The 113,973-nt window shown below is 71.1% G+C and carries 105 protein-coding genes and 1 tRNA gene (1 of these 106 running past the window's edge); 77 read left to right on the top strand and 29 right to left on the bottom strand.

Translation table 11 applies throughout. The features are described 5' to 3' along the window. Window positions 1-801 carry the 5' portion of a polyprenyl synthetase family protein gene (locus ABD205_RS10885; protein WP_344044836.1) on the bottom strand. Its footprint begins 279 nt before the window's first position, so the window shows 801 of its 1,080 coding nt (coding positions 1-801); its start codon is at window positions 799-801; its stop codon lies off the left edge, out of view. Between the two features lie 65 nt (window positions 802-866). Between ABD205_RS10885 and metF the strand changes: the two genes are divergently transcribed. Continuing rightward, window positions 867-1,757, top strand: a complete 891-nt coding sequence (metF, locus tag ABD205_RS10880; protein WP_344044835.1) for a methylenetetrahydrofolate reductase [NAD(P)H] — start codon at window positions 867-869, stop codon at window positions 1,755-1,757. On the opposite strand, the gene ABD205_RS10875 is transcribed toward metF, so the two are convergent. Genes ABD205_RS10875 through ABD205_RS10865 form a run of 3 tightly spaced genes read right to left on the bottom strand, consistent with a single transcriptional unit; the run spans window position 1,747 to window position 4,164 of the window. Further along, window positions 1,747-3,057: a phytoene desaturase family protein gene (locus tag ABD205_RS10875; RefSeq protein ID WP_344044834.1), complete on the bottom strand. Its 1,311-nt coding sequence runs from the start codon at window positions 3,055-3,057 to the stop codon at window positions 1,747-1,749. The two genes, metF and ABD205_RS10875, sit on opposite strands and share 11 nt — an antisense overlap. Window positions 3,058-3,075: 18 nt before the next feature. After that, entirely contained in the window at window positions 3,076-3,666 is a 591-nt protein-coding gene (locus ABD205_RS10870) for a DUF4126 domain-containing protein (protein ID WP_344044833.1), read from the bottom strand. 15 nt (window positions 3,667-3,681) lie between these two features. Further along, window positions 3,682-4,164 carry a YbaK/EbsC family protein gene (locus ABD205_RS10865; protein WP_344044832.1) on the bottom strand — a complete coding sequence of 161 codons (483 nt, stop codon included), beginning with the start codon at window positions 4,162-4,164 and terminating at the stop codon, window positions 3,682-3,684. Between the two features lie 56 nt (window positions 4,165-4,220). Here ABD205_RS10865 and ABD205_RS10860 point away from each other — a divergent pair, with 56 nt between their 5' ends. From ABD205_RS10860 to ABD205_RS10845, 4 genes are all read left to right on the top strand, one after another. Beyond that, window positions 4,221-4,718: a hypothetical protein gene (locus ABD205_RS10860; RefSeq protein WP_344044831.1), complete on the top strand. Its 498-nt coding sequence runs from the start codon at window positions 4,221-4,223 to the stop codon at window positions 4,716-4,718. A 191-nt stretch (window positions 4,719-4,909) separates the two neighbouring features. Next, window positions 4,910-5,362, top strand: coding sequence for an SAV_6107 family HEPN domain-containing protein (locus tag ABD205_RS10855; protein WP_344044830.1), 453 nt, complete (start codon window positions 4,910-4,912; stop codon window positions 5,360-5,362). Between the two features lie 54 nt (window positions 5,363-5,416). After that, window positions 5,417-6,124, top strand: coding sequence for a class I SAM-dependent methyltransferase (locus ABD205_RS10850; RefSeq protein ID WP_344044829.1), 708 nt, complete (start codon window positions 5,417-5,419; stop codon window positions 6,122-6,124). A 123-nt stretch (window positions 6,125-6,247) separates the two neighbouring features. Then, on the top strand, window positions 6,248-6,667 hold the full coding sequence (locus ABD205_RS10845) for a DUF3040 domain-containing protein (RefSeq protein WP_344044828.1): 420 nt from the start codon (window positions 6,248-6,250) through the stop codon (window positions 6,665-6,667). A 132-nt stretch (window positions 6,668-6,799) separates the two neighbouring features. Here the strand turns inward: ABD205_RS10845 and ABD205_RS10840 are convergent, their stop codons facing one another. From ABD205_RS10840 to ABD205_RS10830, 3 genes are read right to left on the bottom strand one after another with little or no spacing between them, the layout of a single operon-like run. Then, window positions 6,800-9,082, bottom strand: coding sequence for a transglutaminase TgpA family protein (locus tag ABD205_RS10840; protein WP_344044827.1), 2,283 nt, complete (start codon window positions 9,080-9,082; stop codon window positions 6,800-6,802). After that, entirely contained in the window at window positions 9,069-10,328 is a 1,260-nt protein-coding gene (locus ABD205_RS10835; RefSeq protein ID WP_344044826.1) for a DUF58 domain-containing protein, read from the bottom strand. The genes ABD205_RS10840 and ABD205_RS10835 overlap by 14 nt, the downstream gene beginning before the upstream one ends. 13 nt (window positions 10,329-10,341) lie before the next feature. Beyond that, window positions 10,342-11,346 carry an AAA family ATPase gene (locus ABD205_RS10830; protein WP_425572829.1) on the bottom strand — a complete coding sequence of 335 codons (1,005 nt, stop codon included), beginning with the start codon at window positions 11,344-11,346 and terminating at the stop codon, window positions 10,342-10,344. Window positions 11,347-11,660: 314 nt separating this feature from the next. Between ABD205_RS10830 and mraZ the strand changes: the two genes are divergently transcribed. The 22 genes from mraZ (at window position 11,661) to ABD205_RS10720 (ending at window position 32,638) form a co-directional block, all read left to right on the top strand. Next, window positions 11,661-12,092, top strand: coding sequence for a division/cell wall cluster transcriptional repressor MraZ (mraZ, locus tag ABD205_RS10825; RefSeq protein ID WP_344044825.1), 432 nt, complete (start codon window positions 11,661-11,663; stop codon window positions 12,090-12,092). A gap of 214 nt (window positions 12,093-12,306) precedes the next feature. Then, a complete protein-coding gene (gene rsmH / locus ABD205_RS10820) occupies window positions 12,307-13,293 on the top strand; it encodes a 16S rRNA (cytosine(1402)-N(4))-methyltransferase RsmH (RefSeq protein WP_344044824.1) in 987 nt (328 codons plus the stop codon). Further along, window positions 13,290-13,745 (top strand): cell division protein FtsL, encoded by a 456-nt coding sequence (gene ftsL, locus ABD205_RS10815; protein WP_344044823.1) that lies wholly within the window; start codon window positions 13,290-13,292, stop codon window positions 13,743-13,745. The genes rsmH and ftsL overlap by 4 nt, the downstream gene beginning before the upstream one ends. 128 nt (window positions 13,746-13,873) lie before the next feature. Further along, window positions 13,874-15,649, top strand: coding sequence for a peptidoglycan D,D-transpeptidase FtsI family protein (locus ABD205_RS10810; RefSeq protein WP_344044822.1), 1,776 nt, complete (start codon window positions 13,874-13,876; stop codon window positions 15,647-15,649). A 25-nt stretch (window positions 15,650-15,674) separates the two neighbouring features. Next, the gene (locus tag ABD205_RS10805) at window positions 15,675-17,249 is read left to right on the top strand and encodes a UDP-N-acetylmuramoyl-L-alanyl-D-glutamate--2,6-diaminopimelate ligase (protein WP_344044821.1); all 1,575 of its coding nucleotides are present in this window, start codon (window positions 15,675-15,677) and stop codon (window positions 17,247-17,249) included. Window positions 17,250-17,354: 105 nt separating this feature from the next. Continuing rightward, window positions 17,355-18,422 carry a phospho-N-acetylmuramoyl-pentapeptide-transferase gene (gene mraY, locus ABD205_RS10800; protein ID WP_344044820.1) on the top strand — a complete coding sequence of 356 codons (1,068 nt, stop codon included), beginning with the start codon at window positions 17,355-17,357 and terminating at the stop codon, window positions 18,420-18,422. Then, entirely contained in the window at window positions 18,422-19,879 is a 1,458-nt protein-coding gene (gene murD, locus ABD205_RS10795) for a UDP-N-acetylmuramoyl-L-alanine--D-glutamate ligase (protein ID WP_344044819.1), read from the top strand. The genes mraY and murD overlap by 1 nt, the downstream gene beginning before the upstream one ends. Window positions 19,880-19,907: 28 nt before the next feature. Next, window positions 19,908-21,161: a putative lipid II flippase FtsW gene (gene ftsW, locus ABD205_RS10790; RefSeq protein WP_344044818.1), complete on the top strand. Its 1,254-nt coding sequence runs from the start codon at window positions 19,908-19,910 to the stop codon at window positions 21,159-21,161. Window positions 21,162-21,173: 12 nt separating this feature from the next. Continuing rightward, window positions 21,174-22,238 carry an undecaprenyldiphospho-muramoylpentapeptide beta-N-acetylglucosaminyltransferase gene (gene murG / locus ABD205_RS10785; protein WP_344044816.1) on the top strand — a complete coding sequence of 355 codons (1,065 nt, stop codon included), beginning with the start codon at window positions 21,174-21,176 and terminating at the stop codon, window positions 22,236-22,238. Then, on the top strand, window positions 22,235-23,644 hold the full coding sequence (gene murC, locus ABD205_RS10780) for a UDP-N-acetylmuramate--L-alanine ligase (RefSeq protein WP_344044815.1): 1,410 nt from the start codon (window positions 22,235-22,237) through the stop codon (window positions 23,642-23,644). The genes murG and murC overlap by 4 nt, the downstream gene beginning before the upstream one ends. A gap of 16 nt (window positions 23,645-23,660) precedes the next feature. After that, on the top strand, window positions 23,661-24,422 hold the full coding sequence (locus tag ABD205_RS10775; RefSeq protein ID WP_344044814.1) for a cell division protein FtsQ/DivIB: 762 nt from the start codon (window positions 23,661-23,663) through the stop codon (window positions 24,420-24,422). A 281-nt stretch (window positions 24,423-24,703) separates the two neighbouring features. Next, entirely contained in the window at window positions 24,704-25,885 is a 1,182-nt protein-coding gene (ftsZ, locus tag ABD205_RS10770) for a cell division protein FtsZ (protein ID WP_344044813.1), read from the top strand. A gap of 13 nt (window positions 25,886-25,898) precedes the next feature. Further along, window positions 25,899-26,633: a peptidoglycan editing factor PgeF gene (gene pgeF, locus ABD205_RS10765; RefSeq protein WP_344044812.1), complete on the top strand. Its 735-nt coding sequence runs from the start codon at window positions 25,899-25,901 to the stop codon at window positions 26,631-26,633. Continuing rightward, the gene (locus ABD205_RS10760; RefSeq protein ID WP_344044811.1) at window positions 26,630-27,328 is read left to right on the top strand and encodes a YggS family pyridoxal phosphate-dependent enzyme; all 699 of its coding nucleotides are present in this window, start codon (window positions 26,630-26,632) and stop codon (window positions 27,326-27,328) included. The genes pgeF and ABD205_RS10760 overlap by 4 nt, the downstream gene beginning before the upstream one ends. Window positions 27,329-27,386: 58 nt before the next feature. Beyond that, entirely contained in the window at window positions 27,387-27,908 is a 522-nt protein-coding gene (locus ABD205_RS10755) for a cell division protein SepF (protein ID WP_344044810.1), read from the top strand. Between the two features lie 24 nt (window positions 27,909-27,932). Then, window positions 27,933-28,223, top strand: a complete 291-nt coding sequence (locus ABD205_RS10750; RefSeq protein WP_344044809.1) for a YggT family protein — start codon at window positions 27,933-27,935, stop codon at window positions 28,221-28,223. Window positions 28,224-28,347: 124 nt separating this feature from the next. Further along, on the top strand, window positions 28,348-29,100 hold the full coding sequence (locus ABD205_RS10745) for a DivIVA domain-containing protein (protein ID WP_344044808.1): 753 nt from the start codon (window positions 28,348-28,350) through the stop codon (window positions 29,098-29,100). A gap of 231 nt (window positions 29,101-29,331) precedes the next feature. Then, the gene (locus tag ABD205_RS10740) at window positions 29,332-29,964 is read left to right on the top strand and encodes a TraR/DksA family transcriptional regulator (protein WP_344044807.1); all 633 of its coding nucleotides are present in this window, start codon (window positions 29,332-29,334) and stop codon (window positions 29,962-29,964) included. Then, window positions 29,937-30,494 (top strand): signal peptidase II, encoded by a 558-nt coding sequence (lspA, locus tag ABD205_RS10735; protein WP_344044806.1) that lies wholly within the window; start codon window positions 29,937-29,939, stop codon window positions 30,492-30,494. Before ABD205_RS10740 ends, lspA begins: the two co-directional genes overlap by 28 nt. Beyond that, a complete protein-coding gene (locus tag ABD205_RS10730) occupies window positions 30,491-31,423 on the top strand; it encodes an RluA family pseudouridine synthase (protein WP_344044805.1) in 933 nt (310 codons plus the stop codon). The genes lspA and ABD205_RS10730 overlap by 4 nt, the downstream gene beginning before the upstream one ends. Beyond that, window positions 31,401-31,907: a GNAT family N-acetyltransferase gene (locus tag ABD205_RS10725; protein WP_344044804.1), complete on the top strand. Its 507-nt coding sequence runs from the start codon at window positions 31,401-31,403 to the stop codon at window positions 31,905-31,907. The genes ABD205_RS10730 and ABD205_RS10725 overlap by 23 nt, the downstream gene beginning before the upstream one ends. A 56-nt stretch (window positions 31,908-31,963) precedes the next feature. Further along, a complete protein-coding gene (locus ABD205_RS10720) occupies window positions 31,964-32,638 on the top strand; it encodes an 8-oxoguanine DNA glycosylase OGG fold protein (protein ID WP_344044803.1) in 675 nt (224 codons plus the stop codon). On the opposite strand, the gene mmuM is transcribed toward ABD205_RS10720, so the two are convergent. Then, entirely contained in the window at window positions 32,635-33,546 is a 912-nt protein-coding gene (gene mmuM, locus ABD205_RS10715; protein ID WP_344044802.1) for a homocysteine S-methyltransferase, read from the bottom strand. The two genes, ABD205_RS10720 and mmuM, sit on opposite strands and share 4 nt — an antisense overlap. Window positions 33,547-33,700: 154 nt before the next feature. On the opposite strand from mmuM, the gene dnaE reads away from it, so the two are divergent. Genes dnaE through ABD205_RS10700 form a run of 3 tightly spaced genes read left to right on the top strand, consistent with a single transcriptional unit; the run spans window position 33,701 to window position 39,489 of the window. After that, a complete protein-coding gene (gene dnaE, locus ABD205_RS10710; RefSeq protein WP_344044801.1) occupies window positions 33,701-37,270 on the top strand; it encodes a DNA polymerase III subunit alpha in 3,570 nt (1,189 codons plus the stop codon). Further along, window positions 37,255-37,794 (top strand): hypothetical protein, encoded by a 540-nt coding sequence (locus tag ABD205_RS10705; RefSeq protein WP_344044800.1) that lies wholly within the window; start codon window positions 37,255-37,257, stop codon window positions 37,792-37,794. Before dnaE ends, ABD205_RS10705 begins: the two co-directional genes overlap by 16 nt. A gap of 57 nt (window positions 37,795-37,851) precedes the next feature. Continuing rightward, window positions 37,852-39,489, top strand: a complete 1,638-nt coding sequence (locus ABD205_RS10700) for a DUF3352 domain-containing protein (protein ID WP_344044799.1) — start codon at window positions 37,852-37,854, stop codon at window positions 39,487-39,489. On the opposite strand, the gene ybaK is transcribed toward ABD205_RS10700, so the two are convergent. From ybaK to ABD205_RS10685, 3 genes are all read right to left on the bottom strand, one after another. Further along, the gene (gene ybaK, locus ABD205_RS10695) at window positions 39,486-39,977 is read right to left on the bottom strand and encodes a Cys-tRNA(Pro) deacylase (RefSeq protein WP_344044798.1); all 492 of its coding nucleotides are present in this window, start codon (window positions 39,975-39,977) and stop codon (window positions 39,486-39,488) included. The genes ABD205_RS10700 and ybaK overlap by 4 nt on opposite strands. Window positions 39,978-39,987: 10 nt before the next feature. Continuing rightward, window positions 39,988-40,665 carry an LON peptidase substrate-binding domain-containing protein gene (locus ABD205_RS10690; protein WP_344044796.1) on the bottom strand — a complete coding sequence of 226 codons (678 nt, stop codon included), beginning with the start codon at window positions 40,663-40,665 and terminating at the stop codon, window positions 39,988-39,990. Between the two features lie 94 nt (window positions 40,666-40,759). Next, complete coding sequence (locus ABD205_RS10685) at window positions 40,760-41,464, bottom strand: hypothetical protein (protein ID WP_344044794.1); 705 nt, start codon at window positions 41,462-41,464, stop codon at window positions 40,760-40,762. A gap of 124 nt (window positions 41,465-41,588) precedes the next feature. On the opposite strand from ABD205_RS10685, the gene hisD reads away from it, so the two are divergent. From hisD to ABD205_RS10645, 8 genes are all read left to right on the top strand, one after another. Further along, on the top strand, window positions 41,589-42,899 hold the full coding sequence (hisD, locus tag ABD205_RS10680; RefSeq protein ID WP_344044793.1) for a histidinol dehydrogenase: 1,311 nt from the start codon (window positions 41,589-41,591) through the stop codon (window positions 42,897-42,899). Then, window positions 42,896-44,023, top strand: a complete 1,128-nt coding sequence (locus ABD205_RS10675; RefSeq protein WP_344044791.1) for a histidinol-phosphate transaminase — start codon at window positions 42,896-42,898, stop codon at window positions 44,021-44,023. Before hisD ends, ABD205_RS10675 begins: the two co-directional genes overlap by 4 nt. Continuing rightward, window positions 44,020-44,622, top strand: coding sequence for an imidazoleglycerol-phosphate dehydratase HisB (hisB, locus tag ABD205_RS10670; RefSeq protein WP_344044789.1), 603 nt, complete (start codon window positions 44,020-44,022; stop codon window positions 44,620-44,622). Before ABD205_RS10675 ends, hisB begins: the two co-directional genes overlap by 4 nt. A gap of 22 nt (window positions 44,623-44,644) precedes the next feature. Continuing rightward, window positions 44,645-45,304 (top strand): imidazole glycerol phosphate synthase subunit HisH, encoded by a 660-nt coding sequence (gene hisH, locus ABD205_RS10665; RefSeq protein ID WP_344044788.1) that lies wholly within the window; start codon window positions 44,645-44,647, stop codon window positions 45,302-45,304. After that, the gene (locus ABD205_RS10660; RefSeq protein ID WP_344044787.1) at window positions 45,304-45,633 is read left to right on the top strand and encodes a hypothetical protein; all 330 of its coding nucleotides are present in this window, start codon (window positions 45,304-45,306) and stop codon (window positions 45,631-45,633) included. The genes hisH and ABD205_RS10660 overlap by 1 nt, the downstream gene beginning before the upstream one ends. Window positions 45,634-45,640: 7 nt before the next feature. Next, the gene (priA, locus tag ABD205_RS10655) at window positions 45,641-46,378 is read left to right on the top strand and encodes a bifunctional 1-(5-phosphoribosyl)-5-((5-phosphoribosylamino)methylideneamino)imidazole-4-carboxamide isomerase/phosphoribosylanthranilate isomerase PriA (protein ID WP_344044786.1); all 738 of its coding nucleotides are present in this window, start codon (window positions 45,641-45,643) and stop codon (window positions 46,376-46,378) included. Beyond that, a complete protein-coding gene (gene hisF / locus ABD205_RS10650; RefSeq protein WP_344044785.1) occupies window positions 46,375-47,136 on the top strand; it encodes an imidazole glycerol phosphate synthase subunit HisF in 762 nt (253 codons plus the stop codon). Before priA ends, hisF begins: the two co-directional genes overlap by 4 nt. 94 nt (window positions 47,137-47,230) lie before the next feature. Beyond that, window positions 47,231-47,794, top strand: a complete 564-nt coding sequence (locus tag ABD205_RS10645; RefSeq protein ID WP_344044784.1) for a dihydrofolate reductase family protein — start codon at window positions 47,231-47,233, stop codon at window positions 47,792-47,794. 2 nt (window positions 47,795-47,796) lie between these two features. On the opposite strand, the gene ABD205_RS10640 is transcribed toward ABD205_RS10645, so the two are convergent. Both ABD205_RS10640 and ABD205_RS10635 read right to left on the bottom strand, forming a co-directional pair. After that, window positions 47,797-48,078: a helix-turn-helix domain-containing protein gene (locus ABD205_RS10640; protein ID WP_344044783.1), complete on the bottom strand. Its 282-nt coding sequence runs from the start codon at window positions 48,076-48,078 to the stop codon at window positions 47,797-47,799. A gap of 139 nt (window positions 48,079-48,217) precedes the next feature. Next, entirely contained in the window at window positions 48,218-48,862 is a 645-nt protein-coding gene (locus ABD205_RS10635; RefSeq protein ID WP_344044782.1) for a TIGR03085 family metal-binding protein, read from the bottom strand. A 77-nt stretch (window positions 48,863-48,939) separates the two neighbouring features. Here ABD205_RS10635 and ABD205_RS10630 point away from each other — a divergent pair, with 77 nt between their 5' ends. Genes ABD205_RS10630 through ABD205_RS10605 form a run of 6 tightly spaced genes read left to right on the top strand, consistent with a single transcriptional unit; the run spans window position 48,940 to window position 54,106 of the window. Beyond that, entirely contained in the window at window positions 48,940-50,748 is a 1,809-nt protein-coding gene (locus ABD205_RS10630) for an ABC transporter ATP-binding protein (protein WP_344044781.1), read from the top strand. Between the two features lie 2 nt (window positions 50,749-50,750). Continuing rightward, window positions 50,751-52,538, top strand: coding sequence for an ABC transporter ATP-binding protein (locus ABD205_RS10625; RefSeq protein WP_344044780.1), 1,788 nt, complete (start codon window positions 50,751-50,753; stop codon window positions 52,536-52,538). After that, window positions 52,535-52,888, top strand: coding sequence for a phosphoribosyl-AMP cyclohydrolase (gene hisI, locus ABD205_RS10620; protein ID WP_344044779.1), 354 nt, complete (start codon window positions 52,535-52,537; stop codon window positions 52,886-52,888). The genes ABD205_RS10625 and hisI overlap by 4 nt, the downstream gene beginning before the upstream one ends. Beyond that, on the top strand, window positions 52,885-53,427 hold the full coding sequence (locus tag ABD205_RS10615; RefSeq protein ID WP_344044778.1) for a Trp biosynthesis-associated membrane protein: 543 nt from the start codon (window positions 52,885-52,887) through the stop codon (window positions 53,425-53,427). The genes hisI and ABD205_RS10615 overlap by 4 nt, the downstream gene beginning before the upstream one ends. 42 nt (window positions 53,428-53,469) lie before the next feature. Beyond that, a complete protein-coding gene (locus ABD205_RS10610) occupies window positions 53,470-53,667 on the top strand; it encodes an HGxxPAAW family protein (protein WP_344044777.1) in 198 nt (65 codons plus the stop codon). Between the two features lie 4 nt (window positions 53,668-53,671). Next, window positions 53,672-54,106 carry a DUF2752 domain-containing protein gene (locus ABD205_RS10605; RefSeq protein ID WP_344044776.1) on the top strand — a complete coding sequence of 145 codons (435 nt, stop codon included), beginning with the start codon at window positions 53,672-53,674 and terminating at the stop codon, window positions 54,104-54,106. A gap of 12 nt (window positions 54,107-54,118) precedes the next feature. On the opposite strand, the gene ABD205_RS10600 is transcribed toward ABD205_RS10605, so the two are convergent. Together ABD205_RS10600 and ABD205_RS10595 are read right to left on the bottom strand one after the other, a co-directional pair. Then, a complete protein-coding gene (locus ABD205_RS10600; RefSeq protein ID WP_344044775.1) occupies window positions 54,119-54,466 on the bottom strand; it encodes a DUF4190 domain-containing protein in 348 nt (115 codons plus the stop codon). 3 nt (window positions 54,467-54,469) lie between these two features. Further along, window positions 54,470-54,781 carry a DUF4190 domain-containing protein gene (locus tag ABD205_RS10595; protein WP_344044774.1) on the bottom strand — a complete coding sequence of 104 codons (312 nt, stop codon included), beginning with the start codon at window positions 54,779-54,781 and terminating at the stop codon, window positions 54,470-54,472. 140 nt (window positions 54,782-54,921) lie between these two features. Here ABD205_RS10595 and trpC point away from each other — a divergent pair, with 140 nt between their 5' ends. The 8 genes from trpC (at window position 54,922) to pyk (ending at window position 67,042) form a co-directional block, all read left to right on the top strand. Beyond that, window positions 54,922-55,716 carry an indole-3-glycerol phosphate synthase TrpC gene (gene trpC / locus ABD205_RS10590; RefSeq protein ID WP_344044773.1) on the top strand — a complete coding sequence of 265 codons (795 nt, stop codon included), beginning with the start codon at window positions 54,922-54,924 and terminating at the stop codon, window positions 55,714-55,716. Continuing rightward, window positions 55,713-56,966: a tryptophan synthase subunit beta gene (gene trpB, locus ABD205_RS10585; protein WP_344044772.1), complete on the top strand. Its 1,254-nt coding sequence runs from the start codon at window positions 55,713-55,715 to the stop codon at window positions 56,964-56,966. The genes trpC and trpB overlap by 4 nt, the downstream gene beginning before the upstream one ends. Then, window positions 56,966-57,763 (top strand): tryptophan synthase subunit alpha, encoded by a 798-nt coding sequence (trpA, locus tag ABD205_RS10580; RefSeq protein WP_344044771.1) that lies wholly within the window; start codon window positions 56,966-56,968, stop codon window positions 57,761-57,763. Before trpB ends, trpA begins: the two co-directional genes overlap by 1 nt. Then, window positions 57,756-58,367, top strand: a complete 612-nt coding sequence (locus tag ABD205_RS10575) for an SCO family protein (protein ID WP_344044770.1) — start codon at window positions 57,756-57,758, stop codon at window positions 58,365-58,367. The genes trpA and ABD205_RS10575 overlap by 8 nt, the downstream gene beginning before the upstream one ends. Next, window positions 58,364-59,248: a prolipoprotein diacylglyceryl transferase gene (gene lgt, locus ABD205_RS10570; protein ID WP_344044769.1), complete on the top strand. Its 885-nt coding sequence runs from the start codon at window positions 58,364-58,366 to the stop codon at window positions 59,246-59,248. Before ABD205_RS10575 ends, lgt begins: the two co-directional genes overlap by 4 nt. A 169-nt stretch (window positions 59,249-59,417) precedes the next feature. Continuing rightward, window positions 59,418-63,986 carry a glutamate synthase large subunit gene (gene gltB / locus ABD205_RS10565; protein WP_344044768.1) on the top strand — a complete coding sequence of 1,523 codons (4,569 nt, stop codon included), beginning with the start codon at window positions 59,418-59,420 and terminating at the stop codon, window positions 63,984-63,986. Beyond that, window positions 63,979-65,445: a glutamate synthase subunit beta gene (locus ABD205_RS10560; protein WP_344044767.1), complete on the top strand. Its 1,467-nt coding sequence runs from the start codon at window positions 63,979-63,981 to the stop codon at window positions 65,443-65,445. Before gltB ends, ABD205_RS10560 begins: the two co-directional genes overlap by 8 nt. Before the next feature lie 130 nt (window positions 65,446-65,575). Then, window positions 65,576-67,042 carry a pyruvate kinase gene (pyk, locus tag ABD205_RS10555; RefSeq protein ID WP_344044766.1) on the top strand — a complete coding sequence of 489 codons (1,467 nt, stop codon included), beginning with the start codon at window positions 65,576-65,578 and terminating at the stop codon, window positions 67,040-67,042. Window positions 67,043-67,256: 214 nt separating this feature from the next. On the opposite strand, the gene ABD205_RS10550 is transcribed toward pyk, so the two are convergent. Continuing rightward, window positions 67,257-67,332, bottom strand: a tRNA-Leu gene (locus ABD205_RS10550). Window positions 67,333-67,403: 71 nt separating this feature from the next. Here ABD205_RS10550 and ABD205_RS10545 point away from each other — a divergent pair. From ABD205_RS10545 to ABD205_RS10515, 7 genes are all read left to right on the top strand, one after another. Then, the gene (locus tag ABD205_RS10545) at window positions 67,404-68,006 is read left to right on the top strand and encodes an ANTAR domain-containing response regulator (protein ID WP_425572813.1); all 603 of its coding nucleotides are present in this window, start codon (window positions 67,404-67,406) and stop codon (window positions 68,004-68,006) included. Between the two features lie 273 nt (window positions 68,007-68,279). Further along, window positions 68,280-69,437: a branched-chain amino acid ABC transporter substrate-binding protein gene (locus tag ABD205_RS10540; protein ID WP_344044764.1), complete on the top strand. Its 1,158-nt coding sequence runs from the start codon at window positions 68,280-68,282 to the stop codon at window positions 69,435-69,437. Between the two features lie 118 nt (window positions 69,438-69,555). Further along, complete coding sequence (locus ABD205_RS10535) at window positions 69,556-70,521, top strand: branched-chain amino acid ABC transporter permease (protein ID WP_344044763.1); 966 nt, start codon at window positions 69,556-69,558, stop codon at window positions 70,519-70,521. Window positions 70,522-70,529: 8 nt separating this feature from the next. Next, window positions 70,530-71,663, top strand: a complete 1,134-nt coding sequence (locus ABD205_RS10530; RefSeq protein WP_344044762.1) for a branched-chain amino acid ABC transporter permease — start codon at window positions 70,530-70,532, stop codon at window positions 71,661-71,663. Continuing rightward, entirely contained in the window at window positions 71,656-72,540 is an 885-nt protein-coding gene (locus ABD205_RS10525; protein ID WP_344044761.1) for an ABC transporter ATP-binding protein, read from the top strand. Before ABD205_RS10530 ends, ABD205_RS10525 begins: the two co-directional genes overlap by 8 nt. Beyond that, window positions 72,521-73,234, top strand: coding sequence for an ABC transporter ATP-binding protein (locus ABD205_RS10520; RefSeq protein WP_344044760.1), 714 nt, complete (start codon window positions 72,521-72,523; stop codon window positions 73,232-73,234). Before ABD205_RS10525 ends, ABD205_RS10520 begins: the two co-directional genes overlap by 20 nt. 111 nt (window positions 73,235-73,345) lie before the next feature. After that, window positions 73,346-73,915 carry a GNAT family N-acetyltransferase gene (locus tag ABD205_RS10515; RefSeq protein WP_344044759.1) on the top strand — a complete coding sequence of 190 codons (570 nt, stop codon included), beginning with the start codon at window positions 73,346-73,348 and terminating at the stop codon, window positions 73,913-73,915. Window positions 73,916-73,922: 7 nt separating this feature from the next. Here ABD205_RS10515 and ABD205_RS10510 read toward each other — a convergent pair whose 3' ends face one another. Further along, window positions 73,923-74,366 carry a hotdog fold thioesterase gene (locus tag ABD205_RS10510; protein WP_344044758.1) on the bottom strand — a complete coding sequence of 148 codons (444 nt, stop codon included), beginning with the start codon at window positions 74,364-74,366 and terminating at the stop codon, window positions 73,923-73,925. 42 nt (window positions 74,367-74,408) lie between these two features. On the opposite strand from ABD205_RS10510, the gene polA reads away from it, so the two are divergent. Continuing rightward, entirely contained in the window at window positions 74,409-77,087 is a 2,679-nt protein-coding gene (gene polA / locus ABD205_RS10505; RefSeq protein WP_344044757.1) for a DNA polymerase I, read from the top strand. Here polA and ABD205_RS10500 read toward each other — a convergent pair. Together ABD205_RS10500 and ABD205_RS10495 are read right to left on the bottom strand one after the other, a co-directional pair. Beyond that, window positions 77,081-78,316 carry a lipopolysaccharide biosynthesis protein gene (locus ABD205_RS10500; RefSeq protein WP_344044756.1) on the bottom strand — a complete coding sequence of 412 codons (1,236 nt, stop codon included), beginning with the start codon at window positions 78,314-78,316 and terminating at the stop codon, window positions 77,081-77,083. The two genes, polA and ABD205_RS10500, sit on opposite strands and share 7 nt — an antisense overlap. 86 nt (window positions 78,317-78,402) lie before the next feature. Further along, a complete protein-coding gene (locus ABD205_RS10495) occupies window positions 78,403-79,566 on the bottom strand; it encodes a glycosyltransferase family 4 protein (protein WP_344044755.1) in 1,164 nt (387 codons plus the stop codon). A gap of 175 nt (window positions 79,567-79,741) precedes the next feature. Between ABD205_RS10495 and ABD205_RS10490 the strand changes: the two genes are divergently transcribed. Further along, window positions 79,742-80,503 (top strand): class I SAM-dependent methyltransferase, encoded by a 762-nt coding sequence (locus ABD205_RS10490; protein ID WP_344044754.1) that lies wholly within the window; start codon window positions 79,742-79,744, stop codon window positions 80,501-80,503. On the opposite strand, the gene ABD205_RS10485 is transcribed toward ABD205_RS10490, so the two are convergent. Then, entirely contained in the window at window positions 80,497-81,216 is a 720-nt protein-coding gene (locus ABD205_RS10485; RefSeq protein WP_344044753.1) for a class I SAM-dependent methyltransferase, read from the bottom strand. The genes ABD205_RS10490 and ABD205_RS10485 overlap by 7 nt on opposite strands. An 88-nt stretch (window positions 81,217-81,304) precedes the next feature. Between ABD205_RS10485 and ABD205_RS10480 the strand changes: the two genes are divergently transcribed. The 3 genes from ABD205_RS10480 (at window position 81,305) to ABD205_RS10470 (ending at window position 90,697) form a co-directional block, all read left to right on the top strand. After that, on the top strand, window positions 81,305-85,438 hold the full coding sequence (locus ABD205_RS10480) for an alpha-(1->3)-arabinofuranosyltransferase domain-containing protein (protein ID WP_344044752.1): 4,134 nt from the start codon (window positions 81,305-81,307) through the stop codon (window positions 85,436-85,438). A gap of 361 nt (window positions 85,439-85,799) precedes the next feature. Then, window positions 85,800-86,552 carry a class I SAM-dependent methyltransferase gene (locus ABD205_RS10475; RefSeq protein WP_344044751.1) on the top strand — a complete coding sequence of 251 codons (753 nt, stop codon included), beginning with the start codon at window positions 85,800-85,802 and terminating at the stop codon, window positions 86,550-86,552. Continuing rightward, window positions 86,549-90,697, top strand: coding sequence for an alpha-(1->3)-arabinofuranosyltransferase domain-containing protein (locus ABD205_RS10470; RefSeq protein ID WP_344044750.1), 4,149 nt, complete (start codon window positions 86,549-86,551; stop codon window positions 90,695-90,697). The genes ABD205_RS10475 and ABD205_RS10470 overlap by 4 nt, the downstream gene beginning before the upstream one ends. On the opposite strand, the gene ABD205_RS10465 is transcribed toward ABD205_RS10470, so the two are convergent. Continuing rightward, window positions 90,589-91,845 (bottom strand): acyltransferase family protein, encoded by a 1,257-nt coding sequence (locus ABD205_RS10465; RefSeq protein ID WP_344044749.1) that lies wholly within the window; start codon window positions 91,843-91,845, stop codon window positions 90,589-90,591. The genes ABD205_RS10470 and ABD205_RS10465 overlap by 109 nt on opposite strands. A gap of 96 nt (window positions 91,846-91,941) precedes the next feature. Between ABD205_RS10465 and ABD205_RS10460 the strand changes: the two genes are divergently transcribed. From ABD205_RS10460 to pgfA, 4 genes are all read left to right on the top strand, one after another. After that, complete coding sequence (locus ABD205_RS10460) at window positions 91,942-92,685, top strand: methyltransferase domain-containing protein (protein WP_344044748.1); 744 nt, start codon at window positions 91,942-91,944, stop codon at window positions 92,683-92,685. Window positions 92,686-92,698: 13 nt separating this feature from the next. Then, on the top strand, window positions 92,699-94,405 hold the full coding sequence (locus ABD205_RS10455; protein WP_344044747.1) for an MmpA family trehalose lipid delivery protein: 1,707 nt from the start codon (window positions 92,699-92,701) through the stop codon (window positions 94,403-94,405). Window positions 94,406-94,408: 3 nt separating this feature from the next. Further along, a complete protein-coding gene (locus ABD205_RS10450; RefSeq protein ID WP_344044746.1) occupies window positions 94,409-94,570 on the top strand; it encodes a hypothetical protein in 162 nt (53 codons plus the stop codon). 184 nt (window positions 94,571-94,754) lie between these two features. Then, window positions 94,755-95,690 carry a cell envelope lipid trafficking protein PgfA gene (gene pgfA, locus ABD205_RS10445; RefSeq protein WP_344044745.1) on the top strand — a complete coding sequence of 312 codons (936 nt, stop codon included), beginning with the start codon at window positions 94,755-94,757 and terminating at the stop codon, window positions 95,688-95,690. Window positions 95,691-95,699: 9 nt separating this feature from the next. On the opposite strand, the gene ABD205_RS10440 is transcribed toward pgfA, so the two are convergent. Then, window positions 95,700-96,527, bottom strand: coding sequence for a class I SAM-dependent methyltransferase (locus ABD205_RS10440; protein ID WP_344044744.1), 828 nt, complete (start codon window positions 96,525-96,527; stop codon window positions 95,700-95,702). Between the two features lie 10 nt (window positions 96,528-96,537). Further along, window positions 96,538-97,509, bottom strand: a complete 972-nt coding sequence (locus ABD205_RS10435) for a GGDEF domain-containing protein (protein ID WP_344044743.1) — start codon at window positions 97,507-97,509, stop codon at window positions 96,538-96,540. Window positions 97,510-97,684: 175 nt separating this feature from the next. On the opposite strand from ABD205_RS10435, the gene rpsA reads away from it, so the two are divergent. Next, window positions 97,685-99,148 carry a 30S ribosomal protein S1 gene (gene rpsA, locus ABD205_RS10430; protein ID WP_344044742.1) on the top strand — a complete coding sequence of 488 codons (1,464 nt, stop codon included), beginning with the start codon at window positions 97,685-97,687 and terminating at the stop codon, window positions 99,146-99,148. Window positions 99,149-99,224: 76 nt separating this feature from the next. Here the strand turns inward: rpsA and ABD205_RS10425 are convergent, their stop codons facing one another. Next, window positions 99,225-99,944, bottom strand: a complete 720-nt coding sequence (locus ABD205_RS10425) for a class I SAM-dependent methyltransferase (protein WP_344044741.1) — start codon at window positions 99,942-99,944, stop codon at window positions 99,225-99,227. Window positions 99,945-100,129: 185 nt separating this feature from the next. On the opposite strand from ABD205_RS10425, the gene ABD205_RS10420 reads away from it, so the two are divergent. Next, a complete protein-coding gene (locus tag ABD205_RS10420; RefSeq protein WP_344044740.1) occupies window positions 100,130-101,416 on the top strand; it encodes an HNH endonuclease signature motif containing protein in 1,287 nt (428 codons plus the stop codon). 104 nt (window positions 101,417-101,520) lie between these two features. Here ABD205_RS10420 and ABD205_RS10415 read toward each other — a convergent pair whose 3' ends face one another. Next, entirely contained in the window at window positions 101,521-101,673 is a 153-nt protein-coding gene (locus tag ABD205_RS10415; protein WP_344044739.1) for a hypothetical protein, read from the bottom strand. Window positions 101,674-101,766: 93 nt separating this feature from the next. Here ABD205_RS10415 and ABD205_RS10410 point away from each other — a divergent pair, with 93 nt between their 5' ends. Both ABD205_RS10410 and ABD205_RS10405 read left to right on the top strand, forming a co-directional pair. Continuing rightward, window positions 101,767-102,714: a helix-turn-helix domain-containing protein gene (locus tag ABD205_RS10410; RefSeq protein ID WP_344044738.1), complete on the top strand. Its 948-nt coding sequence runs from the start codon at window positions 101,767-101,769 to the stop codon at window positions 102,712-102,714. Between the two features lie 82 nt (window positions 102,715-102,796). Beyond that, the gene (locus tag ABD205_RS10405) at window positions 102,797-104,866 is read left to right on the top strand and encodes an aryl-sulfate sulfotransferase (protein ID WP_344044737.1); all 2,070 of its coding nucleotides are present in this window, start codon (window positions 102,797-102,799) and stop codon (window positions 104,864-104,866) included. 11 nt (window positions 104,867-104,877) lie between these two features. Here the strand turns inward: ABD205_RS10405 and ABD205_RS10400 are convergent, their stop codons facing one another. Further along, window positions 104,878-106,749, bottom strand: a complete 1,872-nt coding sequence (locus ABD205_RS10400) for an ABC transporter ATP-binding protein (protein ID WP_344044736.1) — start codon at window positions 106,747-106,749, stop codon at window positions 104,878-104,880. 91 nt (window positions 106,750-106,840) lie between these two features. Between ABD205_RS10400 and ABD205_RS10395 the strand changes: the two genes are divergently transcribed. Both ABD205_RS10395 and coaE read left to right on the top strand, forming a co-directional pair. Next, on the top strand, window positions 106,841-107,272 hold the full coding sequence (locus ABD205_RS10395; RefSeq protein ID WP_344044735.1) for a MarR family winged helix-turn-helix transcriptional regulator: 432 nt from the start codon (window positions 106,841-106,843) through the stop codon (window positions 107,270-107,272). Window positions 107,273-107,283: 11 nt separating this feature from the next. Further along, window positions 107,284-107,874 (top strand): dephospho-CoA kinase, encoded by a 591-nt coding sequence (coaE, locus tag ABD205_RS10390; RefSeq protein WP_344044734.1) that lies wholly within the window; start codon window positions 107,284-107,286, stop codon window positions 107,872-107,874. 4 nt (window positions 107,875-107,878) lie between these two features. On the opposite strand, the gene ABD205_RS10385 is transcribed toward coaE, so the two are convergent. Together ABD205_RS10385 and ABD205_RS10380 are read right to left on the bottom strand one after the other, a co-directional pair. Continuing rightward, entirely contained in the window at window positions 107,879-108,817 is a 939-nt protein-coding gene (locus tag ABD205_RS10385) for a sigma-70 family RNA polymerase sigma factor (RefSeq protein ID WP_344044732.1), read from the bottom strand. A 166-nt stretch (window positions 108,818-108,983) separates the two neighbouring features. After that, the gene (locus tag ABD205_RS10380; protein WP_344044731.1) at window positions 108,984-111,143 is read right to left on the bottom strand and encodes a S9 family peptidase; all 2,160 of its coding nucleotides are present in this window, start codon (window positions 111,141-111,143) and stop codon (window positions 108,984-108,986) included. A gap of 23 nt (window positions 111,144-111,166) precedes the next feature. Between ABD205_RS10380 and ABD205_RS10375 the strand changes: the two genes are divergently transcribed. Genes ABD205_RS10375 through ABD205_RS10365 form a run of 3 tightly spaced genes read left to right on the top strand, consistent with a single transcriptional unit; the run spans window position 111,167 to window position 113,242 of the window. After that, window positions 111,167-111,850 carry a 5-oxoprolinase subunit PxpA gene (locus ABD205_RS10375; RefSeq protein WP_344044729.1) on the top strand — a complete coding sequence of 228 codons (684 nt, stop codon included), beginning with the start codon at window positions 111,167-111,169 and terminating at the stop codon, window positions 111,848-111,850. After that, the gene (locus tag ABD205_RS10370) at window positions 111,847-112,437 is read left to right on the top strand and encodes a 5-oxoprolinase subunit B family protein (RefSeq protein ID WP_344044727.1); all 591 of its coding nucleotides are present in this window, start codon (window positions 111,847-111,849) and stop codon (window positions 112,435-112,437) included. Before ABD205_RS10375 ends, ABD205_RS10370 begins: the two co-directional genes overlap by 4 nt. Then, complete coding sequence (locus ABD205_RS10365) at window positions 112,424-113,242, top strand: 5-oxoprolinase subunit C family protein (RefSeq protein WP_344044726.1); 819 nt, start codon at window positions 112,424-112,426, stop codon at window positions 113,240-113,242. The genes ABD205_RS10370 and ABD205_RS10365 overlap by 14 nt, the downstream gene beginning before the upstream one ends. Here the strand turns inward: ABD205_RS10365 and ABD205_RS10360 are convergent. Then, window positions 113,214-113,973: DinB/UmuC family translesion DNA polymerase (locus ABD205_RS10360; RefSeq protein WP_425572805.1), on the bottom strand; the 760-nt coding region annotated here is incomplete at its 5' end. The two genes, ABD205_RS10365 and ABD205_RS10360, sit on opposite strands and share 29 nt — an antisense overlap.

Below are 113,973 nucleotides of genomic sequence, written 5' to 3'. Positions count from 1 at the left end.
CACGAGGTCGTCGCCGGCCGGCTTGCCGGTCTCGGCGGGGTCGCCGAACACGCCCAGCAGGTCGTCACGCAGCTGGAAGGCCTCACCCAGCGGCAGGCCGAAGGCGGTCAGTGTCGCGAGGTCGTCGGCGGAGGCGCCGGCCAGCGCGGCGCCGATGTGGAGCGGCCGCTCGATGGAGTACTTCGCGGACTTGTAGCGCAGCACTGTCATCGCGGTGTCGACGTCGGCGCGGCCGCGCGCCTGCACGGAGACGTCGAGGAACTGGCCGGCGATCACCTCGGTCCGGCACAGGTCGAACACCTCGAGCGCCGGCGCGACCCGCTCCACCGGGAAGCCGGAGCGACGCAGCAGCTCGTCGGCCCAGGCCAGGAGCAGGTCGCCGAGGAGGATGGCCGCGGCAGCGCCGTACTGCTCGGGGTCGCCGCGCCAGTCCGCGCCGCGGTGCTCGGCCTCGAGCGCCCGGTGGGTCGCCGGCCGGCCCCGCCTCGTGTCGGAGGCGTCCATGAAGTCGTCGTGCACGAGCGCCGAGGCGTGCAGCAGCTCGAGGGCGGCGCAGGCGCGGACGAGGACGTCCTCGTCGACGTCGCCCGGTGCGAACGCGCGGTGGCCCCAGTAGCAGAACGCCGCCCGGAACCGCTTCCCGCCGCTGACCGTGACGCGCGCCTGCTCGAGCAGCCTGGCGGCGTCGGAGCCGAGCGGCACCAGGACGGCTGCCTGACGGTCGAGGAACGCGTCCAGCGCCGCCTGCACGCGTGCGCGGAAGCCGTCCGCGTCCCAGGACGTCACGGGGGTGTGGCTCACGGAGGTCGAGACTAAAGGGTGGACGATGCGAGGTTCGGGCGGCCCCGTTCTTTAGGATGACGGGCATGACCGAGAGCGACGCGCAGCACATCGGCCGCCTGATCAGCGAGGGCGGCCGGTCGTTCTCGTTCGAGTTCTTCCCGCCCAAGGACGAGGCCGGGGAGCAGCAGCTCTGGTCGGCGATCGCGGCGTTGGAGCCCTACGCGCCCACCTTCGTCTCGGTGACGTACGGCGCCGGCGGCTCGACCCGGGACAAGACCGTCAAGATCACCGAGCGGATCGCGCGCGAGACGTCGATGGTCCCGATGGCGCACCTGACCTGCGTGGGCCACACGGTCGCCGAGATCGAGGCGATCCTCGACGACTACGCCGCGGCGGGCGTGCGCAACGTGATGGCGCTGCGAGGCGACCCGAGTGAGGGCCCGCGCGCGCCGTGGACCTCGACGCCCGGCGGCTTCACCTACGCCACGGAGCTCGTCGAGCTCGTCCGCGCGCGCGGCGGTTTCGACATCGGCGTCGCCGCCTTCCCCGAGGGCCACCCGTCGGCTGCCTCGCTCGACGCCGACGCCGACGTGCTCGTCGCGAAGGCCCAGGCGGGTGCCGCGTTCGCGGTCACGCAGATGTTCTTCCGCGCGGAGGACTACTTCGACCTGGTCGAGCGGGTGCGCGCCCGGGGTGTCGACATGCCGATCCTGCCGGGCATCATGCCGATCCTGAACCTCGCCGCGATCCGCCGTCAGGGCGAGCTGATCGGCACCTCGGTGCCCGACGAGATCGTGGCCCGGATCGAGGCCAGGGCGAGCGACCCGGCGGCCGTCCGCGCCGAGGGCATCGCCCTGGCCGCAGAGCTGTGTGAGGACCTCCTCGAGGGCGGCGCGCCCGGGCTGCACTTCTACACGCTCAACCGCTCCAAGGCGACGCTCGAGGTCTTCGCGAAGCTCAACGTCACCGTGTGACCGACGGGCCGAGTGACTGCGCGACGAGCGCCGCGGAGAGCCCGACGAAGGGCAGCCCGTCGCCGGCGACGGCGTGGGCTCCCGCGGCGTAGACGCCCGGGACCGGGGTCGTCGGGCCGAGCCGTGCGGTCGACCGGCCGCGCCAGGCCACGCCGAGCGGTGAGCCGCGCCAGCGCTCCACGAGGTCCCGGGGCGACAGGTCGAGCCGGGTGGCGACCTGCTGGCGTACGTCGACCCGGTGCCGGGCCAGCGCGAGCAGCACGTCCTCCTGGAGGCGGCCGCGGACGAGGACCGTCCAGGCGTGCCCGCCGTCGGGCGCCGTGCCGCCGGGCCTGACCACCAGGGTGGGGTCGCCGTGCAGCACCAGCTCGCCCGGCAGGGCGGGGACGTCACCGTTCAGGCCCAGGTGGACGATGGCCGGCGGGATCGCGGGTGTCGTCCGGGCGGCGTACGGCGCCAGGGTCGCGAGGCGGCGCGGGTCGATCGCCACGACGACGGCGTCGGCGTCGATCTCGCCCGCCCGGGTGCGTACGGCGACCGCCCGGCCACTCCGGACGACGAGGTCGTCCACGACGGTCGACGTGTGCACCTCCACCCGCCGCGTCGTCATCCGGTCAGCCAGCACTCCGGCCAGCGCCGCCATGCCGCCGGCCGGGCGCCATGCCCCGAAGCGCTGCTCCAGGTACGCCGTCAGGCCGGCCCATGCCGGCACGTCGTGCAGGGCATGACCCGCCGCCTCGAAGGGATGGCCTGCGACGAGCCGCAGGCGTCGGTCGGCGAAGTCCGCGCGGAGACGACGGTGGAGCATCTCGCGGCTGCGCAGGAGTGCGGTCACCTCGGCCGGTGGGCTCGATGTGCGCGCCTCGAAGACGTGACGACGCAGGAGCTCCCACACCTCTCCGTAGGAGGCGACGTGGTCGACCCACGCCTGGCCCTGCGGCCGACCGCGCCTGTCCGTCAGCCCGTCGAACGCGGCGAGCTGGGCCGCGCGCGAGCCGCCAGGCAGCCGCAGCGACGTCCTGTCCGCGAAGCGGTGCTCCCGGATCACCTCGACGTGCTCGAGGTCCAGCTCGCGCTCGAGCGGCCGACCCGACTTGCGGAAGAGGTCGCGCACGACGGCCGGGAGGAGCGTCGTCGTGGCCGAGGCGTCCCACACGAACCCGTCCTGCTCGACCGGGCGCAGGGCCCCGCCGAGCGCGGGTGCGGCCTCCAGCAGGGTCACGGCGTGGCCGAGCTTGGCGAGCCGGGCCGCGGCGGCGAGCCCGCCGAATCCGCCGCCGACCACCACCACCCGTGTCACGGGCCGAAACCCTAGCCGTCAGGCCGTCGCCCGCCGCGGGCCCTTGCCCTTCCACCGGCGCCAGCCGCGCCGGATCACCCGGGCCAGGAGGTAGAGCATGCCCAGCCCGGCGATCAAGAGCACGGCCGCGATCGCCGCGGCGGCGTGCGGGTGATGGATGGCGAAGCCGACCACCGCGAGCACCGCGGCGTCCTCGGTGAGGCTGGCGGCGATGTTGCTGAACGGCTCCGGGGAGGTGTTGATGGCCAGTCGGCTGCCGGCCTTCACGGAGTGCGACAGCAGCGCCGTGCCACCGCCGACGACGGCGCTGACAGCCTGGTCGAGCGAGCCGGCGTCCCCGGCCATCAGGACGCCGATGACGGCGGCTACCGTCGGGCGGATCGCCGTCGAGATCGCGTCCCACGTCGAGTCGATGTAGGGGATCTTGTCCGCGACGAACTCCATCGCATACATCACCGCGGCCGCCAGGAGCACCGGCCAGGTGCCGAGCGCGTCGGGGATGTCGGCGAACCCGCCGATGCGGTCCGCGATGCCCAGCACGAGCACGACCAGATAGGCGTTGAGCCCGCTGCCCCAGCCGCTCGTGAAGGTCAGCGCGAGGGTGTCCATGTCCGGGGCGCCCCGTCAGTCCACGTCGATCGCCGTGGCGCCGGTCAGGGCCAGCAGCTCGTCGTACGTCGTCGAGAAGACGGTGGCCGGGTGGCCGGCCGCCGCCCAGAGCACCGGGTGGCGCTGGAGCCAGGTGTCGACGTACGTCGGGATCGGCGCCGGGTGGCCGATGGGGGAGACCCCGCCGATGACCTGGCCCGTGTGCTCCCGCACGAAGTCGGGCTGCGCACGCTTGAGCCGCTCGACGCCGATGCGCTCGGCCGTCGCGGCGGTGTCGACCCGGTGAGCGCCCGAGGTGAGCACCAGCACCGGCGTGCCGCCTGCGTCGAAGACCAGGCTGTTGGCGATCGCGCCGACCTCGCAACCGAGTGCGGCGGCGGCCAGTGCGGCGGTGTGCACCGAGTCGGGCAGAATGACGATGTCACCCGTGCCGCCCCGCTCCGCGTGTTCCTCGCGGAAGCGGACGACGGACGGGTGCTCGGTGAGGTCGGACGTCATGCGCCCGACCCTAGCGATTCCTGGCGGACGAGCGGACGACTGAACGGAGTGCACGAGTGGACGAGCGGCCCGCGTCGCTGACCCTGGCCCTGAGGCTGCTGGCCGCGTTGGTGGTGCTCGGCGCCGTGGCGGTGGTGCTGATCGTCACGCGGCAGGACGACCTGATCCGCTCCTGGGCCGAGGGCAACCCGGCGGTGCGGGAGGTCCTGAACACCCGCGGCCTGGAGGCGGTCAAGGAGGGGTCGGTGCAGCCGCCACGGTTCGTCCCCGTCGCGATCACCCTGTACGTCGTCCTCGCCGGGCTGACCGCGGTGCTGGGCGTGTTCCTCAACAACGGCTACGAATGGGCGCGGCTCGGCATCACCGTCCTGCTGTTCTTCTCCGCCGTCGCGGGGATCGCCGGGCTGCGGGTCGGGCAGCCGGTGGTGTTCGACGTCTGCACCGTCGTCGGCCTCGCACTCTTCGCCGCGATGATGGTGCCGCTCTGGCACCCCGACACGACGGCCTACATCCACGCCGATCCCGAGGCCGAGCCGCTGCGACCGACAGCCTGACTCCGGCCCTGGCTCCTCGCGCCTCCAGGACTGTCGGCGGTCGCTGCTTGACTCCTCTCGACGCCCGATGTGGCCCTTGACCGGGCGGCAGAGCGGCGTTACCGTCTGAATATCGAACACATGTTCGACACTGGTCCGGCGGAGGCGACCTCGACCCCCGCCTCCGCCGGGCCACGGAGAGGAGCACCGCGATGACCCAGGTGACGACCGAGGCCGTGCCGGCCTTCCTGCCCGCCACGACGCACGCCTACCTGCTGCGGTCGGCGTCGTCCCTGGCCGAGGCGATCGAGGCCGACGACGTCGCCACCCGCTATGCATGCGCCCACGTTGCGGCGCTGCAGGCCGCGGCGGCACTGCTGGGCGCCCGCTCCGTCCCGTCCCTCAGTGGTCGCCGTCGACCGCAGCGCAACGCATGGGTCCTGCTCAGCGAGGTGGCTCCAGAGCTCGGGGAGTGGGCGGCGTACTTCTCGGCGGGCGCGGCGAAGCGGGCCGCCGCAGAAGCCGGGTCAACCCGCGCCGTGAGTGCGGTCGAGGCGGACCAGCTGGTCCGCGACGCGGACCGGTTCCTCGCCGTCGTCGAGCAGTCGCTCGGTCTGGTGCCGCATCCCGCCGTCGCCGCGGGGGCTGACCGGCGCGTGGGCTGACCGGCGCGTGGCTGATGCCGCGGACGGGTGCATGCGGGCCACTAGGGTGGTGACATGACCGTCAGCGAACGCCGGGGGAGCGCCCGCACGGCCGTCGTGTGGGACACGCTCCAGCCGATCCTCGACGCCCCGCCGCTCGACGTCCTCGACATCGGTGGCGGCACGGGCGGCTTCGCCGTCCGGGTCGCCGAGCTGGGCCACCGGGTCACAGTCGTCGACCCGAGTCCTGACGCCCTGGCATCCCTTGCGCGCCGTGCGCGCGAGATCGGCGTCGAGGTCGAGGGACGCCAGGGTGACCTGGCGGCGCTCGGAGTGCCTGATTCGGGTGCCGACCTCGTGCTCTGCCACGGGGTGCTCGAGGTGGTCGAGGATCCGGCCGCTGCACTGGCGACGCTGGCCCGGGTGCTCCGCCCCGGCGGACGGCTGAGCCTTCTCGTCGCCCAGCGCAACGCGTCCGTCGTCGCGCGGGCCATGGCGGGCCACTTCGCGCAGGCGCTCGCCATGCTCGACGACACCGGGCCGTCCGGACGCGCGGGGCGGCGCTTCACCTCGGCGGAGGCCGTCGACCTGCTCGCAGGAGCAGGGTTCGCCGTCGACTCGGTGCACGGCGTCCGCGTTTTCGCGGATCTGGTCCCGGGCTCGCTGCTCGATCTCGAGCCCGGTGCACCTGCGGCTCTGGCCGAGCTGGAGCACGCGGTCTCACAGCGTTCAGACTTCCTGCCGCTCGCCGCGCAGCTGCACCTGGTCGCCACGCATCCGTAGACCCCACATTTCGGGGGATGCCATTTTTCCCCACCTGGGTACCGTGGCGACAACCTGCTGCCTAGACTGGTAGTAGACGAATCAACGCGGCGGCACTGCCGCCTCGGACCAGCGGGAGGACCGGTGCCACTCTCGGAAGAGGAGCTGCGGCTGCTTGAGCAGATGGAACGCGCCCTCCTCCAGGAGGACCCGAAGTTCGCGTCGACCCTGCGCGGCACCTCGTTCCGCCGAGCCGCGCGTCGCCGCGCCGTCGTGGCGGGTGTCGTCTTCGTCATCGGCGTCGCTCTGCTGATGACCGGCGTGATCACCCAGCTCCCCGTCGTCGGGATCGTCGGATTCGTCATCATGCTCGGCTCCGCGACGGTCGGCCTTGCGGCACTGCGCTCGAAGCCTGTCGCGCACACCTCGCCCAGTCACCCCAGCCACGGCTTCACCGTCTTCGAAGGCGGGCGTCGCGGTCGAAACCGGCGCACGCACGCTTCGTTCATGGATCGCATGGAGCAGCGCTGGCAGCGTCGTCGGGACGGCAACGCCGGCTGGTGACCCCACCGCCGGCTGGTCACCCCACGCCGAGACGTCAATCCCCACGGTCCGAGACGTCAATCCCCACGGTCCGAGACGTCATTCCGCGCTGACCGATTGACGTCTCGCGCCGTGGGGATTGACGTCTCGGACCTATCGGATTGACGTCTCGGCAGAGACCTCGTCGACGACCTCCGACGTTCCTGGCTCGACCGGCGTGCGCTGCAGCACGGACCGGGGCCACCAGTCAGCCCGGCGTACGGCCCGCTCGGGCACGGCGTCGCGCAGCGCCGCGAGCACGGCGAGGACGTCTGCCGGGTCGACGACGACTGGCGGTCGGAGTGAGTAGCGCGACACCTCGACGGCCTCCACGATCCGCCACAGCGCTGCCCGGTCGTCGCCGAGGACGTAACGCTCCAGCATGTGCCCGACCGCTCGCGGAGAGAGCCCCGGCGGCCACAGCAGTCCGAGGTCGACGAGAGTGTCGCGGATCTCCGCCCACGCGGCCTCGGCGTTGGCGGCGCCCAACCGTGTCGTACGGCGCCGGCGCCGGACCCGCGACGGGACGAGCGCCAGACCGCCGGAGACGAGGGCCACGACGAGCACGCCGACCGTCCACCACAGCACCACGTGCGACGTGGCGTTGCCCGACCCCGTCGCCGACGAGTTCTCCTGCTGCGGCCGCTGGGCGTTGGACGCCTGGGCGTTCGGCTGCGCGGAGCTCGTCGCGAGGCTCGGGCCGTTGTTCGGGTGCGCGGTGTCGAGGTTGCGCGTGTAGCTCGGCACGTTCGGCACGTGGGCCGCCGGAGTGGGCTCGAAGCGCACCCAGCCGGCGCCGCTGAAGAACAGCTCCGGCCATGCGTGCATGTCGTGGGTGCTGTACTCCCAGCGCCCCGATCCGACCTTGTCCGGAGCGAGGAAGCCGACGGCGACGCGCGCCGGGATGTCGAGCGCGCGGGCCATCGCGGCCATCGCGGCCGCGAACTGCTGGCAGTATCCGCGACGCCCACCGCCCGCGGTGGACAGGAAGCTCTCGAGGTCACCCGGGCTGCTGCCGATCGGCACGGTGTCGTCGTAGACGAAGCCCCCGTCCTGGCGGAACCAGTCCTGCAGCGCGACCGCCTTCGCGAAGTCGCCGACGGCGGAGGCCGTCACGTTCTTGGCGAGCGTCCGCGCGCTGGCAGGGAAGTCGGCCGGCAGGTCGAGATAGGACGAGCCCACCGTGCCCGGCGAGGCCTGTGCGTTGATGAGGTCGGCAGTGGAGAGGTCGAGGTCGACGGACGTCATCCGGTAGTTCATGCCGGCCGCGGACCCCTGGTGCGGCCCGGCGAGGAAGTCCATCGTCCGAGTGTCGAAGCGCCAGTCGCCGGCAGCGTGGATCTCGGAGATCGGCGCCTGCGTCGGCAGCCAGCGCGAGTCGAACCGCTGACCGACCTCGACGCGATAGTCGTACGTCGTGCGCTTCACCCACGTGGCCACACCGAGCAGGCCGGGCATCGGACCCTCGGCGTCGTTGTTGGCGGGCACGGTCCGGTTGCCGGCGGTCCACTCGTTCTCGCCGAAGCGGTTCAGCACGGCGATGCGCAGGTACGACGGGTTCGGGTCGTCCGTCGTCACCTGGATGACGGGGATGTCCGGGCCGCGGACGAGATCGCGCCGCAGGTCGACGAGGGGGTTGGTCACGGTGATCCGGCCGCCGTTGCCGCTGCCCGGACCGAGCCCGAACAGGTGCAGGTCGAGCGTCGGCACCAGGCTCGGCAGGATCAGTGCGAGGACCGTCGCGACGCTGCCGACGTAGACCGCGGCCGCGCTCTCCTGGGGGCCCGAGGCACGGGTCGAGTCCAGCCGGCGACCCCACCTGCCGACGATCTCGCTCTGGCTCAGCACGAGCATGGACAGGAAGCCGGCCGCGCTCAGGGCGAAGCCCCACCACGGCAGGCCACCCTCGACGACGGAGAAGGGGACGGCATAGATCGCCAGGAGCGGCAGGCCCGCGAGCGCTGCTCGACGGAACGTGCAGGCCAGCAGGTCCACGATCACGAAGCAGAGCAGGCCACCCCCGACCAGGAGCGGTGCGATGCCGCCGGCGACGGTGACGGGTGGGCGCTGGGTGCGAACGACCTCACGGGCCTGGGAGAGCTCGGCGCGCAGCTCGTCCCACGCGCCGCCGATCGGCACGAGCGAGCCGGTGATGTACAGGCTGACGACGGCGCCGCCGACGACGAGCTGAGCGAGGACGATCAGCCCCCACGGGAGCCGGGCCCAGCGCGCGAGCGAACCGGTCAGGGCCACGACGAGGCCGACGAGCAGCAGGGGGCGGAGGTAGGACGGGGCGTCCTGGGAGAACGCGCTCCAGGACAGCGTCGTCGCCCACACCGTCGCCGCGGCGACGATCGCCTGGAGGAGCGGTGCGTACGCCGTGTCACGAATGCGCACGAGTCACCCCCCGCACACCTCGTACGGCGCCCAGCTCCTGCCAGGCCCGGTCGATGCGGTCGTCAGGAGTCAGCGCGACCGCGCGCCAGCCCTGTTGCAGCAGCCAGCCTGTGGCACCGCCGGTCGGCAGCTTCGTCGCACCCCACGCGTCGACGTCGAGCGCGATCGCGAGTGACGTCCCGGCGTGGTGCTGCACCCGCCGCATCACGGCGAGGTCGGGGCCGCTCAGGCCGCCCAGGACCGCCACGGTGAGTGCACCGGACCCCTGGTCGCGCAGCCAGCCGGTGTCGAGCGTGGTGTTCGGCAGCGGCTCGATCATGGCGAGCGCCTCGAGCAGCCGCCCGGCGGTCACCTCGGTGTCGTCGCGCTGCCAGGAGGTCGCCGGGTCCTCGCCGCCGGCGGTGACGAGCCGGACGGTGTAGCCCCTCCCCGCCAGGTGCATCGCGACCGATGCCGCGACCGAGACAGCGGTCTCGAGGGAGGAGGCCAGGCCCTCGCCACGGTGTGCGCCGATCCTGTTGTCCAGGAAGACCGTCGCGCGGGTCTGCCAGGGCTGCTCCTCGCGGCGCACCATGAGCTCGCCGATCCTGGCGGAGCTGCGCCAGTGCACGCGGCGCAGGTCGTCGCCGCGCCGGTACTCGCGCACGGTCACGTCCTCGGCGCTGCCGCCGGCGAACGCGCGCGGCCGCTGGTCGCCGGAGCCGGTGAGCGACCCGGTCAGCGGGATCGGCGCGAGCGCCACGGTGCGGGGGGTGACCACGAGGGGAGTGGTCGTCCTGAACGCGCGGGCGAGCTCGACGAGGCCGAACGGATCGCCGACCCGGACCGTCATCGGGCCGAGCTCGTAGCGGCCGCGCGTCTCGGCGCGGACCGGGTACTCGACGCTGCCGCGCCATCCGTGCTCGATGCCCTCGACGACGAAGCGCGGCCGGCCGCCGAGGGCGTAGGGCACGTGCTCCTCGATGCGCAGCGCGCCGGTGGGCATCCGGCCGTCGTTGCGCAGGGTCAGCCGGACTCGAGCGGGCTGGCCGGCGGGGACCACCTGCGGGCTGACGCTGCGGACCAGCGAGAGCTTGTAGCGCGCCCGGCCGACGGCGTACGCGGTGACGAGGGGGAGGGCGACGAGCAGCACGCCGACCCGGACCAGGGTGGACTGCCCGAGCAGCACCGCACATACGACGGCACTCGTGCCCGCGGCGAGGAACGCCCGCCCGCGGAGCGTCAGGCCGGAGAGCGCCTCACGCACGGTGCACCTCGCGTCACCCTCCGCTGCCGGCCGGGACCGGCACGGAGGCGAGGATCCCGTCCAGCACGGATGCGGGGGAGCGGCCGGTCATGGTCGCCTCGACGGTCGGCAGCAGCCGGTGGGCGAGCACGGGGGCCGCGAGCGACGAGACGTCGTCGGGCAGCACGTAGTCGCGCCCGTGCAGGGCTGCGCTGGCCTTCGCGGCCCGGACCAGGTGGAGCGTCGCACGCGGCGAGGCGCCGAGGCTGAGCTCGTCGTGCGAGCGCGTCGCCGAGGTGAGACCCACGGCGTACCGCTGCACGGCGTCGGACACGTGCACCTGGCCGACGATCCCGATGAGCTTGCGGATCTCGCTGGCGTCGGTGACGGGCTCGAGGTCGTCGAGCGGGTTCATCTGCGTGTGGGTCGCGAGCATGGCGATCTCGGCGGCCGGCACGGGGTAGCCCACCGAGACACGGGCCATGAAGCGGTCCCGCTGCGCCTCCGGCAGGGCGTAGGTGCCCTCCATCTCGATGGGGTTCTGGGTCGCGATGACCATGAACGGCGCCTCGAGCTGGTACGTCGTGTTGTCGACCGTGACCTGACGCTCCTCCATGCACTCCAGCAGTGCGGACTGCGTCTTCGGCGAGGCCCGGTTGATCTCGTCGCCGACCACGATGTTGGCGAAGACGCCGCCGGGCCGGAACTCGAACTCGCGGGTGTTCTGGTTGAACACCGAGACGCCGGTGACGTCGGAGGGCAGCAGGTCGGGCGTGAACTGGATGCGCCGGACCGTGCAGTCGATCGAGCGGGCGAGCGCCTTGGACAGCTGCGTCTTGCCGACGCCCGGCACGTCCTCGATCAGGAGATGGCCCTCGGCGAGCAGCACGACGATCGTCGAGAACACCACGTCGGGCTTGCCCTCGATGACGCGCTCGATGTTGCCCCGGATCCGCCCGGCGACCCGGGACAGGGTCTCCAGGTCGGCGCCGGGCACCGAGGGACGGGTGGCTGAACTGTCAGCGGTCGGCGTACTCACGTGTGTCCTTCCGGCGCAGGCCGTCCGCATCTTCGCGGGGCATTGACCTAACCGTACGGCGAACGGCAAGCATCGCGCTCCACCTTCCTCCACCTCGTTTCTCCACATCTGCTCCACGGAGCGGCGTCCCGCTCGGTTCAGCGCGCCCGCAAGACGGCCCTCCACCGGCCATCGGGCGCCGTTGGGGGAGGAAACGGGGCGCAGACACGCGCCCGGTGGTTGACGGTGGAGGAAAGTGGGGTACGGTGGTGCAAAGTGGAGGACGAGGCCATGAACGTGGAGTGGCCTGGTCGGACCGAGGGGGGGGTGCCCGGATGTTCTTCATGGGCACTTTCACTCCGAAGCTCGACGAGAAGGGCCGTCTCTTCCTCCCCGCGAAGTTCAGGGATCGGCTGTCGGAGGGGGTCGTCGTGACGCAGGGTCAGGAGAACTGCCTGGTCGTGTGGCCCGAGGACGTCTTCATGACCGAGGCCCAGCGGGCACAGCAGACGCCGATGACCTCGCGGGGAGCACGTGACTACGCCCGCGTCCTCTTCGGTGGTGCCGAGCCGGGCGTCCCGGACAAGCAGGGGCGGATCAGCATCTCCCCGCTCCTGCGCGCCTACGCCGGCCTCACCAAGGACGTCGTCGTCATCGGCGTGATGGACCGGATCGAGATCTGGGACCCGGAGCGCTGGCGCGACTACTCGGCCGAGGCGCAGGCGAAGTTCGCCGAGCTCGACGAGGACCCGGCAGCGCAGAGCTGACGCACCGGACACAACTGAACAGCGGCTCCGCAGGACGAGGTCTCAGTCCCGCTCGCGGTCATCTGGGGCACCTTCCCCGGTTCCAGACGACCTCCCGCCCCTGGGGCACTTCCCCGGTTCCAGAAGGCGCGCCACTCAAGCGAGCGGGCATGAGACCTGGTCCTACGGAGCCGCACCACATTTCCAGGGACGGAAGAACACCAGTGGGGTCGAGATGAGCAGCAGCGAAGGGACAGGCGCACCGCGCCACGTTCCGGTCCTGCTCGACCGCATCGTGGAGCTCTTGGCACCGGCCCTCACCCGCGAGGGCGCCGTCGTCGTCGACGCCACGCTCGGTCTCGGCGGCCACAGCGAGGCCATCCTCGAGCGCATCCCGACCTGTCGGCTGGTCGGCATCGACCGGGACCTGCACGCACTGTCGATGGCAGGGCAGCGGCTCGCGCCGTACGGCGACCGCTTCACCGGCGTGCACGCCGTGTACGACGAGCTGCCCGACGTGATGGCCGACCTCGGTCTGGCCACCGTCGACGCCGTGCTCTTCGACCTCGGCGTCTCGTCGATGCAGCTCGACGTCCGCGAGCGTGGCTTCGCCTACGCCGAGGACGCGCCGCTCGACATGCGGATGGACGACTCGACGGGCCGGACCGCGGCCGACGTCCTCAACACCTACTCCGCCGCCGACCTCGCCCGCGTGCTGCGCGTGTACGGCGAGGAGAAGTTCGCCTCCAAGATCGCCGCCGCGATCGTCCGCCGGCGCGAGACGACGCCGTGGACGACGAGCGGGCCCCTGGTCGAGCTGCTCTACGAGGTGATCCCGGCGCCGGCGCGCCGCACCGGGGGCCACCCTGCCAAGCGCACGTTCCAGGCGCTGCGGATGGAGGTCAACGACGAGCTGGCCGTGCTGCGCCGTGCGATCCCGGCGGCCGTGGACGCGATCGGCGTCGGTGGCCGCGTGGTCGTCGAGGCGTACCACTCCCTCGAGGACCGGCTGGTCAAGCAGGCGTTCACCGCCGTCACGAAGCTCGACGTCCCGCCCGACCTGCCGTTCGTGCCCGAGGGGATGGAGCCGACGCACCGGCTCGTCACCCGCGGAGCGGAGCAGGCCGACGCCGCCGAGATCGCCCAGAACCCTCGCGCGGCCTCGGTCCGCCTGCGCGCCGTCGAACGAGTCCGCCCAGCACCACCCCGGGGAGCATCATGAGCAACGCCGCCGCATCGAAGATCGTCTCCCGCCGACTGGCCTGGCTCGAGCCGAGCGCCCTGCAGCGCGCACGGCTGAGCGTCGTTCCGCGCCGACGGGTGCAGGCATCGCGCTTCCCGTTCGTCACGCTGGTGAGCCTGATGCTGCTCGGTGGCGTCGTCGGGCTGCTCTGCTTCAACACCTCGATGCAGCAGGCGGCCTTCACGGAGTCCCGGCTCGAGAACCAGGCGACCACGCTCGCCGCGCAGCAGGAGTCGCTCGAGATGGACCTCGAGAAGCTGCGGGATCCTCAGCATGTGGCCGAAGCTGCCGAGAAGCAGGGCATGGTCATCCCGGGCAACGTCGCCATGCTCCAGCTCGGCACCGGGAAGGTCAGCGGTGAGCCGGCCCCCGCCAACGGCGACGTCACGCCTCCGTTGTGGGTGCCCGTCCGCAAGCCCAGCTTCCGGTGAGCCGCCGTCCGGACGGCGACACGCGGCGTCGGTGACCGTCCGATCCGCGTGAGAGCGGCGAGACTGCAACCGACGAATCACATCAGTCACACCAGTAACAAGCGTTGAGGACAGGCGAGGGGGAGCGGGTGGCCACGAAGCGCGACGTAGGGCGCGGCTCACCGCACTTCCGCCTCCGGGTGGGCTTCGTGCTCATCGCGATGGTGCTCTCGCTCTTCGGGGCGCGCCTCGTGCAGCTGCAGGGCTTCGACCCGTACTCCTACGCGGCCGCGGCCCGCAAGGCGAACATGGTGCAGGTCGTCCTGCCCGCCAACCGCGGCGACATCCTCGACCGCAACGGCGAGCCGCTCGCCGACTCCGTCGACGGTCTGATGGTGGTCGCCGACCCGCTGCTGACCTCCAAGCGCGCCCCCCAGCTGGCGAAGTTCCTCGCGAACAAGCTCGACATCGACTACTTCGCCGCGCTCAAGCGGCTGCGCGGCAGCGGCGGCAGCCGCTTCGAGTACGTCGCCCGTCGGATCCCTGCGACCGTCGCCACCGAAGCGGTCAAGGAGGCCGAGGCGCTCGGCTACACGGGGCTGACCACGCGTCGCGACCCGGTGCGCGACTACCCGGGTGGCGACCTGGCCGCCAACCTGGTCGGCTTCGTCGGGACCGACGAGTCGCTCGGCGGCCTGGAGCGCACGTTCGACAAGCAGCTGGCCGGCACGGACGGCACGGCGACGTACGAGGTGGCCAGTGGAAGCCGTATCCCGCTCGGCCAGAGCACCACGGTGGCGCCGGTCAACGGGCACGACCTGAAGACGACGATCGACCGCGACGCGCAGTGGTACACCGACAAGGTCCTCGCCGACGCCGTGACCACGTCGGGCTCGGAGTCCGGTGTGGCGATCGCGATGGACACCCGCACCGGCGAGGTGCTCGCGCTCTCCGACTACCCGACGTTCGACGCGAACAACCCTGCCCAGTCCCCGAAGGCCGATCGCGGCAGCCGCGCGCTGTCCGACGTCTACGAACCGGGCTCGGTGGAGAAGGTGCTGACCCTGTCGGCGCTGATCGACGCCGGCAAGGTCACCAACCGCACCCGGCTCACCGTCCCTAACTCGCTGGCCCGGCAGGACCGCGTCATCCACGACTGGTTCGACCACCCGACCAAGCACTGGACGCTGGCCGGCGTCGTCGCGCAGTCGTCCAACATCGGCACGGTCCTGGCCGCCGACAAGTTCGACGACGGTCAGCTGCGCGACTACCTGGTGAAGTTCGGACTCGGGCAGCGCACCGGCGTCGGGCTCTCCGGCGAGTCGCCCGGGATCCTGCCGAGCGTGTCCCAGTGGAACCACCAGATCCAGGACCGCGTCGACTTCGGTCAGTCGGTCTCGGTCAACGCGCTGCAGATGGCCACCGCTGTGAACACCGTCGCCAACGGCGGGGTCCGGGTCTCGCCGAGCCTCATCGAGGGCGCGGCGACCAATGACGCGGGTCAGACCGTCGGGACCGACCGCACCACGACCGAGCGGGTCGTCAGCGCGGAGGCCGCCCGGCAGATGATGCAGATGATGGAGCGCGTGCCCGACCCGGCGACCGGCACCGCGCCCGGCGCTCAGGTGCCCGGCTACCGCGTGGCGGGCAAGACCGGCACCGCGCAGCGGGCCAACCCGGCCTGCAAGTGCTACGACGGGTCGCTCACCGTGTCCTTCGCGGGCTTCGCGCCCGCCGACAACCCGCGATTCACCGTCTACGTCGCGATCCAGAACCCCAAGACCAACAAGGGCGGCGGCTCCCTCGCCGGTCCGGTCTTCTCCAAGGTCATGAGCTTCCTGCTGCGCCGCTACGGCGTGCCGCCGACCGGCACCAAGCCCTCGCACCTGCCGGTGGAGTGGGGCCCGGGCCGGCTCAAGTACTGACCGCCCGGCCTGGGATGATCGTCCGATGCCCCACGAGACCGATCGCGCCGGCGAGCGGATGACCGTCGCCGCGACGCGTCCGCAGCGGCCTCCTCGCACGACGCTGCGCGAGCTGCAGGACGTGCTGCCCGACGAGACGACCGTCCTGGGCGACGACGCCACCGTCGTCACCGGCGTCTCGCTGAGCACCCAGCGCATCCTCCCCGGGGACCTGTACGCCGCCCTGCCGGGGTCGCGGGTGCACGGCATCGACTTCGTCGGCGACGCCCTCGAGTCCGGCGCGGTCGCCGTCCTCACCGACGTGGTCGGCGCCAGCCTGGTCCGGCCGGGATCGCCGCTGCTGGCCGGCGTACCCGTGGTCGTGACCGAGGACCCCCGCAAGGCGCTCGGCCGCGTGGCCGCTCGCGTGTACGGCGACCCGGCGGCCGCCCTGCGGATGATCGGCGTCACCGGCACCCAGGGCAAGACCACCACGACCCGGCTGCTCGAGGGCGGCCTCCAGCGGGCGGGCGTGACGGCCGGCGTCATCGGCACCGTCGGCACCCGGATCGCGGGCAAGGACGTGAAGACCTCCCTGACCACACCGGAGGCCCCGGACCTCCACGCCCTGTTCGCGCGCATGCGCGAGCAGAAGGTCACGGCGTGCGCCATGGAGGTCTCCAGCCACGCGCTGGTGCTGGGTCGGGTGGACGGAGTCGTCTTCGACGTCGCGGTCTTCCTCAACCTGGGGCGCGACCACCTCGACTTCCATCGCGACGTCGCCGACTACTACGCCGCGAAGGCGTCGCTCTTCACCCCCGAGCGCGCCCGGCGTGGGCTGGTCAACATCGACGACGAGCACGGCCGTCGGCTCGCCGCAGAGGCGCCGATCCCGGTCAGGACCTTCTCGACCAACTCCGACGCCGACTGGCGTGCCGTCGACGTGGAGCTCGGCCCGCAGGGGTCGACCTTCACCGTGGTCGGCCCCGACGTGCGGCTCGAGGCACGCTGCCCGCTGCCCGGGGACTTCAACGTCACCAACACGCTCGCTGCGATCGCAGCGGCGGCCGAGGCAGGGCTGGATGCGACCCGGGTCGCCAACGGGATCGGGCAGTCGAGCGGCGTCCCTGGCCGGCTGGAGCGGGTCGAGGCCGGCCAGGACTTCACCCTCGTCGTCGACTACGCGCACAAGCCGGACGCGGTCGAGGCCGCGATCAGGACCCTGCGACCCCTGACCGACGGGCGGGTCATCGTCGTCCTCGGCGCCGGCGGCGATCGCGACGCCGGCAAGCGGCCGCTGATGGGGGAGCTGGCGGGGCGGCTGGCCGACGTCGTCGTGGTCACCGACGACAACCCGCGCGACGAGGACCCTGCCGCGATCCGCGCGGCGGTCCTCGCCGGTGCTCGCAGGGGCAGCGCCGAGGTGGTCGAGATCGGGGACCGGCGCGCCGCCGTCGCGGAGGCGGTCGCGCGCGCCGCGACGGGGGACATCGTCCTGGTCGCAGGCAAGGGTCACGAGACCGGTCAGGAGGTCGCGGGAGTCGTGCATCCCTTCGACGACCGACAGGTTGCCCGAGAGGTGTTGATCACACGCCTGCGGGGAACCACCGGCATGGCGTGAGATGCCCGGGAGGGGCGTACGGCAGGATGGTCCGGGCCCAGCGCGTGGACCGGGAGGGTCCGCACACGAACAGCGAGGGAGCACCGAGCCAGTGGTGATGGAGTCATGAGAGCGATCCTGTTGGGTGGAGGTCTCGCCCTGCTCGTCTCGCTGCTCGGCACCCGGATCGCGATCCGGCAGTTCACCCGCCTGGGCTACGGGCAGGAGATCCGCGAGGACGGCCCGACCACGCACCACGTCAAGCGGGGGACGCCCACGATGGGCGGCGTCGCGATCCTCGTGGCCGCGGTGGTCGGCTACTTCGGAGCCAAGCTGGCGACCGGCGTCCAGCCGTCGTACTCGGCCCTGCTCCTGCTCTTCCTCTTCGTCGGCACGGGCCTCGTCGGCTTCCTCGACGACTTCATCAAGATCTACAAGCAGCGCAACCTCGGGCTGCGCAGCAAGGCGAAGATGATCGGGCAAACGGTCATCGCCGTCATCTTCGGCGTCCTCGCGCTCTGGGACAGGCTGGACGACGAGGCCGGCCGTGACCCAGCGTCGAACCACATCTCCTTCCTGCGCGACTGGGGCTGGACGTTGCCGACGGTCGTGGTGCTGCTGCTCATCTGGTTCTTCGTCACCGGCTTCAGCAACGCGGTCAACCTCACCGACGGTCTCGACGGCCTGGCCACCGGCGCGAGCGCGCTGGTCTTCTCGGCGTACGTCGTCGTCGGCATCTGGCAGGCCAACCAGACGTGCGGCGTCACGCTCAACAGCAAGTGCTACGACGTGCGCGACCCGCTCGACCTGGCCGTGGTGGCCGCGTCGATCGCAGGCGCCTGCATCGGCTTCTTGTGGTGGAACGCCTCGCCGGCGCAGATCTTCATGGGCGACACCGGCTCGCTCGCGCTGGGCGCCGCGCTGGCCGGCCTGGCGATCCTGTCGCGCACCGAGCTCCTGCTCGTCGTGCTCGGCGGCCTCTTCGTGGTCGAGACCCTCTCCGTGATGCTGCAGGTCGGCTTCTTCAAGGTCAGCCGGGGCCGGCGGATCTTCAAGATGGCGCCGATCCACCACCACTTCGAGATGCTCGGCTGGGAGCAGGTGACGGTCGTGATCCGTTTCTGGGTCATCACCGGACTCTGCGTGGCCGCCGGCGTCGGGATCTTCTACGCCGAGTGGGTGACGGGGAACTGATGGATCCCCGCACCCTCGGCAGGCACGACTCGTGGGCGGGCGTGCGCGCGGTCGTCGCCGGATTCGGCGTCTCCGGGTTCGCCGCCGCGGACAACCTGCTCCACCTCGGCGCGGCAGTGACAGCGCTGGACGAGCGAGCGGCCGACGGCGAACGCGCCGAGAAGGCCGAGCTCCTCGAGGTGCTCGGCGCGACGCTCCGGCTCGGCGAAGGCGCGACGCAGACGCTGCCCGACGACGTGGACCTCGTGGTGACCAGCCCCGGATGGCGGCCGTCGGCGAGCCTGCTCGCGCAGGCGCGCGACCGCGGGATCCCCGTGTGGGGGGAGGTCGAGCTCGCCTGGCGGCTCCGTGACCCGGACAGCCCGGCCCCCTGGCTGGCGGTGACGGGCACCAACGGCAAGACGACCACCACCGAGATGCTCGACACCATCCTGCGGACGGCCGGCCTGCGCAGCGCCGCCGTCGGGAACGTGGGTCTCCCGATCGTCGAGGCGGTGATGGACCCGACGCCGTACGACGTCTTCGCGGTCGAGCTCTCCAGCTTCCAGCTGCACTACACCGAGTCGATGGCAGCGGAGTCGTCCGCCGTGCTCAACGTCGCGGAGGACCACCTCGACTGGTACGACGATCTCGGCGGGATGGCCGGGTACGCCGCCGACAAGGGCCGGATCTACGAGCGGGTGTCGCGGGCCTGCGTCTACAACGTCGCCGACGAGACCACCCGACGGCTGGTCGAGGAGGCCGACGTCGTCGAGGGTGCCCGTGCCATCGGCTTCACCCTCGGCATGCCGGGGGTCGGGATGCTCGGCGTGGTCGAGGACATCCTCGTCGACCGCGCGTTCATCGAGGAGCGCGCGACGAGCGCCGCGGAGCTCTGCCAGATCGGCGACCTCGCCAGCCCTGCGCCGCACTTCGTCGCCAACGCCCTCGCGGCCGCGGCCCTGGCGCGTGCGCACGGCGTCAGCCAGGCGGCCGTCCGCGACGGCCTGCGCGCGTTCCGGCCCGGCGGTCACCGGATCACCGTCGTCGGGGAGAAGGGCGGCGTGACCTGGGTCGACGACTCCAAGGCCACGAACCCCCACGCGGCCCAGTCCAGCCTGCAGGCCTACGACCCGGTCGTCTGGGTCGCGGGCGGCCTCGCGAAGGGCGCGACGTTCGACGACCTCGTCCGGACCGTCAAGAGCCGGCTGCGCGCCGTGGTCCTCACCGGACGCGACCGGGACGTGATCGCTCATGCTCTGGCGCGACACGCGCCCGATGTGCCCGTCGTGACCGCGGGGACCAGTGAGACTGGTCCGGACGTCATGCGACAGGTCGTGGCGGCCGCCGCCGGCCTCGCCCAGCCCGGAGACACCGTGCTGCTGGCCCCCGGTTGTGCCTCCATGGACCAGTTCCGTGACTACGCCGCCCGCGGTGACGCGTTCGCCGCGGCGGTGCAGGAGCTGATGGGACGCTAGGACACCGACAGGCAGGGGGACCCAGGGGATGACGACGGCCAACCCCGAGGACACCGCCACAGCGTCGGCTGTCGGCCGCATCCGCGGCGCACTGCAGCGGACGCCCTGGCTCAGGGCGGTGCGCGAGGCGCTCGACCGGCCGCTCACGTCGTACTACCTGCTCCTCGGCGCCTCCGCGCTGCTGCTCACGATCGGCCTGATCATGGTGCTGAGCGCGTCGAGCGTCTACTCGCTCAAGGTCTACGGCGACTCCTACGCGGTCGTGAAGAAGCAGGTCATGTGGGTCGTCATCGGCCTCCCGTTCGCCTGGGTCGCGACGTGGATGTCGACGCGCTGGATCCGCCGGTTCACCTGGGCTGCGTACCTCGTCTCGCTCGGGCTCCTGCTCCTCGTCGCGTTCATGGGCGTCTCCGTGGCCGGCAACCAGAACTGGCTCGCGTTCGGCCCGCTGCGCATCCAGCCCTCCGAGATCGCCAAGCTCTCGCTGATCCTGTGGGCGGCCAACGTCTACGCCAACAAGGAGCGCCGCCTCGGCAGCCTGCACGAGCTGCTCGTGCCCGTGGTGCCCGGCATGCTGCTCGCGACCGGGCTCGTCATCCTCGGCCGCGACCTCGGCACCGCGCTGGTCTTCTTCGCGATCATGCTCGGCCTGCTCTGGGTCGCCGGCGCGCCCGCGAAGCTGTTCGGCCTCGCCTTCACCGTCGTGACGGTGGCGGCCTTCGGCCTGGCCAGCATCGACAAGGAGCGCGTGTCGCGGCTGACCAGCTTCTTCGACCCGTTCAAGGACTTCCAGGGGGCCGGGTGGCAGGCCGGCCACGGCCTCTACGCCCTCTCCAGCGGGGGCTTCTTCGGCGAGGGCATCGGTGCCTCGACCGAGAAGTGGGGCAACCTGCCCGAGGCGCACACCGACTTCATCTTCGCCGTGCTCGGCGAGGAGCTCGGCCTGGTCGGGACGCTGCTGGTGATCGGCCTCTTCCTGACCATCGCGTACGCCGCGCTGCGCGTCGCCCGCAAGACGACCGACCCGTTCGTCCGCTACGTGACCTTCGGCATCGTGGTCTGGCTGATCGGCCAGATGATCATCAACGTCGGCATGGTGCTCGCGCTGCTCCCCGTCATCGGCATCCCGCTCCCCGTCGTCTCGTACGGCGGCTCGGCGCTGCTTCCGACGCTGGCGGCGCTCGGCCTCGTGATCGGCTTCGCCCGTCGCGAGCCCGAGGCGGCCCGCGCACTGGCGGCCCGCCGCAAGGCGCGGTCCGCCGGGCTCTCAGCGACTCGATAGGCTCTCTGCGCCATGCGTGTTCTCCTCGCCGGCGGCGGTACAGCCGGCCACACCTCGCCCCTGCTCGCCACCGCCGATGCGCTTCGTCGGCTCGATCCGAACGTCGAGGTCACCTGCCTCGGCACGCCGCGCGGCCTGGAGGTCCGGGTCGTGCCCGAGGCCGGCTACCCGCTCGAGCTGATCCCGCCGGTGCCGTTGCCCCGCACGCTCAACCCCGACCTGTTCCGCGTCCCGGCGCGGCTGCGGGCGGCGGTCAAGGCGACCAATGCGGTGCTCGACAAGGTCCGGCCGGATGTCGTCGTGGGCTACGGCGGCTACGTCTCGGTGCCTGCCTACCTCGCGGCCCGCCGACGCAGGATCCCCGTGGTCGTCCACGAGCAGAACGCGGTGCCGGGATACGGCAACAAGGTCGGCGCCCGCGTCGCCCGTCGCGTCGCGGTGAGCTTCCCCGACACCCCGCTCCGGCACGCCGAGTACGTCGGCCTCCCGATCCGCCGGATGATCTCGACCCTGGACCGCTCGGCCGTCCGCGACGAGGCCCGGGCGTTCTTCGGCCTCGACGACCGCCCGACCCTCGTGGTGACCGGCGGGTCCCAGGGCGCGCGCCGCCTCAACGAGGCCGTCACGGCCGCCGCCCCCGCACTCGTCGCGGCGGGAGTGCAGGTGCTCCACGTCGTCGGTCCGAAGAACGACCTGCCCGTGGCCGTCCCCGGCTACGTGCCGCTCGGGTACGTCGACCGCATGGACTACGCGCTGGCGGCGGCCGACCTGATGGTCTGCCGGGCCGGCGCATCGTCGGTCGTCGAGGCGGCCGCGGTGGGTGTGCCGGCGGTCTTCGTGCCGCTGCCGCACGGCAACGGGGAGCAGGAGCGCAACGCGCGGCCGGTCGTCGACGCCGGGGGAGCCCTGCTCGTCTCCGACGCAGCGTTCACCGAGCAATGGCTCACCTCCACCGTCCCGGAGCTGGTCCACGACGGCGCTCGACTGGCCGAGATGGGTGCCAAGGCCTCGGCCCTCGTCCCGCGTGACGCCGACGAGCTGCTCGCCCGCATCGTCCTCGAGGTGGCGGCGCCGTGAGAGTCCCCGTCCCCGAGGCGATCCTGCCGGCGGACCGGCTCGGCCGGGTCCACTTCGTCGGGATCGGCGGCGCGGGCCTCTCGGCGATCGCCCGGATCATGCTGGCGCGCGGCCTCACCGTCTCCGGCAGCGACGGCGTCGCGTCGGCGACGCTCGACAGGCTCCGCGAGCTGGGTGCGACGGTCCACGTCGGGCACGCCGCCGAGCACGTCCAGGACGCCGACACCGTCGTCGTGTCCACCGCCGTGCGGGAGGACAACCCGGAGGTCGTGGAGGCGCAGCGGCGAGGTCTGCGGCTGCTGCCCCGGTCGGCGGGACTCGCCTCGCTGATGGTCGGGCGCAAGGTCCTGGCTGTCGCCGGCACGCACGGCAAGACCACGACGACCTCCCTGCTGACCGTCGCGCTGCGCGAGGCGGGCGCGGAGCCGACGTACGCGATCGGCGGGGACCTGGCGCAGTCGGGCACCAACGCGGAGCTCGGCGCCAGCGACCTGTTCGTGGCAGAGGCGGACGAGAGCGACGGCGCCTTCCTCGTGTACCGGCCATTCGCGGCCATCGTCACCAACGTCGAGGCCGACCACCTCGACTCGTGGGGGAGTGAGGCGGCCTACCGCGAGGCGTTCAACGAGTTCGTCGAGCGCATCGACCCCGCGGGCCTCCTCGTGGCCTGTGTCGACGACCCGGGGGCAGCTGCGCTGCGCGCGGTCGCCGCCAGCCTGCGGCGCACGTTCGTCGGGGTCGGCACGACCGACCTGGCCGACGTACGCGCCGTCGACGTCCTCCTCGAGGGGACGACGTCGTCCTTCACCGTCGTCGACCGGGGCCGCGAGCTCGGCCGCGTGACGCTGCTGATCCCCGGGCGCCACTACGTGCTCGACGCCCTGGCCGCGATCACGCTCGGCCTGCGGCTCGGCCACGACTTCGAGGCGCTCAAGCGCGGTGTCGAGGGCTTCGGCGGCACCCGCCGTCGGATGGAGCGCAAGGGCGAGGCCGGCGGGGTCGAGGTCTACGACTCCTACGCCCACCATCCGGCCGAGATCGCGGGCGATCTCGAGGCCGCCCGTGCGGTCGCGGGGGACCGGCGGGTCGTGGTCGCGTTCCAGCCGCACCTCGTGTCCCGCACCCGGATCTTCGGCCCGGACATGGGCCGCGCCCTCGGCGCGGCCGACGAGGTGGTCGTGCTCGACGTCTACCTCGCGCGCGAGGACCCCGATCCCGAGGTCACCTCTGCCCTCGTCGCCGAGCACGTGCCGCTGCCGCCCGAGCGAGTGACCACCGTCGAGGGCCTCGACGAGGCGGCCGCCGAGCTCGTCCGCCGTGCGCGGCCGGGCGACCTGGTGGTCACCCTCGGCGCGGGCAGCATCACCGAGGTCGGGCCCAAGGTGCTGGAGCTGCTCCGTGCCTAGGCGATCCGCCGAGACCGTGAGCACGGCCGACAGCCTCCCCGCGGTGGCGGCCGACGACCGGGCCGCCCGACGTACCCGTCGCCGCTTCGCGCGCCGTCAGTGGCGTCGCCGCTGGCTCGCCTGGCGGCGCGTCCTGGCCGCGCTCGTCGTGGTGGCCCTCGTGGGCGGCGTCGTGTGGGCGGTCTGGTTCTCCACGTTGCTGTCGGTGCGGTCGGTCGAGGTCGACGGCACGTCGACGCTCCGGCCCGCCCAGGTGCGCCGCGCCGCCGGCGTCGAGCTCGGCAAGCCGCTCGTCTCCGTCGACCTGCGATCGGTCCGTGCCCGGATCGCGGCGCTCGCACCGGTCGAGCGGGTGGAGGTGTCGCGCAAGTGGCCCGACCAGGTGCTCATCGACATCACCGAGCGCACCCCGATCGCCGTCATCGACTTCGGCGGCCGTCTGCGCGGGCTCGACAAGGACGGTGTCGTGTTCCTCGACTACAGGTCGGCGCCGGCCGGCCTGCCGAAGGTCACCACGCCGCTCGGGACCAGTGCTGAAGCGCTGCGCGAGGCCGCGAAGGTCGTGGCGGCCCTGCCGCTCGACCTCACCAAGATCATCGACCACGTCGAGGTCCGGACGGTCGACCAGATCACCCTCGCCCTCAGCGACGGCCGCACCGTCGTGTGGGGGAGTGCGACCGAGTCGGCGCAGAAGGCCGAGGTGCTCCAGGCCCTGCTCCAGCACGACGCGAAGACGTACGACGTCTCCGTCCCCGGTCAGCCCACGACCGCCGGCTGAGGAGAGCGGGGCGGAGTCCCCGGTTAACCGGGGACTCCGGAACTCCCGGGCCTTCATGACACCCCGGAAGTTCCGCACTTCCCTCGGTGCCGTGACGGATGTGACGGACGATGCGGCGTCCATTCGAGGAGTCGTCCGCGTGTCGCCACCGATCCGGGCACCTCGCTGCCTACTGTCTTCATCACGACGAGGTTGACATAACTATAACCCTCAGCCTGAGGGTCAGGGTTGACCGGCACGGACAGACCACATCAGCGGAAGACACACGAGGGGCGAGCACCGTGGGAGCTGCACAGAACTACCTGGCGATCATCAAGGTCGTCGGAATCGGCGGAGGCGGTGTCAACGCCATCAACCGGATGATCGAGGTCGGCCTCAAGGGGGTCGAGTTCATCGCCATCAACACCGACGCGCAGGCGCTGCTCATGAGCGACGCCGACGTGAAGCTCGACATCGGGCGTGAGCTCACCCGGGGCCTCGGCGCCGGCGCGAACCCGGATGTCGGCAAGCAGGCCGCCGAGGACCACGCGGAGGAGATCGAGGAGGTCCTCAAGGGGGCCGACATGGTCTTCGTCACCGCGGGGGAGGGCGGCGGCACCGGCACCGGTGGCGCGCCGGTCGTCGCGAAGATGGCCCGCAGCCTCGGCGCCCTGACCATCGGCGTCGTGACCCGGCCCTTCGCGTTCGAGGGCAAGCGTCGCGCCAAGTCGGCCGAGGACGGCATCGCCGCCCTGCGCGAGGAGGTCGACACCCTCATCGTCATCCCGAACGACCGGCTGCTCTCCATCTCCGACCGCAGCGTGAGCGTCATGGACGCCTTCCGCCAGGCCGACCAGGTGCTGCTGCAGGGTGTTGCGGGCATCACCGACCTGATCACCACCCCGGGGCTGATCAACCTCGACTTCGCCGACGTCAAGTCGGTGATGTCCAACGCCGGCTCCGCGATCATGGGCATCGGCTCGGCCCGGGGCGACGACCGCACCGTGCAGGCCGCGCAGACTGCCGTGTCGAGCCCGCTGCTCGAGGCGAGCATCGACGGCGCACACGGTGTGCTGCTCTCCATCGCCGGCGGTTCCGACCTCGGCCTCTTCGAGATCAACGAGGCGGCCGCGCTGGTCGCTGAGGCGGTCCACCCCGAGGCCAACATCATCTTCGGCGCCACCATCGACGACGCGCTCGGTGACGAGGTCCGCGTGACCGTCATCGCGGCGGGCTTCGACGGCGGTGCGCCGAAGCGGCGTGACGAGAGCAACCTCATGCGACGTACGCCGCAGCAGCAGACGCCGCAGTCGCAGGAGGAGACCCGGTCCGCGGTGGCCGCGGCCGTCGGCTCGCGCCAGGACGCGGTCGTCTTCAACCCGTCGAGCGGCCCGACCGCGCCGCCGCCCGCCCCGCGGCCGGCCGCTCCCGAGCCCGTGTCGTTCGCCGACGACGAGCTCGACGTCCCCGACTTCCTGAAGTAAGCAACGCGCCTCGGTGTACCACTTCCGCAGCACCCTCGACCCCGTCGACCTGGCCTTCACGGACCGGTTCGGCGGGGTCAGTGCCGCGCCCTTCGACGAGCTCAACCTGTCCGTCGCCGGCGACGACGACGAACGCGCCAAGGCGGAGAACCACCGCCTGCTGCTGACCGACTTCGCGCCCGGCGCCCGGCTCGCCGACCTCTATCAGGTGCACGGCCGCGACGTCGTCGTCGCGGAGCCGGGCGACGTCGATGCATGGGGCCGTCCGCACGCGGACGGCATCGTGACCACGTCGTACGACGTCGTGCTGATGGTCCGCGCGGCGGACTGCGTCCCCGTCCTGCTCGCGGACGTGGAGGCCGGCGTGATCGGCGCGGCCCACGCAGGGCGGCAGGGGATGGCGCTGGGCGTCGTCCCGGCGACCGTCGACCGGATGCGGGACCTCGGCGCTGAGCACTTGACCGCCTGGATCGGGCCGTCGATCTGTGGGCGCTGCTACGAGGTGCCCGCGGCGCTGCGCGACGAGGTGTCCTCGGTCGAGCCTGCCAGTGCGGCCACCACCAGCTGGGGCACCCCCGCACTCGACGTCGCGGCGGGTGTGCGCGCGCAGCTCGAGCGTGCCGGTGTCCGCGTGGAGGTCGTCGGCGGATGCACCCGGGAGCACCACGACCTCTACTCCTACCGGCGCGACGGCTCCGGCGCTGGCCGCCAGGCCGGCCTCATCCGGCTGCGGAGGTCCGCGGCATGACGCGCGCCGAGGAGCTGTCCGACAACCTGGCCCGCGTCCGCGCGCGGATCGCCTCGGCGGCGACCGCCGCCGGTCGTGGCGACGCCGAGGTCGGCCTGGTCGTCGTCACCAAGTTCTTCCCCGCCTCCGACGTGCGGCTGCTGGCCGACCTCGGGGTCGCCGACGTCGGCGAGAACCGTCACCAGGAGGCCGAGGCCAAAGCCGCCGAGTGCGCCGACCTGCGGTTGCGGTGGCACTTCATCGGCGGCCTGCAGAGCAACAAGGCGGCCGCCGTGGCGGCGTACGCCGACGTCGTCGAGTCCGTCGACCGGCCCAAGCTCCTCGCCCCGCTGTCCCGCGGCGCCCATGAGCGTGGCCGCACCGTCGACGTGCTGCTCCAGGTCAGCCTGGACCCCCCGGAGCACGGCGCCCGTGCGGGCGTGGCCCCCGACGACCTGGCCTCGCTGGCGGCGGCGACGGTGCAGACCGAGGGCCTGGCCCTGCGCGGCCTGATGGCCGTGGCGCCGCTCGGTGAGGACCCCGCAGCGGCGTTCGACAGGCTGGCGCGCATCCGCGCCGGCTTCCTCACAGACCACCCCGACGCGACGGTGTTGTCGGCGGGGATGAGCGGCGACCTCGAGCAGGCCGTCGCCGCCGGCGCGACACACGTGCGTGTCGGCTCCGCGGTCCTCGGTTCGAGGCCCGCGGTCCCTTAATGTTCGAGACGGATCCCGACGACGGCGACGGCCGGAGTCCGAAAGAGAGGCAAGTGCCATGAGCGGCGCGATGCGCAGGATCGGTGAGTACCTCGGCCTGCTCGAGGACACCGGTCGATACGACGACTACACCGGCGAGTACGGGGCCTACGACGAGGCCGACTACACCCGGGAGTCGCCGGCCGTGAACACCCGGGCTCCCCGGACCCGCGAGGCCAAGTCGGCGGCCCCCGCGAAGGTCGCGGATCTCTCCGAGCGACGTCGGCCACAGGTCGTGCCCGACGCGCCCGACGTGGCAGAGCTGTCGCGCATCGTCACGGTCCAGCCGACGACGTACAACGACGCGCGGGCCGTGGGCGAGCACTACCGCGACGGCACGCCCGTGATCATGAACCTGTCCGAGATGGAGGACGCCGACGCCAAGCGCCTCGTCGACTTCGCCGCCGGGCTGATCTTCGCGACCCACGGCGACATCGAGCGTGTCACCGCCAAGGTGTTCCTGCTCTCGCCGCACAACGTCTCGGTCGCCGCCGAGGCCAAGGCCCGGATCGCCCAGGGTGGGTTCTTCAACCAGTCCTAGGTCGGTTCTCTAGAGTTCTCCACCATGCAGATCTTCTGGCAGGTCGTCTACATCCTGCTCTGGGTGTTCTGGGCCCTGCTGTGGGTGCGCTTCGTCGTCGACTGGGTGCAGGTCTTCGCCCGGTCGTGGCAGCCGAGGGGCGTCCTCCTGGTCGTGCTGGAGGTCGTCTACAGCGTGACCGACCCGCCGATCAAGGCGGTGCGACGCGTGATCCCCCCGCTCCGGCTCGGTTCGATCGCGCTCGACCTCGGCTTCATCGTCGTCTTCTTCGCGACCTGGCTCCTGCTCAGGGTCGCGGGGTCGCTGGCCGCCTAGGGCGGCAACGTGAGAGCGCCCGGCGCGGCCCCGTGGGGGAGGCGCTAGAGTTCCACAGAGCACCACGGCTGCAACATGCAACACACTGACTTCCGAACAACCGAGCAACGATAAGGGTGAGGTCATGCCGCTGACTCCGGAGGACGTGAGCAACAAGCGATTCACTCCCGTCCGGCTCCGCGAGGGGTACGACATGGGCGAGGTGGATCAGTTCCTCGACGAGGTGGAGGCGGAGCTTGCTCGCCTCACCAAGGAGAACGACGACCTCCGGGCGAAGCTGTCCACGGCGCAGGGTGCGGGGCAGTCCTACACGCCTCCCGCGCCCGAGCCGGTCAAGGAGCGCGTCCCGGAGCCCGAGCCCGAGCCGGCTCCCGCCCCGGCGCCTGTTGTCGCGGCTGCCGCTGCCACCGGCGTGCAGACGATCCGCGTCGAGACGGTGCCGGAGGCGTCCAACGCCGCCGCCCGCCTGCTGGAGATCGCCACGCGCAACGCCGACGAGCTCGTCGACGGCGCGAAGAACGAGGCCGACAAGATCATCGGCGAGGCTCGCACGAAGGCCGAGCGCCTCGAGGGCGAGGCGAAGGCGAAGTCCGACCGGATGGAGTCGGACGCCCGCACCCGCGCGCAGATGCTCGACTCCGAGACCGCTGAGCGGCGCCAGCAGCTCTTCGGCGACCTGGAGCGCGAGAAGGACAAGCTCACCGCCGAGGTGGAGAAGCTGCACTCCTTCGAGCGTGAGTACCGGTCGCGCCTGAAGAACTACTTCACCCAGCAGCTCGAGTCGCTGAACTCGATGGGCGGCGAGGGCGGTGGCGCCGAGGAGACGCCGGCCGCTCCGAAGCGACTCCGTTCCATCCTGGGCGAGGAAGAGGGCTGAGCCCTCCTCCCTGCACCGTGAGCGGGCGCAGCCGCCCCCACCGACACCGGCACCATCAGCAGGCCCCGCGGACTCCGCGGGGCCTGCTGTGCTGTCGAGGTCAGCTTCCGTCGCCTTGTTGGGCGTGGTTGGTTGAGTGGTCCCCGGCCAGCGGCTACTCTCCCCGCACGCTGTGGTGCGGATCGCCATCGGGGCCCGTCCGCCTCACCACCGCGAAGGAGGCACGTCACGATGGTTGGTTCGACCGCCAAGAAGGCGCCGCCCATCCCGACGGCCCTGAAGGCACCGGCAGTGACGGCTGTCTCGAAGACGGCCCCCGCGTCGTCGACCCCGGGCGGGACCGGGCAGACTGCTCCCGCGAACAACACGGCAACGCAGCCGGCGACCAGCATCACCGCCCAGGAGGGGACCAGCGTGGCGACGAAGAAGGCAGCAGCAGCGGCGGCAGCGACGGCCACGAAGGCGACCGCCTCGGCGCTCGCCGTACGGGAGGGCGAGGAGGCCTGGACCCAGGCCGAGCTCGACGAGGTGCTCGACGAGCTCCGCGAGCAGCGGGTGCACTCGCTGCAGATCCTCGCGGTGCAGGAGGCGGAGCTCTCCGGGCTGATGAAGGACCCGGGTGACGGCGCCGGGCAGGACCAGGCCGACATGGGCGCCACGAGCTTCGAGCGCGACCACGAGCTCACCGTCCTCAACTCCGAGCGCGACAAGCTCGCCCAGATCGAGCGGGCGCTGATCGCCATCAGCGAGGGCACGTACGGCATCTGCGAGTCGTGCGGTCAGCCGATCGGCAAGATGAGGCTGATGGCGTTCCCGCGTGCCACACTGTGCGTGACATGCAAGCAGCGCGAGGAGCGTCGCTGAGCGACGTATCAGACCCCCAGCCCGCCCAGACCCGTCCCCGCCCGACGCGCTACCGCGCGCTCGTAGCGCTGGCCTGGCTGGTGGGCCTCGGCGTCGACCAGGTGACCAAGGTGCTCGCGGCCGACAGGCTGAGCGACAGGTCGGACGTCCCGGTCGTCGGCACGCTGCTGCAGCTGCACCTGACCCGCAACGCGGGGGCGGCCTTCAGCACCGGCACGCAGTTCACCGTGGTGCTCTCGTGCCTCGCGGCCGTGGCGACAGTGGTCGTCGTAGTCATCGCGCTCCGGGCGCGGACCGTGCTCTGGTCCGTCGCTCTCGGCCTCCTGCTCGCCGGCATCACCGGCAACCTGACCGACCGGCTGCTGCGTGCGCCGGGGGTCCTGCGCGGGCAGGTCATCGACTTCCTGATGCTGCCGCACTGGCCGGTGTTCAACGTGGCCGACGTCTGCATCACGCTGGCCGCGGCGCTCATCGTCGTGCAGGCCTATCGCGGCGTACGGCTCGACGGCCGTCGCGAGGAACGGTCGTGAACGCCGAGCATCGTGTCCTCAACGTCCCCGACGGTCTCGCCGGCGAGCGGGTCGACGCTGCCATCGCCCGGATGTTCGGCGTCTCCCGCACACGTGCCGCCGAGCTCGTCGCCGACGGACAGGTCCAGCTCGACGGCGCAGCGGTGAGCAAGAGCGAGCGCGTGCTTCCCGGGGCCGTGCTCGAGGTGACGATCCCGTCGCTCTCAGACCCGCTCGAGGTCGTGCCTGAGATCGTCGAGGGCATCAAGATCGTCCACGACGACGAGTCGATCGTCGTCATCGACAAGCCCGTCGGCGTCGCCGTGCACCCGAGCCCCGGCTGGACCGGGCAGACGGTGGTCGGGCACCTCAAGGCGGCCGGGTTCCGCATCTCCACCAGCGGCGCCAAGGAGCGCGAGGGGATCGTCCAGCGCCTCGACGTGGGCACCTCAGGGCTGATGGTCATCGCGAAGTCGGAGCAGGCCTACTCCGTGCTCAAGAACGCCTTCCGCAACCGCACGCCCACGAAGGTCTACCACGCGCTCGTGCAGGGCCACCCCGACCCGCTCGAGGGCACCGTCGACGCACCGATCGGGCGCCACCCGAAGCACGACTACAAGATGGCTGTCATGGCCGACGGCCGGCACAGCATCACGCACTACGCGACGCTCGAGGCGCACCGCTTCGCCAGCCTCCTCGAGATCCACCTCGAGACCGGTCGCACCCACCAGATCCGCGTCCACATGAGCGCGCTCAAGCACCCCTGTGTCGGCGACCTCACCTACGGCGCGGACCCGGTCCTGGCCAAGCGGGTCGGGCTCGAACGGCAGTGGCTCCACGCCGTACGGCTCGGCTTCGAGCACCCCGGCACCGGCGAGTACGTCGAGTACTCGTCGCCGTACCCCGACGACCTGCAGCACGCGCTCGATGTCATCCGCGACGCCCACTGACCCCTCCGGCCCGGCAGTGCTGCTCCGACCCGCGCTGGCGGAGGACGGCCCCGCGATCGGCGCGCTCTACACGGCGACCCGCATCGCCGCCGTCCCGTTGATGCCGCCCGCCCTCCACACCGCCGAGGAGGACGTCGCATACTTCAGCGCCCTCATCGTCGACGCCGAGCACGAGTGCTGGGTCGCCGAGCAGGACGGGGAGATCGCCGCCTTCGCCATGCTCACCGAGACCTGGCTCGACGGGCTCTACGTCCATCCGAGCGCCCAGGGCCAGGGGATCGGGACCGCGCTCCTCGAGCTGGCCCAGAGTCTGCGGCCGAGCGGGCTGGGGCTGTGGGTGTTCGAGTCCAACACCCCCGGGCGCGAGCTCTACCGGCGCCACGGCTTCGTCGAGACCGAGCACACCGACGGCTCGGGCAACGAGGAGCATGCTCCGGACATCCGGATGGACTGGCCCGGGCCGCCGGACGGGACCATCGGGTGATGGCGGCCCCGGTCCGTCGCGAGTAGCGTCGCGGCCGGGGGAGGGGAGGCCGGCGGTTGATCGACGACGAGGTCCAGGCCGACGTACGGGCTGCCCAGGCGCTGGCCGCGTCGACCGACATCGGAGGCGGCGCGCTCGACGCGGTGACGTGGACGGCCGACCCTGAGCGGGCGGTCGCACTCCACCCGTCCTGGCTCACCGAACCGCTGCTGCCCGAGCGCGTGCGGCACGAGCTGCGGATCGGTCGCTCGGACCTGCTCGCCGTCGCCACGGAGTGCCGGGCGACCGGGCGCTGGGCGCCGCTGCTGGTCTGTGTCAACGCCTGGGGCCTGGCCGAGTCCGGGTACGGCGCGTGGCGCACGCGCCGCATGCTCGAGCTGCCCGACCTCGAGCCGCGCCTCGCCGCCGCTGTCGCGACCCTGGACGATCACGGCCCGATCGAGGCCTACTACCTGCTCAACAACGACGGGCACCTGCACGGCTGGGGTCCGGCGCTCTTCACCCGGTTCCTCGAGGTCGTCGACGGACGCGAGCCGGGCCGCGCCCTCGGGCTCGACCCCACGCTGGCGGGCGCGGTCAACGGGATCGTGCCGGGCATCGACCTGGAGGCCGCGGACTGGGGCACCGCCGAGTACGCCTTCTACCTGGCGCTCTTGCACCGCATCGCGGACGAGGTCGGCGTCGCGCCGGTGTCCGTGGAGGCGGCACTGGCCGCGAAGTTCGCTCGCTAGGCCGTCGGGCGCAGGGCCGTCGCCACGGCGGCGATCTGGTCCTGCCCGACCCGGCAGCAGCCGCCGACCAGCCGTGCGCCGGCGGCCACCCAGTCCACCGCGGCCGACACGTCGTACGTCGGCCGGCCGGTCCAGTGCCCCGCCGCACCGGGCGCGGTCGCCGCCTGCCAGCCCTCTCCGCTGTTGGGGTAGCAGACGACGGGCAGCCCGGTCCGAGCCGCCTGCCGCACGGCCGGCAGCACGTCGCCCGGCTCGCAGCAGTTGACGCCGACGGCGATGACGGCCCGGCCCGAGGCCGCGACGGCGAACGCGTCCTCCAGCGGCTGCCCGGCGCGCGTGCGTCCGCTGTCGACGCTCAGGCTCACCCATCCGGGCAGGCCGATCTCATCGAGCAGCTCGACCAGCACCTCGGCCTCGTCGACGTCCGGGATCGTCTCGATCGCGATCAGGTCGGGCCCCTCGGCTGCGAGCAGCTCGAACCGCGGCGCGTGGAAGTCACGCAGGGCGGTGCGGTCGAGCCCGTAGCGGCCGCGATACTCCGAGCCGTCGGCCAGGTAGGCGCCGTACGGGCCGACGGAGGCCGCGACGTAGCGCTCCACGCCGTCCCCGGCCAGCTCCGCGACGACGTCGCGCGCGAGCCGCACGCTGAGCCTGATCAGCCCGCCGGCCTCGCGCGGGGAGAGACCGGCGCCGACCAGCCCGGGCAGCGTCGCCTGGTAGCTGGCCGTGGTCGCGACACGGGCGCCGGCGGCGAAGTAGGACCGGTGCACCGCGGCGATCGCAGCCGGCTCGTCGCGCAGCAGCCGCGCCGTCCAGAGCGGGGCGACGAGGTCGTGCCCCCCGTCCTCCAACGCGTTGGAGAGGCCGCCGTCGAGGACGAGCGGGTGGTCGAGCGGCGGGACGGGCACGAGGTCGAGCGTACGGGTGGCCCGAATCGGAGAATGTCGGTGGCGTCGGCGATGATCGGCGCATCGCGTCCCGTAGGCTGAGGCCCTTCCCCGAGGCCGTCGGCGCGAGCCGCCGTACAACCCTTGCGCGACCCCCTGAGGAGGGCCCTCCACCGTGACCTCGCAGGACTCCTTCGTCCACCTGCACGTCCACACCGAGTACTCGATGCTCGACGGTGCGTCGCTCCTGGACGGGTTGTTCCAGCGGGTGTCGGAGCTGGAGATGCCGGCGATCGCGATGACGGATCACGGCAACATGCACGGCGCCTACGACTTCTACTCCAAGGCGAAGCGGCACGGCGTCCAACCGATCATCGGCGTCGAGGCCTACATCACCCCGGGCACGCCGCGCGGCGAGCGCAAGCGGATCCGCTGGGGCAAGGGCGACCAGTCCGAGGAGGGCGGCGACGACGTCTCGGGTGGTGGCGCCTACACCCACATGACGATGTGGGCGGAGTCCACCGAGGGCATGCACAACCTGTTCCGGCTCTCCAGCCGGGCCAGTCGCGAGGGCTACTTCTACAAGCCGCGGATGGACCGGGAGCTGCTCGAGACCTACAGCAAGGGCCTCATCGTCAGCACCGGATGCCCGAGCGGCGCGATCCAGACCCGGCTGCGACTGGGGCAGTGGGACGAGGCCGTCCGGGAGGCCGGCGAGATGCAGGACATCTTCGGCCGGGACAGCGTCTTCCTGGAGCTGATGGACCACGGCATCAGCATCGAGAAGCGCGTGCGCGACGACCTGCTGCGGCTCGGCAAGGAGCTGGGCATCCCGCCGCTGGCCACCAACGACAGCCACTACAACAACCCGGAGGACGCCTCCGCCCAGGAGGCGCTGCTCTGCGTCAACTCGGGCAGCCGGCTCTCCGAGCCGAGCTACTCCCAGGGCGGCAAGCGGTTCGCGTTCGAGGGCACCGGCTACTACATCAAGTCCGCCGCCGAGATGCGCGAGCTCTGGGGCTCCCAGGACCTCATGGAGGCCTGCGACAACACGCTGCTGATCGCCGAGCGCTGCTCGGTGGAGTTCAGCGAGTCGACGGGCGGCTACATGGCGCGCGCCGACATCCCGGCGGGCGAGACCGAGGAGTCGTGGTTCCACAAGGAGGTCTGGCGCGGCATCGAGATGCGCTACCCGGGTGAGGCACTCACCCAGGAGGTCAAGGACCGCGTCGAGATGGAGCTCGCGATCATCTCGCAGAAGGGCTACTGCGGTTACTACCTCGTGGTCGCCGACTTCATCCAGTGGTCCAAGAACAACGGCATCCGCGTCGGCCCTGGCCGTGGCTCCGGTGCGGGCTCGATCGCGGCGTACGCGCTGAAGATCACCGACCTGTGCCCCCTGGAGCACGGACTCTTCTTCGAGCGCTTCCTCAACCCCGAGCGCCCCTCGATGCCCGACTTCGACATCGACTTCGACGACCACCGCCGCGGCGAGGTGATCCAGTACGTCACGGAGAAGTACGGCTCCGAGCGGGTCGCCCAGATCGCCACGTTCGGTCGGATCAAGGCGAAGGCCGCGATCAAGGACGCCGCGCGCATCCTCGACCACGGGTTCGCGATCGGCGACCGCATCACCAAGGCGCTGCCGGCCGACGTGATGGGCAAGAGCGTCAAGCTGAAGGAGCTCTTCGACACCGAGAGCAAGCGGTACGCCGAAGGTGGCGAGTTCCGTGCCCTCTACGACCAGGACCCCGACGTCCGCCGGATCTACGAGGTCGCGACCGGTCTCGAGGGCCAGATCCGGCAGACCGGCGTGCACGCGGCCGGCGTGATCATGTCGAGCGAGCCGCTCCTCGACATCGTGCCGCTGATGGACCCGAAGCAGGATGGCGCGGTCATCACGCAGTTCGAGTACCCGATGTGCGAGGCGCTCGGCCTGGTCAAGATGGACTTCCTCGGTCTGTCCAACCTCCACACGCTCGAGGACGCGCTGGTCAACATCAAGGCCAACCGCGGCGAGGACGTGGTGCTCGAGGAGGTGCCGTTCGACGACAAGGCGACCTACGAGCTCATGGGGCGCGGCGACACGCTCGGCGTCTTCCAGCTCGATGGTGGCGGCATGCGGGCCCTGCTCCGCTCGATGCTGCCGGACCAGTTCGCCGACATCACCGCCGTGTCCGCGCTCTACCGCCCGGGCCCGATGGGCGCCGACTCGCACAACAAGTACGCCCACCGCAAGAACGGTCGCCAGCCGATCGAGCCGATCCACCCCGAGCTCGCCGAGGCCCTGGAGCCCGTGCTGGGGGAGACCTACGGCCTGATCGTCTACCAGGAGCAGGTCATGGCGATCGCGCAGGTGCTGGCGGGCTTCTCGCTGGGCGCCGCGGACAACATGCGCCGCGCGATGGGCAAGAAGAAGAAGGAGGAGCTCGACAAGCAGTACGCCGGCTTCGAAGGCGGCATGCTCGAGCGCGGCTACTCCAAGAACGCGATCAAGACGCTCTGGGACATCCTCGTCCCCTTCGCCGACTACGCGTTCAACAAGTCGCACTCGGCGGCGTACGGCGTCGTGACGTACTGGACCGCGTACCTGAAGGCCAACTACCCCACGGAGTACATGGCCGCGCTCCTGACCTCGGTCAAGAACGACAAGGACAAGATGGCGATCTACCTCAACGAGTGTCGCCGGATGAAGATCGCCGTCCTGCCGCCCGACGTCAACGAGTCGGCCCACGACTTCACCGCCGTCGGCACCGACATCCGCTTCGGTCTCACAGCGGTGCGCAACGTCGGTGCGAACGTCGTCGACGGGATCGTCTCCGGGCGCCGCGACAAGGGGCGCTACGCCGACTTCAACGACTTCCTCAGCAAGGTGCCGGCGCAGGTCTGCAACAAGCGCGTCATCGAGTCGCTCGTCAAGGCCGGTGCCTTCGATGACATGAAGCACAGGCGCCGGGCGCTGGTCGCCGTGCACGAGACCGCGGTGGACCAGTACGTCGACATCAAGCGCAACGAGGCCATCGGCCAGGACTCGCTCTTCGGCGGTCTCGACGACGACGCCGGTGGCTCGTTCGGCGTCTCGGTCTCCATCCCCGACCTCGACGAGTGGGACAAGATGACCCTGCTCGGCCACGAGCGGGAGATGCTCGGTCTCTACGTGTCCGACCACCCGCTCCTCGGCCTCGAGCACGTGCTCTCCAACGGCACGGACGCGACGGTCGGGCAGCTCATCCTCGACGGGGAGCGGCCGCACGGCGCGGTCGTCACGGTCGCGGGCCTGATCACCTCGGTGCAGCGCAAGATCACCAAGAAGGGCGACCCTTGGGCCACGGTGACCCTGGAGGACCTCGACGGCGCCGTGGACGTGCTGCTCTTCCCGAGCTCCTACCAGCTGGCGGCGCCGTACCTCATCGAGGACGCGATCATCCGGGTCAAGGGCGTGCTCGACAAGGAGCGCGAGCAGGTCCAGCTGCGCGGCCAGGAGGTGACCGTCCCCGACCTGTCCGAGGGGCCGAGCGGGCCGGTCGTCATCAGCATGCCCTCGACCCGATGCACACCGCCCGTCGTCGCGCAGCTGCGCGACGTCCTCGGCACCCACCCCGGTGTCACCGAGGTCCGGCTGCGGCTGCTCACCCGTGAGTCGACGCGTGTCATGCGTCTCGGGGACAACCTGCGGGTCACGCCGACCCCGGCTCTCTTCGCCGACCTCAAGCAGCTCCTCGGGCCCGGATGTCTGACCGGCTGACCGCGGTGCGCATCTCGCGCCGATCCGTCGCCTGGGGCGCCGGGATCTTCGTCGTGCTCGCCGTCGTCGGCGTCCTGTGCGGACTGCTGTGGCGCTCACGGCTCGACATCCCGCACGGTGTGGTGGTCAGTCACCAGTGGTTCCCCGACCCGTGGGACGGGGGCGAGCGGGCCTCGTTCGCCGCGACGGGGTGGTACGTCGTCGTCGCACTCGGCGCCGGCGTCGTGCTCGGCGTCCTGGCAGCCAGCCTCTCCCGCGCGCAGGAGCTCGTCACGCTCGCCGCCGTGCTGGTGGGTTCGGTGGTCGGGACCTGGTTGATGCTGCGCGTGGGCCTGCACGGTGCGCCGCCCGACCCGCAGCTGGCCGCCGCTCACGCCGCCGACGGCACCCGCCTGTCGGGGACGATCAGCAGGCCCGGAGCCGCGGCCCTGGTCACGTGGCCCTTGGCCGCCGTGGCGGTCGTCGGCGGGATCTTCCTGCTCGTCCCGGGCCGCCGGACGGATCGGTCCGAAATCGAGGAATGACCGCCGACGAAGCCGGTAGGCTCCGGCCACCAAGGCCGAACCCGGGGGGGATTCCACGTGTCCGACGACTTCAGCGACCAGTTCGCGACCGACGAGCTGGTCATCGGGGGCGCTGGGGCGCCCCGGCGCTCCAGGCGCAGGTGGATCGGCGGTGGCGCCATCGGCCTGCTCGCGATCGGTGGCGGCGCCGCCGCTTGGGCGGCGACCTCCTTCTTCAGCCAGGGGACCCAGCCGGCCGAGGCGCTCCCGGACTCCACCATCGGCTACGTGAGCGTCGACCTCGACCCGAGTGGCGCGCAGAAGATCGCCGCGCTCAAGCTCGCCCGCAAGTTCCCCGCGTTCAAGGACAAGGTCGGGCTCCAGACCGGCGACGACATCCGCAAGTGGATCTTCGGCAAGGCCGCCGACGGCAACTGCGACCTCGACTTCGACAAGCAGGTCGCACCGTGGCTCGGCTCACGCGCGGCTGTGGCGGCGGTGGGCACCGATCACCCGATCCCGGTCGTCGTGGTCCAGACCACCGACGCGGGCAAGGCCGAGGCTGGCGTGAAGGCCCTGCTCAGCTGCGGCGGCACGAGCGCCGACTCCGCGGGCGTCGGATGGACGATCAACGGTGACTGGATCGTCTTCGCCGAGACGACCGAGAAGGCGAAGGAGGTCGTCAAGGAGACCGAGAAGGGCTCCCTGGCCGACGACCCTGACTTCCAGAGCTGGACGGACAAGGCAGGGGACAGCGGGATCCTGACGGCGTACGCCGCTCCCGCCGCCGGCCAGGTGCTCGCCCAGGAGCTCGGCAAAGCGACGGACGGCGGGTCCACGTTCGGGTCCGCCTCGCCGATCGACCCGTTCGGGATGCTGGGCTCGTGCCCCGGTCTGAGCGACCCGAGCGCCGCCACCCAGCGGATGAAGGGGCAGCTGGCGGACTTCCGCGGAGCCGCCGCCACGCTGCGGTTCGGCGCTGACGGCGTCGAGCTCGAGATGGTCGGCGACACCCAGGCCTTCGGCGGATCGGCCGCGACGAGCACGCCCAGCGGCACGCCGGTCGTCTCCACCCTGCCGGCGGACACAGCTGTCGGCATCGGGGTCTCGTTCCCCCAGGACTGGACAGCCCAGCTGACCAAGAACCTCCAGAACGTGTGCGGCGAGGGCACCGACCCGAAGGCGCTGTTCGCGCCGCTCTCGAGGGCCACCGGTCTTGACCTGCCCGACGACCTCCCGAAGCTCCTCGGAGACTCGGCCGCGCTGGCCCTCGGCCCCGGGATCGACGTCGAGGGCATGGTCAACAGCGGTGACCCCTCGACCCTCCCGGTCGCGCTCAAGCTGCGCGGTGAGAAGGACACCATCGACGGCGTCGCGGCGAAGCTTCGCCAGACGCTCGGCGCCCCGGCCGGCGCACTCGAGCCGGTCGCCGGCGACGGTGCGGTCGCCATCGGTCTCGACAAGGCGTACGCCGAGGAGGTCGCCAAGTCCGGCGGGCTCGGGTCCTCGGACGAGTTCCGGAGCGTCGTGCCGCACGGCGACAAGTCGGCCAGCGTGGTCTACGTGAGCGTCAACGCCCTCGACAAGGCGGTCAAGGCCCTCTCGGGCGGCGACGACGAGATCGCCGCCAACCTCGCACCGCTCAGGGCCATCGGTCTGAGTGGCTGGTCGGAGGACGGCGACGGACACGCGGTGTTCAAGGTCAGCCTCGACTAGCGTCGACCGATGACCGCCGTGGTCGCCCGGGTGACCGTGATCAGGTCACCGGGTGCGATCTCGAGGTCGAGCCCACGGCGCCCGGCCGAGACGAAGACCGTCGCGAACGCGAGCGCGCTCTCGTCGACGACGGTGGGATGAGGCCGCCTCTGCCCGACAGGGGAGATGCCGCCCGCGACGTACCCGGTGGCCCGTTCGGCGGCGGCCACGTCCGCCATCGCCGCCTTCGCGCCGCCGATCGCACGTGCGAGCGCCTTCAGGTCGAGCTGCCCGGAGACGGGCACGACGCCGACGACGAGCGCGCCGTCGACCGATGCCATGAGGGTCTTGAACACGCGGGCGGGGTCGAGACCCAGTGCCTCGGCCGCCTCCAGGCCGAAGGACTGCGCCCGAGGGTCGTGCTCGTAGGGGTGGAGCGTGAAGTCGATCCCGGCGCGGGTGAGCGCGACCGTCGCCGGCGTGCCGCCGGCTGCCTGCCTCTTCGCCATCGGTGCGCCCTCAGTTGGGGGACCAACGCGTGCGGGCCACCTCGGTGGCCGGCAGCGACGGGATGACGTTCATGGCGCGGAGCTCGGCGCGCAGGAGCTCGTTGACGAGCGAGATCCGCTCGCCGGCGTCCGACGCCTCGAGCAGCTGCTGCCGCTCCGACAGGGGGAGCGGGGCGCAGGCGGCGAGCGTCCACGAGAGGTATTCGGGGTCGCGGGGCAGCGCGCCTGCGTAGGGGTCGGGACGCAGCTCGGACACGGCGACGCGATAGGCGGTGAAGGTGGCCCGCGCCCGGTCGAGCAGCTCCTCCGGGACGTCGATGACCGGCTCGGGTCGCTCGCTCACGTGTCCGACAGGGAAGAGACCGGTGGTCTCGAGCCGGTCGAGCTCGATGCGGTCGCGGCCGACCACGACCACGTCGAAGCTGCCGTCGGGGTTGGCCTCGGCGTCGGCGAGCTGGAGGCGTACGCCGACCCGGTAGAGCGACTGCGCACCGTGGTCGCCGACCTCGTACCCCTCGCGGATCGCCACCGAGCCGAAGACCCGCTCAGCAGGATCCTCGATCCGCAGCAGGTGGTGCACCAGTGCGCGGTAGCGATCCTCGAAGACGTGCAGGGGCACACTGACCCCCGGGAAGAGCACCGCGTTGAGCGGGAACATCGGCAGAGTCGCCGCCGGGGAGTCGGACACGCTCTCAACCTAGCGGTCGATACCCCGGCGCAGGACACGACTGTGTCCCGCGCCGGGGTCCGCCGACACCGATCGGGGGATGTCGGTGTGGCGATCAGTGCTCGACGATCACCGCGTCGATGCGGCGGTGGTAGTGCCGACCGACGGCTCCGCCGAGCATGGCGCCGAGCAGCATGACCACCAGCAGCACGACACCGGTGACCACGGCGCCGAGGGTGAGCTGGTCGCCGCTCAGGTCGACCGACGGAAGGTCGAGCTGGCCGAGCACGTCGTAGCGAGCGCCGAAGATGGCGGTGACAGCCACGGCGATCGCCGTCGCGACGACGCCGATCAGCCAGACGCCGAGACCCTGCCGGGCACCGTCGAAGCGCGACATCCGGCCCGCGACGTACCCTCCGGCGTAGTAGCCGACGAACATGATGACGGCGATCGCGATCGCCGCGGTCAGACCGACGGTGCTCGCGTTGTTCTCCGCGTCGCGCAGCGACCAGTTGAGATTCGCGCCGACGGCCGTGGCGATGGCGCTGGTGATCGCGGCGAGGAGCACGGTCACGCCGACGGCGACCAGCCAGCCGAAGAAGCAGGCGCCCCAGTTCGTGCCGCCGAACCGCTGGTGCGGCGTGATCTCGACCACGTGCTCGTTCCTGTCGAGCGGTCGCTCCTCGTCGACGGGTCGGGCGGTGCGGGTCGTGGTGGTCGCTGCGGTCGTGCCGGTGGTCGCTCCGGTGTCTCCGTCGCTCCCGGTGTCGTTGGCGACGGCATCGTCGTGATGCCGATGGATCAGTTCGTGTCGTGCCATGACGTCATCTCCTCAGGTCGTGCCCTCCGGTTGCCGGGGACGGGCCCAGACATGCCCGGCCGCTCGCCGTCCACGTGACGCACGGGCTCGGGAGGGGCGGTGCTCGGCTCGTAGAATCGGCCCCATGACCATCCGCCGCATCGACCTTCGCGGCGCTTCCTCCGGGGGAGCGCCCGTCGACTACCGCGCCGCAGTGCCGCGCGCCGAGTTCGACGTCGAGGCGGCGGCGCATGTGGTGCGGCCGATCCTGGACGACATCAGGGAGCGTGGCGTCGAGGCGATCCTCGAGCTCAGCGCGCGGTTCGACAAGGTCGAGCTGACCGACATCCGGGTGCCGGCCTCCGCATCTGCGTCGGCGCTCGAGCAGCTCGACCCGGCTGTCCGGGCGGGCCTGGAGGAGTCGATCGCGCGCCTTCGCGCGACCTGCGCCAACGAGCTCGAGTCCGACGCCGTCACCGACCTTGCCCCGGGCGCGCGCGTCGTCCACCGCAAGGTGCCCGTCGGCCGCGTCGGGCTGTACGTGCCTGGCGGTCTGGCGCCGCTCGTCTCGAGCGTGCTGATGAACGTGATCCCGGCGCAGGTCGCCGGCGTGCGCTCGATCGCTCTCGCGTCACCGCCGCAGGCCGACTGGGGCGGGCTGCCGCACCCGACGATCCTCGCGGCGTGCGCGCTACTCGGCGTCGACGAGGTGTACGCCGTCGGCGGCGCCCAGGCGATCGCGATGTTCGCCTACGGCGTGGGTCCGTGCGAGCGCGTCGACCTGGTGACCGGGCCCGGCAACATCTACGTCGTCACCGCGAAGCGGCTGCTGAAGGGCCAGGTCGGGATCGACTCCGAGGCCGGGCCCACCGAGATCGCGATCCTCGCCGACGAGACCGCCGACCCGGCGTACGTCGCGGCAGACCTGATCTCCCAGGCCGAGCACGACCCGCTCGCGGCCTCGGTCCTCGTCACCGACAGCGAGACGCTGGCCGACGACGTCGAGGCCGAGCTCGACAAGCAGGTCGCGGCGACCAAGCACGTGGAGCGGATCCGCACGGCGCTCGCGGGCAGCCAGTCCGGCATCGTCCTCGTCGACGACCTCGAGCAGGGGCTCGCCGTCGTCAACGCGTACGCCGCCGAGCACCTCGAGATCCAGACCCGGGACGCACACGAGTGGGCGGCTCGGGTGACCAACGCGGGTGCCGTCTTCATCGGGCCGTTCGCGCCGGTCAGCCTCGGCGACTACGCGGCCGGCTCCAACCACGTGCTGCCGACCGGCGGCTGCGCGTGCCACTCCTCGGGGCTGTCCGTGCGCGCGTTCACCAAGTCGATGCACGTCATCGACTACTCCCGCGAGGGGCTCGAGGGCGTCAGGGACCACGTCGTCACGCTCGCCGAGGCCGAGGACCTGCCCGGTCACGGCGCCGCCGTGCGCGTGCGGTTCGACCGATGAGTGAGCGCAGCGAGCGACAGGTCCAGGCAGTCTGGCCACCCCTGCGCCCTGAGCTCGCCGGCATCGAGCCCTACGGGGCCCCGCAGCTGGACGTCCCGGTGCAGCTCAACGTCAACGAGAACCCCTACGGCCCGTCGGCGGAGTGCGTCGCCGACATCGCCGAGGCCGCGGCCGAAGCGGCGGTGACGCTGAACCGCTACCCGGACCGGGAGTTCGTCGAGCTGCGCCGCGCGCTCGCGGAGTACCTGTCGAAGGACGCGCCCGTCAGCGCGGACATGGTGTGGGCGGCCAACGGGTCCAACGAGGTCATGCTGCAGCTGCTGCAGGCCTTCGGCGGCCCGGGTCGCACGGCGGTCAGCTTCGCGCCGACGTACTCGATGTATCCGGAGTACGCCCGCGACACCCACACCGAGTGGGTCGCCGGTGCTCGCGAGGACGACTTCAGCCTCGACCTCGACAAGGCCCGTGCCTTGATCGAGGAGGTCCGGCCGAGCGTCGTGCTGCTGCCGAGCCCGAACAACCCGACCGGCACCGCGCTGCCGCCCGAGGCGATCGGGCTGCTCTGCGAGGTCGTGGGTGACAGGGGGATCGTGGTGGTCGACGAGGCGTACGGCGAGTTCCGCCGGGCGGGTGTCCCGAGCGCGCTCGAGTCGCTCGCCACCTGGCGGAACCTGGTCGTCACTCGCACGATGTCGAAGGCGTTCGCCGGTGCGGGGCTGCGGCTCGGCTACCTCGCGGCCCACCCGGCCATCGTCGACGCGATCCGTGTGGTGCGGCTGCCGTACCACCTCTCCGCCGTGACCCAGGCCGTCGCGCTGGCGGCGCTACGGCACGCCCCGGAGCTGCTCGGCAAGGTCGACGAGCTGCGCTCCGAGCGCGACAGGACCGTCGACTGGCTGCGCGGTCAGGGCCACGAGGTCGCGGAGTCGGACGCCAACTACGTGTTGTTCGGCCGCTTCGCCGACCGCCATGCTGTCTGGCAGGGGCTGCTCGACCACGGTGTGCTGATCCGGGAGGTCGGCCCCGACGGGTGGCTGCGGGTGTCGATCGGCACCGCGGCCGAGATGGACACGTTCAAGACCGCACTGGTCGCCGTACTGAATCCCAGGGGAGCAGAGTCATGACCCGCACCGCTCGCATCGAGCGCCAGACCAGCGAGTCGAAGGTCCTCGTCGAGGTCGACCTCGACGGCACCGGCCGCCACGACATCTCGACCGGCGTGGGGTTCTACGACCACATGCTCACCGCCTTCGCGCGCCACGCGCTGCTGGACCTGACCGTCCAGACCGAGGGCGACACCCACATCGACGCCCACCACACCGTGGAGGACACAGCGATCGTGCTGGGCGAGGCCTTGCGCGAGGCCCTGGGTGACAAGCGCGGCGTGCGCCGCTTCGGCGACGCGACCGTGCCGCTCGACGAGGCGCTCGTGCAGGCCGTCGTCGACGTCTCCGGTCGCCCCTACTGTGTCCACACCGGGGAGCCGGAGGGGCAGGTCTACGTCACCATCGGCAACGACGGGTACGTCGGCTCCCTGACCCGGCACGTCTTCGAGACCATCGCCTTCCACGCCCACCTCGCCCTGCACGTCCGCGTCCTGGCGGGCCGCGACCCGCACCACCTCGTCGAGACGCAGTTCAAGGCGTTCGCGCGGGCGTTCCGCGACGCGATCGCCCTCGACCCGCGCGAGACCGGCATCCCGTCGACCAAGGGCACTCTGTGAGCGCCGCGAACGGTTGGACGCGGTGACCGCTCCGTCCGTCGTCGTCCTCGACTACGGCTCCGGCAACCTCCGCTCGGCCGTCCGCGCCGTCGAGCGGGCCGGGGCGTCCGTGACGCTGACGTCCGACTTCGACGAGGCACTGGACGCCGACGGGCTGCTCGTCCCCGGGGTCGGGGCGTACGCCGCCTGCATGGCCGGCCTGCGCGCCATCAAGGGCGAGCGGATCATCGGCCGCCGGCTGGCCGGCGGCCGGCCGGTGCTCGGCATCTGCGTCGGCATGCAGATCCTCTTCGCGCGCGGCGTGGAGCACGGTGTCGAGACGGACGGCTGCGACGAGTGGCCGGGCGTCGTCGAGCGGCTGCAGGCGCCCATCGTGCCGCACATGGGCTGGAACACCGTCGAGGTGCCCGAGGGGTCTGTGGCGTTCGCCGGCGTCGAGGACGAGCGGTTCTACTTCGTCCACTCCTACGGGGTGCGGTCGTGGGACCTCGTCACCAACGACCGGACCAGGGCCCCGTTGGTGACCTGGACCGAGACCGGGTCCGCCGCCACGGGCGGCGACCGGTTCGTCGCAGCGGTGGAGAACGGGCCTCTGTGGGCGACCCAGTTCCATCCGGAGAAGTCCGGTGACGCCGGGGCTGCGCTGCTGCGCAACTGGGTCCGGACACTGAAGGCGGCCTGATGGCCAAGGCCCGGGCACAGGCCCGTGCCGAGCGCGAGCGGATCGCGGCGGCCGCAGCCGCCGAGCGTGAGGCCGTGGCGGCCCGCGAGGCGCGTCGCCGGGCGCGCACGCGGTGGCTGCGCGGGCGGCTTCCGCGTCGGCGGCCCGGCTCGGGCGGCGTGCTCGCGCGACGTCGGCGACGTCAGGTCGAGGCCCTCGTCGCGCTGCTGATCGTGCTGAACGCGCTCGTCTGGTTCGCCGCCCCGTCCTGGTCCGTCCGTGCGCTCGCCGCCGTGGCCAGCGTGCTGGTCGCCCCCGTCCTCTACACCGTCCTGTTCCGTCGAGACTAGGAATCGCATGTCTGACTACCTCGAGCTCCTCCCCGCCGTCGACATCTTGGGCGGCCAGGCCGTCCAGCTGGTGCAAGGCGTCGACGGCTCCGAGAAGCGCTTCGGCGACCCCATCGAGGCGGCCCTGCGGTGGCAGGAGCTCGGCGCCGAGTGGATCCACCTCGTCGACCTCGATGCCGCCTTCGGGCACGGCGACAACCGCCGGCTGCAGGCCGAGATCGTGGGTCGGCTCGACATCCACGTCGAGATGAGCGGCGGCATCCGTGACGACGAGTCGCTCGAGGCTGCGATGGCCGCCGGCTGCCGACGCGTCAACATCGGCACCGCCGCACTCGAGCAGCCGGAGTGGTGCGCGCGCGCCATCGCGACGTACGGCGACCGCGTGGCGATCGGCCTCGACGTCCGCGGCACGACGCTGGCCGCGCGGGGGTGGACGCAGGACGGTGGCGACCTCTACGAGACGCTGAGCCGCCTGGACTCGGAGGGCTGCGCCCGCTACGTCGTCACCGACGTCAACAAGGACGGCATGCTGCAGGGCCCGAACCTGCAGCTGCTGCGCGACGTGTGCGCCGCGACGCCCGCGCCGGTCGTGGCGTCCGGTGGCGTCACCACCATCGGCGACATCCTCGCCCTGATGGAGCTCGTGCCGCTGGGGGTGGAGGGTGCGATCGCCGGCACCGCGCTCTACACCGGCTCCCTCTCGTTGAGTGAGGCGCTGCAGGTCACGCGGGGGGAGACGTCGTGAGCCTCGCGGTCCGCGTGATCCCGTGCCTCGACGTCGATGGCGGCCGGGTCGTCAAGGGCATCAACTTCCAGGACCTGCGCGACGCCGGCGACCCGGTCGAGCTGGCGAAGGTCTACGACGCGGAAGGTGCCGACGAGCTGACCTTCCTCGACATCTCCGCCTCGCACGAGGGGCGCGCGACGACGATGGAGATCGTGTCGGCGACGGCCGAGCAGGTGTTCATCCCTCTGACGGTCGGCGGCGGCGTCGGCTCCGTCGATGACGTGGACAGGCTGTTGCGTGCGGGCGCCGACAAGGTCGCGATCAACACCGCCGCGATCCGTCGTCCCGAGCTGATCGCCGAGGTCGCGGACCGGTTCGGCAACCAGGTGCTGGTGCTCTCGGTCGACGCCCGACGAGCAGCGGGGACGCCGTCCGGGTTCGAGGTGACCACGCACGGTGGCCGTCGGTCGGCGGGCCTCGACGCCCTGGAGTGGGCGGCGCGGGCGGCCGAGCTCGGCGCCGGCGAGATCCTGCTCAACGCGATGGATGCCGACGGGACGGAGGACGGCTTCGACCTCGAGCTGATCCGCGCCGTACGCCGCGAGGTCTCCATCCCCGTCATCGCCTCCGGAGGGGCGGGCGCCGCCGAGCACTTCCCCCCGGCGGTCGAGGCCGGTGCCGACGCCGTGCTGGCTGCCACGATCTTCCACTTCGGCAAGGTGCGGATCGGCGAGGTGAAGAACGCGCTGCGGGCCGCGGGCGCACCCGTCCGCTGACCGGCGGTTCGCTGGCCGGGGCACACCTGTCGCCCGGGCCACGCAGGGTGCAGAGTGTCACCGTGACAGCTCGTGTGCCCGCCGGCGACCGGCGATGACCCGCTTCGTCTACGCGACCGCTACGTCGCTCGACGGATTCCTCGCCGACTCCGACAACTCCCTCGACTGGCTCTTCGCGGTCGAGGGGGGTCAGGAGTCACTGGCCGCGCTGGAGGCCTTCGTGGCCGGGGTCGGCGTGATGGTCGAGGGCTCGACGACCTACCGCTGGGTGCTCGAGCACGAGGGCCTGCTGGACGCCCCGGAGAAGTGGCAGCAGTTCTACGGCGAGAGGCCGACCTTCGTCTTCTCCTCGCGCGACGACCTACCGCTCGTTCCTGGAGCGGACATCCGGGTCGTCTCCGGATCCGTCGCCGACCACGTCGCCGCGATCCGCGAGGCCGCGGGTGACGGGGACGTCTGGATCGTCGGTGGGGGAGACCTGGCCGGACAGTTCCACGACGCCGGCGTGCTCGACGAGCTGATGCTGTCGGTCGCCGCGGTCACCCTCGGCGCGGGTGCCCCGCTGCTGCCGCGTCGGATCGAGTCGTCGGCACTGCGGCTGGTCGACGTCGGGCAGACCGGGCAGTTCGTGGCGCTGCGCTACCTGCTGGAGCGCTGACCTCAGCCCTCGGGGTCGATGAGGTCGAGCGGGCTGGTCTCGAGCGCCTGCGCGAGCAGGAAGATCGTGTCGAGCCGCGCGTTCCCGGGCCCGGGCTGACCGGTCTCGGGGTCCTTGGAGTTGTTGCGGTTCTTCTCGATGTTCTGGATCTGATTGCGCGAGATCCCGGTCCGCTCCGCGAGTTGCTCCTGCGTCATCCCGAGCGCGGTACGCCGGTCGTAGACACGCTTTCCCAGCAGTTCGGCGGCGCGGTAGTACGCAGGGGGTGGTTGACGGCCGGACACCCTCTACACAATGGCGCAGAAATGGCCTAGTGTCCGCCCAACGAATTAGGTTTCTGCCTAGCCCATTGGGCGGGGCGGAGCCCTCCACGAGCGCGCCCGCGGACGCCGTCTTCGGGCTCTGTCGGCCGGATGGAAGGGGTCAGACGCTGAGCTGCGTCGCCTGCAGCTGTGCTATCCGCTCGGCCGAACCGTCGAAGGACAGCCCGGTCGTCGCCGATCGGCCGCAGAGGAACAGGAGGATCTCCGACACCGGCCCGGTCACGGTCACCGGGGCGTCGCCTCGGCGCAGCACGGCCCGCCGCTGTCCCGCCACCACGACGAGAGGTACGCCGGCGCGGCGCGCCTGAAGCCGGCCGACCGTCGACACGGCCAGCCACAGATGGCGCTCGTCGCCCTCGGACAGCGTCCGGGCCGTCCACGTCGGCTGGGCCCGGCGTACATCCTCGTGATGGACGAACATCTCCATGCCGTTCAGCGCGGGGTCCACCACGGCCAGCGGCAACGGCACCGCCCGCAGCTGCGTCACCAGGGAGTCCAGGTCCCGCTCGCCCAGCTCCGAGGAGGCGCGCGCCGAGGCGCTGGCGAGCGGCGGGACCACCTGGACGAGCTGCGACCACGGCCTGCGCTCCCGCACGAGGAGGTGGACGACCAGGTCCTTCACGGACCAGCCACCGCACAGGGTCGGCTCGGCGCCGCCCAGCGAGAGTGCGAGGTCGCACAGCTCGGCACGCTCCCGGGCGGCGAGCGAGTGCACGAACGGGCGGGGGATCAACGAGGTGAGCACGACCTCGACAGTAACCGCCGGTGTCTGGGGATCCCTGCCCGCGGCATCGGCGGGCACCGCCACTAGACTCGCCCCTTGTGAGTGGCGACGGACCGAACAGGCGCGCCACCACCCTCGACGGCTTCAAGGTGCTCTGGGTCGCGATGAAGCGCGAGCCGTGGGTCTTCACCGCATCCACCATCGGCAGCGCCCTGTTCGGGATCCTCACCGTCGCGGACGCGTGGGTGCTCGGCTGGTCGACCGACCACGTGCTGCTGCCCGCGTTCGCCGGCGAGGACGTGGCCGACGGACTGATGTGGGCGGTGCTCGGGCTCTTCGTCGGCGTGGCGATCCTGCGCGCGGTGGGCATCGTCGCCAGGCGCCTCGGCGCGGGCGTCATGCAGTACCGCATGCAGGCGCACACCCGCCGCGCCGTCACGCGGCAGTACCTGAAGCTCCCGATGGAGTGGCACCAGCGCCATCCGACCGGCGAGCTCCTCAGCAACGCCAACTCCGACGTCGAGGCCGCGTGGGGCCCGATCGCGCCACTGCCGATGGCGGTCGGCACCGTCGTGATGATGGCGATCGCGATCGTCCAGATGCTCGCGGCCGACGTCGTGCTCGCACTCGTCGGCCTGCTCGTCTTCCCGGCGGTCGTGATCGCGAACCTCGTCTACCAGCGGTTCAGCTCACCGCTGATGACCCGCGCCCAGCAGCTGCGCGCCGAGCTCAGCGAGGTCGCCCACGAGTCCTTCGACGGGGCGCTGGTCGTCAAGACCCTCGGCCGTGAGCAGGAGGAGACCGCGCGGTTCGCCCGGAAGGCGGCCGAGCTGCGCGACGTCAACATCCGGGCCGGCCGGATCCGCGCCGGGTTCGACCCGGTGCTGGCCGCGCTGCCGAACCTCGGCGTCCTCGTCGTCCTGCTCGTCGGCGTCGCCCGGGTCAACAGCGGCGCCACCGCCCCGGGTGACGTCGTCACGGTCTCCTACCTCCTGACCATCGTCTCGTTCCCGATCCGGTCGATCGGGTGGCTCCTCGGTGAGTTCCCGCGCAGCGTCGTCGGCTGGCGTCGGATCAGGGCGGTCCTGGAGGCCTCCGGCTCGCTCGCGTACGGCGACCGGCAGCTCGCCCCCAGCACCGCGGGAGCCAGCCTCGTCGTCGAGGGCCTGGCCTTCGCCTACGACCCCGCCCAGCCGCTGCTGCGCGACGTGACGTTCGAGGCCGCGCCGGGCAGGACCGTCGCGGTCGTCGGCGCGACGGCCGCCGGCAAGAGCACGCTCACCACGCTGCTGAGCCGCCTCGTCGACCCCGACGCCGGGCGGGTCACGATCGACGGCACCGATCTGCGCGAGCTCGCCGCCGGTGAGTTCGCAGCGGCTGCAGCCGTCGTCCCGCAGACGGCCTTCCTCTTCGACGACACGGTCCGCGACAACGTCACGCTCGGGGCCGAGATCCCCGACGAGGACGTCTGGGCGGCGTTGCGCACGGCCCAGGCCGACGGCTTCGTCGCCGCCCTCCCGAACGGTCTCGACACCCGCCTCGGCGAGCGGGGCACGAGCCTGTCCGGCGGCCAGCGGCAGCGCATCTCGCTGGCCCGTGCACTGGTGCGACGGCCGCGGCTGCTGATCCTCGACGACGCCACCTCCGCGGTCGACCCGGAGGTGGAGCAGCGCATCCTCGCCGGGCTGCGGGAGCACCACGACAGCACGCTCGTCGTGGTCGCCTATCGCAAGGCGACCATCGGCCTCGCCGACGAGGTCGTGCACCTCGTCGACGGACGCATCGCCGACCGGGGCACCCACGCGGAGCTCCTCGAGCGCAGCGCCGACTACGCCGAGCTCGTCAACGCCTACGAGGCCGAGGGCGCCGAGGCGGCGCACGGAGTGGCCCAGGAGGTGATGGAGTGAGCATGAGCACCGGCGCCGAGCTCGGCGCCATGGACACCCTGCGTCGAGGCATCCGGCACTCACCCGAGCTCACGGTCGGGATCCGCGTGACGCTGGTCCTCGCCGTGCTGGCGAGCGCCGGGCAGGTCGTGGTGCCGATCGCCGTGCAGCAGACCCTCGACAAGGGCATCGGCGCGCCCGGCGGGCCGGACCTCCGGTTCACCCTCGCAGCCGTGTCGATCAGCGCCGTGGCGATCGTGCTGACGGGCCTGTCGTCGTTCCTGATGACGAGCAGGCTCTTCACCGCCTCCGAGCGTGGTCTCGCGACGCTGCGCACCAAGGCGTTCCGGCACGTGCACGACCTGCCGATGCTCACCCAGAACACCGAGCGCCGCGGCGCCCTGGTCAGCCGGGTGACCAGCGACGTCGACCAGGTCAGCCAGTTCCTCGTCTTCGGCGGACTGCTGTTCGTCGTCAGCATCGGACAGATGCTGGTGGCGACGGTCGTGATGGCCTTCTACTCCTGGCAGCTCACGATCGTGGTCTGGGTCTGCTTCGCGCCCCTGTTCCTGAGCATCAGGTGGTTCCAGCGCAGGCTCAGCCACGCGTACACCGTCGTACGGCAGACCGTGGGCGCGCTGCTCTCGGCGGTCTCCGAGCCCGTGGTCGGCGCGCCGGTGGTCAAGGCGTACGCCGTCGAGGCCCGCACCCAGCAGCGCATCGACGCCGCGGTCGAGGCCAACATGGCGGCCCAGACCCGCGCCCAGCAGTTCACCGTCTTCTCGTTCTCCCTCGGTGGCATCTCGGCCGGCTTCGCCAACGCGGGCGTGCTGCTGGTCGGCGTCTGGCTCGGCACGCGGACGGGCTCGGACATGACGGCCGGCACGGTCCTCGCCTTCGCGTTCCTCGTCACACTCTTCGTCGGTCCCGTGCAGATGGGCACGCAGATCCTCACCGACGGCCAGAACGCCATCGCGAGCTGGCGCCGTGTGATCGGCGTCCTCGAGACGCCGGCCGACCTCGTCGACCCGGGAGCATCCGGGGCCGCGTTGCCGCGCGGACCCATCGACGTGCGCTTCCAGCACGTCTCGTTCGCCTACCCGGGCGGTCGGCCGGTGCTCCACGACGTGGACCTCTCCATCGCGGCGGGCCGTCGCGTAGCCGTGGTGGGGGAGACCGGCAGCGGCAAGTCGACGATCGCCAAGCTGCTCACCCGGCTGATGGACCCGACCGAGGGCGCGGTCCTGCTCGACGGCACGGACCTGCGCCGGATCCGCCAGGACAGCCTGCGCAGCAGTGTCGTGCTCGTGCCCCAGGAGGGCTTCCTGTTCGACGACACGATCGCGGCCAACGCCCGCTACGGACGGCTCGACGCCAGCGACGACGACATCCGGCGCGCTGCTGACGAGCTCGGCCTCGGCGACTGGCTGGCCGGCCTGCCGGGCGGCCTGGCCACCCGCGCGGGCCAGCGTGGGGAGTCGCTCAGCGCCGGTGAGCGCCAGCTCGTCGCGCTGCTGCGCGCCCAGCTCGCCGACCCGGACCTGCTCGTGCTCGACGAGGCCACCAGCGCCGTCGACCCGGCGCTGGAGATGCGGATCGGCCGCGCACTCGAGCGACTGATGGCGGGCCGCACCAGCGTCACGATCGCGCACCGGCTCACGACCGCGGAGGCGGCCGACGAGGTCGTCGTGGTCGACGCTGGTCGGATCGTCCAGCGCGGACCTCACGCGGAGCTCGCCGCGCAGGCGGGATCCGTCTACGAGCGCCTGCATCACTCGTGGGTGGCCCAGCAGGGGATAATCGAGCGGTGAGCACCTCCCCGACGTCCGCGCTCGACCCCGCCATCGCCGAGCGCCTCAAGCGCACCGCCGACGGCCTCGTCCCGGCGGTGGTGCAGCAGCACGACACCGGTGAGGTGCTGATGCTCGGCTGGATGGACGACGAAGCGCTGGCGCGCACGCTCGCGACGGGCCGGGCGACGTACTGGTCGCGCGGCCGTCAGGAGTACTGGATCAAGGGCGAGACCTCCGGCCACCGCCAGTGGGTCACTGAGGTCCGGCTCGACTGCGACGGCGACACGCTGCTCGTCAAGGTCGACCAGGAGGGCCCCGCCTGCCACACGGGCGACCGGACCTGCTTCGACGCCGACCTGCTCTCATGAGGTCGCTCTGGCCGACAGTCCTGGTCGGCGTCGCCGGCGCCGGCCTCGCGGCGTACGCCGGCGCGCAGGACTGGGTCCGCATCCACGCCGGCGGCGACCCCATCACGGCCGTCGGGGTCAGCCTGGACAGTCCCGCCACGACAGCGCTCGCCCTCGTGGCGCTCGCTGCCTGGGGCGTCCTGCTCGTGACCCGCGGCTGGTTCCGTCGTGCCGTCGCCGTGCTCGCCGCGTTCGCGTCGATCGCGCCGGTCCCGAGCATCTGGGGCACCCGCGACCACCTGCTCCACTCCCACGCCGACTCGGTCGGCACGGCGTGGCCGTGGGTCGCGGTCGTGGGGTGCGTCGTCTCCTGTGCCGCCGCGGTGGTCGCGGTCATCAGGGCGCCCGAATGGCCCGAGATGGGCCGCAGGTACGACGCCCCGGCCGGCGCCGTCGCCCCGGCGGTCCCGCTCGAGGAGCAGTCCAGCCTCGACGTCTGGAAGGCGTTGGACGAGGGACACGACCCGACCGCCCGACACTCGCCGGAGCGACCTGAATAGACTGCATCCGCACCACCCGCCGTACTTCTCGAAGGAGCCTGCATGTCCGACAGCCACGGAAACACCCCGGCCGCCTGGAGCGCCGTCGTCGTGGCGCTGCTGGGCTTCGTCGTCGGCAGCGTCGGCCTCATGCTCGACCCGGTCAACTACACGATCTTCTGGGTCGGTGCCGCGCTCGTCGTGATCGCCGGGGTCCTCTTCGGCGTCCTCGCCAAGCTGGGCTACCACGGCGGTCACTAGCCCCATGACGGCGCTGCTCGCTCCCGACCAGCCACTGACACGGTGGGAGCGACTGCGTGCGCCGTTGCTGACCGTCGGCGGGCTCGCCGCCACGACGGTCGCGCTGCACTTCCGCGACCCGCACCAGCGGGGGAGCTGGGGTGTCTGCCCGCTCTCGCTGCTCGGGATCTACTGCCCCGGCTGCGGGGGCCTGCGCGCGGTCAACGACCTCACCAACGGCGATGTGCGCGCCGCGGCGTCGAGCAACCTGCTCGTGACGGTCGGCATCCCGATCGCGGTCCTCGCCCTCGCGCTCTGGGTCCTCCGGGCCTGGCGCGGCACCCCGCCACGAACGCTGCCGACCGGGGTCGATCGTGCGCTGTGGTGGGGCGCCGCCGTGGTCGCCATGGCGTTCTTCGTGCTGCGGAACACGCCTCAAGGGGCGTGGCTCGCGCCCTGACTCGCGCCGCGGTCAGCCCGCGGTGCCGCTGCTGGTCGACGTGCTGATCGAGCCGACCGCGAAGAGGGCGAAGAGCCCGATGAGGAACACGACCGAGACGGCCAGCAGCACGGTCGCGATGATGCCGCACACCCGCCCTGCCTGAACCGTCCCGCGACCGCCGATCGTGCCGTTCGAGGCGTCGATCTCGCGCAGCGCGGTGTTGCCGATGACCCAGGCCGGGATCCCGAGGATGCCGCAGAAGGCCAGCGCGAGGATGCCGAGCACGAGGACCGTGGTGGCCCGCGGGTGGTTCGGCGGCGGGCCGTATCCGTACGGCGCGCCCTGCCCCGGCTGCGGCGGCGGAGTTCCGTAGCTCATCGGTCAGCGGTTGGCCGCGATGATGATCTGCACGATGATGCCCAGCACGGACAGCGCCGTGCCGACGATGCCGCAGATGTAGCCGCCCTGGACGAGGCCGCGTCCGCCGACGGTGCCGCCGGAGCCGTCGATCTCGGCGAGTGCCTTGCGGCCCATGATGATCGCCGGGATGCCGGTGAACAGCCCGCAGCACGGGATGCTCAGGATGCCGAGCACCAGGATCAGCACCGCGCGCTTGTGGTTGGCAGGCGGGGCGCCGTACATCGGTGCGCCGTAGCCGGGCGGCGGCGGGGGCGGCGGTGTTCCGTAGCTCATGGGTCCCTTTCGTCTGGCACGGCGCTTCGGCCGTGAGTGAGCGAGACCCTATCCGTCTCAGCGCGCCCCATGCGGCGCAAAACGGCTACCCGTCGCATGAAACACTCGGAGGCGGCAGCGAAGTCGTGGGAAGGAAGACCGTGACCCAGGTAGAGGGCGTGCTCGGCGAGATCGTGGCCGGCGTTCGCATCGACCTCGAGGAGCGCCGGGCCGGCACGAGCGAGGCGGACCTGCGCGCGGCGCTGGCCGACGTCGACCCGCCCCGCGACCCGATGCCGCACTTCCGCGGTGCGGGCAGCAGCGTGATCGCCGAGGTGAAGCGCAGGAGCCCCAGCAAGGGCGCCCTCGCCGACATCCCCGATCCCGCGCTCCTCGCGGGCGCCTACGAGCGGGGCGGCGCGGCCGCGATCAGCGTGCTGACGGAGCAGCGCCGGTTCGGCGGGAGCCTCGCCGACCTGCGCGCGGTGCGCGCAGCGGTCGACATCCCGATCCTGCGCAAGGACTTCATCGTCGAGCCCTACCAGCTGCTGGAGGCACGCGCGGCAGGTGCCGACCTGGCCCTGCTCATCGTGGCGGCCCTCGCCGACGACGACCTGCGCCGACTTCACGACGTCGCCCGTGAGCTCGGCCTCACCGTCCTCGTCGAGGTCCACGACGAGGCGGAGACCGAGCGGGCGGTCGCGCTCGGCGCCGAGCTGATCGGGGTCAACGCGCGCAACCTCAAGACGCTCGCGGTCGACGAGGACACCTTCGGTCGTCTCGCGCCGCTCGTGCCCGACACCTGCGTCAAGGTCGCCGAGTCGGGCATCTTCGGCCCCGGCGACGTGAAGCGCTTCGTCACCGAGGGTGCCCGCGTGGTGCTGGTCGGCGAGGCCCTCGTGAAGGACGGCGACCCCGAGGCCGCCGTCCGCAGCATGACGGGAGTGATCCGATGACCACCCATCTCAACGAGCACACGGCGTACGACGCCGACGCGCGCGGCTGGTTCGGCGGCCCCGTCGAGGGCTTCGGCGGGAAGTTCATGCCGGAGGCGCTCATGAAGGCGCTCGACGAGCTCGACCTGGCCTGGCAGCAGGCCAAGGCCGACCCGGAGTTCGTCACGGAGTTCGACGACATCCTGCGCGACTACGCCAACCTGCCGAGCCCGCTGTACGAGGCGAAGCGGCTCTCCGACAAGGTCGGCCGCCGCATCCTGCTCAAGCGTGAGGACCTCAACCATACCGGGGCCCACAAGATCCGCAACGTGCTGGGTCAGGCGCTGCTCACCCGGCGGATGGGCAAGACCCGCGTGATCGCCGAGACCGGGGCCGGTCAGCACGGTGTCGCGAGCGCGACCGCGGCCGCCTACTTCGGCCTCGACTGCACCGTCTACATGGGCAAGGTCGACACCGAGCGCCAGGCGCTCAACGTGGCGCGCATGCGGCTGCTCGGCGCCGAGGTGATCCCCGTCGACTCCGGCAGCGCGACGCTCAAGGACGCCATCAACGAGGCGCTGCGCGACTGGGTCGCGAGCGTCGACACCACCGCCTACCTCTTCGGCACGGCCGCCGGACCGCACCCGTTCCCGACGCTGGTGCGCGACCTGACCCGCGGCATCGGCGACGAGGCCCGGGCCCAGTGCCTCGAGCAGTTCGGCGGGCTCCCGGACGCGATCGCCGCCTGCGTCGGCGGCGGCTCGAACGCGATCGGGCTCTACACCGCGTTCCTCGGCGACGCCGACGTGCGCATCTACGGCTTCGAGGCCGGTGGCGACGGCTTCAACACCGGCCGGCACGCCGCCACGATCACGGCGGGCGACACCGGCGTGCTGCACGGTGCTCGCACCTACCTGCTGCAGGACGCGGACGGCCAGACGATCGAGTCCCACTCGATCTCCGCCGGACTGGACTACCCCGGGGTCGGGCCCCAGCACTCGTGGCTGGCGAAGACGGGGCGGGCGACATACCAGCCCGTGACCGACGCCGAGGCGATGGAGGCGTTCGCTCTGCTCGCCCGCACCGAGGGCATCATCCCGGCGATCGAGTCCGCCCATGCGGTCGCCGGCGCCCTGCGGGTGGCGCCGGAGCTGCCGGAGGGAGCGACCATCCTGATCAACCTGAGCGGGCGCGGCGACAAGGACATGGGCACGGCGATGGAGTGGTTCGGCCTCGGCGACGCGGCCGGAAGCAGCAAGGACAGCATCTGATGACGACGCGAACCGCGTTCGACAAGGCGAAGGCCGACGGCCGCGCCGCCCTGGTCGGCTACCTGCCCGCAGGCTTCCCCGACGTCGACGGCGGCATCGAGGCGCTTCGTGCGATGGTCGCCGCCGGCTGCGACGTCATCGAGATCGGTCTGCCCTACAGCGACCCCGTGATGGACGGGCCGACCATCCAGGCCGCCGCTCAGCAGGCACTCGACAGGGGTGTCCGGACGAGCGACGTCCTGCGCACCGTCGAGGCGGTCGCGGCCACCGGCGTGCCGACCGTCGTGATGACGTACTGGAACCCGGTCGAGAAGTACGGCGTGGACCGCTTCGCGCGCGACCTCGCCAGCGCGGGCGGGGCGGGCCTGATCACCCCCGACATCACGCCCGACTACGCCGACGCCTGGATCGGCGCGGCCGACGCCCACGACCTCGACAAGATCTTCCTGGTCGCCCCGTCGAGCACCGACGAGCGGATCGCGATGACCACGGCCGCCTGCCGGGGCTTCGTCTACGCCACGGCCGTCATGGGCGTCACCGGAGCGCGCACGACGACCTCCGACCTCGCCGCGCCGCTCGTCGCGCGCACCAAGTCGACGACGGACCTCCCGGTCGGCGTCGGGCTCGGCGTCTCCAACGGGGACCAGGCCGCCGCCGTCGCCGCGTACGCCGACGGGGTGATCGTCGGCAGCGCGTTCGTGCGCGCCCTGCTGGACCACGCGGGCGACCGGTCGGCCGCCCTCGGCGCACTGACGACCCTCACCGAGGACCTGGCCGCGGGTGTGAGGCGTGCGTAAGGGGCTCGTGGCGATGCTCGCCGCGGGTCTTGTCGCGCTGACCGCCTGTGGGGGCGGAGGGATCGTCACGTTCTCCGGCGTGACCCACGACCCCTACCAGGTCCCGGCGACGCCGCTGACGAACACCGACGGGTCGCCGTACTCGCTCACCACGAACACCACGAAGCCGCTCACGCTGGTCTTCTTCGGCTACACGCACTGCCCCGACATCTGCCCGATGGTGATGTCGAACCTCGCCAGCGCCATGACCCGCCTCGACGACGCGGACCGCAGATCAGTCGACGTCGTGTTCATCACGACCGACCCCGCGCGCGACACCGAGGCGGTCCTGCGCGGCTACCTCGACCACTACGACCCCGGGTTCATCGGGCTCACGGGCGACCTGCAGACGATCGTCGACGTCGCGAAGCCGCTCGCGGTCTACGTGTCCGACGGCACCAAGCTGCCCAGCGGCGGCTACGACCTCAACACCCACAGCACCCAGGTCACCGCGATCGGGAGCGACGACACCAGCACGGTGCTGTGGACGATGGACACCTCCTCGGCCCAGTTCGCCGCCGACATCCAGGCGATCCTCCACGGGAAGGCCCCGAAGGAATCATGACGCTGCCCGCGACCACCCTGCTGAGCATCCCCAGCCCCGCCGACGGCGTGTGGCACCTCGGCCCCGTGCCGATCCGCGGCTACGCGTTGTGCATCGTCCTCGGCATTGTCGTCGCCGTCTGGCTGAGCGAGCGCCGCTGGGCCGCCCGCGGCGGCAAGCCGGGGGAGATGCAGGACGTCGCGCTCTGGGCTGTGCCCTTCGGCATCGTCGGCGCACGGCTCTACCACGTGGCCACCGACCACGACCTCTACTTCGGCGCCGGTCGCAGCGCGTGGAACATGCTCTACATCTGGCACGGCGGGCTCGGGATCTGGGGCGGCATCGCGGGCGGTGCGCTCGGCGCGGTCCTCTGCGCCCGTCGCAAGGGGATCCTCCTGCGCCCCCTGGTCGATGTCATCGGGCCGACGTGCCTGGTCGCCCAGGCGATCGGCCGTTGGGGCAACTGGTTCAACCAGGAGCTCTACGGACGACCGACCGACCTGCCCTGGGGCCTGGAGATCGATCCGGCGCACCGGGTGCCCGGCTACGAGCACTACACGACCTTCCACCCGACGTACCTCTACGAGTGCGTCTGGAACCTGGCCGGTTTCTTCCTGATCATCTGGCTCGAGCGCCGCTACCGCATCGGCTACGGCCGGGTGATGGCGCTCTACGTCATGGTCTACACGGCCGGCCGGTTCTGGATCGAGCAGCTGCGCATCGACACCGTCGAGCTGCACGACGTGCTCGGCCTGCGCTTCAACGTGTGGATGTCGGTCATCGTCTTCGCGGCCGCGGCGGTCTACTTCGTGTGGAGCCTGAGGACCCATCCCGGGCGCGAGGAGCGGGTGTACGTCGAGCCGAAGGATGAGACGGCCGCTCCAGCATCTGAGATCGAGTGATGAGAACCGCCGTGCGACGTCGCGTCACACGGTGGTAACGTTCGCGTATCGCGTGGGCCAACGCCGTCCCTTGCACGATCCTTTCTTTGCCGAACCCGCATGGCACGCGCCCCAGCCCGGAGACCCGGTCTGATGCCTGCCCGTGCACTAATTCGACGGGAGTGCACCGGTGCCCTACTCGCACTCGTTCCCCCCGCCCCAGGGCCTCTACGACCCGCGTTTCGAGCGTGACGCTTGCGGCGTGGCCTTCGTGGCGACCCTGACCGGCGTCCCCAGCCACGAGATCGTCCGACAGGGCATCACTGCCCTCGAGAACCTCGACCACCGCGGAGCCGCGGGCGCCGAGGTCAACTCCGGTGACGGTGCTGGCATCCTCCTGCAGGTCCCCGACGCGTTCCTTCGCGCGGTCGCCGCCGAGAGCGGGGTCGGCGAGCTGCCGCCGGTCGGTGCGTACGCCGTCGGCACGGCCTTCCTCCCGGGCGAGGCCGGTCAGGTGGCCAAGGACAAGCTCCGGATCGAGGAGATCGCGGCGGAGGAGGGGCTCGACGTCCTCGGCTGGCGCACCGTGCCGATCGACCCGGCCACCCTGGGCCCGACCGCTCGCGCCGTCATGCCGGCGTTCGAGCAGGTCTTCCTGGCGGGCGCGGGCAAGCGCGTGACGGGTATGGCGCTGGAGCGGCTCGCCTTCGTGCTGCGCAAGCGCGCCGAGCACGAGACCGACGTCTACTTCCCGTCGCTGTCGGCGCGCACGCTCGTCTACAAGGGCATGCTGACGACCGCCCAGCTGGCCGACGTCTTCCCCGACCTGCGCGACGAGCGGATGGCCTCCGCCATCGCGGTGGTCCACTCGCGGTTCTCCACCAACACGTTCCCGAGCTGGCCGCTGAGCCACCCGTTCCGATTCATCGCCCACAACGGCGAGATCAACACGGTCATGGGCAACCGCAACTGGATGCGGGCCCGTGAGGCGCTGCTCACCTCCGAGCTGATCCCCGGCGACCTCGAGCGGATCTTCCCGATCTGCACCCCCGGCGCGTCCGACTCGGCCAGCTTCGACGAGGTCCTGGAGCTGCTCCACATGGGTGGGCGAAGCCTGCCCCACGCCGTGCTGATGATGATCCCGGAGGCCTGGGAGAACCACGGCGAGATGGACGCCAAGCGCCGCGCCTTCTACGAGTTCCACTCCACCCTGATGGAGCCGTGGGACGGCCCGGCGAACGTCGTCTTCACCGACGGCACGCAGGTCGGCGCGGTCCTCGACCGCAACGGCCTGCGCCCGGGGCGCTACTGGGTGACCGACGACGGCCTGGTCATCTACGCCTCGGAGGCCGGCGTACTCCATGGCATCGACCCGGCCACGGTGGTCCGCAAGGGCCGCATGCAGCCGGGCCGCATGTTCCTCGTCGACACCGAGGAGCACCGGATCATCGAGGACGACGAGGTCAAGTCCGAGCTCGCCGCCGAGAGCCCGTACGACGAGTGGCTGCACGCCGGACTGATCCGGCTCGAGGACGTCCCCGACCGCGAGCACATCGTCCACACGCACGCGTCGGTCACCCGCCGGCAGCAGATCTTCGGCTACACCGAGGAGGAGCTGCGCGTCCTCCTCACGCCGATGGCGAACACCGGCGCCGAGCCGATCGGCTCGATGGGCACCGACTCGCCCATCGCGGCCCTGAGCGCGAAGCCGCGGCTGCTGTTCGAGTACTTCGCCCAGCTCTTCGCCCAGGTCACGAACCCGCCGCTGGACGCGATCCGCGAGGAGCTCGTCACGAGCCTCGCGGGCACGATCGGCCCGGAGACGAACCTGCTGAAGCCGAGCCCCGCGTCCTGCCGTCAGGTCGTGCTGCCGTTCCCGGTCATCTCCAACGACGACCTCGCCAAGATCCGCCAGATCAACCGCGACGGCGACATGCCCGGGTTCATCACCCACGTCTCCCGCGGTCTGTACGACGTCCACGGCGGTGGCGCTGCGATGGCGGCCCGTCTCGACGAGATCTGCGCCGAGGTGTCTGAGGCGATCGCCGGCGGGGCCCGCATCATCGTGCTCAGCGACCGTCACTCGACGGCCGAGGAGGCGCCGATCCCGTCGCTGCTACTCACCGGCGCGATCCACCACCACCTGGTCCGGGAGAAGACACGGACCCAGGTCGGCCTGCTGGTCGAGGCGGGCGACGTCCGCGAGGTCCACCACGTCGCCCTGCTCGTCGGCTACGGCGCGACGGCGGTCAACCCCTACCTCGCCATGGAGTCCGTCGAGGACCTCGCCCGCGAGGGCCACTTCGTCAAGGTCGACCCCGAGGTCGCGGTCACGCACCTCATCAAGGCGCTCGGCAAGGGCGTCCTGAAGGTCATGTCCAAGATGGGCGTCTCGACGGTCGCGTCCTACATGGGCGCTCAGATCTTCGAGGCGGTCGGCCTCTCGCAGACGGTGGTCGACAAGTACTTCACGGGCACCACGTCGAAGCTCGGCGGTATCGACCTCGACGTGATCGCCGAGGAGGTGGCGAAGCGGCACGCGACGGCGTACCCGCGTGACGGGGTGGCGCCTTCCCACCGCGAGTTGTCGATCGGCGGCGAGTACCAGTGGCGCCGTGAGGGCGAGCCGCACCTGTTCGACCCCGAGACGGTCTTCCGGCTGCAGCACGCGACCCGCGCGGGCCGTTACGACATCTTCAAGCAGTACACCCAGCGCGTGGACGAGCAGTCCGAGCGGCTGATGACGCTGCGCGGCCTGTTCCGCTTCAAGGACGGCGAGGAGACCGGCCGCCGGCCGATCCCGATCGACGAGGTCGAGCCGGTCGAGACGATCGTCAAGCGGTTCTCGACCGGTGCGATGTCCTACGGCTCGATCTCGAAGGAGGCGCACGAGACGCTCGCCATCGCGATGAACATGCTCGGCGCCAAGTCCAACACGGGCGAGGGCGGCGAGGACCCCGAGCGGCTCTACGACCCGACCCGGCGCAGCGCGATCAAGCAGGTCGCGTCGGGCCGGTTCGGCGTCACCAGCGAGTACCTCACGCACGCCGACGACATCCAGATCAAGATGGCGCAGGGCGCCAAGCCGGGAGAGGGTGGCCAGCTCCCGGGCCACAAGGTCTACCCGTGGGTGGCCAAGACCCGGCACTCGACGCCCGGCGTCGGCCTGATCAGCCCGCCGCCGCACCACGACATCTACTCGATCGAGGACCTGGCGCAGCTGATCCACGACCTCAAGAACGCCAACCCGAGCGCCCGCGTCCACGTGAAGCTGGTCGCCGAGGTCGGCGTCGGCACCGTCGCTGCGGGCGTGTCGAAGGCGCACGCGGACGTGGTGCTGATCTCCGGCCACGACGGCGGCACCGGCGCCTCGCCGCTGACGTCGCTCAAGCACGCCGGCGGTCCGTGGGAGCTCGGCCTCGCCGAGGCGCAGCAGACCCTGCTCCTCAACGGCCTGCGCGACCGGATCGTGGTGCAGGCGGACGGGCAGCTCAAGACCGGGCGCGACGTCGTCATCGCCGCGCTGCTCGGCGCGGAGGAGTACGGCTTCGCGACCGCTCCGCTGGTCGTGTCCGGCTGCATCCTCATGCGGGTGTGCCACCTCGACACCTGTCCCGTGGGCGTCGCGACGCAGAACCCGGTGCTGCGCGAGCGGTTCACCGGCCAGGCCGAGCACGTCGTGAACTTCTTCCGCTACCTCGCCGAGGAGGTCCGCGAGCACCTCGCCGCGCTCGGGTTCCGCTCGCTCGACGAGGCGATCGGCCAGGTCGACGTGCTCGACGCCCGCGAGGCGATCGACCACTGGAAGGCCTCCGGGCTGGACCTGTCGCCGATCTTCCACAAGGTCGAGAGCCCCGCGCAGTTCGCCGGTCAGGACCTGCGCCGCACCCGGGCGCAGGACCACGCGCTCGAGAAGTCGCTCGACCTCACCACGCTCCTGCCGCTGGTGCGGCCGGCGATCGAGGCCGGGGAGCCGGTGCGCGCCCAGGTCGAGATCAAGAACGTGAACCGCACCGTGGGCACGATCATCGGCCACGAGGTCACCAAGAAGTACGGCGGCGCGGGCCTGCCCGACGGCACGATCGACCTGACCTTCACCGGCTCTGCAGGTCAGTCGTTCGGAGCCTTCCTGCCGACTGGCATCACGCTGCGGCTCGAGGGCGACGCCAACGACTACGTCGGCAAGGGTCTGTCGGGCGGCCGGATCGTCGTACGTCCCGACCGGGCGGCGACCTTCCGCGCCAACGAGCACATCATCGCCGGTAACACGATCGGCTACGGCGCGACATCGGGGGAGATGTTCTTCCGCGGCGGTGTGGGGGAGCGGTGCTGCGTGCGCAACTCCGGCGCGACCATCGTCACCGAGGGCGTCGGCGACCACGGCTGCGAGTACATGACCGGCGGCCGCGTGGTCGTCCTGGGCAAGACGGGTCGCAACTTCGCGGCCGGGATGTCCGGCGGCTACGCCTTCGTGCTCGACCTGCAGCGGCAGCGGGTCAACCCCGAGCTCGTGGAGCTCGGGGCCGTGTCGAAGAAGTACGCCGACGAGCTCAAGACCCTCGTGGTCAAGCACCTCGAGGAGACCGGATCGGACGTCGCCGCCGAGCTGCTCGACGACTGGGAGGCCGCACTGGCGCGGTTCACCCTGGTCATGCCCAGCGACTACAAGCGGGTCCTCGAGGCCCAGGAGGAGGCCCTCGAGGAGGGCCTCGACGAGGACGAGGCCGCTGCGCGGATCATGGAGGTGCTGCATGGCTGACCCGAAGGGCTTCCTCAAGGCCGGTCGCCAGGTCGCGACCAGGCGCCCGATCGAGGAGCGGGTCAACGACTGGGACGAGGTCTACCCGGACGGCATCGGCCGGGCCCTGCTCCCGATCATCAACACCCAGGCCGGCCGCTGCATGGACTGCGGCATCCCGTTCTGCCACCAGGGCTGCCCGCTGGGCAACATCATCCCGGAGTGGAACGACCTGGTCTGGCGCGACGACTGGGAGGGCGCGATCGAGCGCCTGCACGCGACGAACAACTTCCCGGAGTTCACCGGCCGCCTCTGCCCGGCACCGTGCGAGACGGCATGCGTGCTGGGCATCAACCAGGACCCGGTGACCATCAAGAACGTCGAGGTCTCGATCATCGACAGGGCCTGGGAGTCGGGCTTCGTGCGACCCCAGCCACCGGAGTGGCTCTCGGGCAGGACCATCGCGGTGATCGGCTCGGGCCCGGCCGGCCTGGCCGCCGCCCAGCAGCTCACCCGCGCCGGCCACACGGTCGCCGTCTACGAGCGCGCGGACGCGATGGGTGGCCTCCTGCGCTACGGCATCCCCGAGTTCAAGATGGAGAAGAAGCACCTCGACCGGCGTCTCGACCAGATGCGCCGCGAGGGCACGGTCTTCCGGGCCGGGGTGAACGTCGGCGTCGACATCACCGGTGACCAGCTGCGCGACAGGTACGACGCCGTCGTGCTCGCGATGGGGTCCACCGAGGCGCGCGACCTGCCGGCGCCCGGACGCGAGCTCCGGGGCATCCACCAGGCCATGGAGTTCCTGCCCCAGGCCAACCGGGCGTCGCTTGGTCAGGCCGTCGAGGGCCAGATCAGCGCAGCCGGGAAGCATGTCGTCATCATCGGCGGCGGTGACACCGGCGCGGACTGCCTCGGCACGTCGATCCGGCAGGGGGCGGCGTCGATCACCCAGCTCGAGATCCTGCCCGAGCCCTCGGTCGAGCGTCCCGCGGGACAGCCCTGGCCGACGTACCCGATGGTCTTCCGGGTCAGCTCCGCCCACGAGGAGGGTGGTGACCGCATCTACGCCGTCTCGACCAAGGAGTTCCTGGGCGACGCCGAGGGCAACGTGCGTGCGTTGAAGCTCGTCGACGTCGAGTTCGTCGAGGGCAGGCTGGTCGAGAAGGAGGGGACCGAGCGGGAGATCATGGCCGACCTCGTCCTCTTCGCCATGGGCTTCGTCGGTCCGGAGAAGCCGGGCCTCGTCGAGCAGCTCGGCGTCGACCTCGACCCGCGCGGCAACGTCGCACGGGACGGCTCCTACGCGAGCTCGGTGCCAGGTGTCTTCGTGGCCGGCGACGCTGGCCGCGGGCAGTCGCTCATCGTGTGGGCGATCGCCGAGGGCCGGGCGGCCGCGGCCGCCGTCGACGCCTACCTCACGGGGTCGACGACCCTGCCGACGCCGATCAAGCCGACCGATCGACCCCTCGCGGTCTGAGCGCTGGCAGACGCTGCCCGAACGCCCGTCCGGCCTGCTGTCGCAGGCCCGGCGGGCGTTCGGCCCTTGTTACCGGCGGGTTGGCCACCCTCAACTCTTTGGAACGATCAAGAGTCGCTACGCTGGGCCCGTGAGGCGAGCGAAGATCGTGTGCACGTTGGGTCCTGCTGTCGGGACGGAGCGCCGCATCAAGGAGCTGGTGTACGCCGGGATGGACATCGCCCGGCTCAACATGAGCCACGGCGCTCACGAGGATCATGCCGAGCGCTACCGCCAGGTTCGTGAGGCGTCCGACGCCAGCGGCAAGAGCGTCGGCATCCTCGCCGACCTGCAGGGGCCCAAGATCCGGCTCGAGACGTTCAAGCCGACGTCGGACGGCTCGAAGTGGCTGCTGCGCCGAGGACAGGCGTGGACGATCACCGTGCGCGACGTCGAGGGCGACGACACGATCTGCGGGACGACGTACAAGGGGCTGCCCGGCGACGTCTCCGTCGGCGACACCCTGCTCATCGACGACGGCAAGATCCGGCTGCGCGTCACGGGCGTCGTGGACGGCACCGACGTGCTGACCGAGGTGCTCGTCGGCGGCCCGGTCAGCAACAACAAGGGCATCAACCTGCCCGGCGTCGCCGTGTCCGTGCCGGCGCTGTCGGAGAAGGACATCGACGACCTCCGCTTCGCGCTGCGGCTCGGTGTCGACTACATCGCGCTGTCGTTCGTGCGCAACGCCCAGGACGCCGAGGACGTCCGCAAGATCATGCGCGAGGTCGGCATCAGCCTGCCGATCATCGCCAAGATCGAGAAGCCCCAGGCGATCGACAACCTCGACGAGATCATCGAGGCGTTCGACGCGTTCATGGTCGCCCGTGGCGACCTCGGCGTGGAGTGCCCGCTCGAGGAGGTGCCGTTCCTCCAGAAGAAGATCATCGAGCGGGCGCGCCTCAACGCGAAGCCGGTCATCGTCGCCACGCAGATGCTCGAGTCGATGATCACCAACCCGCAGCCGACCCGCGCGGAGGCCTCCGACGTCGCCAACGCGGTCCTCGACGGAGCCGACGCGGTGATGCTCTCCGCCGAGACGAGCGTGGGGGACTACCCGATCCACACCGTCGAGACGATGGCCCGCATCATCGAGGCCACCGAGGACCACGCGTTCGAGCAGGGCACGCTCGCGCCGCTGCCGTGGGACCCGCACACCCGGTCCGGCGTGATCGCCAAGGCCGCCCAGGAGGTGGCCGAGCGGGTCGGGGCGAAGTACCTCGTCGCATTCACCACCTCCGGCGACTCCGCGCGCCGGCTCTCGCGCCTGCGCGGCTCGATCCCCCTGCTCGCGTTCACGCCGCATGCGGTCGTCCGTTCGCAGCTCGCGCTGAGCTGGGGCGTCGAGACCTTCAAGGTCGACGAGGTCGAGCACACGGACCAGATGGTCCGCCAGGTCGACGAGGCCCTGCTGCAGCTCGGCCGGGTCTCGGAGGGCGATCTCGTCGTCATCATCGCCGGGAGCCCGCCGGGCATCCCCGGCTCGACCAACGCGCTGCGCATCCACCGCATGGGGGATGCCATCAACGAGGTCGCCCCCGCCTACCGCCGCCTCTGAGCGCGGATAGCGCACGCCTCGCGGCGTTGCCGGCGCTCGCCGGCCCGCTCCGCTCCAAGGCCGCCTTCGCGCCGCCGCCTTGCGAGGCATGCACTCTCCGCGCTCAGCGCGAGACAGCGCACGCCTCGCGGCGTTGCCGGCGCTCGCGCGCACGATTCAGGCTTGAGTGTCTCGTCCACCCAGGGGTGGCCGAGACGCTCGAGCCTTCCTGCGCTGGTGCCCCGGGTGAGATTCGAACTCACACTGAATGGTGTTTGAGACCATCGCCTCTGCCGTTGGGCTACCGGGGCTCGGCGCGCAAGGCTACCGGACCGTGCAGAGCGGTCCGACGTCGCCGTATGGCATGCCCTACCCTGACCCCGTGACCCAGGCGCCCACCTCTCGCCGCACCGTCGTCATCGCCGAGGACGAGGTGCTCATCCGGATGGACCTCGCCGAGATGCTCGGCGAGGAGGGGTACGACGTGGTCGGGCAGGCCGGCGACGGCCAGACGGCGATCGACCTGGTCGAGACACACCGCCCTGACCTGGTCATCCTGGACGTGAAGATGCCGATCCTCGACGGCATCTCGGCCGCGGAGACGATCGCCCGGCAGCGGATCGCGCCGGTCGTCATGCTGACCGCCTTCTCCCAGCGGGAGCTGGTCGAGCGCGCTCGTGACGCGGGCGCGATGGCCTACCTGGTCAAGCCGTTCACGGCCGCCGACCTCGTGCCGGCGATCGAGGTGGCGGTCAGTCGCTTCGCGGAGCTGGCCCACCTCGAGGCGGAGGTCGCCGGGCTGACCGAACGGCTCGACACGCGCAAGGCGGTCGACCGGGCCAAGGGCGTCCTGCAGGAGCAGCTGAGCCTGTCCGAGCCGGAGGCGTTCCGGTGGATCCAGAAGACGGCGATGGACCTGCGGCTCTCGATGCGCCAGGTCGCCGACGGAGTCATCGAGCACGGCCCCGGCATCGCCGGCTCCTAGGCCCACGGACGGGCCCGCGCGGTCGTCGTACGGCGGAAGTGTCCGTTCTCGCCCGCCGCCGCCGAACATCCCGTAACAGGGCGGTCATCCAGGTAACGGATTTGTCAGGATTCCGGACGTACCGGCCGGATGTGTTCCATCCCACTCTCGCGACGGTGTACCTTCCGGCTGCAAGTGGGTGTGTCGAAGACCTCGGGAGGGTCGGGGTCCGCGCGCAGCCACCCCCACATGCTCGTGACGAGTGTCACCAGCACAGAAGGAAGTAGGAACGTCTTGCGACGAAACAAGTGGCTCGGCATCGGTGCCGTAGCGATCTCCGTGGGTCTGGCGGTGTCGGCTTGTGGCACGACTGACAACAAGTCGGGCGGCAGCAGCAACTCGAAGGGCGTCACGGCCAACATCGGCGTCATGGGTGCGCTCTCCGGCGCCAACGCGTCCGTCGTCATCCCGTCGGTCAACGGCGCGCAGATGGCGCTCGACGCCTGGTCGGCCAAGCACCCCGACGACCACATCAAGCTCGTGAAGTTCGACTCCGAGGGCGACCCGGCCAAGGCCACCCCGCTGGCCACCAAGATGGCGACCGACAAGAGCTTCCTCGGTGTCATCGGCGGCGCGTTCTCCGGTGAGACCCGCGCGACGAAGTCGATCTTCGGCGGCGCCGGCCTGACGATGATCAGCCAGTCCGCCACGGCGACCGACCTCACCCTGACGGACCCGGCGCCGACCTTCCACCGTGTCGTCGGCTACGACGAGATCCAGGGCGCGGCGATCGCGAAGTACATCCAGAGCGTCCTCAACGGCAAGAAGGTCTTCGTCGTCGACGACTCCAGCACCTACGGCCAGCCGCTGGCCGACAAGGTCAAGTCGGTCCTCGGCAGCGCCGTCACCGGCAGCGACAAGGCTCAGACCGGTCAGACGGACTTCTCCGCCATCGTCTCGAAGGCGAAGGCGGCCAACGCCGACGTCGTCTTCTACGCGGGCTACGCCGCCGAGGCCGGCCCGTTCCTGAAGCAGCTGCGTGACGGCGGCGTGAAGTCGAAGTTCATCGGCGGCGACGGCCTCTACGGCTCCGACTTCCCGAAGGCGGCCGGCTCGGCCGCCGAGGGCGCCATCGTGACGTGCCCCTGCGTCCCGGCCGAGAAGGTCGGCGGCACGTTCGCCCAGGACTACCAGAAGAAGTTCGGTGAGGCTCCCGGCGCGTACGCGGGCGAGGGCTACGACGCCATGACGATCTTCCTCAAGGCGTTCGAGTCCGGCGCGAACACCCGCGCCGCGGTCGAGAAGTTCGTCGACTCCTACCAGGGTCAGGGTCTGACCAAGACCTACAAGTTCGACGACAAGGGTGACGTGGCCGAGGCCAACGTCGTCGTCTGGGCCTACAAGGTCCAGGGCGGCGCGCTGGTCCCGGACCAGGAGATCTCGCTGAGCTGAAGCCCACGGGCATGTTGATCGGCGGGGCGGTCAGGAGAATTCCTGGCCGCCCCGTCGCGTGGCCCGCGTACGCATGTGTGCGCGGGCCGTGGCCTGACACAAGTTGTTAGAGGGGCTCATGAACTTCCACGAATTGTTCGCCCACTTCGGTGACCTCACCGTCGACGGGCTGACCAAGGGCTCGATCTACGCCCTGGTCGCACTTGGCTACACCCTGGTGTACGGCGTGCTGAAGCTGATCAACTTCGCGCACTCCGAGGTCTTCATGGTCGGCACCTGGACCGTCCTCGGCGCCTACAGCCTGGTGGGTGCCGACGAGGGCTCCGGTGTGGGCCTCATCATCCTCGCGACACTGCTCGCGATCGTCCTGGCGCCGCTGGCCTCGGCCGCGACCGCGCTCACGGTCGAGCGGGTCGCCTACCGGCCGCTGCGCAAGAAGAACGCACCGTCGTTGATCTTCCTCATCACCGCCATCGGTTGCTCGTTGGTGCTGGTGGAGACGTTCGGATGGCTGTTGCACGCGATCTTCGGCCCCCCGTTCGGGCGGGCGGCGGTCAGCATCCCGTCGCTGATCCCGGAGAAGGAGCTGATCTCCAGCACCTGGATCACGGTGTCCAACACCCAGGTCATCGTCATCGTGTCGGCGATCGTGATGATGGTCGGCCTGGACACGTTCGTGAACCGCTCGCGGCTCGGGCGCGGCGTCCGTGCGGTCGCCCAGGACCCCGACACCGCTGCGCTGATGGGTGTCAACCAGGACCGCGTCATCATGCTGATCTTCGTGCTGGGTGGTGCGATGGCGGGCATCGCGGCGTTCCTCTACACGCTGCGCTACGACATCACGAAGTTCGACATCGGCTTCCTGATCGGCGTGAAGGCTTTCACGGCCGCGGTCCTGGGCGGCATCGGCAACCTGCGCGGTGCGCTCGTCGGTGGTCTTCTGCTGGGCGTCGTCGAGGTCTACTCCTCGACGCTGTTCAGCTCCAACTGGGAGGATGTCACGGCGTTCGTCGTCCTCATCCTTGTCCTCATGGTCCGACCCACCGGTATCCTCGGTGAGTCCCTGGCGAAGGCGAGGGCATGATGCCTGAGATGTCAACGCTCTGGAAGCGCGCGAACCTGCGTGACCGCTGGGAGACGTCGCCACTGTGGGTGCGCATGCTCGGCAGCGGCATCCTGCTGGCGATCGCGATCTACCTGCCGTTCGTCAACAGGTATCCGTTCGCCTACATCCGGACCGACCTGTCGACCGGAGGCTCCGACTGGTCGGGCGTGCTGACGACGATCGTGATCTACATGATCGTCGCGACCGGCCTCAACGTCGTGATCGGCATGGCTGGCCTGCTCGACCTCGGGTACATCGGCTTCTACGCCATCGGCGCCTACTCGGTCGCGCTCTTCGGCTCGCCCGACTCGCCGGTGACGAAGTGGTTCGCGGCGCACTTCGGGCTCTCCGAGGGCTGGTCGGTGCCGTTCGTGATCTGTGTCCCGATCGCGATCGCGATCGCGCTCATGGCCGGCGTCATCCTCGGCGCCCCGACATTGCGTTTGCGCGGCGACTACCTCGCCATCGTGACGATGGGCTTCGGCGAGATCATCCGGATCATCAGCCGCAACGCCAACGGGCTGACCAACGGGCCCAACGGCGTCACGAACGTGCCCACGCCACCCGGACCGACGACCGCCACGGGCCAGCCCTTCTTCAACCCGATCGACGGCTACCGGTGGTACTGGCTGTGCCTGGCCATCCTGCTGCTGCTGATCTGGCTCGTACGACGCCTGGAGTACTCGCGCGTCGGCCGATCCTGGCTCGCCATCCGCGAGGACGAGGACGCCGCCGCGGTGATGGGCGTCTCCGGCTTCAAGTTCAAGCTGTGGGCCTTCGCCATCGGCGCCGCCGTCGGGGCCATCGCCGGCCTCCTGTTCGGCAGCAAGCAGCAGTTCGTGGAGCCGACCGGCTTCGCGCTCAACCTGTCCTTCCTGTTCGTCGCGATGGTCGTCATCGGAGGCTCGGGCAACGTGGTCGGCGCCCTCTTCGGTGCCTTCCTCATCACCTACCTGCCGGAGCGCTTCCGCTTCCTCTCCGATGCGCGTCCGTTCTGTTTCGGCGTCGCACTGGTGCTGGTGATGATCCTGCGTCCGCAGGGCCTGATCCCGAACAGACGGCGCGCACGCGAGTTGGAAGACCGCAGGCTGGAGGCAGAGGAGGTGGCCACCGATGACTGAGACGACACATGGCGAGACCGCAGAGGTCCTGCTCGAGGTCGACCACGTAACGCTCCGCTTCGGCGGTGTGGTCGCCCTCAACGACGTGGACTTCCAGATCCGCAAGGGCGAGATCCTTGGTCTGATCGGCCCCAACGGCGCCGGTAAGACGACCTGCTTCAACGCGATGACGGGCGTCTACCGGCCGACCGAGGGAGAGATCCGCTTCGACGGCCAGTTGGTCAGCGGCCTCAAGCCCCACCGGATCACGGCCATGGGGATCGCCCGGACGTTCCAGAACATCCGGCTCTTCCCGGAGATGACGGCGCTCGAGAACGTCCAGGTGGGTGCTGATGCCCGCCACAAGACGAGCGTGCTCGGAGCGTTGTTCAAGCTCTGGCCGCGCGTGCGGATGGAGGAGCGGGACCTTCCGCGCAACGGGTTCAAGCGCGCCTTCTCGAGGACGTTCGGCGTGAGCCGGCACTACGCCGAGGAGCGCGCCGGCCGTCGCGTCGCGATGGAGCTGCTCCGCTTCGTGGGGGTGGCCGACCGCTCGAACGAGCTGGCCAAGAACCTGCCCTACGGCTACCAGCGCCGGCTCGAGATCGCGCGGGCGCTGGCCACCGAGCCGAAGCTCCTCTGCCTGGACGAGCCCGCCGCGGGCTTCAACCCGGCCGAGAAGGAGGACCTGATGGGCCTGATCCGCAAGATCCGGGATCGTGGCCTGACGGTGCTCCTGATCGAGCATGACATGAGGCTCGTCATGGGCGTCACCGACCGGATCGTCGTCCTCGAGTTCGGGTCCAAGATCGCCGACGGCCTGCCGTCGGAGGTCGCCCGCAACCCGAAGGTCATCGCTGCATACCTGGGAGAACCTGATGACGCTGCTTCAGCTTGAGAACGTCGTCCTCAACTACGGCAAGATCGAGGCATTGCACGGGCTCTCGCTCAGTGTCGAGGCCGGCGAGGTCGTGGCGCTGATCGGGGCCAACGGGGCAGGGAAGACGTCCACCATGCGCGCCATCTCCGGGGTCCGCGGGCTGCACGCGGGGCGCATCACCTTCGACGGTGAGGACGTCACGAGGCTCCGGGCCGACCAGCGGATGCGCAAGGGGCTGTGTCTGGCCCCTGAGGGCCGCGGGATCTTCCCGGGCATGACGGTCGCGGAGAACCTCGACATGGGCGCCTACACCCGCAAGGACAGGGCGGCCATCGACGAGGACTTCGAGCGGGTCTTCACGCTGTTCCCGCGGCTCCAGGAGCGGCGCAAGCAGTTCGCGGGCACCATGTCCGGTGGCGAGCAGCAGATGCTCGCGATCGGTCGCGCGTTGATGTCGCGGCCGCGGCTGCTGCTGCTCGACGAGCCGTCGATGGGCCTCGCGCCGATGCTGATCCAGCAGATCTTCAGCATCATCAGCGAGATCAACGAGCAGGGCACGACCGTGCTGGTCGTCGAGCAGAACGCCAAGCAGGCGCTCTCGCTGGCCCATCGTGCGTACGTCCTGGAGACCGGCTCGATCGTGAAGTCCGGCACCGGCGGGGAGCTCCTCGGCGACCCGGCGATCCGTGAGGCATATCTGGGGGTCGCGTAACCCCTCGAGGATGCGTAACCTCATCCCCGGCACCCACCGCGACTCGGGACGAGCGGTGGGTGACGGGGATGGGGGGCTCAACCGGATCGGGAGCTGGAAAGGCAAGGACACATGAGCCGGATCCCTGTGACGCTGCGGGAGGCAGTCGTCGCTGACGCCGCGTTCCTCGTGGAGTTGTGGCACGACTCGGTCCGGCGCGCTGACGTCGCCGAGCAGATCGCCGATCTCGAGGCGATCATCAAGAGCGCAGCGGACTCTGCGGAGCGCCGCGTGCTCATCGCCGAGTACGACGGCCATCGGGCGGGAGCTGTCTACTTCAGGCTGACGACGGTGACGCCGCTCAACCTCGAGCCGGCGCTCCAGGTGCTGCACCCGCACGTCCTGCCGGCGTTCCGGCGGCGTGGCATCGGGCGGGCGCTCATCGAGGCCGCGCTGGTGTTCGCGGAGGAGCGTGGCATCCCGCAGGTCGTGACGGGTGCTCAGGCGGCCTCGCGCGACGGCAACCGCTTCCTCGCGCGCCTGGCGATGGGGCAGCACGCCGTGCTGCGCCTGGCGCCGACCCACGCGGTGCGGGCCAAGCTCAACGCGCAGCTGCCCGCGACGCAGCGCGTGCAGGGCTACCGGCCACAGCGCGTGCTCGCCGTACGGCGCTCGATGCGGCGTACGCAGTCCGCGCGCTGAGGCCCGCTCAGGACGTGCGCAGCGGCACCAGTGCGCAGGTGATGCGCGAGGTGCAGACCCGCTTGCCGCGCTCGTCGGTGATGACGACCTCGTAGGACGCGCTGCTGCGGCCCAGGTGCACGGCGGTCGCGACGCCGGTCACGACGCCGGTCGTGGCCGCGCGGTGGTGGGTGGCGTTGATGTCGACGCCGACCGACATCTTGCCCATGCCGAACGCGTGGATCCCGGAGCCGATCGAGCCGAGCGTCTCGGCGAGCACGACGGACGCGCCGCCGTGGAGGAGTCCGTAGGGCTGGGTGTTGCCCGCCACCGGCATGGTCGCGACGACCCGCTCGGCGGAGATCTCGACGAGCTCGACGCCCATCTTCTCGTTGAGCTTGCCTGCCCCCTCGGGGAGCATGGCGAGGAAGTCCTCGATGGAGATCTGTGCGTCGGGCTGCTCACTCGTCATGGGGGACATTCTGGTGTCGGTGACGACCGATAGGCTCGGCGGGTGCCCGACCAGACCCCCCGGCTGCTGCTCCTCGACGGCCACTCGCTGGCCTACCGCGCGTTCTTCGCCCTTCCTGTGGAGAACTTCACGACAGCCACAGGCCAGCACACCAACGCGGTCTACGGCTTCACGTCGATGCTCACCAACGTGCTGCGCGACGAGAAGCCGACCCACGTGGCGGTCGCCTTCGACCTCTCCCGCCAGACGTTCCGGCTGGAGGAGTACGCGGAGTACAAGGCCAAGCGCAACAAGACCCCTGACGAGTTCAAGAGCCAGCTGCCGCTGATCCAGGCGATGCTCGACGCCTGGCGCATCCCGCACCTCTCGGTCGCGGGCTACGAGGCCGACGACATCATCGCGACGCTCACCACGCAGGCCCTCGACGCCGACATGGAGGTGCTGATCCTCACGGGCGACCGTGACTCGCTCCAGCTGGTCACGGAGCGCTCGACGGTGCTCTACCCCATGCGCGGCGTCTCGGACCTGGCCCGCATGACGCCCGCCGCCGTCGAGGAGAAGTACGGCGTCCCGCCGGCGCGCTACCCGGAGCTGGCTGCGCTCGTCGGCGAGGACAGCGACAACCTGCCCGGTGTGCCCGGGGTCGGCCCCAAGACGGCCGCGAAGTGGATCGTGACCTACGACGGCCTCGACAACGTCGTCACCCACGCCGACAAGATCACCGGCAAGGCAGGGGAGAACCTCCGCGCCCACCTCGGCGACGTGATCCGCAACCGACGGCTCAACGCGCTGGTCCGCGACCTTCCGCTCGAGGTCGGCCCTGCGGGCATGGCGCTCAAGGAGTGGGACCGGCAGGTCACCTTGGAGCTGCTGGACGAGCTGGAGTTCCGCGGCGAGCTGCGGACCCGCATCTTCGACACCCTCGGCCCCGCGGAGGAGCCTGTCGCCGACGCCGGTTTCGACCTGGCGGGGGAGACGCTGGCGCCCGGCGCTGTCGCCGGCTTCCTGGCGGGTCTCGGCACCGACCCGGTCGCCGTGCACATCCGCGGCGCCTGGGGCTCGGGCACGGGTCGCATCGACGGGATCGCGTTCGCGTCCGAGTCGCAGGCGGCGTACGTCGACGTGGCCGGGCTCGGCCCGGACGACGACGCTGCGCTCGCCGGCTGGCTGGCCGACGCCGGCCGGCCGAAGGTGATGCACGACGCCAAGGGCCCGTTGCTCGCGATCGAGGCGCACGGCTGGCGGCTCGAGGGCCTGGCCACCGACACCGCCCTGGCGGCGTACCTCGTGCAGCCCGACCAGCGCTCCTACGACCTCGCCGACCTGACCCTGCGCTACCTCAAGCGCGAGCTGCGCCACGAGGCGGAGGGTGACCAGGCGGCCCTGTTCGACGATGGCGAGGACATCGCGGCCGCCGCGATGCTGCACGCCCGCGCCGCACTCGACCTGTCCGTCGCCCTGGCCGACCAGGTCGAGCGGGCGGGCGGCACGCGGCTGCTGACCGACATCGAGCAGCCCCTGCTCGGGATGCTGGCGCGGATGGAGCAGACCGGCATCGCGGTCGACACCGAGCACCTCGAGGACCTCGAGCGCCACTTCGCGGCACAGGTGCGCCAGGCCGCCGACGACGCGTACGCGGTCATCGGCAAGGAGATCAACCTCGGCTCGCCCAAGCAGCTGCAGGTGGTGCTCTTCGACGAGCTCGATATGCCGAGGACCAAGCGCACGAAGACCGGGTGGACGACCGACGCCGACGCGCTGCAGCAGCTGTACGTGAAGACGGAGCACCCGTTCCTGCTCCACCTGCTCCGACACCGCGACGTGACGCGGCTGCGGGTGACCATCGAAGGGCTGCTGAAGACGGTGGCCGGCGACGGGCGGATCCACACGACGTTCAACCAGACGATCGCCGCCACCGGCCGGCTCTCGAGCACCGAGCCGAACCTGCAGAACATCCCGATCCGCACCGAGGAGGGCCGTCGGATCCGGGAGGGCTTCGTCGTCGGCCAGGGCTCGGACGGCCAGCGGTTCGAGTCGCTGATGACGACCGACTACAGCCAGATCGAGATGCGGATCATGGCGCACCTGTCGCAGGACGCCCTGCTCATCGACGCGTTCAAGTCCGGACAGGACTTCCACACGATCACCGCGCAGCGCGTCTTCGGCGTCGAGGTGGTCTCCCCGGAGCAGCGGGCCAAGATCAAGGCGATGAACTACGGGCTGGCGTACGGGCTGTCGGCCTTCGGCCTCTCCCAGCAGCTCGGGATCGAGCCGGGCGAGGCGCGGGGTCTGATGGAGGAGTACTTCCTGACCTTCGGCGGCGTGCGCGACTACCTCGCCGGTGTCGTGGACGAGGCGCGCAAGTCGGGCTACACCGAGACGATCATGGGCCGCAGGCGCTACCTGCCCGACCTCACCAGCGACAACCGGCAGCGGCGTGAGGCCGCCGAGCGGATGGCGCTGAACGCGCCGATCCAGGGCTCGGCGGCCGACCTGATCAAGGTCGCGATGCTCGACACCCAGCGCGCGATCGACGAGCAGGGGCTGCGCTCACGCGTGCTGCTGCAGGTCCACGACGAGCTCGTGCTCGAGGTGGCCGCGGGGGAGAGGGAGGCACTCGAGTCGCTCGTGCGCGAGCGGATGGGTGGCGCCGCGGACCTGCTCGTGCCGCTCGACGTCTCGGTCGGCACCGGGCGCAGCTGGTTCGACGCCGCTCACTGAGCGGGGGTGTCGTCCCGCATCCGCCAGAGGCTCAGGGCGAGCAGGACGGCGAGCAGGACGGCGTCGGTGACACAGACCAGGCTCAGCAGCGCGGTCACGGAGGCGACCTGCAGGCCGCCGACCACGACGACGATCACGGCGACCCAGACGAGGTAGGCCGACCGATGGCTCTGCCGCGCCAGGACCGAGTAGATGAGGAGCTGGAGCGACGACAGGATCGTCCCCAGCAGGGCGAACAGCCAGAGCTGGTCCTCGACAGGTGCGTACTCGGAGCCGCCGATGAAGATCATGGCGACACCGGAGAGCACGATCGAACCTGCGATGCAGATCAGCCCGAGGACACCGACCAGGGCCAGGCTCCAGAGCAGTGCTCGCCGTCGCTCGTTCGCGCTCGTCATCGCAGGGAACGCGATGACGGTGACGAACTGCGGCAGGAAGAGCACCGCCTTCGTGAGGATGAGACCACTGGCGTAGAGGCCGGACTCGGTGTCGCTGAGGACGTTGCGGGCGATCACGATGTCGACGTTCGACAGGGCGAAGAACGCGAGCAGGGCGAACGAGCCGTGCCAGGTCTCGGCCAGCACCGCGCGGGTCTGGTGCGGCGCGTCGGCGGCACGCTTGTTGCCTCGCAGGGCCAGCCAGCCGACCACGACCGGTGCGAACCAGGCGAGCGTGACGGCCGCGATCGCGGAGCCTTCGGTCGGCCGGACGACGAGGGCGACGGTGCCGATCAGGATGCGCGGGACGCCGACAGCGAGGTACACGAGCGCCAGCGGCGCCCAGCGGCGCTCGCCCTGCAGGATGCCAGCCTGGGCGCCCATGACCGTGAGCGGGATCGTCCCCAGCGCCAGGAGCAGCGCGGGGTAGATGCTGTCGAGCCGCAGCACGCGCTCGAGCACCGGCGACAGCGCCAGCATGATGGCGCACAGCACCAGCGAGGCGCGGTACGCGATGTGCAGGATCGCCCTCTCGACGCCTGCGACGTCCTTGGGCTCGGTGGCGATCCGTCGCGCCGCCGTGGCCTGGAGGCCGAGCTGGAGCACCGCGACGACCAGCGCGACGGCGAGCAGACTGGCGAGGCCGCCGTACTGGTCGGGGCCCATCAGGCGCGCGGCGACCATCTGGAAGCCGTACGTCGCGATGTTCATCACCACGATCGCGATCGCGATGACGCCGCCGCCGTCCAAGAGCCTCTTGAGACGCGACGGTGGGAGCGCGGCGGTTGTCACGAGGGCTGAGCCTAGTGGTCGCCCCGACGGTGACGGGGTCTGCCCGCGAGTGGAGTCGGAGCGCTCATCGGCGCTGGAGTGGAGGCTCACGGACCGTCGGGGTCCTCCACCTGGACCCGCCTGCCGGCGAGCACATCGGAGAGGACGTGGGCGAACGACTCCCGCGAGTGCGCCCAGGAGAACGTGCGTGACATCTCGAGCGCACCGGCCCCCAGGCGCTCGCGCAGCTCGCTGTCCTCCAGCAGCCGGCGGGTAGCCTCCGTCATCTCCGCCGCATCGAGGACGAGGAGACCGGATCGCTGGTGGGCGATCGACTCCCGCGTCCCGCCAGCGGAGGCATAGGCGACAGTCGGTACGCCGTGCGAGCCCGCCTCGCCGATCACCAGGCCCCAGCCCTCCTTGATCGAGGGGAGCAGCATCACCCAGGAACGAGCCAGGATCTCGTGCTTGCGTTGTTCGGACACGAAGCCCTCGAAGGTGACCACGTCGCCGACCCCGGCCTCGGCGGCGTATTTGTAGAGGTCGTCCTCCCACCAGCCGGTGCCGACGATCGACAGGCGGACATCGGGATGCCCCTCCCGGAGTGCGGCGACGGCGTCGATCGCGTGCTCGATCTGCTTGTGTGGCACCAGCCGGCTGACGACGACCAGCGACGGGTGCTCCGTCTTGGCGACGTGGGTGACCGGCGGAGTCGCCGTGCCGTTGTGGACGACGGCGATCCGACTCTTCGAGACACCGAGGTCGATCAGCTCGTTGCGTGTCGCCCGCGAGACCGCGATGTACTGGCTGCGACGGTAGAGGAACGGCGCGACGCGGCGCTCGATCCACCAACCTATCTTTCCGAGCAGTCCCGGGAAGATCACCGGCCACTGCTCGCGGTGCACGTGGTGGACGAGCACGACGACGGGCTTACGCGTGCCGAGCCGGGTGAAGAAGGGGAGCCCGTTCTGCACGTCGACGACGAGGTCGATGCGACCGAACCGGCGGCGCAGCAGGGCCCAAAGGCCGAAGAGGTAGATCTCGAGGTGGTTGCCGCGACGCATGTAGCGGACGCCGTCGACGACGTGGTCGGAGGGCGCCTGGTCGTGGGCAGCACAGAAGATCGAGACCCGCGCCCCGTGGTCCACCAGACCGCGGGCCATCGTCTCGACATATCGTTCTGAGCCGCCACCCTCGGGGTTCTTGGTGTCGCGCCAGTTGAAGAACACGACATGGCGACCCTCGAAGGATGCGGGACCGAGGGCCTGCACAGGACGAGATGCTACCCACGAGTATCCAAAGTCACAGCATTTTCGGCCCCCTGGTCGGTGACGCCTGTTCGGGACTGCGTCCGCGGAGGAGTCGCTGCCCTTGGTGCCATACTCTCCGGTCGTGTCGGTGATTTCGCAGTGGCGGCTGTTTGTCGAACGAAGGATCGCCGTACCCGTGGGCGACGGCGACCTGGTGCTCGACGTCGGCAGCGGCGACAAGCCGTCCTGGCGTGCCGATGTACTGCTCGACAGGTACGTCGACTCCGCGTTCGCCGGTCAACGCTCCGGCCGCGACTCCGCGCGCGTGTCCCGCCCCCTCTTCGACGCCGACGCCGCGGACATGCCCTTCGCGGACGGCGCCTTCGCCTACGCAATCTGCTCCAACCTGCTCGAGCACGTGACGGACCCGGTCGGAGTGGCGGCCGAGCTGACGCGCGTGGCCCGCGCCGGATACATCGAGGTGCCCGAAGCTGCGAGCGCGAAGATCGTCGACTTCCCCAGCCACTTGTGGTGGTGCCGCCTGGACGAGACAGACCCGGATGCGCCGACTCTCGTGATGACCGCCAAGAACGCGCCGTACTTCGATGCGGAGATCGACGCCTACATCGAACGCGCCGGAGTACGCCGTGCCCTCGACGACGTCCTGAACAGCAAGTTCGACCACCGCGTCATCCAGCTGCACTGGACCGATGCCGTCCGACTTCGCGCGGAGGGGGAGCTGGACCCGGAGTTCGCGGCGGCGGCCTTGGTGGCGCCGGGCCACCAGCGGACCTGGGAGACCGTCGCCGTCCAGTGGGTCACGAGTGTGATGACGGCCCGCACGCGCCGCCGACGCCGAGGCCTGCGCCTGCGCTACAACGACGTCGTGAAGCCGGCCCTGCACCGGCCGGACAACCCGGTGCTCGAGGCTCGCATCTACCGCGCGGACGCTCAGTAAGGGTCGTACGGGCTGTCGTGGCCGAAGACCTTCGCGGCCAGCCCCCGAAGCCGGAGCCTCAGCAGCACCTTGATCATGACGTTGCGCAGCCACCACGGCATCTCGGCGACGATCCGCATCCGGTCCCGCCAGGTCGGGCGGCCCACGCGGAAGAGCGCCAGGGAACCGGCGCGGCGCTCGTAGACGAGGCGCCGCGAGGGCAACACGTGGGCGAGGATGCCGAGTGTCACGCCGATCGAGGAGTAGCAGTCGTGGATCAGGACCGGGGCGCCCTCCGGCAGGTGCACCGACCATCTCAGGTCGTCCGACAGCGTCCAGTAGTCGTGCTTGCCATCGATGTAGAGATAGTCGAACGACCGGCTCCACCCAGGCCGAGCGCGGGTGCTGTACTCGGCCACCAGCTCGACGACGTCGGTCACTCCTGCCTCATCGATCGTGCGCTCGAAGCGCTCGCGGGTCTTGGCGCCTCCGAACAGCCGGCCGTCGACAAAGGGGTCGATCGCGATCACCCGACCGCCCCGGTCGCGCAGGGCTGCAGCGAGGATGGTCGTGGACCGACCCTGGTGGCTGCCGATCTCGACCGCGACCGCGTTGCGCGGCAGGTCGATCGTGGCGTCCCACAGCAGCGCGGCCTGGTCCTCCGTGAGCCACCCCGAGACACCGGAGGCGAACGACCACGCGCTCGAGAACTCCGCACTTCTCGGGTGGGGCATCATGCTTCCTCGTCTCTCAGGCCGGCTTGGAACCTTCGGAGCACCCTATAGACTCCGGCCCGTTTGCGGGGACGAGGGGAGTGCACTGGTGAACGGCGCCTGGGTCGCCGACCGCACCGAGCGGGCGCGGGATGCAAGGCGCCAGCGGATGGTGTCGTTGGTCGTCGTCGTTGCCGTCGTGGCGCTCAATCTGGCGCAGCAGCCGGGCCTGATCACGTTCGACACGAAGCTCGACCTGCAGTTCAACCCCGGGGCCTTCCTCAGTCGAAGCCTGAACGTCTGGAACGGCGACTGGACACTCGGGGGACTCCAGAACCAAGCGTCGGGCTACCTGGTGCCGATGGGGCCGGTCTTCTGGCTCGGTGCCGTCGCCCACGTCCCCATGTGGATCTGGGAGCGGCTGTGGACCGCCGCGCTGATGCTTCTCGCCTACTTCGGCACCGTGCGGCTGGCGCGGAACTGGCCGGGGATCAACGCCGCGGGAGCGGTGCTCGCCGGCCTGACCTACATGCTGGCGCCCCGAGTCCTGATCACCGTCGGCGGCTTGAGCGGCGAGACCCTCCCGTCCGTCATCCTTCCGTGGACCCTGCTTCCACTGGTGCTCTACCTGCGCGGACGGCTCCCCACCCTGGCCGCCTTCGTCCTGTCGGCCGCCACGATTCCGTGGATGGGTGGCCAGAACGCGACGCTGGTCATCGCCTGCCTCATCCTTCCTGGGCTGCTGCTGCTCCTGGTCTCCGGGCGCACCTTGCTGCGCCGGGTCCGGGACACGCTGGCGTGGACCGGCCTGGCGCTGGTGGCCAGCCTGTGGTGGATCATCCCGTTGGTCGTCATGGGCGGGTACGCGCCACCTTTCCTCAACTTCATCGAGTCGGCCTCCAACACCGCGAGCCGGATCGGCTGGCTCAACTCCTTCCGTGGCACCAGTCACTGGGTCGCCTTCTTCCCCGGAGGGGACAGCGCCGGCTGGGTGGGCGGCTACGAGCTCGTCTCGTCCGCCACGCTCCTGGTCACGACGGTGCTCGTGGCCGGGGCGGGCCTGCTGGGGCTCGCCCAGCCGACGCTGTGGGCGCGTCGGACCCTCGTCATCTCGCTGCTCATCGGCCTGGCGGTCCTCACCATGGGCTCCGCGGAGCCGGCCGGATCAGTGCTCGGCGGACAGTGGCTGGAATTCCTGGACTCCTCGCTGGCGGCGTTGCGCAACGTGCACAAGTTCGACCCGATCGTCCGACTCCCGCTCAGTCTGGGCCTGGGTGCCTTCGTCACGGCGGGCATCCCGCAGCTGCTCGCCGGTATCCGATCGCTGTCGGTGCGTGGCCGAACCCTCGTGGGGACCTTCGCGACAGGCGCTCTGGTCCTTCTGGTGTGCGCCGCCGCCCAGCCTGCTGCCTCCGGCGACCTCCGCGTGGCGGACGGCGTGCGCGACATCTCCCCATCCTGGCGGCAGGCTATCGCCTTCCTGCAGGCCCAGAGCGGACCGAGCGGGGTGATGGTGCTGCCGGGCAGCGGGTTTGCGGTGCAGACCTGGGGCCGGACCATCGACGAGCCGATCCAGGTGCTCGACGGTCCACCGTGGACCGTCCGGAGCCAGAGCACGGTGGCCAACGCAGGCACGCTCCGTTTGCTCGATGCGATCGAGAACCAGGTCGCTGCGGGACATCCGATCCAGGGGTTCGCCAGCGCGTTGCGCCGCATGGGCATCACCTATGTCGTGCTGCGCAACGACCTCGTGCCCGATGCGAACAACGCGGCGTCGGCGGCAGCTGTCAGGGCGTCCGTGAGCGAGGACAGTGGTCTGCGGCACGTCGCCGACTTCGGTCGGACTGCCGACGGGTATCCCGAGGTCGAGGTGCTCGCGCTCGCCGACGACGGACAGGACCCTCGTGTCTCGATCACGGACTCGGCCGACAGTGTGGTTGTGCAGGGTGGCCCCGAGGTCGTCAACGACCTGGCGGAGCTCGGCTTGGTGGCTCCCCACCGGGACGTCATGCTCGCTGACGAGCCGGGCGCCGAGGATCAGGTCCGGCCCGCGGACATCGTGACCGACAGCAACCGACGCGTCGAGCGATCCTTCGCCCGGATCATCGACGGCGTCTCCGGTCCGATGACCGCCGATGAGCGCTACCGGGTGGACCGTCCGATCCACGACTTCGTCGGCGACTCGGTGCCGACGGCGACCACCGTCGCAGAGTATGAGGGTGCGCGCCTCGTCACGGCGTCCAGCTCCGGCGGCTATGCCGATGTACTGGGTGCTATCCGGACCGACGAGCACCCGTATGCGGCCTTCGACGCCTCCGCCTTCACCGCCTGGACGACGTCTCCATTCGTGTCGCCCATCGGCCAGTGGATCGAGGTGCAGTACAACGAGCCCGTGGAGCCCCGTCCGGTCGCGCTGCTCTTCGACAACCGCGGCGGAGCGGACGTGTCGAAGGTGCGGCTCACCACGGACGCCGGATCGGTCGACGCCACCGTCGGGACCGACGGGGTCGCCCAGGGCGTGCAGCTTCCGGCCGGACTCACGACCTCCCTGCGGATGACGGTGCTCGCCCAGCGCCCGTCCGCTGCCCGCGAGGTACGCCTTGCCAACTTCTCCGTCGGGGGCGAGAAGATTCGGAGGACGCTGCGGGTGCCCGGTGAGGTCACCCCGGGCAGCACGATGCTGTTCCGAAGTGAAGAGCCCCGGCGCGGCTGCCTCACCGACGGTAGTGCAGTCACCTGCTCCGCTGCCTGGGAGCGGGAGACACCGGAGACTCCCGGTTTCGACCGCACGGTGACGGTGGCCGAGGGCGGCACCTGGCGGCTGCACGGACGCGTGGTCGCCACCAACGGTCCCACCCTCGACCGGCTGTTCGAACCGCTGAGCCCGCGACAGGTACGGGTTGAGGCGTCGTCAACCTATGCGGGGGACCCGGCGGTCGTCGGAGCCAACGCCTTCGACGGGCGCGACGACACGAGTTGGTACGCCTCGCCGTTCGACCGTAAGCCGACCCTCCAGCTGTCCTGGAAGCGACCGCGCACCATCACCTCGGTCAAGGCGCTGCTCGGTGCTGATCAGCCAGGCGAGCTGCCGGGAACACTCGTCGTCGACCCGATGGAGGACGGCATCAAGCCCCAGCTCGTCGCGACCTCCGGCGACTTCGCCGGGCTGATGAGGCCGGTCCGCACGAAACGGCTGCAGATCAGCGTCCTGCCCGACGAGCAGCGGGGCACGGTCGGGATCGGGGAGCTGAAGATCGGCGGCCTCGCGGCCCTGCGTCATGAGACCGAGCCGGACACGCCGACCGGCCAGGCGTGCGGGTTCGGCCCCAAGATCGAGGTGGACGGCCGTACCGTCGACACGAAGATCGTCGGCACGATCAAGGACGTCGTCGACGGCGCGGAGCTCTCGCTCGAGCCGTGCGGTGACGATGCGGTGCACCTGGCGGCCGGGACCCAGCGGATCCGCGTCACCAATCCCGCCGGCTTCGCGGTCTCCAGGCTGTGGCTCGAGCCCGCCGCACCGACTTCCCCGACGGCCCCGACGGTGGGCGGTGGCTCCTCCGTCCACGTGCTCTCCTGGTCGCCGACGACGCGGAGCGTCAAGGTGCGCTCGAGCGGACAGGCCGTGCTCAGCATGGCCCAGAGCGTCAACCGGGGTTGGGAGGCGCGCGTCGGCGGCAAGCTGCTCACGCCGATCACCGTCGACGGCTGGAAGCAGGGGTGGCGCCTCCCCGCGGGCACCTCCGGGAACGTCTCGCTCCAGTACGCGCCGCAGTCGATGTTCCAGTGGGGAATCGTGGTCGGTTTCTCCCTCGCCGCCGGGCTGACCCTCCTAGCGTTGATGCTGCTCGTGAGGTCGGCTGGTCGAGGGTCGCGTCGCCGGCGCGCAAGCCGGCGCGCGACGTCGGTGCGGCCGGTCGGCCTGCTGCCCGTGGCCCCCACCCGCCCAGCTCGCGGTCCCCATCGACTGCTGATGATGATCGGTGCGGCCTCCCTGGCGCTGGTCTCGGTCCCACTTGGTGTCGGCGCTCTGGCCGGCTTCGCCTTCCGACGGTTGTCCCTGGCAGCCATCAGCGCGGCTTGCGCCTCGGGCGTGGCCGCCGCGACCGTCGTCACGCTCGCCGACGTCGGCGGCCCCCGGAACCCGCCCGTGGTCGCCGACGTCATCACGGCCGTCGTCGTCGGCCTGGTCGCTGGCCGTGCGCTCTTCGGTGAGGACGAGCTCGGGCCCGATCTCGAGTGATCGCCCGGATTCGCACCGTTCTCGTCGCACTCCTCGTCGACGTGACCGGAGGGGTCCGTACCGTCCCGCCCGAGGCGGTGGAGGAGGTAGCCGGAGAGGACGAAGGGACGGACCGGACCAGAGGTGGGCCGGCCGACCCATGTGCCTGTCAGCGAGGAGGGGTGGACGATCACCAGCATCAGAGCGGCGAAGCCACACAACCTCGTCGGTGCGGCGATCTGGGCGGTTCGCTCGGACGGGCTTGCTCTGGCACGGGCGTCGTCGAAGGTCACGGCGGTGCTGACTGCCACGTCGTAGGGAGTACGACCGTGGGGCCGTACAGGCGCGGAGGAGTCTCGGCCGATCAGATAAGGTCGCCCGCGTGTCCGAACACCTCCTGCGCCGTGGTGAGCGATGGGCACCCTCCTTGCGCCGCTCCGTCTCGCTCTTCCGTGCCTTCGGCAAGGAGCAGACCGAGCCGGCCGTGTTCTACGGGGCGCTGGCGAACGACTCGGCCGACCAGCTCGAGGGATACATCGGGCTCGACCGCGCCGCGATGCTCGACGTGGGTGGCGGCCCCGGCTACTTCCGGCGGGTGTTCGAGGACCGCGGGGCGACCTACTTCGCGCTCGACGCCGACGTCGGTGAGCTCTCGGGTCTCGGCGACATCTCGCCGCGGACGGTGATCGGGAGCGGCATGGAGCTGCCCTTCGGCGACGGCACCTTCGATCTCTGCTACTCCTCGAACGTGCTCGAGCACGTGCCGGATCCGTGGCGGATGGCGGACGAGATGGTGCGGGTCACGAAGCCCGGCGGCACTACGTTCATCTCGTACACCGTCTGGTACGGCCCGTGGGGCGGGCACGAGACGGCACCGTGGCACTTCCTCGGCGGACGCCGCGCCCGCGAGCGCTACCGCCGTCGGCACGGGCGGGAGCCGAAGAACAAGTACGGCGAGTCGTTGTTCCCCGTCACCGTGAAGGCCGGCCTGGACTGGGCCGCGCGTCAGCGACGCGCCGAGGTGCTCGACGTGATACCGCGCTACAACCCACGGTTCACCTACTGGCTCGTCAAGGTGCCCCTCGTCCGCGAGCTGCTGACCTGGAACCTTGTGATCGTCCTCCGGCGGCGATGACGCAGACCGCGTCGGCCCAAGACCGGTTCACCTGGCGGTTCAGGCTGGTTGCCTGCTGTCTCGTCCTGGTCGCGTTGTCGTTCTCGCAGCGTCCGGGCCGACTCGTCGGCGACACAAAGCTCGACCTCGTCATCAACCCCGCCGGATTCCTCGCCCGCTCGCTCCACCTGTGGGATCCGCACGGCGGGTTCGGGCAGGTGCAGAACCAGGCCTACGGCTACCTGTTCCCGATGGGGCCCTTCTTCCTGCTCGGTCACGTGCTGACCCTCCCGGGGTGGGTCGTCCAGCGACTGTGGTGGGCCTTGCTCCTGGTCGTCGCCTTCCTCGGTGTCGTCAAGCTGTGCGGCGCTCTCGGGCTGGGCTCGCCGGTCAGCAGGGTCGTGGCCGGCTTCGCCTTCGCGCTGTCGCCGCGGATCCTCACCGTGCTGGGGCCGATCTCCATCGAGGCCTGGCCCAGCGCCTTCGCAGCGTGGGTGCTGATCCCGCTCGTGGTCGGGACGCAGCGGGGCTCGCCGCGCCGGGCTGCCCTGCTCTCCGCGTTGGCGGTCGCCGCTGTCGGGGGCGTCAACGCCGCCGCAACCTTCGCGGTGATCCCGCTGGGGGTCGTCTGGCTGCTGACCCGAGAGCCCGGGCCACGCCGTCGTTCCCTGATGATCTGGTGGCCGACGTTCGTGCTCGTCGGCACAGCGTGGTGGATCGTGCCCCTACTGCTGCTGAGCCGCTACAGCCCGCCCTTCCTCGACTACATCGAGACGGCCCGCGTCACGACCCTCCCGACGACGGTCTTCGATGCGTTGCGGGGCACATCGCACTGGGTGCCGTACGTCGACGCGACCTGGCAGGCCGGCAACGACCTGCTCACCACGAGCTACATAGCACTCAACATGGGTGTGCTCGTCCTCTTCGGGATCGTCGGCCTCGCGATGCGGGGCAACCCGCACCGTCAGTTCCTCGTGCTGTCGCTCCTGGTCGGCCTCCTGATGGTCACGGCCGGCCACGGCGGTCAACTCGCGGGCTGGTTCGCCGGCGGGGAGCGCGGCGCGCTGGACGGGGCCCTCGCGCCGCTGCGCAACGTGCACAAGTTCGACCCCATCATCCGGCTGCCCCTGGTGCTCGGGTTGGCATACCTGCTCGCCGACCTCGCCAGCCGGGCGCGTGAGGTGGTGGACCGCCCTGGGCTGGGCGGCTCCGAGCCGGGACGCTCTGTGCCGACCGGCGCCCAGCGAAGGCACGTCGGTGTGTTGCTGCTCGCCATCGTCTCGATCATCGGCATCGCCGGCCCTGCGTTCGCGGGGCGCCTCGGCGCCGCCAACGACTTCGACGCTGTGCCGGCCTACTGGTATCGCACCGCCGCCTGGATCAACGAGAACTCCGCGGACACGACCGCGCTGCTCGTCCCGGGCTCCAGCTTCGCGTACTACCGGTGGGGCGATCCGGACGACGAGCCGCTCCAGCCGTTGGCGTCCTCGCCGTGGGCAGTCCGCAACGCCGTCCCGCTCGCACCCGCTGGGAACATCCGGATGCTCGACGCGGTCGAGGAGCAGCTGGCGTCCGGACGGCCGTCTCCGGGGTTGGCCCCTTACCTGAGCCGAGCCGGGATCAGTCACCTGGTGGTGCGCAACGACCTGCGCGGCACCGACCAGACGGCACCCGTCCTGGTGCACCAAGCTCTGGCAGGGTCGCCCGGCATCCGTCGCGTGGCCACGTTCGGACCGAAGGTGGGCAGCACCGCCCGCGTTGCGGGCGCTGACGATCCGACGATCATCGATCACGGCTGGACCCGGCCCTATCGCGCCGTCGAGATCTACGAGGTCGACGGCGCGCACCGCGCCGTCGCCTCTACCTCCGCCCCCGTAGTGGTCGGCGGTCCCGAGGACCTGCTCGGCCTGCTGGACACCGGCCTGATCGATGACGCTCCGGCGGTGCTGGCTGCGAACGCCACCGGCGATGCACACGTGGATCGGCTGGTCCTGACAGACGGGCTGCGCAAGCGGGAGCGCAACTTCGGGCGCATTCTCGGCGCCACCTCGCCTACGCTGACTGCCGCCGACGAGGGACGGCTCGGTGCGCCCGCCCGCGACTACACGATCAGCGGCTCGCGGTGGGAGACGCACGCGGCGTACGTCGGAGCGGCCGACGTGACCGCCTCGTCGTCCCAGGCCTTCGCCGACACCTCCGGAGGCGACACAGTGGGGGAGCACCTGCCCTTCGCGGCCTTCGACGGGCTGACCCAGACCCAGTGGGAGTCCGACGCGAGCGACCCGAACCCGTGGGTGGCTGTCGAGCTGAAGGCTGCCCAGCAGGTCGCCTCCGTCGTCGTGGTCACGGGCGAGGGGGAGGGCGGCCGCAAAGGCACCGAGCGGATCTGGGTAGAGACCGACGCGGGCACCAGCGAGACCGTGACGGCACACCCCGGACGTCCGGTGACCGTCAGCCTCCCTCCCGGCCGGACCTCGACGGTGCGCGTGGTGCGCGCCGCGCCCGCGGATGGGCCCTTCTCCGTGGCGGAGGTGCAGGTGCCGGGCGTCGACGTCGACCGCACCCTCGTCCTGCCGAGCGTCCCGGCGGCGTGGGGTGCTCCTGACTCGATCCTGCTGTCGTCCACCGACGGCTGGCGCGAGGCCTGCGTCACCGTCGACGGAGACGTGCGCTGCGACCCCGACCGGGCGCGGCTCGGCGAGGAGCCCGGTGCGCTCGACCGGACGCTTCGCCTCGGCAAGGGTGCCTCGTACGCCCTGCGCGCCGAGGTCACGCCGACGAACGGCGAAGCCCTCCAGGCACTGATCCAGCGCGACCAGCTCATCAACGTCCGGTCGTCGTCAGACGCCGTCGACGACGCCCGGGGGTCCGCGGTCGCAGCGATCGACGGGGCACGGGGCACGACGTGGGTCGCAGACCCCGACGACGAGCACCCGGCGCTGTCGCTGAGGTGGCTCGGCGAGCGCACCGTCCGCGGGATCCAGGTCCGACTCGATCGGCAGGCGCCCGCATCCCGGCCGAGATCGGTGGTGCTCGACTACCCCGGTGGTCGTCAGGCGGTCGAGTTGGACGAGCACGGCCACGCCGACGTGAAGCCCTTCCGGGCGACGCGCGTCGACCTCTATCTCAAGGCCGACGAGCCGACCCGCAACCTTGCGAGCAACGGCGAGGTCGAGGAGCTCGGCGTCGGCGTGAGCGAGCTCCGCCTCGACGGCGTCGCGCTCCTGCCTCTCACGCTCTCGGACCAGCGTCGTGACCTGGGCTGCTCCTACGGCCCGACGGTCCGGGTCGGCGCGGCCTTCTACGCCACCTCGGTGACGGCATCGCCCCGTGAGCTCTTCAACGGTGGCCTGTTGCCTACCCGGCTGTGTGGACCGGAGCAGGTTGACGTACCGACGGGCGAGACTCGCGTCGTCCTCTCGCCAGCTCCGGCGTTCCACGGCATGCGTCTGGTGATGACCCGCGGCCCCGCGCAGGCGTCAACCGTGACGCCGGCCGGTCTGACCGACGACTCCCCGGTGTCGCGCACCCTCACGATCCCGGGGTCGGGTGCCTCGATGGCTGCGATCCGGGAGAATCAGAACCCCGGCTGGAGCGGATCTGCCGTCGGTGGCGGCACGGTCGAGGGGGTCACCGTCGACGGCTGGCAGCAGGGCTGGCGCCTCGACGGCGGCGTGACAGAGGTCGACCTGAGGTTCGGGCCCGACCGGCTCTATCGCGCGGCCATCGGACTCGGGGCCATCGCACTGGTCCTGCTGGCCGCCCTCGCGTTCGTACGTCGACGCCCCGACCTGCCGTCACCGGCGGTGGGCTCCAGGATCGTGCCGGCGCCACTGTTGGGCGCGGTGGGCGCGGTGACACTCGGCGTCGTCGGCGGCTGGTGGGCGTTCGCCCTCGGAGGGACTGCCCTGGTCGTGACCCTGATCGTGACCGACCGCTGGGTCCGGTCCGACGCGATGGCCTGGGCCGGCGGCCTCCTCGTCGCGGCCGCGGCGCCGTTCTACTGGTGGCGACCGCTGGGCTCTGCCCACGGCTGGGCGGGCACGCTGGCCGCGCCTCAGCTGCTCGTGTTCGCCGGCCTGGGCGTGATGGTCGCGCTGACGCTCGACGGCGGCCGGTCGAAGAGGCTCTTCCACCGCATCGAGGGCAGCTCGACCAGTCGGTAGAGGATCTCCGACACCACGACGCTCATGGCCAGGGTGATCGTGAACAGCTCGAGGGTTCGGCCGTGGAACAGCTCCATGTCCCGCCAGCGCCAGACCAGCTCGAGGATCACGAGGTGGACGCAGAAGATGCCGTACGAGAGATGGCCGAGGTGGCGAAACGGCCGCCACGACATGGCGCGCGCGTAGCGTCCGCGCGGGTCGGCGTACACGCCTGGCAGGATCAGCAGCCCGGCGATCGCGGCGTACAGGAGGTTCTTGCCGAGCGCCTCGCCGAGCGTCGGCGGGATGAGCAGGGCGGGACCGGCGATCGGCGTGGAGGCGATCGCGAACAGCGCCAGCCCGGCCGTCCAGCACGCGCCCGGCGCCTGGCCCATGCGACGTACAGCCTCCGCGAGCCACGACGTCGCCGCCGCGCCGCGCGTGTCGGGCGCATCGCTGGTCCGCACGGCGCAGGCGGCGATGAGCATCCCGACCGCGAACCAGGTGAGGTAGGAGGGGAGCCAGAGGCTCATCATCGTGCCGTCGAGCTCGAGGCCGGATGACACCATCGCCAGCCACGCGACGTTGACCAGCACCATCGCCGCGAGGACGACGGAGAGGCGGGACGGCCCGTGGCCGTGGTCTCGGCGCCGGGAGAGTGCAAGCCAGAGGAGAAGCGGTAGCACGAGGTAGAAGGCGGCCTCGGTGCCCAGGCTCCACATCTGCGTCAGACCGTCCGGCAGCCGGCCGTCGAAGTAGATGTTGGTCAGAGTGAGCGTCTTCAGCCAGGTGGCCGGTGAGGCGTCGTTGTTGCCGGGCAGGAGGACGAGCGCGGCCACTGCAGCGATCAGGTAGACGGGCATGACCCGGAGGACCCGTCTCCAGAGGTACGTGCGGGTCGACGGTGCCGGGTAGCCGTGATCGTGCCGGGTGAACCATGGACGGGTCAACAGGAAGCCCGAGAGCACGAAGAACACCGCGACGCCGATGTCGAGGCGGGAGAGCGCCGTCCCGTAGTGGGGCCTGGCGTACGCGCCGCCCCAGAACGATGCGTGGGTGGCGAGCACGGCGATCGCCGCTATCGCCCGCATCGTGTCGAGAGCAGGGAGAGCGGTGACCGAGCGGCGATCCTTCACGGTCATCGTGTCGGTGACGGGCGTCGCTGTCACGGACGACCCACCATCCACGGGCTCGAGATTCGAGGGGTCGGCACAGTCCGACTATCGCACGGGGGCATCGGTCGGGCAGCCGTTACCCTCTCGCTCATGTCCATCGCAGTTGACCCGATCGCGATCGTTCGTCGCCTGGCCCGGATCAGTCGAGAACGGGGCCCGGTATGGGTCATCCGCTCGGCGGTGGGATGGGTCGTCGGATGGTTGGCGGGCTGGCCGCGCGCGGGGCGAAGGTCGACCACGTCGTTCGGCTGGGACGGCCGGCAGGTGCCCTACTTCCATCACCGCTACAACTACACCTGGCTCAACGAGCGGGCGGTCGAGACGGCGCTGGCCCTCGAGGTGCTGGGCGACCATGCCGGGCAGGACGTGCTGGAGATCGGCAACGTGCTCGGTCACTACGTGCCGGTCGACCACCTGGTGGTGGACAAGTACGAGGTGGCGCCAGGCGTGTTGAACGCTGACGCCGCCGACCTCGAGATCGACGGCCGCTTCGACCTGATCCTCTGCATTTCCACCCTCGAGCACGTCGGACTCGACGAGGAGGTCAAGGACCCGTTGAAGGCGAGCCGCGCCGTCACCCGGCTCCAGTCGCTCCTCAAGCCCGGCGGGATGCTCTGGATCACGCACCCGGTCGGCTACAACCTCGACCTCGACCGGCAGATCCGCGTTGGGGAGGTCTCGTTCACCCGGTTGCGCGCGCTGCGCCGCGACGACTTCCGCAACCGCTGGCACGAGGTGCCGGTCGACGACGTGTGGTCGGCGCAGTACGACCGATTGCTCTACACGGCCCACGGCATCGTCGTCGCCGAGTACGTGGCACCTGCAGCCGCGTGAGAACGTCTCGACGATGAAGCGCGTGCTTCCGCTGACCTGGGCTGCAGTGCTGAGTGTCCTGATGCTCGGGCCGGCACTCGCGCCGGGCTTCGTCCTCATCCGCGACATGGTCTGGGTGCCGAACCTCGCGATGCACCGGGACGTGCTGGGACTCGGGTCGGCGCTGCCGCGGGCCGTCCCGTCGGACGCCGTCGTTGCGATCCTCGACGAAGTCGTGCCGGGGATGCTGCTTCAGAAGCTTGTCCTGCTCGGTGCGCTGGTCGGAGCGGGCACCGGGGCCGCGGCGCTGGTCCGATCGGGACTCGTGGTCAGGCTGGTGGCGGTCAGCGTCGCGATCTGGAGCCCCTTCGTCGTCGAGCGTCTGGCGATCGGGCACTGGCCGATGCTGCTCGGCTATGCGGCGGTGCCGTGGTTGGCGGTGGCCGGACGTCGGGTCGCGGCTGAGCAGGTGGTCCCGGTGTGGACCCCGTTCGTGCTGCTGGCCGGCAGCCTGAGCGCCAACGCCGGGCTCGTGTCGGCGGCCGTGCTGCTGGTGACGGGGATGGCGGGCGGCGTACGGCGCAGGTCGACCGGGTTGCTCATGGCCATGGTCGTCGCCGCGAACGCGCCCTGGCTGGTCGCCGGTCTGGCCCACACGACAGCCGCGGCCGATGCGGGCGGCTTCCGCATCTTCGCCACCGCAGGTCACGGTCTGCCCGCGCCGCTCGCCGTCCTGACGCTGGGCGGGATCTGGAACTCCGATGTCGCCGCGGGTCGCGGCGGCGTCCTGGGATGGGCCGCGGCCGCCCTTGTCGTCGGGCTTGCCGCGCTCGGCGCGAGGGACTGGTGGCGGGCACAGGGGCGACGCCAGGGTGTCGCGTTGATCGTCCTGTGGACGCTCGGGGTGGCGATCGCCCTGCTGTCCTGGGCAGCGCCCCAGACACTGGCCGCCGTCGGAGGTGCTGTTCCCGGTCTGGGCCTTCTGCGCGACGGCAGTCGCTCGTTGGCGCTCGCGATGCCGCTCACCGTCGGGCTCGTCGCCGCGGGGGCCGGAGTTCTCGCGGGGCTTCCTCGAGCGCCGATCGCCCGCGCGGCGCTCGCCGTCGCGCTCGTGCTCGCGCCCGTGGCCGTGCTGCCTGAGGCATCGTGGGGGAGGGGTGGCGAGCTGCGGGCGGTGCACTACCCGGCCGAGTGGCTCGCGGCGACGGGTGAGGTCGGGACGACCCACGGGGACGCGCTCGTGCTCCCCTGGAGCGCCTATCGTGCGCCGGCTTGGAACAACGGTCGGCCGGTGCTGGACCCACTCAACCGCCTGCTCCCCGTCGCCGTGGTCTCCGACGGAGACCTGGTCGTGGGCGCGACGACCGTGCGCGGTGAGGACCCTCGGGCCGCGCAGGCTCACGCCGCGCTGGCGCTGCCGTCGCCACAGGCGCGCGCCGACGCGCTCCGCGCGATCGGCATCGGATGGGTGCTGGTGGAGAAGGATGCGCGCGGGAGTGCGGAGCCGGTGGCAGGACGGGCCGTCCACGACGGGCCTCTGCTGCGTGTTGCCAGGCTGGTGGGCACCGTCCACGAACAGCCTGTCGCACGTGGGCGGGTGATCGCACAGCTCCTTGCCTGGGCCGCGTTCCTGGCCCTGTTGCTCGTCGGCGTCGTCATCAGTATGAGACGCGCTTACTCAGGAGTAGCCACATGGCGTGCTTGGGCTGCTACTCTCTGGCCGACCGGGAAGAGGGAGTAGTCAGTGTTTAACCTGGGTATTGTCGCCAGCATTGCGAGCGTGCTCGCCGGCGGTGTGATCGCCACCGCCACCGTGGTCGGCGTGGTGAACAGTTCGGTGAACAGTGCTCCTGCTCAACCGGGCAGCGTCTCGGGCTCGTCGGTCATCCAGTACGGATCCCGCTGAGCCCACAGCATCCAGCCCGCGGCACCGGACAGGTCGCCGCGGGCTGAGCTGATTTCGGAGCCGTTTCCCAGCCGTTCCGTGGGCCGTCGGCGCGGGGTGGGCGCGACCTGTGACGGGATGCACATACTCGCCGGTAATTACTGCTACTGTGCGTCCGATTCCGTGACCTTGGGAGGGTTCAAGCGTGCGTGCTGTTGTTGGTCGGGTGGCCTTGCTGCTGGGTGTTTTCGCGTTGGTGGCGGCCGCGGTGGCCATCTTCTGGGGGAAGGATGCTGCCTACAAGATCCCCATGAACACTGACTCCTACACCCGTCTGACGGGGGAGGCGTCCGGCGCTCTCGCCAAGTCGGACACGCCCGTCCCGGTGACCTACATCGTGCACACGCAGGTCGACCCGAAGAAGTCGAACGACGACGTCATCGCGATGGTGCAGACCGAGTGCGTGGCGACGACCACCGACTACTGCATCGATGAGAAGGGCAACTTCGTCCTCGCGGCCGACGACGAGCACGTCGTCACCATCAGCCAGGACAAGTTCGCGCTCGACCGGAGGACCGGCTTCCCTGTCGAGGACCAGGCCAAGTACATCGGCGACCCCGACAAGGTGATGCCCTACGAGGGCGTGGTGGTGAAGTTCCCGTTCGACACGGAGCAGAAGAACTACGACTACTGGGACGGCAACCTCGGCAAGGCCGTCACGGCCACCTACAAGGGCATCCGGACCATCGACGGTCTGAAGACCTACCGGTTCGACGTCGCGGTCCCTGCGCAGGACGCCGAGGTCGCCGCAGGCACCCAGGGCACGTATGCGGCCACGCAGAGCGTGTGGGTCGACCCGAAGACGGGCGCCTTCATCGACCAGACGGGCACGAAGACGGTCACGCTGGCCGACGGGACGCGCGTCCTCGACATCGAGGCCAAGTACACCCCGGACACCGTGAAGACCAACGTCGCGGACGCGAAGAGCAACAAGCGCTCGCTGTGGCTGATGGGCACGTTCCTGCCGATCTACGCCCCGATCATCGGCGTGGTCCTCCTCGTGCTCGGCTTCTTCCTGCTGCGCCGCCGCCCGCCCGCGCCCGCGGCTGAGCCGCGCACGCCCGTCGCCGCCGGACGCTGACCTCGAGGCTCAGCCGAGCTCGGCCGCGAAGATCGCGGTCCCGGGGGTGAGCATCCCCCGGGTCCGCGACCAGCCGCCCCAGACCCGGTCGTGGTCGGCCGGCCACTCCGGCTCGACCAGGTCGGTGAGCCGGAAGCCGGCGCCCGCCAGGAGGGCGACCCAGTCACCCAGGGTCCGGTGATGCTCGACGTACGACACCACGCCGGTGGCCTCGTCGGCCTCGACGTACGGCGTGCGGTCCCAGTAGGACTGGCTCGCCACGAGGCCCTCCGGGCCGGGGTCGTCAGCGAACATCCAGCGCGTCGGATGTGTGATCGAGAACGCGAACCGGCCGCCCGGCCGCAGCACCCGCACCACCTCGGCGACGCACACCTCGATGTCCGCCACGAACTGCAGCGCGCCGAACGAGCAGAACACCACGTCGAACGAGTGGTCGGCGAAGGGGAGTGCGGTCGCCGTCGCCTGCACGGACGGCACCACGACCCCGACCGCGTCATCGATGCGCACCGAGTGCTGGAGCTGCCGGTGCGAGAGGTCGAGACCGTACGCGCGCCCGCCCTGCGATCGCACCCATCGGGCGCACTGGCCGGCCCCTGAACCCAGCTCGAGCACGTCGCGGCCCTCGACGTCGCCGAGGACGCCGGCCTCCTTCTCGGTCAGCCCCTCGGGGCCCCACACGAAGCCGATGTCGCCCAGGAACGCGCCGTGCGTGGCCTGGTACTCGTCGGCGTACCGGTCCCAGTCGGGGCCGTTCGCCCGTCGTGACTCCGCCTCGCTCACGGGCCGGCGCTCGGCCCGGACCGGCGGGTCAAGCGGCTGATCGTCGGCCCCAGTCACGCCGTCGAGGCTAGCGCGGCTCAGCGCGGGTCGCAGCCTCGGCCCGCTTCCTCGCCTTGGAGGCGTACATCGACGCATCCGCCTCGGCGAGCGCACGCTCGAGCCTGGAGCCCGGCTTGCCGTCGGGCAGGACGGGCGCGGCGCCGACCGAGGCGCTGACCCCGACCGCCGCAAGTGCGTCGGCGTAGCGCGCGGCCACGGTGTCGAGGTCGGCGACCGCGACGTCCTCGACGTACACCGCGAACTCGTCGCCGCCGTAGCGCGCGACCTTGTCACCGGCCCGCGCCGCCGTTCGGAGCGCGGAGGCCGCCGACGCGATCAACGCGTCACCGGCGTGGTGCCCGACGCGGTCGTTGACGGTCTTGAGGTCGTCGAGGTCGATCATCAGCACGCCGACCTGGTCGCCGAGGGCGTCGACCCGCTCCTGTGCCTCGGCCGCGAGCAGGTCCCAGCCCCGCCTGTTCATCAGTCCGGTGAGACCGTCGCTGTTGGCGACGGCCTCGGCGAGCACGGCCGCATGGTGCAGCGCGCTGCAGCTGCGGACGAGCACGAGCTGCGCCGACAGGAGCTCGGAGAAGACGTCGAGCATAGCCTTGTCGACGTGCTCGCCACCGAGCAGCGGCTCGGCGCGCACGCCGCACAGCGTGCCGAAGAGCGAGCCGTCCCCGTCGAGGATCGGCACCCCGGCGTAGGCCCGGACGTCGACGGCGGCGGGGATGTCGGCGTAGTCGGCGTCGAGCTGGGAGTCGTGCACGACCTGCGACGCGCCGGCCAGCATGCGGCGACAGAACGTCTCGTCCCACGCGACCCGGTCTCCGACCTGCAGCAGCGTGTCGCCGCGGACGTGGAGGTGCACCTGCTCGTCGCCGGCGACGCGGCTGACCGACCAGTCGGTGAGCGGGGTGCGACTGTTGAGGAAGTCGACGACCCGCTGGGCCGATGCGATGAACGTCTCCAGGTCGGTCGGCTCAGCTGCGTCCACGGTGGGAGGCTAGGGCAGAGCGGAGGATCGTGGGGTGCTGTTGCGGCATCTGCGGGTGTCGCCCTGCGGGTGGTCGCGCCGGTTGGACGCGCTCCCGCGTCCCGCGTAGGGTTGACCATTGCGTGTGTTACGTGCGCGCAATCCAATTCCTCTAACTCAAGGTTCCTACTACTTCATGACGACTCTCTCTGCTCTTCCGGACTACGACGCCCCGCAGGTCGCGATCAACGACATCGGGTCCGAAGAGGACTTCCTCGCTGCGATCGACTCCACGATCAAGTACTTCAACGACGGTGACCTGGTCGAAGGCACCATCGTCAAGGTCGACCGGGACGAGGTCCTGCTCGACATCGGCTACAAGACCGAGGGCGTCATCCCCTCGCGTGAGCTGTCGATCAAGCACGACGTCGACCCCAACGAGGTCGTCTCCGTCGGCGACCAGGTCGAGGCTCTGGTCCTCCAGAAGGAGGACAAGGAGGGTCGTCTGATCCTGTCCAAGAAGCGTGCGCAGTACGAGCGCGCCTGGGGCACGATCGAGAAGGTCAAGGACGAGGACGGCGTCGTCGAGGGCACCGTCATCGAGGTCGTCAAGGGCGGCCTCATCCTCGACATCGGCCTCCGTGGCTTCCTCCCCGCCTCGCTGGTGGAGATGCGCCGCGTCCGCGACCTGCAGCCGTACGTCGGCCAGACGCTCGAGGCGAAGATCATCGAGCTCGACAAGAACCGCAACAACGTGGTCCTGTCGCGCCGTGCCTGGCTCGAGCAGACCCAGTCCGAGGTGCGCCACGGCTTCCTGACCCAGCTCCAGAAGGGTCAGATCCGCAAGGGTGTCGTCTCCTCGATCGTCAACTTCGGTGCGTTCGTGGACCTCGGCGGCGTCGACGGCCTCGTGCACGTCTCCGAGCTCTCCTGGAAGCACATCGACCACCCGTCCGAGGTCGTCACCGTCGGTGACGAGGTCACCGTCGAGGTGCTCGACGTGGACATGGACCGCGAGCGTGTCTCCCTGTCGCTGAAGGCGACGCAGGAGGACCCGTGGCAGCACTTCGCGCGCACCCACCAGATCGGTCAGATCGTCCCGGGCAAGGTCACCAAGCTGGTGCCGTTCGGTTCGTTCGTCCGCGTCGAGGAGGGCATCGAGGGCCTGGTCCACATCTCCGAGCTGGCCGAGCGCCACGTCGAGATCCCGGAGCAGGTCGTCCAGGTCAACGACGACGTCATGGTCAAGATCATCGACATCGACCTCGAGCGTCGCCGGATCTCGCTGTCGCTGAAGCAGGCCAACGAGACCAGCGCCGCCGCGGACGTCGAGGAGTTCGACCCGACGCTCTACGGCATGCAGGCGACGTACGACGACCAGGGCAACTACATCTACCCCGAGGGCTTCGACCCGGAGACGGGTGAGTGGCTCGAGGGCTTCGACGAGCAGCGCGCCGCCTGGGAGGAGCAGTACGCCAAGGCTCACGCCCGCTGGGAGGCTCACGTCAAGCAGCAGGCCGAGGCCAAGCAGGCCGAGGCCGAGGCCGGCGAGTCCACGTCGTACTCCTCCGCGGCTCCGGTCGAGGAGACCAGCGGCTCCCTCGCCTCCGACGAGGCGCTGCAGGCGCTTCGCGAGAAGCTGACCGGCGGCAGCAACTGACCTTCGGTCCAGCCTGGACACAAGAAGGGCGCCCACCGTTCGCGGTGGGCGCCCTTCGCCATTTGTCTCAGCTTCCTCAGTGAGACGCAGCAGATCGCGGCACGGCCTCGAGCACGAAGAAGAGGAAGCAGAGGAACGAGGTGCGGTCCCCGAGGCCGGGCGGCAGCAGCTCGCGTGGCGTGTCCGGCGAGAACGGCGGCTCGCTGATGACCGAGATCGCGAATCCCGCCCGCGTGAACGCGTCGGTCATCGCGTGCAGCGGCCGGTGCCAGAAGGTCAGCGACGCGGTCTTGCCGTCGAACGTGTAGTCCTCCGTGTAAGGCATGATCGCGAAGTAGTCGTCCTGCGGGTAGACCACCGGGCGGATCACCGGATGGTTCACCGCGAGGATCAGCCGCCCGCCCGGCTTGAGCACGCGGTGCAGCTCGGCCAGGGGGCCGGACCAGTCCTCGAGGTAGTGCAGCACCAAGGAGGCGACCGCGTCGTCGAACTCACCCGTGTCGAACGGCAGCGGCGCGGCGAGGTCGGCCACCAGGAGCCGGGCGTCCGTCCCGAGTCTGCGTCGTGCCAGCGCCAGCATCGCTGCGCTCGAGTCCAAGCCGGTGACCTGAGCACCCCGGTCGAGCAGGGCGGCTGAGAGCGGCCCGGCGCCACAACCGGCGTCCAGGATGCTCCGGCCTGTCACGTCCCCGAGGAGGTCGAGGGTCGCGGGGCGCTCGTAGTGTGCGTTGAACAGGCCCGACTCGTTCTCGCGCGCGTAGCTCTCCGCGAAGGAGTCGTAGTGATCGGCCTTCATCGTGCCTCCCGTCGACAGAATGTGCCGTGGACCGTACAGGAGCGCCGATGGCGCATCGTGGATCCAACGGGGCATCGCCCTTGCGTATGTTATCGAACAAGTGTACTGTTACTTGCAGATCGTTAGTCGTTCACCCCCCGTCTGATCTGCCGACACCGTCCGTCGAGCCTGCGTGGAGGGTCCCGATGACCGCAGCGAACGTCGAGCCGCCTCGACGGCCCGCCTCGGCGCGGCGTCACGCGGTCCACCGGTTCCTGGGTCGCCTCCATGAGGCCTTCGACGAGCTCGGCACCGACACCTTGTGGGCGTTGACGTCGCAGGAGCTGGGGGAGTGCCTGGAAGAGGTGTTCGCGGGTCAGGCACGGCTCGCGGCGTTGGCGCTGGAGCTGGTGGCGCAGGCGGATCGCTCCGATCTGGCCGCCTTCGACGGTGAGGTGAGCCTGGTGGCGTGGCTGCGGGACCGGGTTCGGCTCGCGCCGGCCGAGGGGAAGCGTCAGGTCCGGCTGGCTCGAGGTCTCGAGGAGCATGGCTTGACCCGTGCGGCCCTGGCGGCCGGGGCGTTCCCCGTGGCCTCGGCAGCGGTGATCAACCAGGCCTTGGATGCCTTGCCGGCCGAGGTTGACGCGACCGTGATGGATCGCGCTGAGGCCTACCTCGCGGGGGAGGCCCACGCTCACGACGCCGCGGTGCTGCGCCGGCTGGCCGACCATCTCGGCGAGGTCATCGACCCCGAGGGCGCGGATGCCCGACTGGCCGAGCAGCTGGCCCGGGCTGAGGCCGAGGTCGCGCGGAGGTGCTTCTTCGCGCTGCGGCACGACGAGCAGGCAGCGATCAGCGAGGGCTCCTTCCGGCTCCCGCTGCTCCAGGGGGCGAAGCTCCAGCGCATCCTCGAGGCCCTCACGAACCCGCAGAGGCCGGATCCGATCCCGACGGTCGACCCCGAGTCCGGGGTCCGACACTCGGCCGAGGAGCGGCGCGGTCAGGCCTTGGTCGAGCTCATCGACCGCATCCCGGCGGGCAGGATGCCCACGTGCGGTGGCAGCGACCCGACGGTCGTCGTGACGATGTCGCTGGAGACCCTGGTGGGTGGGCTGCGGGCCGCACACCTGGACACCGGGGACGCGATCAGCCCCGGCCTGGCCCGGCGGCTGGCGGCTCAGGCCGGGGTGATCCCGGCCGTGCTCGGGACCTGCAGCGAGGTGCTCGACCTGGGTCGCAAGGCGCGTCTGTACAAGAAGAAGCAGCGTCTGGCCATGGTGGTCAAGCAAGGTGGCACGTGTGCCGTCGACTCTTGCCAGAGGTCGGCCGTCTGGGGCGAGGCCCACCATCTGGTTCCGTGGCACCTGGGCGGTCAGACCGACCTCGAGAACGGCGTCATGGTCTGCAGCCGTCACCACACTCTGGCGGATCACCCCGACTTCCAGGTCACCCGGCTCCGGCCTGGCCGCATCCGCATCCATCGGCGCTGCTGAGTCGGCGAGCTCGAGCACGGCTGCGAACGCGGCCCGCGACAACGAAGAGGCCGCCGCGAGCCTGTTGTCACATATGGCTCGCTGCGGCCTCGGGGGCTGTCGCGTCAGAGACGGACCAGGTTGTGGTCGGGGACCCGGCCGAGGTCGTCGAAGTCGACGTGCTGGTTGCGGGGGCCGGCGAACCGGTCGTGACGAGCGTAGTTGGCGAGCGCGACGAACGCGGCTACCAGGACGAGGGTGAGGATCACGGTGGTCATGGCAGTAATCATGCGCTCATCGATATCCTGCCGGGAGTGGCAGTTATGCCGTAGTACGTCGATTTCCTGCCAGATCTGTGGCACGCTTGCCGGGTGACCCTTCAGAACGTCGCCGCCTTCATCTGGGACGGTGTCGCGCCCTTCGAGTTCGGCGTCCTCTGTGAGGCGTTCGGGCTCGACAGGCGCGACGACGGAGTGCCTCTGCTCGACTTCGACGTCTGCGCGCCGGAGCCGGGCGCGGTGCGGTTCAGCCTCGGCTTCTCCATGAACGTCGAGCACGGGCTCGAGCGGCTCGAAGGGGCTGACCTCATCGCCATCCCGGCCATGCAGCGCGGCCGCCCGCTGCCGGACGGGGTCCGCGACGCGCTGCTGCGTGCGTACGACCGCGGCGCGCGCCTGCTGTCGGTCTGCTCGGGGGCCTTCGCCCTCGGTGAGGCCGGCCTGCTGGACGGCATCGAGTGCACGACCCACTGGAAGTACACCGACGAGCTCGCCGCGCGCTTCCCGGAGGCCAAGGTGGTCCCCGAGGTGCTGTACGTCGACTCGGGCCAGGTCGTCACCAGCGCCGGCACAGCCGCAGGCCTCGACGCGACCCTGCACATCTGGCGTCAGGAGTACGGCGCTCAGGTGGCCAGCGCGGTCGCGCGGCGGATGGTCGTGCCGCCGCAGCGCGACGGCGGGCAGGCGCAGTTCATCGCCCGGGCCGTGCCGGAGTGCGATGCGGACACCCTGGGCCCCCTGCTCGGCTGGATCGTCGAGAACCTCGACCAGCCGCTCGACGTCGACAGCCTCGCGCGCCGGTCGCTGATGTCGCCACGCACGTTCGCCCGGCGGTTCAGGGCCGAGACCGGCGCGACCCCGCACTCGTGGGTGACCAACCAGCGGGTGCTGCGGGCCGAGCAGCTCCTCGAGAGCAGCGACCGGTCGGTCGAGTGGATCGCCGACGAGGTGGGCTTCGGCAACGCCGCGACGTTGCGACACCACTTCACCCGCGTGCGTGGGCTCAGCCCGCAGGCGTATCGCCGCCGTTTCGCCTGCTGATTCTGGCCAAATCCTCACGCGCTCGCCGCGCGGCAGGGATCATGTGTCCGTGCTGAATGCGAACATCTCGGGATCTCGCCGCGTGGCGGGCTTAGCCGCCGCGCTCCTCGTCCTCGGCGGCGTGCTGACCGTCTTGCCTCAGGTCGACTCGGCGCAGGCCGTGGCGGCGCCGGCGCCCACGCGGAACATCGCGGTGAGCGGGCCCGGGGTCACGGGCATCGGTCCGGCCTTCGACCCGGCGGTGTCGCGCTACTCGGTCCACACCGCCGCCGGTCAAAACGGTCGGCTCACCGTCACGGCGACGACGAGCGACCCGCAGGGTGTTGTCCGTGTGGACGGTGTCGCCGTCCGAGGCGCGACGACGCTGACCGGCCTCGTCGAGGGGGACGAGGTCTCCGTCATCATCAGCGACTCCTCGGGCACCAGGGGCTACGCACTGGTCTACCTGCCGCCGGACTTCCCGGACCTGACCGCGACCGTCGACGCCGGAGGCGCGGCACCTGGGCAGGTCCTGCTGACGCTGACCGACTTCGCCGGCAGCCGCACCTTCGAGGTGGCCGTCGACCACAACGGCGTGCCGTCGTACTTCCATGTGTCGGATCGAGACGCGATGGACCTCAAGCCGGCGCCGAACGGTCACTTCACGGTCTTCCGCTCGACACAGGCGGACAGGAAGCGCTTCGAGCTGGACGAGCTCGACGGTCGGTTCCGTCCCGTCCGCACCATGACGGTGGCCGACCCGCTGACCAACACCGACGTCCACGACGCGATCCTGCGACAGGACGGCAGCCACGTCCTGATCGGCTACGAGCCCAACCCGGTCACACATCGGACGGACGCCACGATCCAGGAGATCGACACGCACGGGGACGTGGTCTACACCTGGAGCAGCGCCGACCACTTCCTGCCGGACGAGTCCACGGCCAACCCGGGCAACCCGGACTACGCCCACCTCAACTCGATCCAGGAGCTGCCGGACGGCGACCTTCTCGCGTCCTTCCGTCACACCAGCTCCGTCATGCGAATCGCCTGGCACGACCACGACGGCTTCCATCGCGGGGACATCGTCTGGCGCCTCGGCGGCCGGCACAGCGACTTCACCTTCCCCGACGACCCGGACGGCGGCCCGTGCGCCCAGCACACGGCGAGCATGCTCGCCGACGGAAACATCCTGGTCTTCGACAACGGCTCCGGTTGGCCGGACTCGAACGCGCTCTGCGTCAACCCCGCCGATCGCACCGGCCCGACGATGTCGCGGCCGCACACACGGATCGCCGAGTACGCCCTGTCCTTCGACGCGGGCGGCGCGCCGGCCACGGCCACGCTGGCCTGGACCTACGACGGCCCCGCGCAGGGGTTCACCCTCTTCACCGGCTCTGCCCGGCGCCTGCCCGGAGGGAACACCCTGATCGGCTGGGGAGCGCTGAGGCACACCATCGCGAGCGAGGTCACCCCTGACAAGCAGGTGGTCTGGGAGCTCACGACCTCCACCCAGATGGTCAGCTATCGGGCCGTCAAGGCAGACGTCCCCGACCTGACGCCGCCCGTCGTCAACGTCGGTCTGGCAGACGGCGTCACCGTCGACGCGGGCACCCGGATCCCGGCCGCGCGTTGCACCGACAAGGGCGGGTCCAACCTGGTGCGGTGTACGACGACCTCGGACGCCTCCCTCGTCTCCGCGACGACCGGCAGGCACACGCTCCGGGTCGAGGCCGTCGACGGGGCCGGCAACACCACCGTCGTCACCCGGACCTTCGTGGTGAGGTCCGGGCATCCGGTCCTCCAGGTGCGGAGGGGCGGCACGTGGAGGCACGCCGGCGTCGTGGTGCTCCCTGCGCGCGGAGCCCGTCGGACCGTTCCGCTCCGTGTCACCAACGACCGCGCCGCGGCCGATCTCGTCAGGCTGCACGCCTCGGGGCCGGGCAGCGCCTACCGCGTCCGCTTCCTGCAGGGCGGGCGCGACGTGACGCGGTCCGTCCTGGCCGGCACGTGGGCCACGCGACTGGGCAGCGGAGGCTCCACGGAGGTCACGATGGTGGTCAGGCGCGTGCGCACCCATGCGCCGGGTCGGCGAGTGGTGGTGCTGCAGGCGTCCTCGGCCGCGCAGCCCGGCCGCGCCGATGCGGTGACGGTGACGCTGCGCCGACGCTGACCCCGAGGTCCTCAGGCCGCGGCGGTCTGCTCCAGGCCGCCGCGTACGAGGTCGGCGTACCGACCCCCGCGCAGCAGCAGCTCCTCGTGCGTGCCGAGCTCGACGACGCGGCCCGCGTCCAGGACCGCGATCTGGTCGGCGTTGCGCACGGTCGAGAGCCGGTGGGCGATCGTGATGGTCGTACGGCCACGGGCGAGCGTGTCGAGGGCCGCCTGCACCTCCCGCTCGGTCGTGTTGTCGAGCGCGCTCGTGGCCTCGTCCAGGACCAGCACGCGGGGGTCGCGCAGCAGTGTGCGCGCGATCGCCAGCCGCTGCTGCTCACCTCCGGAGAAGCGGTGCCCGCGCGAGCCGACCATCGTGTCGTAGCCGTCGGGGAGCGTCTCGATCAGATCGTGGATCCGCGCGGCCCGGGCCGCCGTCTCGATCTCGGCGTCCGTCGCCTCCGGACGCGCGTGGCGCAGGTTGTCGCGGACGCTGGCGTGCAGCAGGTAGGTCTCCTGGGTGACGACACCGACGGCGTCGGCGAGGTCTGTGAGCGCGAGGTCACGCAGGTCGACGCCGTCGAGGGTGACACGACCGGCGTCCGGGTCGTGCAGACGGGCCACCAGTCCGGCCAGAGTGGACTTCCCGGAGCCCGTCGCACCGACGAGCGCGAGGCTCGACCCGGCGGGCACGGCGAGGTCGATGTCGTGGAGCGCGGGGGAGTCCGGGTCGTAGCCGAACCGCACTCCGTCGAAGCGGACCTCGCCGCGCACCGTGTCGAGCCGGACGGGCGCGGCCGGGTCGCCGATGTCCACGGGGAGGTCGAGGTATTCGAAGATCCGGCTGAACAACGCGAGACTGGAGGTGACGTCGACCCCGACGTTGAGCAGCCCCATCAGCGGCCGGAACAGCGAGCCCTGCAGCGAGACGAACGCGACCAGGGTGCCGATCGTCATCCCGTCCCGCGTGACCGGCAGTCCGGCGGCGAGGTAGAGCACCGCCGGCACCGCGGCGAAGACGACCTGCATGGTCGCCATCCGCCAGCGGCCCGCGAGCTGGCTGCGGATCTCGAGATCGACCAGGTCGTGGGACGTCTGCTCGAAGCGACGCGCGAGCGTCGGAGCGGCACCCAGGGTCTTGGTCAGCAGGATGCCGCTCACCGACAGGCCCTCCTCGACCTGGACGTGCAGGTCGGCCAGCTTCTGCTGGCGGGCCGTCGTGACGGCGTACCGCATGCGAGCCACCTGGCGGGTCGTGATGACCGCCGGCGGGAGGACGACCAGTGAGATGAGGGCCAGGCGCCAGTCGAGGGCGACCATGGCGATGACCGTGCCGATCACGACCGTGACGTTGGCGGCGATCGCTGTCGCCGTGCTGGTCACGACGCTCTGCATCGCCCCGATGTCGTTGACCGTGCGCGACTGCACCTCGCCGCCGCGGGTGCGGGTGAAGAAGTCGACCGACTGCCGCTGCAGGTGCGTGAACAGGTCGCTGCGCAGTCGGTGCATCACCTGCTGCCCGATGCGGGTCGAGATGAGGGTCTGGAAGATGCCGAGCGCCGCGCTCGCCACGGCGACGCCCACCATGGCGGCGACGGACCACGCGAGGAGGCCGACGTCCTGCTGGGGGAGGGCGACGTCGATGACGTGCCGCACGAGGAACGGCTGCGCCAGCCCGATCGCCGAGCTGGCCACGATCAGGGCGATCACGACGGCCAGGGCGGTCCGGTGGTCGGAGAAGAGCCGGCCGATGCGGCGCAGCGAGACCGGTCGGTCCTCGAGCTGGCGCCTGTCCGACCGGCGGGAGTCGGGATTGCGGCGGCCCGAGCGATCGCCCGAGTGGTCGCCCCGGCCGCGCTCGTGACCGGAGCCGCGATGGAAGCTGTTGGTGAGGTCGTCCATGCGACCACCTCGCTCTCATGTCTCTGGGTTCCCCAATTGCTGAGGTAACCTCACAATGAGGCTAACGCATCAGGCGCTAGCATTCATTCCCGTGAGGGGATCTGGCGCCGACGAGACCACCGGCGACCTGTTGATGGCCGTGGCGCGCACGCTGCGGCGCCGCTTCGCCACGGCGCTGGAGTCGTACGACGTCACGCCGGCCCAGTCCCGGGCGCTCCACGTGATCACCGAGCACGGTGCCACGCGGCCGTCCGAGATCGCCGACCGGCTGCGGATCGCGCCCCGGTCGGCGACGGAGGTGATCGACGCGCTCGAGGACCGCGGCCTGGTCACCCGTGGACCGGACCCGACCGACCGCCGCGCGACCAGGGTGGCCGCCACCGACGAGGGGCTTCGCCTCTCGCGTCTGCTCGGTGAGGCACGCCGCGCTGAGTCCGAGCGGCACCTCGCCCGCCTCACCGCGGACGACCGCGCCGAGCTGGAGCGCATCCTGCGCCGACTGCTGGAAGACGGGGGCTCGTGAGAATGGGTCCCATGAGAGTAGGGCTGACCGGCGGCATCGCGTCGGGGAAGAGCACGGTGTCGAGGATCCTGACCGAGCTCGGGGCGGTCGTCGTCGACGCCGACCAGCTCGCGCGCGAGGTCGTCGCCGGCGGCACCCCCGGGCTCGCCGCAGTGGTCGAGGCCTTCGGGCCCGATGTGCTCACGCCGGCCGGGGAGCTCGATCGCCCGGCCCTGGGTGCGATCGTCTTCGCCGACCCGGACAAGCGCCGGACCCTCGAGGCGATCGTGCACCCGCTCGTGCGGGCCCGGGGCGCCGCGCTCGAGGCTGCCGCGGGACCCGATGCCATCGTCGTCCACGACATCCCCCTGCTCGCCGAGACGGGACAGGCGGGCACGTTCGACGCGGTGATCGTCGTCGACGCGCCCGAGGAGACCCAGGTCGCCCGGATGGTCCGTGACCGGGGCTGGACCGAGAGTGATGCGCGCGCCCGGATCGGGGCCCAGGCGACCCGCGAGCAGCGCCTCGCGGTGGCGACCCACGTCATCGAGAACACCGGAACGCTCGAAGACCTCCGCCGGAGGGTGGCGGAGGTCTTCGAAGAGCTGGTCTCGGGCGGCTAGGGCATCAGGCCGCGAGGTCGGGGTCGCCGAGGCGGCGGAGCTTCTGCAGCGCCTCGCGCTCGAGCTGGCGGACCCGCTCGGCGGAGATGCCGTGCTTGACGCCGATGTCCGCGAGCTTGTGCTGGCGGCCGTCGAGCAGCCCGTAGCGGGACCGGATGATGTCGGCCGCCCGGTCGTCGAGCTGGCCGACCAGGGCGTTGAGCCGCTCGCGCGACTCCTCGTCGAGCACCGTGAGATCCGGGCCGGGAGCGGTCTCCTGGGCCATCAGGTCGCCCAGCGAGGTGTCGCCGTCCTCGTCCACGGGGGAGTCGAGGCTGACGTGCTCGCGGCCCCACGCCATCAGGTCGAGCACGCGCTCGACCTCCATGCCGAGCTCGTGGGCGATCTCGGCGGGCTCCGGGTCGCGGCCGAGCTGGCGCTCGAGCGTGCGGCGCGCGCCGCCGATCTGGTTCAGCTCCTCGACGACGTGGACGGGGAGCCGCACCACGCGGGCCTGCTGGGCGATGCCACGGGTGATCGCCTGCCGCACCCACCACGTCGCGTACGTCGAGAACTTGTAGCCCTTGGTGTAGTCGAACTTCTCGACCGCGCGGATCAGGCCGGTGTTGCCCTCCTGGATCAGGTCGAGCATCGGCATCTGGGCCCGGCCGTACTTCCGGGCGATGGACACGACCAGTCGGAGGTTGGCGGTGATGAAGGTGTCGACCGCCTTCTGGCCCTCCTCGGCCATCCACTCGAGCTCCGCCTTCGTCGCCCCGCTGGGCCCCTTGCGGCCGTGACGGCCGTTCGCGAGCAGGTGCTCAGCCATCAGCCCGGCCTCGATCGCCTTCGAGAGCTCGACCTCCTTGGCGGCGTCGAGCAGCTCGTTGCGTGCGATCTCGTCCAGGTATAGCCCGACGCTGTCGCGACCTTCGATGTCGCGGATGGCGGTGCGTGTTGCCATGGGGACCCTCCTTCACATGCAGGGTTCGCCTGCAGGATCTCAACGCTTCAGGTGACCCCGGGATTCCCGGGGTATGCATGCGCTCTCGAAGGAAAGGACGTTCGAGTGGAGTGCGGAGTTGCGCCCAGGCGCAACTCTCAGGGTCTTCTCAGGGGTTTCCGCGCGGTCAGCGCCCGGCGAGGCCCAACCGGTCGAGGATCCAGGCCAGGGAGAAGGCCCGGTCGTGCCACGCCTGGTAGCGCCCCGAGACACCTCCGTGCCCGGCCGACATCTCTGTCTTGAGGAGCACGTCGGCGCCGGCGACGGCGCGCAGTCGGGCGACCCACTTCGCAGGCTCGACGTAGAGCACCCGGGTGTCGTTGAGCGAGGTCTCGGCGAGGATCGGTGGGTAGGACTGGGCGGCCACGTTGTCATACGGCGCGTACGACGCCAGGTAGTCGTAGACCTCGGCGTCGGCCTCCGGGTTGCCCCACTCGTCGTACTCGACGACCGTCAGGGGGAGGGACGCGTCGAGCATCGTCGTGAGGTTGTCGACGAACGGGACCGAGGCGTCGATGCCGGCGAAGAGCGTCTGCTCGCCCCCGTCCTCGGCCCGAGGCGCCAGGTTCGCGACGGCCCCCATGAGCAGGCCGCCGGCGCTGCCGCCCTCGGCCACGATGAGTCCGGGCGCGGCCCAGCCGGCCTCGACCAGGTGCCGCGCGCAGGCGATGAAGTCGGTGAAGGTGTTCCGCTTGCGCAGCAGCTTGCCGTCGTCGTACCACCGCCGGCCCATCTCCCCGCCGCCACGCACGTGCGCGATGGCGAACGCGCCGCCGCGCTCGAGGACGGACAGGCGCGCGATCGAGAAGCCCGGGTCGATCGAGTGCTCGTAGGAGCCATAGCCGTAGAGGTGGACCGGGACGGGGCCGGCGGCGCGTGCGTCCTTGCGCACGACGATCGAGATCGGCACCTGCTCGCCGTCGTCGGCGCTCGCCCAGAGCCGATGCTCCTCGTAGAGCTCGGGGTCGTAGCCACCGAGAACGGGCTGCTGCTTGCGCAGCGTGAGGGACCGGGTGGCGACGTCGTAGTCGTAGATCGAGCTGGGCGTGCGCATGGTGGTGTAGCCGAGCCGGATCGTCGGCTGCTCGAAGGCCGGGTTGCCACCGGACCCGATGGTGTAGAGCTCGTCGTCGAACTTCACGAGGTAGTCGTCGGCGACGCCGGGTCCCTCCGACCCGGGCGCCGCGAGCTCGAGCACGCGCAGCTGGGTGAGCCCGCCGCTGCGCTGGTGGACGACGAGGTGGGTGGCGAACGCGTCCACCGACTCCAGGCGCACGGCCGGGTCGTGGGCGATCAGCGGTGCCCACTCCGACCGCGCCGTCGGGGCGATCGGGGCGACGGCGAGCTCGAAGTCCGGGCCGTTCGCGTTGTGCAGGACGAGGAAGACGTCCCTCCCGCCGACCACGGCGTGCTCCAGGGAGTACTCGACCCCCTCCTCGCGCGGCGCGAAGACCTGCCAGCCGGCCTCACGGTCGTCGAGGTCGAGGTAGCGGTACTCCGTGGTGACCTTGGCGCCCGACTCGATCATGAGGAACCGGTCGCTGCGTGTCCGGCCGAGCCCGGTCCAGAACCGCTCGTCGGTCTCGTGGAAGACCAGCTCGTCGTCCGCCTGGGCCGTGCCGAGCGCGTGGCGCCACACCTTGTCGGGTCGCCAGGACTCGTCGACGGTCGAGTAGTAGAAGCTCTCGCCGTCGCGGTCCCAGGTCGCTCCACCCATGACGCCGGTGATCTCGTCGGGCAGCAGCTCGCCCGTGGTGAGGTCCTTGACCCGGACGGTGTAGCGCTCGTCGCCGACCACGTCGGTCGCGTAGGCGAGCTTGGTGGTGTCGGGGGAGACCGCCGAGCCGCCCAAGGAGAAGAAGTCGTGCCCCGTGGCCAGTGCGTCGAGGTCGAGGAGCACCTCCTCGCCCGGCAGCGCGGGCTGGTCGGGGTCGACGTCGGCCGGAGTCGGCGGCGTCCAGTCGTCGGGGTCGGTGACGGGGACGCGGCACGAGGCGCCGTACTCGCGCCCCGCGAAGGAACGTCCGTAGTACCAGTAACCGCGGTTGCGGGTCGGGACCGACAGGTCGGTCTCGAGCGTGCGGGTCCTGATCTCCTCGAAGATCGTCGTGCGGAGGTCGTCGAGGTGGGCGGTCCGCTCCTGGGTCCAGGCGTTCTCGGCCTCCAGGTAGGCGATCACCTCGGGATCGGACTTGTCGCGGAGCCACTCGTACTCGTCGGTCCGGCTGCGGCCGTGGTGGCTCGTGGTGATCGGGCGCGGCGCGGCGAGGGGAGGCTGCTCGGGCATGTCGTGACCCTATCCTCGGTGCCATGCCCCCCGTCGTGGACCTCAATGCCGACCTCGGCGAGGAGGTCACCGACGACGAGGCGCTGCTCGGGCTGGTGACGTCGGCCAACGTGGCCTGCGGCTACCACGCCGGGTCTCCGGCGATCATGCGCGCGGTGTGCGCGCTCGCCGCCGAGCTCGGCGTCTCCGTCGGCGCGCAGGTCTCCTACGCGGACCGGGAGAACTTCGGCCGCGTCCCCCTCGACGTGCCGGCCGCGGTCCTCCGCGAGCAGGTGGCGGACCAGGTCGGCATCCTGTCGGCGATCGCGGACTCGGAGGGCGTCCCGGTGCGCTACCTGAAGCCGCACGGCGCGCTCTACCACCGCGTGCGTGACGACGCCGAGCAGGCGGCTGCGGTGCTGGAGGGTTCGGGCAGGCTGCCGGTGCTCGGCATGAGCGGCAGGCTGCTCACCCTCGCCGGCGAGGCGGGGCGCGAGGTCATCCTCGAGGGCTTCCCGGATCGGGCGTACGACGGTGACCGGTTGCGACCGCGCGACCGGCCCGGCGCCGTGCTGACCGAGGACGACGCGATCGTCACCCAGGCGCTCGCGTTGGCAGGGTCCGTCCGGTCGCTCTGCCTCCACGGCGACACCCCGGGGGCTGTCGCGCACGCCCGCGCGGTGAGGGCGGCGCTCGAGGCCGCCGGCTGGAGTCTGGTGGGGTTGTGAGGACCCGCCCGGTCGGAGAGCGAGCTGTGCTCGCCGAGGTCGACTCGCCGGAGGAGTCGGCGGCGCTCGCCGACTGGCTCGCTGATGCCGGCCTCGAGGCTGACGACGTCGTGCCCGCGGCTCGGACCGTGCTGCTCGACGGCGTGGACCCGGGTCGCGCGATGGCGCTCCTGGAGACGTGGCCCGGCGGCAGCGCGGTCCGGGCGCGGCGTACGGTCGACATCCCCGTGTCGTACGACGGCCCTGACCTCCCACTGGTGGCGCGCCGCTGGGAGGTGTCGGTGGACGAGGTGGTCCGGCGGCACACGTCGCTGACCTTCACGAGCGCCTTCTGCGGATTCGCTCCGGGTTTCGCCTATCTCGCCGGCCTGCCGGAGGCGTGGTGGCTGCCCAGGCTGGCCGACCCCCGCCCCAGGGTGCCGGCCGGGTCGGTCGCGATCGCCGGCGAGTGGTGCGGGGTCTACCCGACGGCCTCGCCCGGCGGCTGGCTCCTCCTGGGCACGACCGATGTCGCGCTGTGGGACGCGGCCTCGGCCGAGCCCGCGCTGCTGGCGCCGGGGACGCAGGTGCGCTTTGTCAGCGCTTGAGGTGATCGGTGCCGGCGCTCTGACGACGGTGCAGGACCTCGGCCGGCCGGGCTGGGCGCACCTCGGCGTCCCTCGGGCCGGCGCGCTGGACGCACCGGCGGCGGCGCTCGCCAACCGCCTGGTCGGCAACCCGCCGGAGTCGGCACTGCTCGAGACGGTCCTGGGTGGCCTGACGGTGCGCAACGCGGGCCCGGGCCGGTGGGCGGCGCTGACGGGAGGCGGCGCCGGGCCGGCCTTCTGGTGGGCGGCCGGCGCGGAGCTGCGGGTGCCGGAGCCGACGTACGGCGTCCGCACGTACCTGGCCGTCGCCGGCGGGATCGCCGTGGCGCCGGTGCTCGGCTCGCGAAGCACCGACACGTTGGCCTGGGTCGGACCACCGCGCGTCGTCGACGGCACGACGCTCCCGCTCGGTGAGCCGGCGGCCGAGCCACGGGCGCTGGATGTCCCTGCGGTACGGCGGCCGGGCGGTCTGCGCGTGCTCCCGGGACCGCGGGCCGACTGGTTCGCGTCGCTGGATCCCCTCGTCACGGGCGTCTGGACGGTCCGGCCCGACTCCGACCGGATCGGGCTGCGGTTGGACGGTCCGCCCCTCGAGCGCGTGCGAGAGGGAGAGCTGCCGAGCGAGGGGATGGTGCTCGGCGCCGTCCAGGTCCCGCCTAACGGCCAGCCGATCGTCTTCCTCGCCGACCACCCGACGACGGGGGGCTATCCGGTCATCGCCGTCGTCCGCCCCGACGACCTCTGGCAGTGCGCGCAGGCGCGGCCGGGGGAGCGGGTCAGGTTCCTGCGGGCGTCCAGGGGCTGAGCGCCGGGTCGTCGGCGGCGTACGACTTCACCGGGCCCGGCGACGTCGCCGCCGTCTCGAAGCGGACGGTCACCACGCCACGACCCGATCCCCACACCCAGCCGCGGCCGAGCTCCTCGTGCACGACGTCCATGCCCGGTGCCCACTCCGGGCGACGGCGCAGCGGCGCCGTGGGCTCGGGCAGCTCGGCGATCGCCTCGTGGTCCTCGGTCTCGCCGAAGAGGTCCTCCTGGATCCAGTCGGCCAGTCCCGAGACGCCGACTCCGAGCAGCCGCACGCCCCCCGAGGTCGACCCGCTGGCGACCAGCTCGGTCAGCAGGGTGCGTGCCAGCCGCCCGATCGTCGCCGCGGCGTCGGTCGGAGCGGGCAGCGTCGCCGACCTGCTCAGCGTCGTGAAGTCGTAGAGACGCACCTTCAGGGTCACGGTGCGGCCGGAGAGCCCGTGCTTGCGCAGACGCTCGGCCACGTCGCGTGCCTGCCGGGCCACCAGGCCCTCCATGACGACCGCGTCGGTCAGGTCGGTGTCGTAGGTGCTCTCCACGCTCACCGACTTCGCCTCCTGCTCCGCCACGACCGCTCGGTCGTCCTGCGCGCGGGCGAGCTGGAAGAGGCCACTGCCGTGCGCCTTGCCGACGAGCCGGACCAGCTCCTCGAGGCTGACCGACTCGAGGTCTGCCACCGTGTGGATGCCGGCACGGCGCAGGCGCTCGTCCGTCGCGGGACCGACACCC

Source organism: Nocardioides panacihumi, from assembly GCF_039530925.1.
GTDB classification, from domain to species: domain Bacteria; phylum Actinomycetota; class Actinomycetes; order Propionibacteriales; family Nocardioidaceae; genus Nocardioides; species Nocardioides panacihumi.
The sequence above is the reverse complement of the archived record's forward strand: the minus strand, read 5'-3'. Positions and strand labels throughout refer to the sequence as shown.

What these genes read in the sequence shown, in the direction of transcription:
- ybaK (WP_344044798.1), bottom strand. Translation starts at nt 39,977, where the DNA reads ATGGCGAAGAGGCAGGCAGCCGGCGGCACGCCGGCGACGGTCGCGCTC.
- ABD205_RS10560 (WP_344044767.1), top strand. Translation starts at nt 63,979, where the DNA reads ATGGCTGACCCGAAGGGCTTCCTCAAGGCCGGTCGCCAGGTCGCGACC.
- ftsL (WP_344044823.1), top strand. Translation starts at nt 13,290, where the DNA reads ATGAGCAACGCCGCCGCATCGAAGATCGTCTCCCGCCGACTGGCCTGG.
- lgt (WP_344044769.1), top strand. Translation starts at nt 58,364, where the DNA reads ATGACGCTGCCCGCGACCACCCTGCTGAGCATCCCCAGCCCCGCCGAC.
- ABD205_RS10415 (WP_344044739.1), bottom strand. Translation starts at nt 101,673, where the DNA reads ATGACCACCGTGATCCTCACCCTCGTCCTGGTAGCCGCGTTCGTCGCG.
- ABD205_RS10400 (WP_344044736.1), bottom strand. Translation starts at nt 106,749, where the DNA reads ATGGACGACCTCACCAACAGCTTCCATCGCGGCTCCGGTCACGAGCGC.
- lspA (WP_344044806.1), top strand. Translation starts at nt 29,937, where the DNA reads ATGCAAGCAGCGCGAGGAGCGTCGCTGAGCGACGTATCAGACCCCCAG.
- ABD205_RS10675 (WP_344044791.1), top strand. Translation starts at nt 42,896, where the DNA reads ATGAGTGAGCGCAGCGAGCGACAGGTCCAGGCAGTCTGGCCACCCCTG.
- priA (WP_344044786.1), top strand. Translation starts at nt 45,641, where the DNA reads ATGTCTGACTACCTCGAGCTCCTCCCCGCCGTCGACATCTTGGGCGGC.
- trpB (WP_344044772.1), top strand. Translation starts at nt 55,713, where the DNA reads ATGACCACCCATCTCAACGAGCACACGGCGTACGACGCCGACGCGCGC.
- ABD205_RS10515 (WP_344044759.1), top strand. Translation starts at nt 73,346, where the DNA reads ATGAGCCGGATCCCTGTGACGCTGCGGGAGGCAGTCGTCGCTGACGCC.
- ABD205_RS10755 (WP_344044810.1), top strand. Translation starts at nt 27,387, where the DNA reads ATGAGCGGCGCGATGCGCAGGATCGGTGAGTACCTCGGCCTGCTCGAG.
- ABD205_RS10375 (WP_344044729.1), top strand. Translation starts at nt 111,167, where the DNA reads ATGCCCCCCGTCGTGGACCTCAATGCCGACCTCGGCGAGGAGGTCACC.
- murD (WP_344044819.1), top strand. Translation starts at nt 18,422, where the DNA reads ATGGATCCCCGCACCCTCGGCAGGCACGACTCGTGGGCGGGCGTGCGC.
- coaE (WP_344044734.1), top strand. Translation starts at nt 107,284, where the DNA reads ATGAGAGTAGGGCTGACCGGCGGCATCGCGTCGGGGAAGAGCACGGTG.
- ABD205_RS10610 (WP_344044777.1), top strand. Translation starts at nt 53,470, where the DNA reads ATGTCCGACAGCCACGGAAACACCCCGGCCGCCTGGAGCGCCGTCGTC.
- ABD205_RS10740 (WP_344044807.1), top strand. Translation starts at nt 29,332, where the DNA reads ATGGTTGGTTCGACCGCCAAGAAGGCGCCGCCCATCCCGACGGCCCTG.
- ABD205_RS10745 (WP_344044808.1), top strand. Translation starts at nt 28,348, where the DNA reads ATGCCGCTGACTCCGGAGGACGTGAGCAACAAGCGATTCACTCCCGTC.
- ABD205_RS10595 (WP_344044774.1), bottom strand. Translation starts at nt 54,781, where the DNA reads ATGAGCTACGGAACACCGCCGCCCCCGCCGCCGCCCGGCTACGGCGCA.
- ABD205_RS10660 (WP_344044787.1), top strand. Translation starts at nt 45,304, where the DNA reads ATGGCCAAGGCCCGGGCACAGGCCCGTGCCGAGCGCGAGCGGATCGCG.
- ABD205_RS10850 (WP_344044829.1), top strand. Translation starts at nt 5,417, where the DNA reads ATGACCGTCAGCGAACGCCGGGGGAGCGCCCGCACGGCCGTCGTGTGG.
- ABD205_RS10605 (WP_344044776.1), top strand. Translation starts at nt 53,672, where the DNA reads ATGACGGCGCTGCTCGCTCCCGACCAGCCACTGACACGGTGGGAGCGA.
- ABD205_RS10530 (WP_344044762.1), top strand. Translation starts at nt 70,530, where the DNA reads ATGTCAACGCTCTGGAAGCGCGCGAACCTGCGTGACCGCTGGGAGACG.
- ABD205_RS10460 (WP_344044748.1), top strand. Translation starts at nt 91,942, where the DNA reads ATGTCCATCGCAGTTGACCCGATCGCGATCGTTCGTCGCCTGGCCCGG.
- ABD205_RS10455 (WP_344044747.1), top strand. Translation starts at nt 92,699, where the DNA reads ATGAAGCGCGTGCTTCCGCTGACCTGGGCTGCAGTGCTGAGTGTCCTG.
- ABD205_RS10510 (WP_344044758.1), bottom strand. Translation starts at nt 74,366, where the DNA reads ATGACGAGTGAGCAGCCCGACGCACAGATCTCCATCGAGGACTTCCTC.
- rpsA (WP_344044742.1), top strand. Translation starts at nt 97,685, where the DNA reads ATGACGACTCTCTCTGCTCTTCCGGACTACGACGCCCCGCAGGTCGCG.
- ABD205_RS10760 (WP_344044811.1), top strand. Translation starts at nt 26,630, where the DNA reads ATGACGCGCGCCGAGGAGCTGTCCGACAACCTGGCCCGCGTCCGCGCG.
- ABD205_RS10535 (WP_344044763.1), top strand. Translation starts at nt 69,556, where the DNA reads ATGAACTTCCACGAATTGTTCGCCCACTTCGGTGACCTCACCGTCGAC.
- ABD205_RS10380 (WP_344044731.1), bottom strand. Translation starts at nt 111,143, where the DNA reads ATGCCCGAGCAGCCTCCCCTCGCCGCGCCGCGCCCGATCACCACGAGC.
- murG (WP_344044816.1), top strand. Translation starts at nt 21,174, where the DNA reads ATGCGTGTTCTCCTCGCCGGCGGCGGTACAGCCGGCCACACCTCGCCC.
- hisB (WP_344044789.1), top strand. Translation starts at nt 44,020, where the DNA reads ATGACCCGCACCGCTCGCATCGAGCGCCAGACCAGCGAGTCGAAGGTC.
- ABD205_RS10470 (WP_344044750.1), top strand. Translation starts at nt 86,549, where the DNA reads ATGACGCAGACCGCGTCGGCCCAAGACCGGTTCACCTGGCGGTTCAGG.
- rsmH (WP_344044824.1), top strand. Translation starts at nt 12,307, where the DNA reads ATGAGCAGCAGCGAAGGGACAGGCGCACCGCGCCACGTTCCGGTCCTG.
- ABD205_RS10855 (WP_344044830.1), top strand. Translation starts at nt 4,910, where the DNA reads ATGACCCAGGTGACGACCGAGGCCGTGCCGGCCTTCCTGCCCGCCACG.
- ABD205_RS10600 (WP_344044775.1), bottom strand. Translation starts at nt 54,466, where the DNA reads ATGAGCTACGGAACTCCGCCGCCGCAGCCGGGGCAGGGCGCGCCGTAC.
- mraY (WP_344044820.1), top strand. Translation starts at nt 17,355, where the DNA reads ATGAGAGCGATCCTGTTGGGTGGAGGTCTCGCCCTGCTCGTCTCGCTG.
- ABD205_RS10385 (WP_344044732.1), bottom strand. Translation starts at nt 108,817, where the DNA reads ATGGCAACACGCACCGCCATCCGCGACATCGAAGGTCGCGACAGCGTC.
- trpA (WP_344044771.1), top strand. Translation starts at nt 56,966, where the DNA reads ATGACGACGCGAACCGCGTTCGACAAGGCGAAGGCCGACGGCCGCGCC.
- ftsW (WP_344044818.1), top strand. Translation starts at nt 19,908, where the DNA reads ATGACGACGGCCAACCCCGAGGACACCGCCACAGCGTCGGCTGTCGGC.
- hisD (WP_344044793.1), top strand. Translation starts at nt 41,589, where the DNA reads ATGACCATCCGCCGCATCGACCTTCGCGGCGCTTCCTCCGGGGGAGCG.
- ABD205_RS10725 (WP_344044804.1), top strand. Translation starts at nt 31,401, where the DNA reads ATGTCATCCGCGACGCCCACTGACCCCTCCGGCCCGGCAGTGCTGCTC.
- ABD205_RS10520 (WP_344044760.1), top strand. Translation starts at nt 72,521, where the DNA reads ATGACGCTGCTTCAGCTTGAGAACGTCGTCCTCAACTACGGCAAGATC.
- ABD205_RS10645 (WP_344044784.1), top strand. Translation starts at nt 47,231, where the DNA reads ATGACCCGCTTCGTCTACGCGACCGCTACGTCGCTCGACGGATTCCTC.
- ABD205_RS10615 (WP_344044778.1), top strand. Translation starts at nt 52,885, where the DNA reads ATGAGGTCGCTCTGGCCGACAGTCCTGGTCGGCGTCGCCGGCGCCGGC.
- ABD205_RS10705 (WP_344044800.1), top strand. Translation starts at nt 37,255, where the DNA reads ATGTCTGACCGGCTGACCGCGGTGCGCATCTCGCGCCGATCCGTCGCC.
- mraZ (WP_344044825.1), top strand. Translation starts at nt 11,661, where the DNA reads ATGTTCTTCATGGGCACTTTCACTCCGAAGCTCGACGAGAAGGGCCGT.
- ABD205_RS10420 (WP_344044740.1), top strand. Translation starts at nt 100,130, where the DNA reads ATGACCGCAGCGAACGTCGAGCCGCCTCGACGGCCCGCCTCGGCGCGG.
- ABD205_RS10865 (WP_344044832.1), bottom strand. Translation starts at nt 4,164, where the DNA reads ATGACGTCCGACCTCACCGAGCACCCGTCCGTCGTCCGCTTCCGCGAG.
- ABD205_RS10805 (WP_344044821.1), top strand. Translation starts at nt 15,675, where the DNA reads ATGCCCCACGAGACCGATCGCGCCGGCGAGCGGATGACCGTCGCCGCG.
- ABD205_RS10870 (WP_344044833.1), bottom strand. Translation starts at nt 3,666, where the DNA reads ATGGACACCCTCGCGCTGACCTTCACGAGCGGCTGGGGCAGCGGGCTC.
- ABD205_RS10750 (WP_344044809.1), top strand. Translation starts at nt 27,933, where the DNA reads ATGCAGATCTTCTGGCAGGTCGTCTACATCCTGCTCTGGGTGTTCTGG.
- ABD205_RS10485 (WP_344044753.1), bottom strand. Translation starts at nt 81,216, where the DNA reads ATGCCCCACCCGAGAAGTGCGGAGTTCTCGAGCGCGTGGTCGTTCGCC.
- ABD205_RS10425 (WP_344044741.1), bottom strand. Translation starts at nt 99,944, where the DNA reads ATGAAGGCCGATCACTACGACTCCTTCGCGGAGAGCTACGCGCGCGAG.
- ABD205_RS10625 (WP_344044780.1), top strand. Translation starts at nt 50,751, where the DNA reads ATGAGCACCGGCGCCGAGCTCGGCGCCATGGACACCCTGCGTCGAGGC.
- metF (WP_344044835.1), top strand. Translation starts at nt 867, where the DNA reads ATGACCGAGAGCGACGCGCAGCACATCGGCCGCCTGATCAGCGAGGGC.
- ABD205_RS10685 (WP_344044794.1), bottom strand. Translation starts at nt 41,464, where the DNA reads ATGGCACGACACGAACTGATCCATCGGCATCACGACGATGCCGTCGCC.
- ABD205_RS10525 (WP_344044761.1), top strand. Translation starts at nt 71,656, where the DNA reads ATGACTGAGACGACACATGGCGAGACCGCAGAGGTCCTGCTCGAGGTC.